The organism is Pseudomonas paeninsulae, from assembly GCF_035621475.1.
Taxonomy (GTDB): Bacteria; Pseudomonadota; Gammaproteobacteria; order Pseudomonadales; family Pseudomonadaceae; genus Aquipseudomonas; species Aquipseudomonas paeninsulae.
The window spans coordinates 5,066,654-5,177,708 of the sequence record NZ_CP141799.1 but is presented as its reverse complement, the minus strand read 5'-3'; the positions used below and the strand labels follow the sequence as shown (position 1 = coordinate 5,177,708).

Genomic DNA, 111,055 nt, shown 5'->3' with positions numbered 1-111,055 from the left:
GGTGCGGCCCTCGCCCAGGAGGCCGCCAGCGGGCTGACCGGACGCCGCCGTTGCGCTCGGCTGGCGTGCGTTCGCCATGGCAATCGTAAATAGCGATTAATATCGCAAAAATAAACAATCACGATGATTGATAGGCTCTTCACAGCCAACTGCCGGCAATCCGCCGCCAGGCAGACGAAGAAGAGGCCCCCCTTCATGAAGAGCCTATCGATCGACCCGATCCAGCTACCCGCGCTGCCGTTCTGGCCAGCCAGCGAGCTGGAAGTGCGCTGCATCCAGATCACCCAGGAAACCCACGACGTCGCGTCGTTCTGTTTCGCCGCGACCCAGCCGATGCTGTTCACCTTTAAACCGGGCCAATACGTCAGCCTCAAGGTGGAGATCGACGGACGTCAGGAAGTGCGCTGCTACTCCATTTCCACTCCGCCATCGCGGCCCTACAACTTCTCCATCACGGTGAAGAAGGTACCCGGCGGCCGGGTGTCCAATTGGCTGCACGAGCACTTCCATGAAGGCGATTGCCTCACGGTGCAGGGCCCGCAAGGCGACTTCAATATCATCGACCAAGCCTGCGACAAGGCCCTGATGCTCTCGGGTGGCAGCGGCATCACTCCGCTGATGTCGATGACCCGCTGGCTCTATGACACCGCCGCCGATGTCGACCTGCACTTCGTGCACAGCGCCCGCACCCCGGACGACATCATCTACCACCAGGAGCTCCAGGCGATCGATGCGCGTGCGCCGAAGTTCCGCCTGTCGCTGGTTTGCGAGGGCAGCCTGAGCGGGGCGACCTGGTCGGGCTACCGCGGTTTCCTCAACGCCGCCATGTTGCAGCAGATGGTCCCCGATCTGTTCGAGCGCACCGTCTATGTGTGTGGTCCGGAAGTCTATATGCGTGCGGTGCGCGGCATTCTGCAGAGCCTGGACTTTCCGATGCAGCGCTACTTCGAGGAGAGCTTCGGCGGCGCCGTAGCGGCGGCCCCGGCTCCGACCGGCGAGGGCGAACCCGCCACGCACCGGGTGAGCTTCAGCCGCGCCGGCAAGAGCGTCAGTGGGGTCGCCGAAGAAACCATTCTCGACATCGCCGGCAAGCACGGTCTGTGGATTCCTTCGGCCTGCCGCATGGGTTTTTGCGGGTCCTGCAAGCTGCGCCGGGTCAGTGGCGAGGTGCGCATGAACCACAGTGGTGGCATCAGCGACACCGAGATCAACGAGGGTTACGTCCTGGCTTGCTGCAGCTATGCAGAGGGCGACGTGGAGTTCGATTACTGAGACCCGTCGGGCGTCGCGAGTGCCCGACCATGCGAGAGAGGTATCCGATATGCATCAGGCCCTGCGGGTTGAAAATCTAAGCGTCTCCTACGCCGGTCACTACGCCGTCGAGGATGCCAGTGTGAGTATCGAAGCGGGGTTACTGGTCGGCATCATCGGCCCCAACGGTGCCGGCAAGTCGACCCTGCTCAAGGCCATACTCGAGCTGATTCCCAGTGACCACGGCCGCGTCGAGATCTGCGGCCGGCCGTTGCAGCAGTCCCGCCGCACGGTCGCCTATGTGCCGCAACGCAGCGAGATCGACTGGCAGTTTCCGATCAATGTGCTGGATACCGTGGTGCTCGGCACCTACCCCAGCCTCGGTTGGTTCAACAAGCCCGGACAACATGAACGGCAGGCGGCGCTGGAATGCTTGCGCCGCGTTGGCATGCAGGACTTCGCCCGGCGCCAGATCGGCGAGCTGTCCGGCGGCCAGCAGCAGCGGGTGTTCCTCGCCAGGGCGCTGGTGCAGAACGCCGACCTGTACCTGCTCGACGAGCCCTTCGTCGGCATCGACGCGCTCAGTGAAGGCACCATCATCGGTATCCTCAAGTCCCTGCGCGACGCCGGCAAGACGGTACTGGTAGTGCATCACGACCTGAGCAAGGCCTGCGAGTATTTCGACCGATTGATCCTGATCAACAAGCGCATCCTCAACTACGGAGTTGCCGCCGAGGTATGCACCCCGGATGCGTTGGCCAAGGCTTATCTGGGCGACTTGCCCTTTACCAATCAACTGGGAGTGGCCTGCTGATGACCTTCCTTCAAGCCGTTGTGGAATATGACTTCCTGCAGAAGGCCCTGCTGACCTCGGCCATGGTTGGCATTATCAGCGGGGTGATCGGCTGCTTCATCATCCTGCGTGGCATGGCACTGATGGGCGATGCGATCTCCCACGCGGTGCTACCCGGGGTCGCTCTGTCGTTCATGTTGGGCATCAACCTGCTGATCGGTGCAGTACTTTCCGGCCTGCTCACCGCTATTGCCATCGGCTACGTCAGCCAGAACAGCCGGATCAAGCACGACGTGGCAATCGGTGTGATGTTCACCGCCGCGTTCGCGTTGGGCATCATCCTGATTACCCTGCAGAAGAGCAGCACCGACCTCTACCACATCCTCTTCGGCAACGTCCTGGCGGTGCGCCCAGAGGAAATGTGGATCACCCTGATCATCGGCACCCTGGTGCTGGCCTCGACCTACCTGTTCTACAAGGAACTGTTGGTCAGCACCTTCGATGCCACCATGGCCGCCGCCTACGGCCTGCCGGTCAAGCTGATCCACTACTTCCTCATGACCCTGCTGACCCTGGTTACCGTGGCCTCGCTGCAGACGGTCGGCATCATCCTGGTGGTTGCCATGTTGATCACCCCGGCGGCTACCGCCTACCTGCTGACCAACCGTCTATCACTGATGATCTGCTGGGCCGCCGGCCTGGGCCTGGTCTCGGCCTTCAGCGGTATCTACCTGAGCTTCACCTACAACCTGGCTTCGGGCGCGACCATCGTCATGACCTCGACCCTGTTGTTCCTCACCGCACTGCTTCTGTCCCCCAGTCAGGGCCTGATCTGGCGCGGCCTGCAAGCCCGGCGTCGGCGCCATCAGGCGCCATGCGCCGCCGGCTCCGTCAATGACTCTGACAACGCCATGATCGAACGCGAGGTGAGCCCATGATCAGAACCCTGGTACTCATCGCCCTCGGTCTGATCGGGCCTTGGCTTGCGCCGGCCTGGGCCGATAGCGGCGCCAAGCTCAAGGTGGTCACCACCTATTCGATTCTCTACGACATCGTCCGCAACGTCGGTGGCGAGCGGGTGGAGATCCACAGCCTGGCGCCGGTGGGCTCCAACCCGCACGAGTACGATCCGCTGCCACTGGACGTGCAGAAGACCAGCGATGCCGAGCTGGTGTTCTACAACGGCCTCAACCTGGAAGCCGGCAATGCCTGGTTCGACAAACTGCTGCTTACCGCTGGCAAGTCGGGCGCGGACGCCCCGGTGTTCCGCCTGAGTGCCGGGGTCGCCCCGCAGTACCTGACCTCCACCGGTCAGGCCGGTGCCGAAGACCCCCATGCCTGGCTGGATGCGCGCAACGGCATGCAGTACGCGCGCAACGCCCAGGTAGCCCTGAGTCAGATCGACCCGGCTAACGCCGCGACCTACCAGGCCAACGCTGCGGCCTATATCGAGCAGCTGCAACAGTTGCACAGCAAGGCCATGGCGGACTTCGCCCAGATCCCGGTCGAGCGCCGCTACCTGGTCACCAGCGAGGGTGCGTTCAAGTACTTCTGCGCCGCCTACGGCTTCGAGGCCGGCTATATCTGGGAGATCAACGCGGAAAACCAGGGCACACCGCAGCAGGTCATCGCCCTACTCGAGCAGCTCAAGCGGCGCCGGGTGCCGGCCCTGTTCGTGGAAACCAGCGTCGATCCGCGTAGCATGCAGATGGTCGCGCGCGAAAGCGGCATCGCCATCGCGGGCACTCTGTTCACCGACTCCCTGGGCCTGCCCGGCACGCCCGGTGACAGCTATGCCGGCATGCTGGCGTCGAACGTCGAGACCATCTTGGCCAGCCTGCGTTAGGGCCTTGGGGCGGCGTATCCGGGCAGTGGTTAAGACGTGAATTACCCAACAGATAAGCATCAAGTGCAGCTGGCTGGGGCGTGGTAAGCCATTGCTTAGCTGGCAGCGGTTACCTGGTGTATCTGTAGGTTTATGGCGTCTATTGATATCTGGGAGTCGTGCTCCGTGATGGATATGAGGTGATTTGCGCGACTCTAGTTGCGCCTCAGGACTAATGATTAAAAAGCGATTAAATCGCTCTGTTTCGGGAGAGATTCACGTATGTATGTCGCAGTAAAAGCCACTTGGGCGCTCTTGATGAGTATGGGGCTGCTCATGCTCGGCAATGGCTTGCAGGGCTCGCTCATCGGTCTGCGCGCCACTCTGGAGGGGTTCTCCACCCAGTTCGCCGGGCTGCTCATGTCTGCCTACTTCGTTGGCTTTCTGCTGGGCTCGACCCTGACCCCCAAGATCGTTTCCAAGGTCGGCCACGTGCGCGTGTTCGCGGCCCTGGCTTCACTGGCTTCGACCATGGTGTTGCTCCACTCGGTTTTCGTCGACCCGGCGCTCTGGTTCATCATGCGGGTGATCACCGGCTTCTGTATGGCCGGCCTGTACATAGTCGCCGAAAGCTGGCTCAACGCCCTCGCCACCAACCAGACGCGGGGCCAGCTGCTTTCGCTGTACATGGTCATCATGATCGGCGGCATGGCCTGCGGCCAGTTGCTGCTCAACGTCGCCGATCCGGGCGGCTTCAAGCTGTTCATTCTGATTTCGGTGCTGTTGTCCTTCGCGCTGTTGCCGGTCCTGCTCAGCGTTGCGCCGGCACCGAGTTTCGCCTCACCGGCGCCTATGGGGCTGCGCCAGCTGTATCACAGCTCGCCCCTCGGCGTGATCGGTTGCATGGCCGTCGGCTTGTCCAACGGTGCGGTCGTGGGGGTGGGGGTGATCTACGCGGGGCTGATCGGTTTTCCGCTCTCCGACATCTCCATCTTCATGGGCCTGATTCTGCTGGGCAGCGTGGTGCTGCAATGGCCGATTGGCCATCTGTCCGACAAGCATGATCGGCGCTGGGTCATCCTCGTGGTCACTCTGCTGGCCGCGCTAGTGGCGCTGGTTGCGATACCGGCATCGCAGATATCCGCGAATAGTTTGCTGGCTGCGGCATTTCTATTCGGCGGTCTGTCTTTTCCCATGTATTCGCTGTGCGTGTCGCATACCAACGACAACCTCGAGCCGAAACAAATGGTTGCGGCCAGCGGCAGCCTGGTGCTGGCGCTGGGCATAGGCGCGACCATGGGGCCTTCAATTGCCGCCGCTGCCATGGGCCTGGTGGGGCCAAACGGGTTGTTCTGGTTTCTTGCCGTGGTGCATGCCGGCGTCGGCGTGTTCGCCCTGTATCGCATGACCCAGCGTCGCTCGGTGCCACTCGATGAGCAAGGCCATTGCGTTGCCATTCCAGCTACGGCGTCCCAGGTGGCGATGGCCATGGTCCAGGAAACGGCGGTAGGTGATGCCGATGCGGTTGCTGATCGAGCAGTCGAGTAGCCATCGGCTGGCGCCGCCTCGCTCGCAAGCACAATCGAGGCAATCATCAGCTGAGCATGCGGGCGCTGTCTGCGCGGCGAGTGGCTGCAGTCTGTTGCTCGCCATCGCCCGGGTCTGGCAGCTGCCGATCTGACGCGTGTTTCAGGCCAGTGCTCTTCACTCGTTTGCTTGCGTCCAGCTCGGGCTTAGGCCCGCCCAATGTACCGAGGGCGTTGCCCAGAGTGAGGCTGCTGATTACCACCGCCACCTCGGTCAAAGGCAGCACTTGCAAGGTGGCAACCCGACCAAACAGGATCAGGCCGAAGGCGAAACCGATCAGGCTCTGGGCCACGGTGGCCAGGGCCACGTACAGCAGAAAGAACCCATGCACCTGCGACTCATACCGCCGCCATTGCCGGGCGAGCGGCAGTCTGCTGATCAGGCGGCCAGTGCAAGTGACCTCGGGCGATTGCTTTAGCCCAGCCACTTCACCGCGAACAGAATCAGCGTGGCGAGAAAAACGGTTTCACTGACCAGCAGGGTCGCCGGACGCCAGCCGACTTCCAGCAGTGACTTCAGCGAAGTCTTCATTCCCAAGGCGGCGATAGCCGTAATCAGGCACCAGCGCGACACATTGCCAGCAAACTCCTGCACCTGCGTCGAGGCTACACCACTGCTGTTAATGGCGACGAACAGCACAAAGAAGATGATGAACAAGGGCAACGGCAATGCCGGGCGCGGCCCCCCTGCAGCGCCGCGTTTACGCAGCAGTAACGATAGGCTGAAGACGATCGGCACCAGCATCGCCACCCGCAGCAACTTGACCACGGTCGCGGTATCGCCGGTTTCATCCGACATGCTGTAGCCGGCCCCGACCACCTGGGCTACATCGTGAATGGTCGCGCCGAGAAATACCCCGGCTTGCTGGGCATCCAGGCCAAACCATTGGGCGATCGGCGGGTAGGCGATCATTGCGATGGTGCTCAGCGCGGTCACGCTGATCACGGTGAAGATGGTGTTGCGCTCGCTGTCCTTGTTCTGCGGCAGTACCGCGGAAATTGCCAGCGCCGCAGAAGCGCCGCAGATGCCCACGCTGCCGCCGCTGAGAATGCCGAAGTCGCGTGACTGGCCGAGCAGCCGAGACAAGAGAATGCCGAAACTGATGGTCAGGAACACCGCCCCAATCACCACCGCCATCAGCGTACCGCCCAGCGAGAGGATCTGCTCCACGGTGATGCGCATGCCCAGCAGGGCCACGCCGATACGCAGGATGGTGCTGGAGGTGAAACGAATACCGGCGACCGCACGCCCTTCCTCGGAAAGAAAGCCCAGCGCCATGCCCAGCAACAGGGCCATCAGCATCACCGGTGCACCGTAATGCTCGGAAAGGAAGGAAGCACTGGCAGCGACGATCAGCGAGGCGATGATCCCCGGCAGCAACAGGTTGAGTTTCTGTTTGCGGCGCATCAGCCAGGACGCTGGCGGCTGCGCCTCGTCCAGCGACGGGTTGGGTAGGGGAGGAATTGTGTGGTGCTGTTTTATGGTCATGTGCTCACCTACACCCGGCGGTAATGACATGACTGCTTTTCGATGCTAGCAGGCCGTTGTGCCGGAACCCGGCTGTATTGCTCAGGTTCACCGCCAGGGCGGCGCTGAGCACACGGTCTGGCAGCACGCTTTCCACGTGCCGAGCCAACGCCTGCAATGGGCGAAGGTAGGGTGTGGCCTGGCGAATGGTTTTCAACAAAGGCATGGCATGGGTTTCCTTGGCAGTCGCAAGCAAACCTAAGCGCCTTGTGTTTAACTTAAAAACTGATTATATGCATATAACCTACCTGCATAAGTGGTTGATGCCAGTGCGGATAAGCCTGAGGCAATTACAAATCTTCTGCGCCGTTGCCAAGACGGGCAGTACTACGGCTGCGGCCGACTCGATAGCGTTATCGCAGTCCGCCACCAGTGCCTCGCTGAATGAGCTTGAGGTGCTGTTAGCGACCAAACTGTTCGACCGCGTCGGTCGGCGCTTGTTGCTCAACGACAGCGGCAAGCTGCTATTGCCCAAGGCGCAGCAACTGCTCGATGGCGCCTGCCAGATCGAGGAGCATTTTCGCGGTGAGATAGGCGCGCTGAAGAGCACGCTGCGGGTAGGGGCCAGCAGCACCATCGGCAATTATGTGCTGCCGCATTACCTGGCGGAGTTTCGACGTATATGCCCGGAAATCCAGGTGAACGTGGCCATTTCCAATAGCGCCGCGGTGGCGGTAATGGTGGCCAACTTCGAGGTCGACATCGGCCTTATCGAAGGACCTTGCCATGAGGCCGGGTTGACCGTGAGTCCCTGGTTGAGCGATCAGTTGCTGGTGTTCTCCGCACCCGAACACCCGTTGGCCAAGCGCAAGGGCGTGACCGTGGAAGAGTTGCAGCAAGCGGAATGGTTGCTGCGTGAGCAGGGCTCCGGGACCCGCGAGGAAGTCGAGCATGCCTTGCTGCCGCACCTGCATGCCCTGAATCTGCAGACAGAGCTGGGCAGCTCGGAGGCCATCAAGCGCTCGGTGGCCGCCGGTCTCGGCATCAGCTGCCTGTCGCGCTGGGTGCTGGCGGACTGGCTCGACAACGGTCAGTTACAGGCGCTCGATAGCCTGTTGCCGCCACTGTCGCGACGCTTCTACATGCTGCGCCATCGCGATAAATTCGTCTCCACCGCCCTGGAGCGCTTCTGGCAGCACTGCGCCGCCAAGGGGACTGGGATTCTCGTTAGCGGGGAGTAGTTTATTGCTCGGCCAAGGCCGCTCTCACAGGACCGAGAAACCCGTGGCAGCGGCCTTGGCCGCGAAGCGTTGTGTTTAGGGGCGATCAAGGGGCGACTCACCAGTCGTCCCGCCCCGCACCGCTACTCAGGTCCCCGACTTGATCCGGGTCCAGGCCCGGGTGCGGATGCGTTCGACCTTCAGCGGCAGCGGCTTGAGCACATACAGGGTCTTCCGCGCTTCGGCGGTTGGGGTCAGGTCGGGGTTGTCGCGGATCTCCGCGCTGACCAGTGGCATGGCGTCCTGGTTCGGGCTCGGGTAGCCGAGGAAGGTGCTGATGGGCGCGACCACGTTCGGGTCGAGCAGGTTGTTGAGAAACTCATGAGCCTCCTCGACATTCTTGGCGCTGGCCGGGATGGCGAAGGAATCGAACCACAGCGGTGCGCCTTCCTTGGGCAGGCGCCAGTCGACCACCACGCCGTTGCCGGCTTCCTTGGCGCGGTTGGCGAACTGGTAGAAGCTGCCCGAGTAGCCGATGGCCACGCAGATATTACCGTTGGCGATGTCGGTCATGTACTTGGCCGAGTGGAAGTAGCGCACGTGCGGGCGGATCTTCAGCAGCAGCTCGGTGGCCTTGTCGTAGTCCTCGCGCTGGGTGCTGTTCGGGTCCAGGCCCAGGTAGTGCAGGGCGATCGGCATGATCTCGCCCGGCGAGTCGAGCAGGGTCACGCCGCACTGCGCCAGCTTGGCGACGTACTCTTCCTTGAAGATCAGGTCCCAGCTGTTTACCGGGGCGTCCTCGCCGAGCGCGGCCTTGACCTTCTCCGGGTTGAAGCCGATCAGCACGGTGCCGTACATATAGGGCACCGCATGCTCATTGCCGGGGTCGTTGGCGGTCATCAGCTTGAGCAGTGCCGGGTCGAGGTGCTTCCAGTTGGGCAGCTGGCTCTTGTCCAGCTTCTGGAACACCCCGGCCCTGATTTCGGTGTCGAGGAAGGTGTTGGTCGGCACCACCAGGTCGTAGCCCGAGTTGCCGGTGAGCAGCTTGGCCTCCAGTGCCTCGTTGGTGTCGAACACGTCCCAGATCAGCTGGATGCCGGACTTCGCCTGAAACTCCTTGGGCACCGAGGGCAGCATGTAGTCGGCCCAGTTGTACACGCGCAGCTCGCGCTGCTCCTCTTCAGCTTGCGCCTGGGCCGCGCTGCACAGCGCGGTGGCGACCAGGGTCGCGCCGAATAGCTGGGTGATTCTGTTCATCGAGGCCACTCCGTTCTTGTTGTAATTCTGTCGCCGCGCTCGGGCGCGCGGGATTGGCGTAGGGTGGATGACGCTTTATCCATCCACCCGGGTGGTCCCGGTGGATGAAAGGGCGCCGACCATCCCAGGATTAGCTCGCTTCGAAACCTTCCAGCACGTTCACCGCATTGATGCCGATTTCCGCCACCGCGTAGCCGCCCTCCATGACGAACAGGGTCGGCAGGCCGAGGGCGGCGATGCGTTGGCCCATGCGCAGGTAGTCCGGGCTGTCGAGCTTGAACTGGGAGATCGGGTCGTCCTTGAAGGTGTCCACGCCGAGCGATACCACCAGCACCTCTGCGCCGTACTCGGCGATGCGCTGGCAGGCTTGCTCCAGCGCCGCGCCCCATTCCTGCCAGCCACTGCCGGCCGGCAACGGGTAGTTAAGGTTGAATCCTTCGCCGGCGCCTTCGCCAGTTTCATCGGCATAGCCGAGGAAGAACGGAAACTCCGCCAGCGGATCGCCATGGATCGAGGCGAACAGCACATCGCTGCGGTCGTAGAAGATCGATTGAGTGCCGTTGCCGTGGTGGTAATCGACGTCGAGGATCGCCACCTTGGTACGGCCCTGGTCGAGGAAGGCCTGGGCGGCGATGGCCGCGTTGTTCAGGTAGCAGTAGCCGCCCATCACCTCGCTGGCGGCGTGATGGCCCGGCGGGCGACACAGGGCGAAGACGCTGTGGGCGCCGGCGGCGATTTCGGCCTGGGCGCTGAGTGCTACTTGCGCGGCGCTGTAGGCCGCCTGCCAGGTGCCGGCAGTGATCGGTGCACCGGCGTCGAAGCTGTAGTAACCGAGTTGGCCGTGCAGGCTGCTCGGCATGATCGAACGCAGGGTGCGCGCCGGCCAGGTGTAGGGCAGCAGGTCACCCTGGCCATTCTGATCCTGCCAGCGCGCCCAGGCACCCTCGAAGAAGTCCAGATAGGCCGCACTGTGGATGCGTTGCAGCGGCGCGCGGCCGAAATCCTTGGGCGCGCGCACCTCGCCGAGTTGACGATCCTTGACCCGCGCCAGGATATGGTCGGCGCGTTGCGGCTTCTCGAAACAGGGCACCAGTTGCCCGTTCATCAGCTCGCAGCTGCCGTGGTGCTGGTGATGGTCGTCGCTGTAGTAGGTCAGCATGTGTGGGCGGCTCCCAGGTTTTTTGTTGTGGCAAGCACAGCAATGGCTGCCAATCTTGTGGGAGTCATTGTTCGCCGGGCCGGCCGACTGGGGAACGCTGGCAACGGCCAATAGGGGATCGAAGTGGCCAGATTTACTGGCCACGGCGCAGCGTCAGCTGCGGAAACGACTCGGCGCGACCCCGCTCCAGCGCTGGAAGGCATGCCGAAAGCTGGCGCTCTCGCTGAAGCCCAACTCCTCGGCGATCCGGCAGATCGGCCAGTCCTCCTGGGCGAGCAGGGTCTTCGCCCGCTCGAAGCGCAGCTCGTCGAGCAGTTCCTGGTAGTGGGTGCCGAGCGCCTGCAGGTGCCGGCGCAGGGTGCGCGGCGAGCAGTGCATCTGCTGCGCCAGCGCCTCCAGCCCCGGTGGTTCGGCCAGGTGGCTGGTCAGCGCCTCGCGCACGCGCTGCAGCCAGGCCTGGCGAGTGGTGAACTCGACATTCAGCTTGCGGCAGCGGGCGAGCATATCCTGGTGGGTGACCGGATCGGCCAGCGGCAGGCGCCGTTGCAGCCACTCGGCGGGGAAGGCGAAGGCATTGCGTGCGGCGTCGAACTGCAACGGGCAGGTGAAGCTGGCCGCGTAACGCTCGACATAGGCAGGCTGGGCGTGGCGGAACTGCGCCGCGACCAGTGGCACGGGCTGACCGAGCAGCTCGTCGCAGACCAGCTTCAACGAGGCCAGGCACATCTCCACATTGAACTGCTCCAGCGCCGGCGCGTGCCGGTACTCGGCGGCGCCGACCCAGGCCAGCTCGCCCTCGACGCTCAGCTCCAGCTTGAAGTAGGTGCCGAGCAGGGCCGGGTACTGCAACAGCAGCCGCCAGGCGTCACCAAAGGTGGCACTCGACAGCGCGGCGTAACCGAGCAGGCCGTAGGACGACACATGCAGACGCCGGCCCAGGGTCAGACCGAGATCGCTGTGCCGGGCCAGGGCATTGGCGCACACCTGCAATTCCTGAGTACGGGTGATGCGCTGTTCACCGCTGGCCAGGTCACTGGCCTGGATGCCGCTACCGGCGAGCAAGGCCTCGGTGGCTGCGGGCCGCTCGGCGAACAGCTCGAGAATCAGCGACACCACATGCAGGGTGGTCAGGTGGGCATGCAACATCGACGGCGTCCGCTACTGTGGGTGGCTGAATAGCAGCAAGAAGCATACCGCGAGCTTGGGCGGGTCGGTTTCGGACGGATTCATCTGCTGCTTATGAAGAAGCCGATGGATGCTGAACCGGTTTGCACCTGCCGTTCGGCGGCAGGCTTTGGCCCAACAGATGCGGTGCCGACTCGATCATGAACCATGCGCAGGCGGCGATGCCGGGGCTCGGGGTTCCTCAGGAGCGAGGGAGTCCTGGCGCAGCCAGGGCAGGATGCGGGGTGTGCTTTCTTCTTGGTTACTTCTTCTTTGCACAAGCAAAGCCCCTGATTAGAAAGATGATTCAGCTGAAACAAAATAGTTCGTCATGCCCGCCGGGAAGCGGGTATCCAGCGCCATGGATGGCAAGCTTAATACGTCCTTGTAGTCTGGATTCCGGCAATCCCTGCCGGAATGACGGCTACGAAATAGTTTTTTGCGCGTCAGCTGAAGCATCTTGCTAATCAGGAGCAAAGAAGTAACTCGCCCGAGGGGGCGAAACCCGAGCGTGTGGCCAGCGTAGAGAAAGTGGCTGAGCGAAGGGCGGGGCTATTAAATGGAAAATAAATCTGTCCCCTTTTCCACACACTGCTGCAGTAAAACGCGGGCGGGGTGGTTCCCGATCCTGCGCCTTACGATCAAGAAGCGGGTGCGGGTAAGTCTTGCGGCGATCCGGGCAACCCTCAAGCGACGCCGACATGAATCGGTGGTCGATGTTGGCCGCTGGTTGCAGAGGGTGGTGCAGGGATACTTCAATTACCACGCCGTGCCAGGAAACCTGCGAAGGCTGAATGGTTTCCGGCTGGAACTAACACGTGCTTGGCGGCAGTCGTTGTTACGTCACAGCCACTACACACCGCTTACCGTGGCGCCGCTTCAAACGATTGGTGAGCGCATTCATACCTAATGTCAGGTGTGGCACACCCCTACCCGGCAGAATGTTTTCGCGTCAAAATCTGAGCCAGGAGCCGTATGCGGTAATGCTGCACGTACGGATCTGTGCGGGGGGCGGCGGGTAACCATCGTCTCTACCGCGGCCCCCTTTTTCTGTCCCCTTTTCCGGTTACGCCGCACGGATCCGGCTGGAGAGATCAGCTAGTTCCGAGTAGTGGATTAGATGCACGCCCGACATGCTGGCGAGCTGAATGGCAGAGCGGGTGTATCCGCAGTTGGATACTACGATCGCAACATCAGCCTGCTCAAACTGCTTGCCGGCGATCACCTCTTGGACTGCGGCATTGCCCACCGGCTTTGAATATTTTTTGCATTGCAGTACGGCCTTGATGCCGCCGAGCGTGGCGATAATGTCTATGCCCTGGTCACCGGATGCTTTTGTGACTCGTGCATTCCATCCGTTATCCCGAAGAATTTTGGCGCAGAAACTCTCGAACTCCTGCGGCTCAAGGTCCTCGACGTGCGATTCGTCTGGGGAGGCGTTGGCCAGTTGCTCAGTCTGGTAGCGGTGTACCGCGCTGACGATCTCCAGTCTGGCGACCAGAAGGCGATCCTCGATGATGTTCAGCATCGCGGGCTCGGTAGAGGTCGTACTGAGATATGCGGCAATAATCTCGTCCGTCATCAGAACGGTGTTGATGAAGTAGTCGATCTCCTTGTGCCAGTCATTGAGAATGCAGTTGCTATAGGCGTCCGTACGAACGGTCTGATCCTGCTTCAAGGCCAGTACCTTGACGTACTTTTCGATGAGCGCAGTGATAGAGGGTTTGATGACGTGATTGATCTTGCCCTCCTCTTTTTTGGCGCTTGCGACAAGCCCCCAAAGGGCTAGTACTAAAAATCCGATGATGAGCGCCATGACGCCATAGCTATTGGTGTCGTAGCAGATGTACAAGGCCACTGCGAACAGCGCAAACAGGAATGTCACTCTCTTTCCCTTCTTTTCGAATAGCCCAGATAATAATTAATCATGTGGTATGCACGATAATGATTTGCATGCCTAGCAACCTATCGGACTTTCCGTGCTAGCAACAAGAATGATCAGATTTTGATCAAAAAATCGCTTCCTACGTAAATTTAACCGGGTTCACACTTGCGTTGAAAGGCTCAGAATTCACGTAGCGTCATGCAAATTTCTTAAGTCCAACAGGCTGTTATAGCCTCTTATAACTTTATTCAAGCACTTGCTATCCATGTCTGGCCATCACTTCCCTCCCATCCACCATCGTCAAACCCAAGGCGCCACAATTCACGCCCATATTCCGGGCATAAGGTCGTCGGTGGAGTGGGGTAGTAAAGTGCATCGGGACATCCATATCCTGCCTGAGCGGCGTGGTCGTGCTGGCAGTCTGCCCCAGCACAGACGTCTAGTTCAAGGGGCGCAGGCGTTCGCTACCTATATAGAGAGAAAGCCCGCAAACCCCAGCCCTAGACCCCTGCGGACGGGCGGTCGTGCAGGGGGGGCGTTATTGGTGTCGTTACGCTATACTTCGCCGCCTTCAAACCCGCCTGCTCGCGGGTTTGCCCCGATCATGACAAGCCACGCACATTGCGTGGCTTGTTGGTTTTTGACGCGCCGTGAGGCGCTTGATGAAGAGGCACGACGATGAGCGCACTGGTTGGCGTGATCATGGGCTCCAAGTCCGATTGGTCCACCCTTAGCCACACCGCCGAGATGCTGGACAAGCTGGGCATTCCCTATGAAGTCAAAGTGGTGTCTGCCCACCGCACTCCGGACTTGCTGTTCCAGTACGCCGAAGAGGCCGACAGCCGTGGCATCCAGGTGATCATCGCCGGTGCCGGCGGCGCCGCCCACTTGCCGGGCATGTGCGCGGCCAAGACCCACCTGCCGGTGCTCGGCGTGCCGGTGCAGTCGGCGATGCTCTCGGGCGTCGACTCGCTGTTGTCGATCGTGCAGATGCCGGCCGGCATTCCGGTCGCCACCCTGGCCATCGGCAAGGCCGGCGCGATCAACGCGGCGTTGCTGGCGGCGAGCATCCTCGGCCACCAGCACCCGCAGTTCCACGCGGCGCTCAAGCAGTTCCGTCAGGAGCAGACCGACACCGTGCTGGATAATCCGGACCCGCGTCAGGCCTGATGGCCGGCTAGGCATTCCTGGCCAGGTCAAGGCATCGCGGGCACGCCCGCTGCCATGGGTTGTGTACCGCGCAAGCGCGTGCGGCATTTGAAGAGGTAGAAGCATGAAAATCGGTGTAATCGGTGGCGGCCAACTGGGTCGTATGCTGGCCCTGGCGGGCACTCCGCTGGGGATGAACTTCGCCTTCCTCGATCCGGCCCCGGATGCCTGCGCCCAGGCGCTCGGCGAGCATATCCGCGCCGACTATGGCGACCAGGATCACCTGCGCCAACTGGCCGATGAAGTCGATCTGGTGACCTTCGAGTTCGAGAGCGTGCCGGCCGAGACCGTGGCCTTCCTCTCCCAATTCGTGCCGGTTTACCCGTGCGCCGAGTCCTTGCGCATCGCCCGCGACCGTTGGTTCGAGAAGTCGATGTTCAAGGACCTCGGCATCCCGACGCCGGCGTTCGCCGACATCCACTCGCAGGTCGACCTGGATGTCGCCGCCGCCGATATCGGCCTGCCGGCCGTGTTGAAGACCCGTACCCTGGGCTACGACGGCAAGGGCCAGAAGGTGCTGCGCAAGCCCGAAGATGTCGTCGATGCCTTCGCCGAGCTGGGCAGCGTGCCCTGCATCCTCGAAGGCTTCGTGCCGTTCAGCGGGGAAGTCTCGCTGATCGCCGTGCGCGGTCGCGATGGCGAGACGCGCTTCTACCCGCTGGTGCACAATCGCCACGACAGCGGCGTGCTCGCCCTGTCCATCGCCAGCAGCGACCATCCGCTGCAGGCCCTGGCCGAGGACTATGTCGGCCGCGTGCTGACCAAGCTGGACTACGTCGGCGTGCTGGCCTTCGAGTTCTTCGAAGTGGATGGCGGCCTCAAGGCCAACGAGATCGCCCCGCGCGTGCACAACTCCGGGCACTGGACCATCGAAGGCGCCGAGTGCAGCCAGTTCGAGAACCACCTGCGCGCCGTGGCCGGCCTGCCGCTGGGCCCGACCACCAAGATCGGTGAGAGCGCCATGCTCAACTTCATCGGTGAAGTGCCGCCGGTGGCCGAGGTCATCACCATCGCCGACTGTCACCTGCACCACTACGGCAAGGCCTTCAAGGTCGGCCGCAAGGTCGGTCACGCCACCCTGCGCTGCGCGGATCGCGCCACCCTGGACCAGCAGATCGCTGCCGTCGAAGCGCTGATCGGCAAGGCCTGAGGTTGCCTCTGGCGTCGGCTGCAGCCGGCGCCAGAGATTTTTCACGGAACCTCCGCGGCTCCCGTCTATCCGATAGCCTAATGCCACGGCGTTTCTCAGCCTTGGCGCACTTACCTATTCGGAGAATTTGCCATGGGCATTATCGGCACCATCTTTATCGGCCTGATCGTTGGCCTGATTGCACGCTTCCTCAAGCCGGGCGACGACAGCATGGGCTGGATCATGACCATCCTGATCGGCATTGGCGGCGCCATCGCCGCGACTTACGGCGGCCAGGCGCTGGGCATCTACCAGGCGGGCCAGGGGGCGGGTTTCATCGGCGCAGTGATTGGCGCCATCGTTCTGCTGATAATCTACGGCGTAGTCAAAAAGGACTGAGCGCAGCCCTTGGTTACTGCTGGCCTGATCGGTTAATCCGTTTATCCATGGACTCAAGCCTATCCTGAACCTTGTAGGAGGCCGCGCCCGTTCCCGACGGGCTTGCGGCATTTCCCACATCCATGTGGGTCGCGCGCCCCGCGGCGAATACAGCCCGCAGGGCTGTCAGGTTGTGGTGCAGAACAAAGGCTTCGCCCCGAGGTCAGGCCGCCCACAGATAAGACTCAAGCCTGCGAGTTTGAGTTAACCCACTAACCGTACAGGCCCTAGCCACCTGTGAGTCTGCCCATGCGTTACCTGTTGTTGTCCCTGCTGCTGAGCAGCCTGGCCTGCGCCGAGCTGCCGGAAACCGACTGGCTCGAACTGATGCCGGAAGAAGACCGCCAGGCCCTCGAAGCCATGCCGGAAATCAGCCACGACAGTCCCGAACAGGACGGCGCCTTCTACGATCCCAGTGGCCTCAGGCAGCAGGACAAGAGCCTGCCCGCGGTGATGTACTCGGCCAAGACCGTAGCCGCCCTCGACGGCAAAGCCATCCGCCTGGGCGGCTACCCCGTGCCCCTGGAAACCGATGCCCAGGGCCGCAGCACCCTGTTCTTCCTCGTCCCCTATCCCGGCGCCTGCATCCACGTGCCACCACCACCGCCGAACCAACTGGTACTGGTGCGCTATCCGGCGGGCATAGAACTCGAAGACATCTACGCCCCGCTCTGGGTCAGCGGGACGTTACAGGTAGAGCCGGTCAGCAACGAGCTGGCGGATGCGGCCTATGCGCTGGAGGCGGGAGTGGTGCGGATGGTGGAGGAAGCGGATCTTTGATTCAGAGGCCCTCGGCACAGGGGTGAAAAAATCGCTTTTGAGTGCTCCGCACCCGATAGGCAATGCCTGTTCGTTTTCCGTTATTCACCAACGGCCGTTGGGTCGTTTCCGGTCATCAGCAGGCGTCCGTTACCGTCCCAGTAGCGGGGTTTTGTTGTATGAAAGACCCGCAACTTTTGCTCCTTTATTTATGCCACGCGAGGCGCCGCTGGCGGCAATAAAACCGTCAGCGGCTTGTCGTCTCAGGCCGGCAACGCTTCGCTCCACAGGCTGACGCTGAGCTGGTGTTGGGCACCGGGGGCGAGCAGGACGACATCTTCCAGGAGATTGGCGTGCTCGATACAGAGCATGCCTTGCCAGGCGTCGTCGGCGAATTGCGAGAGGCGCCGGGCCTTGTCGATCCAGGGGTTCCACAGCACGGCCGAGGCTGAGCCGCTGCTGCATAAGCGGATGCGTCGCTGCCAGGCGGGGTCGACGATGCTCAGTTGCGCCGGGGTATCCAGGTAGATGCGGTCGGTTTCGCCGTGGAAGCTCGGGGTGTCGCTCTGTTGCCGTTCCAGCCAGTTGTCCAGGGTGTCGATGTAGCGGCAGCCCCTGAGTCCCTCGACGCGCACCTGACGAATATCGCTGACGGCGAAGTAGCTGTGCAGGGCTTGGCTGAAGGCCAGGGGCGTGTCGCCGAGGTTGCGCGTCTCGAGTTCGAGGTGCAACTGGCCGTCGAGGCGGATGCGCAGCTTCAGCTCGGCGGCATGTGGCCATTCCGGCTGCGGCTGCTCGACACTGTTGAAGACGAATTCGAGGACGACGCAGTGATCCTGGTTGTCGATGCCGAGTAGCTGCCAGTCCAGCGCCCGTACCAGGCCGTGGGCCGGCACCAGGCTGCCGCCCTGATACATCGCTTGCACCGCCGGCGGGTTGCGTCGCAGGTCGCCGAACCAGGGCCAACACACCGGCACCCCGCCGCGCACGCCCTGACCTTGCTTGTATTCGGCCTGTTCGCTGAGCCAGATCAGCGGCTGCTCGCCATCGCGTTGGTAGCTGAGGATCTGCGCGCCCTGTTGGGCGACCAGCAGTTCGGCGTTGGCGGTGCGCACGCGCCAGCAGGCCAGTTGGTTGAATTCTACCCGCTCCACCTGTGGGCGTTGTTCGGTTCCGCTCATGACTGCGCTCCTCAATTGCTCTTATAGAAAGTGTGAACCGCTGTGCCGGCAAAGGCCAGGCCGCGTCATGCCCTGACCTGGCGCATTGTTGCTCGGTTCCCGCTGACCTAGGCTGAGCACGAGCGATGGGCGCCTGCGATGTGCAAGATTCTGATGGCTGTGCCGCTGCGGTTGTCGGGGCTTATCGGCCTGTGCGCCGGCATCGTCCCGGCCCGTCGTGCGGCGCGCTTGCATCCGCTGGATGCGTTGCGCCGCGAGTAACAGGTCCACGAATCGGCAGTGTCCCGGTTATCTGTGGCGGGCAAACGAAGGCTGGGCTTCAGCCAGCCAAGAGTGTCGATTTGGCGATGGCGGTGTGCAGCGGGCCGCCGCTCGGCCCGCCCTGCAAACGCGAGTTGCACCGTTAACGGGTACATAGTCATAAAAAAGGCCAGCGCTTGCGGCTGGCCTTGATCGTAGAGCGGGGCGGCTTACTTGCCGTACACCTGCTCCGGCAGCCAGGTAATCAGGCCGGGGAAGATGTAGGCAATCACCAACAAGAACAGCTGGATCAGGATGAACGGCAGCACGCCCTTGTAGATGGTGCTGGTCGGTACCGATGGCGGTGTGACCCCACGCAGGTAGAACAGGGCGAAGCCGAATGGCGGCGTAAGGAAAGACGTCTGCAGGTTCAGCGCGATCATCACGCCGAGCCAGACCGGATCAAGACCCATGGCCATCAATACCGGGCCGACAATTGGCACCACCACAAAGGTGATCTCGATGAAGTCGAGGATAAAGCCGAGCAGGAAGATCACCGCCATCACCAGGAAGAAGGCACCAAGCACACCGCCTGGTAATTGGGCGAAGATGTCTTCGATCATGACTTCGCCGCCGAAGCCGCGGAACACCAGGGAGAACAGTGAGGCGCCAATCAGGATCAGGAACACCATGGCACTGATTTCGGTGGTGCCGTACGCCACTTCACGCAACTGGCCGAAGTTCAGCTGGCGTTTATACAAGGCCAGCAACATGGCGCCGAGCGCCCCGAGGGCCGCCGCTTCGGTTGGGGTGGCATAACCGGCGAGGATCGAGCCGAGCACCGCACCAATCAGCAACAATGGCGGCACCAGAGCATTGAACAGCTTGCCCCATTCGATCGGGCCGAGTTCTTCCTGCGGCAGCGCCGGCAGCTTCTTCGGTTGGAAGATGGCAACGCCGATGATGTAGAGGATGTACAGGCTGACCAACAGCAGGCCGGGCAGCAGTGCGCCGACGAACAGGTCGCCGACCGATACGGTCTTGGGCGAGAAGATGCCCAGCTTCAGCTGCGCCTGCTGATAAGCGCTGGACATGACGTCACCCAGCAGCACCAGCACGATCGAGGGGGGAATGATCTGCCCCAGGGTGCCGGTGGCAGCCAGGGTGCCGGTGGCCACGGCCGGGTCGTAACCGCGCCGCAGCATGGTTGGCAGGGCCATCAGGCCCATGGTTACCACGGTGGCGCCGACGATGCCGGTGCTGGCGGCGAGCAGTGCGCCGACCACGCACACGGAAATCGCCAGACCGCCGCGCAGGGTGCCGAACAGCCGCGACATGGACTCAAGCAGGTCTTCGGCGACCCGTGACTTCTCCAGCATTACCCCCATGAAGACGAACAGCGGCACCGCCAGCATGGTCTGGTTGTTCATGATGCCGAACAGGCGGTTGGGCAGTGCGTTCAGGTAACTGCCATCGAAGGTGCCGGTGAGCATGCCGATGCCGGCAAACAGCAGGGACACGCCGCCGAGGGTAAAGGCCACCGGGTAGCCAGCCATCAAGGCCGCGCAGATGCTGATGAACAGCAGGATCGCCATTAACTCAACCATGCTTCACCTCCGGCGTAGGCAGGCGACCGCTGAGGATGTAGGCGGATTTGATCAAGTCGGAGATTCCTTGCAACACCAGGCTGATGACCAGCACCAGGATGATGCTCTTCTGTAGATAAACGAACGCCAGGCCGCCCGACTCGCTCGAGCCCTCCAGGGTTTTCCAGGAGTTGCCCACATAATCCCAGCTGCTCCAGCCGAGGAACAGGCACACGGGGAGAAGAAACAGCAGGTTGCCGAAGATTTCCACCAAGGCTTGCCGGCGGGGGCTGAACTTCTGGTAGAAAATATCCACGCGGACATGGCCGTTGCGCTGCAACACCCAGGCCGCGGCACCCATGAATACCAACGCGTGGGCATAGAGCACGGCTTCCTGCAGCGCCGTGGCGCCAATGCCGAAGCCATAGCGCAACACCACCACGGTTGCGGTGCCGATAACCAGAAACAGGGTGAGCCAGGCGCAAGCCTTGCCTAGGCCGGCATTAACTGCGTCGAGCAGGCGCGCTAAGCCGAGCAAGGGAGGGGGATGATTCGACATGGCAGATCCTTATTATTATGGCCAGGAAACCCGACAATTCTAGGCGGGTGGGTGATTGCGTCGCAACCGGCAGTACTACGTACGTAGTCGCTAAGCTTGAGAGGTGCCGATTCCTGTGATACTCAACATATAGCTGAATACTGGCGATCCCAGCGCTCAGACCATTAATACAACAACAAGGAGTTATTCCATGAAGCGTCGTCAAATTCTCGCAGCCGCAGGCGTAGGTCTTGCCGCCACTGCATTGGCGGGTTGCAACAAAGAGACTGAAACTGCCGCCAAGCCCCAAGAAGGTGCGAGCAGTGAGACTTTCAGCTGGAAGATGGTTACTTCCTGGCCGAAGAATTTTCCTGGCGTTGGTGTCGGCGCGGAACGTTTTACCACGCTGGTCGATGAGATGAGCAATGGCCGCCTGAAAATCAAACTGTATGCGGCGGGCGAACTGGTCCCGGCACTGGAAGTGTTCGATGCGGTCTCCCGCGGCACCGCCGAGATGGGCCATGGTGCGCCTTACTACTGGAAAGGCAAGGTGCCTGCTGCGCAGTTCTTCTGCGCCCTGCCATTTGGCCCCAACGCCCAGGAAATGAATGCCTGGCTGCACAAGGGTGGCGGCCTGGAGTTGTGGGAAGAGGTCTACAAGCCCTTCGGCGTACTGCCGATGGCCTGCGGCGCCACTGGGGTGCAGACCGCCGGTTGGTTCAACAAGGAAATCAACGGCGTCGAAGACTTCCAGGGCCTGAAAATGCGCACCCCGGGTCTGGGCGGTGAAGTGCTGACCAAGATGGGCGGCACCGTGGTTAACATGCCGGCCGGAGAGATCTTCACCGCGCTGCAAACCGGCGCCATCGACGCCACCGAGTGGATCGGTCCGTACAACGACCAGGCGCTGGGTCTGCACAAGGCCGCAAAGTACTACTACACCCCGGGCTGGCAAGAGCCGAACGTCACCTTCGAACTGGACGTCAACATCAAGGCCTGGGAAACCCTGCCGGCCGATCTGCAAGCCATCGTTCGTGCGGCCGCGCGCGATGTGAATGCGGACATGCTCGACGACTATGACGCGCGCAACATGGAAGCCATGGAGCAGCTCAAGGGCGAGGGCGTTGAAGTGCGCCGCCTGCCGGACGAGGTGCTGGCCAAGCTGAAGGTAATGGCCGCTGAAGTGGTCGACGCCTCGGCCGCTGCCGATCCGGCGGCGAGCAAGGTGTGGGCGCAGCAGAAAGCTTATCTGCAGCGTCTGTACGACTACGCCGAAAGCGCCGAAAAAGACATCTACAACATCCGCGGCTGATTTTTCGCGCCAGTAAAACGCCGGCTCTCGAGCCGGCGTTTTCGTATCCTGGATTCAGGTTTTTTACAGTGCGGATGGGACGCCGGCGATGGCTCTCTGGCTAGCAATCCGCAGGGTGGATCGGCTCGTTGCCTCAGCGGCGTGCTGGCACCGGGCGGGTGCGGCCGCTGCCGTCGATGGCGACGAAGACGAACACCGCTTCGGTGACCTTGCGCCATTCGCTGGACAGCGGGTCGTCGCTCCACACTTCGACCAGCATCTGGATCGAACTGCGGCCTATCTCGAGTGCCTGGGTGTAAAAGGACAGCTGCGCGCCAACAGCGACCGGCACCAGGAAAGCCATGCGATCGATTGCCACCGTTGCCACGCGGCCACCGGCGACCTTGCTGGCCATAGCCGTACCGGCCAAATCCATTTGCGATACCAGCCAGCCACCATAGATGTCGCCGAAACCATTGGTTTCGCGTGGTAGCGCGGTGATCTGTAATGCCAGATCGCCTTGGGGAATCGGGTCATCCTGTTCGAAGTCGTCGTTCATCTCGAGTACGGCTCGCGGCGCGGTTGTTGTTATAGGGGCGAAACCGCTACTTGCAGCGGCCCGCGGGCCCGCAAGGGTGCGGGGTCGATGAGTATACCGACTGTACGGTCGCTGAGCGAACATGGCACTTTGCCGCTAGCTCGGCAAACTTCGGCATGACCGGTGGCGGCAAAGTGCCAGGCATTCATCTAACTGTCACATTGATTTCATAGATTGGTCACAGGAGCTGCAGATACTTGGGCTCGTTCAATCCAACACTAAATTCTGCTAGGAGCAAGGCATGAAACTTAAGCGTTTGATGGCGGCCATGACTTTCGTCGCCGCTGGCGTCGCCGCCGCCACTGCGGTTGCTGGTGTCGACCCGGCTCTGCCGACCTATGAAAAAACTTCCGGCGTGTCGGGTAACCTGTCCAGCGTTGGTTCCGACTCGCTGGCCAACCTGATGACCCTGTGGGCGGAAGAGTTCAAGAAGAACTACCCGAACGTCAATATCCAGATTCAGGCCGCCGGTTCCTCCACCGCGCCACCCGCGATGACTGAAGGCACTGCCAACATGGGGCCGATGAGCCGCACCATGAAGGACAGCGAGATCCAGGCCTTCGAACAGAAGTATGGCTACAAGCCGACTGCCATTCCGGTGGCCATTGATGCCCTGGCGGTATTCGTGCACAAGGACAACCCGATCAAGAGCCTGTCGATCGAGCAGGTTGACGCGATCTTCTCCAACACCCGCCTGTGCGGTGGCGCCAGCGACATCAAGACTTGGGGTGACGTGGGCCTGACCGGCGAGTGGGCGACCAAGCCGCTGCAACTGTTCGGGCGTAACTCGGTATCCGGCACCTACGGCTACTTCAAGGAAGAAGCCCTGTGCAAAGGCGATTTCAAGGCTAACGTCAACGAGCAGCCGGGTTCGGCCTCCGTGGTGCAGTCGATCTCCAGCACCCTGAATGCCATCGGTTATTCGGGTATTGGCTACAAGACTTCCAGCGTCCGGGCTGTGCCGCTGTCCAAGAAGGATGGCGAAGCCTTCGAAGCCAACGAAGAAAACGCCCTGGCTGGCAAGTTCCCGCTGGCGCGTTTCTTCTACGTGTATGTCAACAAGGCGCCGAACAAGGCCCTGAGCCCGCTGGACACCGAGTTCGTCAAGCTGGTGCTGTCCAAGCAAGGTCAGGAAGTCGTGGTCAAGGATGGCTACATCCCGCTGCCGAGCAAAGTGGTTGAGAAAACCATGAAGGATCTGGGTCTGTAAGCGCCTGGCTTTACTGGCAGGGACGCCAGTTTTGTAACTACGCCCGCCTCTCGAATAGTGAGGCGGGCGTAGCTTTGTCTGCGCGCTGTAACTTTTCTGTCACACAAGCTGGCTACATTATTCAGCCTGTGCCACGAATGAAATTACGGCGCGCTCATGGCCGCGCAGAGATGCTCTTACTATGAATGACCTGGCTCGTGAAACCGTGACCGCCTCTCCCAAATCCCTAAAACTGGACTTCAATACGCCGGCCTTGCTGCGCAAGCGCCGTATCCGTGCGCTGAAGGATCACCTGGCCCGTTGGTGTGTGACCATCGGCGGCATGGCGGTGCTTGGCACCATTACCCTGATCTTCTTCTACCTGGCCTACATCGTCTTGCCGATATTCCAGGGCGCTGATCTCGCTACTCGCGAGCCGGTGCAACCGGCCTGGTTGGCCCAAGCTGGCCAGCCATTGTTGATGGCGGTGGAGGAGCAGAACCGGGTGGCCATGCGCCTCAATGAGCGCGGTCAGGTGCAGTTCTTCGATGCCAAGAGCATGGCCGCGCTGAGTGCCGTCGACCTGCCGTTGCCGGCCGATAGCCAGGTTGTCTCGGTTGCCCAGGATCAGCCGGGGAGCAATCGCGTGGCCTTGGGGCTGTCCAATGGCCAGGTGCTGGTGTTCGAGCATGCCTACCCGGTCAGTTACCCGAACGATGTGAAAACCATTACGCCGCGGATCAGCTATCCGTTTGGCGAAGCCGCGATCACTCTCGACGAGCAGGGCCGCGCGCTGGATCACGTGGGCGTCAGTCTGAATGACGGCACGCTGTTGCTGGCCGGTTCCACCGGTACCGAACTGCAGGTGCTGAGCCTCGGTCGCGAAGAAAACATGATGACCGGCGAGGTGAGCCACAGTGAGGCTCGCATCGAGCTGGCGCAGATCGCCGAGCCGATCAAGGCCCTGATCGTCGATCCGCGTCATCAGTGGCTGTATGTGATCAACGGCCGCGCCACGGCGGACGTCTTCAGCCTGCGTACCAAGGCGCTGAATGGCCGCTACAAGCTGCTCAGCAATGGCGCCACTACCGTTACCAATGCAACCGCGCTGCTCGGTGGTATCTCGCTGATGATCGGCGACAGCAAGGGCACCATCCAGCAGTGGTTCATGGTCCGCGACGAGGACGGCAAGCAGTACCTGAAGTCCATTCGCCGCTTCCAGATGGGTGACAGCGCCATTACCCAGATTCTCCCGGAAGAGCGCCGCAAGGGCTTCATGGCCCTGGATGCCAAGGGCAACCTGGGTATCTTCCACAGCACCGCGCACCGCACCCTGCTGGTCGAACCGGTGGCCGACGGTGCGGCCCTGGCCGGTTTGTCGCCGCGCGCCAACCGCATGTTGGTCGAGTCGCAAGGGCAATTGCAGCGCCTGGTGGTCGACAACCCGCACCCGGAAGTCTCCTGGAATTCGCTGTGGGGCAAGGTCTGGTATGAAAACTACGACCAAGCCGATTACGTCTGGCAGTCGACCTCTGCCAGCACCGATAACGAACCCAAACTGAGCCTCGCGCCACTGGCGTTCGGCACCCTGAAAGCCGCGTTCTACGCGATGTTGCTGGCGGCGCCGCTGGCGATTGCCGCCGCCATCTATACCGCCTACTTCATGGCGCCGTCCATGCGCGGCAAGATCAAGCCGGTGATCGAGCTGATGGAAGCGCTGCCGACGGTGATTCTCGGCTTCTTCGCGGGCCTGTTCCTTGCGCCTTATGTCGAGGGGCATCTGCCCGGTATCTTCAGCCTGCTGATCTTTACCCCGATCGGCATCCTCCTGGCCGGGTTTGCCTGGAGTCGCCTGCCCGAGTCGGTCCGCCTGGCGGTGCCGGACGGCTGGGAAGCGGCGTTGCTGATCCCGGTAATCCTGCTGATCGGCTTCGTCTCGCTGAGCATGAGTGGCCTAATGGAAGTCTGGCTGTTCGATGGCAACATGCGCGCCTGGTTGAGCAATGATCTGGGCATCCCGTTCGACCAGCGCAACGCCCTGGTGGTCGGCCTGGCCATGGGTTTTGCGGTGATTCCGACCATCTACTCGATTGCCGAGGATGCCGTGTTCAGCGTGCCCAAGAGCCTGACCTTCGGCTCCCTGGCACTGGGGGCGACGCCCTGGCAGACCCTGACTCGGGTGGTCATCCTCACCGCCAGCCCCGGTATTTTCTCTGCCGTGATGATCGGCATGGGCCGCGCGGTCGGTGAAACCATGATCGTCCTGATGGCCACCGGTAACACTGCAATCATGGACATGAACATCTTCGAGGGTCTGCGCACCCTGGCCGCCAACGTGGCGGTGGAAATGCCCGAATCGGCGGTGGGCGGTACGCATTACCGGGTGCTGTTCCTCTCGGCGCTGGTGCTGCTGAGCTTCACCTTCGTCATGAACACGCTCGCGGAGTTGGTGCGCCAGCGTCTGCGCGTCAAGTACGCGTCGCTCTAAGGCCCTGGAAGGTATATGTCCGTGAAAAACAACTCCGTAAAAGCCTGGGTTAAAAGCGGTTCGCCGTGGATCTGGATGAACGCCGGCGCGGTGTCCATCGCGGTGATCATGACCCTGGGTCTGCTTGCCGTGATCGCCACCCGTGGCCTCGCCCACTTCTGGCCGGCCGACCTCATCGAAGCCGATTATCAGGTGCCTGGCCAGGAAACCAAGGTGATGGCCGGCGAGATCACTCAGCTCGAAGAGATCCCGCGTGCACGCCTGGCTGCGTCCGGTCTGCCGGTGGCGGCCGAGGGTGGCGAGTTCATGACCCGCGAGCTGTTCAAGGTGGGTAACCGCGACATCTACGGCGCCGACTTCACCTGGGTCGTGGGCGAATGGTTGAGCAACCAGCGCACCCCGCAAACCCTCACGGCATTCGAGCGCCGTGAGTGGGGCAACCTCTACGGTTACCTGGTCAACGTCAAGGAAAGTGGTCAGTTGGTCGCCGAGGGCGATGGTGCCTGGGACGATCTGCAGGTGCGTCTGGCTCGAGTCGAAGACTTACACGCGCAAGTGGTGCGCCTGGAAAAGAAAGACATCGGTCGGATCAATGCCGGGCTCGAGCGCATACGCCTGCAAACCCGCAAACTGGAACTGCAGGGCGAGCTGGATGCGCAGGCCCAGGCTGATCTGGATGTGGATCGGGCGCAGTGGGATGCCGAGTACAAGGTGCTGGAAACCCAGTTGATTGCGCTCTACGAGGCCTTTAATCGCGACAGCATCACGGTGCGCACTGCCGAGGGCCGCGAGGTCGAACTGAGCCTGGGCAAGGTGGTACGGGCCTATCAGCCAAACGCCATGTCCAGCCTCGGCAAGCTGCAGTTCTACGGTGTCAAACTGTGGGAGTTCGTCAGCGATGATCCGCGCGAGGCCAACACCGAAGGCGGCGTCTTCCCGGCGATCTTCGGTACCGTGATAATGACCCTGATCATGGCGGTAATCGTCACCCCGTTCGGCGTGATCGCGGCCATCTATCTGCGCGAGTACGCCAAGCAGGGGCCGCTGACCCGAACTATCCGCATCGCGGTGAACAACCTGGCCGGCGTCCCGGCAATCGTTTACGGGGTGTTCGGTCTGGGCTTCTTCGTTTATGTGCTGGGTGGCTCGCTCGACCGGCTGTTTTTCCCCGAATCCGCGCCGGCGCCGACCTTCGGTACGCCGGGGCTGTTGTGGGCTTCGCTGACCCTGGCGATTCTTGCCCTGCCGGTGGTGATCGTCGCCACCGAGGAGGGCCTGGCGCGGATTCCGCGAGCGCTGCGCGAAGGTTCCCTGGCCCTGGGGGCGACCAAGATCGAGACGCTCTGGCGCGTGGTGCTGCCAATGGCCAGCCCGGCGATGATGACCGGCCTGATCCTCGCCGTGGCGCGTGCCGCCGGTGAAGTGGCGCCGCTGATGCTGGTCGGCGTGGTCAAGCTGGCGCCGAGTCTGCCGCTGGACACTAACTACCCGTACCTGCACATGGATCAGAAGATCATGCACCTGGGTTTCCACATCTACGATGTCGGCTTCCAGAGCCCCAACGTCGAGGCTGCACGGCCGCTGGTCTACGCCACGGCGCTGCTGCTGGTGCTGGTGATCGCGATTCTGAATCTCACGGCGGTGTTCATGCGTAACCGCCTGCGTGAGAAGTACAAGGCGCTGGATCACTAAATCCTTTTCGTTGGCTGCCATAGTGGCAGCCAACGTGATAACGAATTGTTCGCGTAGGGAGCATCCCATGCAGCACCAAGCACACACACACGGCATCGATATCACGGCCCTGGGCCGGGAAAAGCAGAGCCTTGACCTGGCCGCGGAAACCGTGGCGATTCAGGTGCCGGGTCTGAACCTGTACTACGGCGACAAGCAGGCGCTGTTCGACGTCAAGCTGAAGATTCCCAAGCAGCGCGTCACGGCGTTTATCGGCCCGTCCGGTTGCGGCAAGTCGACCCTGCTGCGCACCTTCAACCGGATGAACGATCTGGTCGACGGTTGCCGCGTGGAAGGTGAAATCAACCTCGATGGGCGTAACATCTACCGTAAGGGCGAAGACGTCGCCGAGCTGCGCCGTCGCGTCGGCATGGTGTTCCAGAAGCCCAACCCTTTCCCCAAGAGCATCTACGAGAACGTGGTATATGGCCTGCGCATCCAGGGCATCAACCAGAAGCGTGTACTCGATGAGGCGGTGGAGTCGGGCCTGAAAAGCGCGGCATTGTGGGACGAGGTTAAAGACCGCCTGCACGAGTCGGCACTCGGCTTGTCCGGCGGCCAGCAGCAGCGCCTGGTGATCGCGCGAACCGTGGCGGTGCAGCCGGAAGTGCTGCTGCTCGACGAACCCTGCTCGGCACTCGACCCGATCTCCACCCTCAAGGTCGAAGAGCTGATCTACGAATTGAAATCCAAGTACACCATCATCATCGTCACCCACAACATGCAGCAGGCGGCGCGGGTGTCGGATTACACCGCCTTCATGTATATGGGCAAACTGATCGAGTTCGGTGACACCGATAGGCTGTTCACCAACCCAGAGATGAAGCAGACCGAAGACTACATCACCGGCCGCTACGGCTAAGGCCATGCCAGCACCCTCTGGCAAAGCCCATCCACCTGATAATTCGTAGGGTGCGCCGTGCGCACCACGGCACCCAAGCCGGTAGCTTTCGCGGAGCGAAATATGATCAACAAAGACAACCTCACCCAGCACATCTCCCAGCAGTTCAACGCCGAGCTGGAGGAGGTGCGCAGCCACCTCCTGGCCATGGGCGGCCTGGTCGAGAAGCAGGTCAATGACGCGGTCACCGCGCTGATCGACGCCGATTCTGGCCTGGCTCAGCAAGTGCGCGAGATCGATGACCAGATCAACCAGATGGAGCGCAACATCGACGAGGAGTGCGTGCGCATCCTCGCCCGTCGCCAGCCGGCTGCGGGCGACCTGCGCTTGATCATCAGCATCTCCAAGTCGGTGATCGACCTCGAGCGCATCGGCGACGAAGCGACCAAGATCGCCAAGCGTGCGATTCTGCTGTGCGAAGAGGGCGAAGCGCCGCGTGGCTATGTGGAGGTGCGACATATCGGCGATCAGGTGCGCAGGATGGTGCAAGAGTCGCTGGACGCCTTCGCCCGTTTCGACGCCGACCTGGCTTTGTCGGTGGCGCAGTATGACAAGACCATCGATCGCGAATACAAGACGGCCCTGCGCGAGTTGGTCACCTACATGATGGAAGATCCGCGTTCGATCTCCCGCGTACTGAATATCATCTGGGCCCTGCGTTCGCTGGAGCGTATCGGCGACCACGCGCGCAATATCTCCGAGCTGGTGATCTACCTGGTCCGTGGCACCGATGTGAAGCACATGGGCCTGACCCGTATGAAGGAAGAAGTGCAAGGCATCGGCAAAGACCGCTGAATTCGGCGGCCGAGAGTCAGCGCCGCAATTTCTCCAAGGCCCGCTAAAGTGGCGAGCAGCCACTTTAGGGTTAGCCTTTGGTCATTCGCCGCGTTTATGCTTGCAGCCATTCGAACAGGAGTGGCCGATGAGCAAAGTCAGCGTACTGGTGGTGGACGACGCAACCTTTATCCGTGACCTGGTAAAAAAAGGCTATGTACTCGTTAACTGTTGCAAGGCCTAGACTGAAGACGTGTGCTCATCAAGGAGTGCCGTTATGGATGCCCAACCCTTTCAACACCTACTGGCTCGGCTTGATCGCCTCACGATCAAACAGAAGTCCATCGTTCAGCATTTTCTCCAGATCAACGTGCAGCGAGATGGCTTTGAAGAGCTCATCCCTGATCTGAAAGCCTGCCCGCACTGTGCCGCCGACGCCGCGCAACTGGCCTCATGGGGCCGCAGTGGTGGCTTGCAGCGCTATCGCTGCAAGGTCTGTCGGCGCACGTGCAATGCATTGACTGGAACACCCTTGGCGCGCCTACGCAAAAAGGACTGCTGGCTGGATTATGCCCAAGCCCTCATTGCTGGATTGACCGTGAGAGCGGCGGCCCGACACTGCAGCGTCAGCAAGAACACTTCATTTCGCTGGCGACATCGGTTTTTGCATGATGTGGCGGCGCATCACGATGCGCGTGAAAGCGGCATTGTCGAGGCCGACGAAACGTTCTTTCTCGAGTCATTCAAAGGTCAGCGCGAGATGCCGCGCCCACCCCGTAAACGCGGGGGTGTGGGCAAGACACGCGGAACGGGGCCGGATCAGATACCCGTTTTGGTTGTTCGCGACCGTGAAGGACATACCGCTGACTTTCAGTTGGAGAAGCTCGACGCCGCCCATGTAAGTGCCGCGCTAAGGCCTTTGGTGGATAAAGCGTCGGTGCTCTGTACTGATGGCGCAGCAATCTATGCGGCATTTGCACGCCGCAACGGGATCACCCACAAGGTGGTGTATGCGAGGCCGGGGTTACGCGTCCAGGAAGCGGCTTTTCATATCCAGAACGTCAACGCTTATCACAGTCGGCTGAAGGGCTGGATGGCGCGCTTTCATGGGGTTGCGACCAAGTACCTCGTTAACTACCTGGGTTGGCGCCGCATGTTGGAGCGGTACACAAAGCGCATTCAGCCAGAGTTTTGTCTGCAGGAGGCGGTGGGCCGGCCCATGCAACAGTTAAAGGGTACATAGCCTAAAAAAAGGCCTGCGCGACCACTTTCCCGGCGTGCAGATCGTCGAAGCCATCAATGGGCGCAAAGCCCAGCAATTGCTCGGCCGGCAAAGCATCGACCTGATTCTCTGCGATTGGGAAATGCCCGAGCTGTCCGGACTCGAGTTGCTCAGCTGGTGCCGTGAGCAGGACAACCTGAAAACCGTACCCTTCATCATGGTCACCAGCCGCGGTGACAAGGACAACGTGATCCAGGCGATCCAGGCCGGTGTTTCCGACTTCATCGGCAAGCCCTTCTCCAACGAACAGTTGGTGACCAAGGTCAAGAAGGCCCTGAGTCGTGCCGGCAAGCTGCAAGCCTTGATGGCCGGCGCACCGCCGAAAATGCTCAGCGGTGGTGGCTTCGCCAATGACTCCCTGGCGGCACTGACCGGCGGTCAGGCCCAGGTGGTCAAGCCTGTCGCAGCGGCGCCGATAGAGGCCATAGCGGCGCGCCCGGATGCGCCTGCGGCTTCGGCCAAAGCGGCGGGGCAGGCCCCGGGCGGACGTGGTCAGGGCCAGTTGCGTCTGCCTGGCGGCACCATGAACTGCGTGATCAAGGCGCTCAGCCTCAAGGACGCTCAACTGGTGGTCAAACGCGCTGAACTGTTGCCGCAAGTGCTGGAGAGCGCGGTGCTCGACCTCGAGCAGGGTGAAGGTGGCGAGGTGGCGCGACTTAACGGCTACCTGCACGCGGTGGCAGCGATGGAAGCCAAGCCGGACAGTGAATGGCTGTTGCTGACGTTCAAGTTCGTCGACCGCGACCCGCAGAAGCTCGACTACCTGTCGCGCCTGATCGCCCGCGGGACGACGCAGAAGCACTTCGTCCCCGGTGCCTGATCCGTCTGCCTGCTCAGCCCAGGCGTTGCAGCAGCAGGAAAGACACCAGCAGCAGCGTGTTGATCGCCCAGGCGGCCGTCAGGACGCGGGCGATGTCACCGTGGGTTGGATTGTCCACGTTGCCACTGCAGTGCCAGATCTCGCAGATAATCCAGGCGGTATAGGCCAGGAGCACGGCGAACATGAGCACCGTCGTGGCCAGTGCGGCGCCGCTGAAATACCCCGCGAGCGTTACGGCCCAGAGAATATTGCTGGGGATCACCCCGTAGAACCAGAAAATCTCCCGCAGTGGCTTGTCGATCAGCAAGGTGTTGAACGTCGAGGTTTTCATGCTCATTAATCCTCATGGCAGTAAAGGCAGGCTCGTGTTGCCTGGCGGGCCGTTGCCTGTCGCCCCGTCGGCAATCGCTCACCTGAGGTTAGCTTGCTCAGGCGTCGCGTCAAAAAGTCGCACAGGCTCAGGTGCGGCGGCGGATGCGCCAGATCACATTCCACTGCCCTGGTCCTCGCATGCGGGCAGCGGCACTGCTAGTCTTCAGCGTCCTGGAGAGCCAAAAACCGCCCGTGAGCCCATGCCCTTTCGACTGACCATTTTTTGCGCCCTGGTGCTGGTTGCCAGTCAGGCTGCAGCCCTGACCATCTACAAGTACACCGACGCCAGCGGTGTGGTGACCTATACCGATAAAGCGACGGCGGGCGCGCAGGTGTTCGTCTTCCGCGACCGCATGGTCGAGCGCCTGGACAACCAGGTGAAGCTGGAAACCCAGAAGCACGCGGCCGGCGACACCCTGCTGGTGCGCAACGACCTGTATGCCCCGGTGCAAATCGAACTGAAGCTGGAACAGGTCGACAACGCCATTGGCGCCCCGACTAAACCCATCACCTGGGTGTTGCCGCCGCGCAGCAAGATCCGCCTGGCCACCCTGACTGCGCGTGACCCCAGCAAACCCCTGAGTTACATACCCAAGCTGCGTTATGCCCTAGGCGACCCGCGCCTGCTGCCGACGCAGCAGAACTACCCGCTACCCTGGCGCGGTGGACCGTTTCGCCTGAGTCAGGGCGCCAACGGTAAGTACAGCCACTTCACCGCGAAAGGTCGTTACGCCCTGGACATCGCCATGCCCGAGGGCACGCCGATAGTCGCGGCGCGCAGCGGCGTGGTGGTCAAAACCGAGAACCAGCAGAGCGGGCGCGGCAACAACCCCTCCGGCAACTATGTGCGCATCCTGCATGACGACGGCACCATGGGCGTCTACCTGCACCTGATGAAGGGTTCGGTACAGGTCCAGGAAGGGCGTCGGGTGCAGGTCGGCGGCATGCTCGCCCGCTCAGGCAACACCGGCAACAGCACCGGTCCGCACCTGCACTTCGTGGTGCAGCGCAACGTCGGCCTGGCCCTGGAGTCCATCCCCTTCGACTTCATCCAGCCGGTCAACAGCCTGCCGAATTTCGCCGTCGGCGGAGATTGAGAGCCGTTTCAAGTGGTAGCCCATAACTGCGCGTAAGCGCCAGGTGGTTCCGCCGCGGCCATCGTTCTGACGCGGTCGTAGGAGGGTGTTGAGCGCCAGCGATAGCCATCAACACGCCGCGCAAGCGTGACCGGCATGGATCGCCCGGCCGGGTTTTCATACACGTACCCCGGATGAAATCCGGGCTACGAAAACATGCTGCTCACTCGGCTTGAATGAACAGTATGGTCGCAACAGGCGCGGTTTTTTCATCGCCGTTCAATCCAGCCTGAGTACCTTGGCCAGGACGATCTTCGGTCCCTTCATCTTCTTGACGATGATGCGCAGGCCGTCGACTTCCAGCACTTCCTCTTCCTCGGGCATGCGCTTGAGGGTTTCGTAGATCAGCCCGGCCAGGGTTTCCGCCTCGATATGGTCGAGGTTGACCCCCAGTAGGCGCTCGACCTTGAACAGCGGGGTGTCGCCGCGCACCAGCAGCTTGCCCGGTTGGTAGGCGAGGATGCCGCGCTCGGTCTTGTGGTGCTCGTCCTGAATATCGCCGACCAGGGCTTCCAACACGTCTTCCATGGTCAGGTAGCCGATCACTTTGCCGTCGGCCTCTTCGACCAGGGCGAAGTGCGAGCCGCCCTGGCGGAACTGCTCGAGTAGGTTGGACAGCGGCATATGCCGGCCAACCCGTTCGATCGTATGCATCAGCTCGGCCAGTTTCAATGCCGAGGGCAGCATTTCCAGCAGGGAAAGGTGCAGCAGCAGGTCCTTGATGTGCAGCACGCCGACGAACTCGCCGGCGGCTTCGTCGAAGATCGGGTAGCGGCTGTACTTGTGCCGGCGAAATACGCTGAACACCTCGTCCAGCGGTGCGTTCAGCTCCAGGTAGACCAGGTCTTCGCGCGAGTTGGCCCAGTCCACCACTTCCAGTTCGCCGAGTTCCACCGCCGAGGCCAGCACGCGCATGTCCTGGTCGCTGGGATTGCGGGCGCGGCTGGAATGCAGGATCAGCTTGAGTTCGTCGCGGCTGTAATGGTGCTCGTGGTGCGGCCCCGGCTCGCCCTGGCCGGCAATGCGCAGGATGGCGTTGGCGCTGGCATTGAGCAGGAAGATCGCCGGGTACATGGACCAGTAGAACAGGTACAGCGGCGCGGCCGTCCACAGTGACAGTCGTTCGGGCTGGCGAATTGCCCAGGACTTGGGTGCCAGCTCGCCCACCACGATATGCAGGTAGGAAATGATCGCGAAGGCGCTGAAGAAAGCGATGCCGTGCACCAGCTTGGCTGACTCGATGCCGATGGCGCCGAGTAGCGGGGTGAGCAGTTCGGCGAAGGCCGGCTCGCCGACCCAGCCCAGGCCCAGCGAGGCCAGGGTGATGCCCAGTTGGCAGGCCGACAGGTAGGCATCCATCTGGTTGTGTACGGTGCGCAGGATATGTCCGCGCCAGCCGTTTTCGCTGGCCAGGGCCTCGACCCTGGTGGCGCGCAGCCTGACGATGGCGAACTCGGCGGCGACGAAAAAGCCGTTGAGCAACACCAGTAACAAGGCAAACAGAACGAGGCCGAAATCGGCGAAAAAGGTAGCGACGGAGATACTCGTGGAGGGGTCCATAAAGGTTTCGGTAGGCCAATGAGCACTAGAGGGTGGGGCTAAGCAATCGGCTTTGCAAGCCTGCGCGTGCGCCGCGGGCTGTTAGCTGCCGCGGCGTACCACCTGAGTGCTGGGGAAGTGACAGGTGAAGGTGCTGCCCTTGCCCAGGTTGCTGTCGATCTGCAGGCGGGCGCGGTGGCGCAGCAGCACATGTTTGACGATGGCCAGGCCCAGGCCGGTACCGCCGGTGTTGCTGGCGCGGCTGGAATCGACCCGGTAGAAGCGTTCGGTCAGGCGCGGCAGGTGCTTGGCCTCGATGCCCGGGCCGTTGTCCTGCACCACCAAGTGCGCGCCTTGCTCGTCACCCCACCAGCGGATGTCGATGCGACCCTCGTCGGGGCTGTACTTGACCGCGTTGAACACCAGGTTGGAGAAGGCACTGCGCAGTTCCGCCTCGCTGCCCTTGAGACGCAAGTGCGGGTCGGCCTCCAGGCTGATGCGGTGCATGCGTTCGCCGGATAGCGCCTGGGCGTCGCTCTTGATGCTCAGCAGCAGCAGATCGACCGCCACTGGCTGATTGTCCGAGGGGTAGTCGGTGGCTTCCAGCTTGGCCAGCAACAGCAGGTCATTGAGCAGGTTTTGCATGCGCCCGCCTTGCTGCTGCATCTGTTGCAGCGCGCGCAGCCAGCGCGGATTGACGTCCTCGACGTTGTCCAGCAGGGTTTCCAGGTAACCGGCGATCACCGTCAGCGGCGTGCGCAACTCGTGGGAGACGTTGGCGACGAAGTCCTTACGCATCTGCTCCAGTTGATACAGACGGGTGATATCGCGCACCAGCATCAGGTGTTCGCGATTGCCGTACTGGGTGATATGGAACTGCAGGCGTAGACGGCCGCTGACCGGCGAGGGCAGCTCCAGCGGCTCGTTGTAGTTGTGGTTCTCGAAGTACTCGATAAAGCGTGGGTCGCGCAGCAAGTTGGTGATTGCCTGACCACTGTCCTGCGGGGTTTTCAGGCCCAGCAGGGTCTCCGCGGCGCGGTTCCACCACTCCAGGTTGCCGTTGCTGTCGAGCATGACCACCGCATCTTTCAGCGCGGCGGTGGACTCCTGGACCCGATCGATCACCGCCTGCAGACGGCCGCGGGCGCGCTGGTTGCGCCGTTGCAGGTGGTAGATGCTGTCGAACACCTCGCCCCAAAGACCATAGCCATCCGGTGGCGGCTCGTCCGGCCGATGCTCTTGCAACCATTTGTGCAGGCGCAGCAACTGGTTCAGGGTCCAGCCCAGATAGACGGCCAGGCCGGTCGCCAGCGCCCAGGCGTACTCGCCGGTGAACAGGCCGAGCAGCAGGCAGGCACCGATTAACAGCAGCAGGCGGCGCACCATGGCGCCACGCCAGTTTTGCTTCACTTGGGAGTCATCCGCCAATCGATCCATTGAGCCGCTGAGGCAAGCCGGCAATCCTAACCCGTGCCGTCATCGACCGGGGATACCGCTAGCTTTTGGTGGAAAAACGATAGCCCGTGCCGCGCACGGTCTGTACCAGGTTTTCGTAGATTTCGCCGAGCGCCTTACGCAGGCGACGGATGTGCACATCGACTGTGCGCTCCTCTACGTAGACGTTGCCACCCCAGACCTGGTCGAGCAGTTGGCCGCGGGTATAGGCGCGCTCCTGGTGGGTCATGAAAAATTGCAGCAGGCGGTATTCGGTGGGGCCCATCTCGGCCGGCTTGCCGTCGATGGTCACCCGGTGGCTGACTGGGTCGAGCAGCAGGCCGCCGACTTCGATCGGCCCCTCGCTATCGCTGGGACCGGCACGGCGCAGCACGGCCTTGAGGCGGGCGACCAGTTCGCGCGGCGAGAACGGCTTGGTGATGTAATCGTCGGCGCCGACTTCCAGGCCCTGGATCTTGTTGTCCTCTTCGCCCTTGGCGGTGAGCATGATGATCGGGATGTCGCTGGTCAATTCGTCACGCTTGAGCCGGCGCGCCAGCTCGATGCCGCTGGTGCCGGGGAGCATCCAGTCGAGCAGGATCAGGTCGGGTTTGCGGTCGACGATGATGGTGTGGGCCTGCTGGCTGTTCTCCGCTTCCAGGCACTCGTAGCCGGCCATTTCCAGGGCCACCGCGATCATTTCGCGGATCGGTGCTTCGTCATCGACGATCAGAATGCTCTTGCCAACCATGGGTCCCGCCTCAAGTCGTTCTACTGTCATGCGTGGCATTAGATAGCGGAATTATTGCAGCGATATGACAGGCCAGCGTTAACGCCTGACTGGTCTATGCTGAACGATGCGCCCGCTCAATCGATCGGGCGCTTGGAGCCTGGCGCAAAAAGGCCTGCTAACTGCAGGCATTTCAGGGTTCTGCCTGCTCGTCCTTCGAGGTTGTCCGGCACCGATCTTAGCCTGTCGCCAGACTAACGTGGTTAACAGAAGGAGATATCACCGATGATCAGATCCAACCCGATCCGACTGGCCCTGCTTGGCGGCGTGCTGCTGGGGTTATCCGCTGTAGTGCAGGCGGCCGAACCGGCGATGGTCGAGAACGGCATGCTGGTCGACAGCAAAGGAATGACGCTTTACACCTACGACCAGGACGCCATGGGCAAATCCAACTGCTACGACCAATGCGCGGAGAACTGGCCACCCCTGGCCGCCGAGGCCGGCGCCATGGCCGACGATGATTGGACGGTGGTCAAACGCGACGATGGCACCTTGCAGTGGGCCTATTACGGCAAGCCCTTGTACACCTTCGTCAAAGATATGAAAGCAGGTGATATGACCGGTGACGGTAAAGGGGGCGTCTGGCACATGGCCAAGCCTGAGTGACCCCGGCTGTCCACGCAGCGCTTGCGCGCTGCGTGGACTTCAGCGCAGCGCGTAATCCAGCACGATGCCGATGAAGATCGCCAGCCCGGCCCAGTGGTTATGCAGGAAGGCATTGAAACAAGCCATTGGCTTGCGATTGCGGGTGGCCCGGTATTCCCAGAGGAAACATCCCGCGGCGGCCAGCAGGCCGAGGTGGAACGGCAGGCCCAGCTCGAAGCGGCTGCCCGCCAGCAGCAGGCACAGCAGGGTCAGGCCCTGCAGGATGGCGATGATCAGGCGGTCGGCATCGCCGAACAGGATGGCGGTGGACTTCACGCCGATCTTCAGGTCGTCGTCGCGGTCGGCCATGGCGTAGTAGGTGTCATAAGCCACCGTCCACAGCAGGTTGGCGATGAACAGCAGCCAGGCCTCCGGCGGCAGGCTGCCGGTCTCGGCGGTGAAGGCCATCGGCATGCCCCAGGAAAACGCCGCGCCGAGCACCACCTGGGGGTAGAAGGTGTAGCGCTTCATGAAGGGGTAGCAGGCGGCCAGGGCCAGGCCGCCGAAGGACAGCCAGATGGTCGTGGCGTTGGTCAGCAGCACCAGCAAGAAGGCCAGCAGCACCAGCACGGCGAACAGGATCAGCGCCTCGCGCGGCGTCACCTTGCCGCTGGCCAGGGGCCGCGCCTGGGTGCGTTTGACGTGGCCGTCGAAGTTGCGGTCGGCGTAGTCGTTGATCACGCAGCCGGCGGCGCGCATCAGGATCACGCCGACGACGAAGATAAACAGGTTTTTCGCGCTCGGCACGCCTTCGGCTGCGACCCACAGGGCCCACAGCGTCGGCCATAGCAGCAGGAAGATGCCGATGGGTTTGTCCAGGCGCATCAGCTGGATGAAGTCCCAGGTGCGGGGGTGCAGGCGATTCAGTGATTTGAGCAGGCGGGTGTACATCGAGCGCGTCTCCGTGCGAGGTGCGGCGGATTATACGGGTGCTGGGCGCGGAGGGTGGATGACGCTGTTTGCATCCACCGTCTTCTCGGCAGATACGGCGTGACCCACCCTGGCCGGTTCGAGGTGGGTAGAAGGCGAGAGGCAGGATGAGCGGTTAGCCCGTGGCAAGCCGCGCGGCATGGCGGGTGGCAAACGCTGCGAGGTTGTCCAGCCTACGCCTCGATCCCGGCGTCCGGCCAGAATTCGGGCAGAAACACTTCGACCACCAGAACCCCGAGGGCGCCGCGGCTGAAGCAGGAGCGGCGTGCCCACAGGCGTTCTGCGCGCACCTCGGCGGGTAGCCAGGCTGCCGGGAAACGGCAGACTTGCAGGGCGTTGCGCTCGAACGCGCGGTCACTGAACAGCAGTTCGCCGAGCGAGCGGCTGCCCAGCTGATCGAGGGCCAGGCCGGAGCCCTCCAGAGCGCTGCGCGCCGCCACGCTGCGGGCGAACACCCAGGGTTGGCCGTGGCCGCGCAAATACACTTCACGCACCCAGCCCTGACTGCCGGCGGCGACGTTGAGGGCCGTGCATTCGTCGCTGCGCAGGCGCTGCCAACCCTCGACCAGCGGGGTGACGCTAAAACCGTCATTGGACAATGCCGTCAGTCTGCGGGTCAGCGAGTCTTGATTGAACAGCCAGTCGCGTACCCCGGCAGCCGGGGCCGGGTGCAGTTGGCTGGCGGTCAGCCAGTGCGGCGGGTGGGCGAGGGCGGCGTTGGGCACGACAGAATTCACCACAAATCGGAAGCGCGCGAGTCTAGCACGGACGTTCGCGGGCGTAGGCTGGGTTAGGCGCCAAGCCGGTGCCCGGCATAGGTAGCCCCTGGTGGGATACGCAACGCGGTGGTCGGTGCAAGGATCGGCGTTACGCGCCGCTAACCCTCCCTACGGCCCACCCCGACCGATCACGACCAGCCTTCCAGGCGCATGGTCGCGCGCACCAGGCGTTGTTCCTCCTGCTCGATTTCCTTGAGGTTGTCGCGAATGCTGTGGATGTGCTCGCGGGCGGCGCGCTGCGCCAGTTCCGGCAGGCGCTCGATCACCGCGTGGTACAGGCGCGAGTGCTGGCGGTCGATCTGGCGTTTCTGCAGGGGCCGGTGATAGAGGTTGTTGACCGAGGCGAACACCGTGCTGAGCATCAGGTCGGTCAGCGACTGCAGGGTGTGCAGCAGCACCGGGTTGTGCGACGCCTCGCAGATCGCCAGGTGGAAGGCATGGTCGAGGCGCGCATGCTCGCGCGGATCGACGTCGCTTGGCGGCTCATTGTGGGCGGCGAGCATTTCCTCGTAGCGTCGGGTCAGCAGGACGAAATCCGCATCGGTACCGCGCAGGGCGGCCAGGCGCGCCGACTCAGCCTCGAGCAGGGCGCGCACTTCGAGCAAATCGAAGAGGGTGCGCGGCTGCGAGTTGAACAGGTGCATCAACGGGCTGGCATCGCGCGGCCCGTTCAGGGTCGCGACCCGCGAATCGCGGCCTTGCGCGGTTTCGATGATGCCGCGCCCGCGCAGTACCTTGAGCCCTTCGCGCAGTGCCGAACGGGAAATCCCCAGCTTCTCGCACAGGCGTCGTTCCGAGGGCAGGGCCTGACCCACCTTGAGCACGCCGTCGACGATCAGCCGTTCAATTTTTTCGGCCACTACATCGCTGACCTGGCGGCGTACTGCAGGCAGTTCTTGATCCATTGTGGCGCACTCGATGACTGGTAGGACCAGTTATGGTTTGGCGAACTTAGGCGGACAAATATAAGCGCGTTAGCCAGGATGGATAAAGCCTGGGTCGATAAGTGGTGACGCGCGAGTCTAAAAAAACTGGTCATACCAGTGTGTCTGGCGATGGACGCCAAGGTTGCCAGGGCCTAACCATGCGGCACAACCAGCGCACCACTGTCCGGATGCGCCATAACGCTGACACCCGCTACGCCACCTGAGTGAGCCTGCCATGAGCATTCTGTACGACGAGCGCGTCGATGGCCCGTTGCCCTCGGTCGATAAGCCAGCCCTGCTGGCCGCATTGCGCGAGCAGCTGCCGGACCTGGACGTGCTGCACGATCAGGAAGACCTCAAACCCTACGAGTGCGATGGCCTCTCGGCCTACACCGTCACGCCGATGCTGGTGGTGCTGCCCGAGCGCATCGAGCAGGTCGAGCGCCTGCTCAAACTCTGCTACCAGCGTGGCGTGCCGGTGGTGGCGCGCGGCGCCGGCACCGGTTTGTCCGGCGGCGCCTTGCCGCTGGAGCAGGGCATCCTGCTGGTGATGGCGCGCTTCAACAAGATTCTCGAGGTCAACCCGGCCGGGCGCTTTGCCCGGGTCCAGCCCGGCGTGCGCAACCTGGCGATTTCCCAGGCCGCCGCGCCGCATGAGCTGTATTACGCGCCGGATCCGTCCTCGCAGATCGCCTGTTCGATCGGCGGCAACGTCGCCGAGAACGCCGGCGGCGTGCATTGCCTGAAATACGGCCTGACCGTGCACAACCTGCTCAAGGTCGAAGTCCTCACGGTCGAGGGCGAGCGCATGACCCTGGGCAGCGATGCCCTGGATGCGCCGGGCTTCGATCTGCTGGCGCTGTTCACTGGTTCGGAAGGCATGCTCGGCATCATCACCGAGGTCACGGTCAAGCTGCTGCCCAAGCCGCAGGTGGCCAAGGTGCTGCTGGCCAGTTTCGATTCGGTGGAGAAGGCCGGGCGTGCGGTCGGCGCCATCATCGCCGCCGGCATCATCCCCGGTGGCCTGGAGATGATGGACAACCTGGCCATCAGGGCGGTGGAAGACTTTATCCATGCCGGTTACCCGGTCGAGGCCGAAGCCATCCTGCTCTGTGAACTGGACGGCGTCGAAGCCGACGTGCGCGACGACTGCGAACGGGTGCGGGCGGTGCTGGAGGCGGCCGGTGCCAGTGAAGTGCGCCTGGCCCGCGACGAGGCCGAGCGGGTCAAGTTCTGGGCTGGACGCAAGAACGCCTTCCCGGCGGTCGGACGCATCTCGCCGGACTACTACTGCATGGACGGCACCATTCCACGCCGCGAGTTGCCCGGTGTGCTGCGCGGCATCGCCGAACTGTCCGCCGAGTACGGCCTGCGCGTGGCCAACGTGTTCCATGCCGGTGACGGCAACATGCATCCGCTGATCCTGTTCGATGCCAACCAGCCCGGCGAACTGCAGCGCGCCGAAGCCATCGGCGGCAAGATCCTCGAACTCTGCGTCAAAGTCGGCGGCAGTATCACCGGCGAGCACGGCGTCGGCCGCGAGAAGATCAACCAGATGTGCAGCCAGTTCAACAGCGACGAGCTGACCCTGTTCCACGCGGTGAAAGCGGCCTTCGACCCCAAGGGCCTGCTCAATCCCGGCAAGAACATTCCGACCCTGCACCGCTGCGCCGAATTCGGCGCCATGCACGTGCACCTCGGCCAGCTGCCTTTCCCCGAACTGGAGCGTTTCTGATGGTCATGCCGGATGCTTTCGATGCCAGCTCGGCGCTGCTGGAACAGGTCAATCACGCCCTCAATAATTCGCTTGCGCTGCGTATTCAGGGCGGTAACAGCAAGGCCTTTCTCGGTCGTCCGGTCAGCGGCGAGCTGATCGACAGCCGGGCCCATCGCGGTATCGTCAGCTACGACCCGACCGAGCTGGTGATCACCGCCCGCGCCGGCACCCCGCTGGCCGAATTGCAGGCAGCGCTGGATGAGGCCGGGCAGATGCTCACCTGCGAGGCGCCGAGTTTCGCTGGTGGCGCCACGGTCGGCGGTATGGTCGCCACGGGGCTGTCCGGGCCGCGTCGGCCCTGGGTCGGTTCGGTGCGTGACATGGTCCTGGGCACCCGCCTGATCACCGGCCATGGCAAGCATCTGCGCTTCGGCGGCGAGGTGATGAAGAACGTCGCCGGCTATGACCTGTCGCGTTTGCTGGCGGGCAGTTTCGGCTGCCTGGGGCTGATCACCGAAGTGTCGCTCAAGGTCCTGCCCAAGCCCCGTCAGTGCCTCAGCCTGCGCCTGCCGATGGACGTCGAGAGCGCCCTGCGCAAGCTCGCCGAATGGGGCCAGCAGCCAATCCCGCTGAGCGCCGCCAGTCATGACGGTCGCGCCCTGCACCTGCGCCTGGAAGGCGGCGAAGGTTCGGTGGCCGCCGCCCGCAAGAGCCTGGGTGGCGAGCTGCTCGACCCGACCTACTGGCAGCAGCTGAACGAGCAGCGCCTGGCGTTCTTCGCCGATCCGCGGCCGTTGTGGCGCCTGTCACTGCCCAATAACAGCGCGGTGTTGAGCCTGCCCGGCGATCAGTTGATCGACTGGGGCGGTGCCCAGCGCTGGCTGAAATCGACTGCCGAGGCGGCGCAGATTCGCAGCAGCGCCAGTGCCGCCGGCGGCCATGCCACCTGCTTCACTGCCGGCGTCTGCGACAGCCCGTTCCAGCCCCTGGCCGCGCCCTTATTGCGCTATCACCGCCAGCTGAAAACTCAGCTCGACCCGCAAGGGATCTTCAACGCTGGCCGCATGTATGCCGAGGTGTAAGCCGTGCAGACGAATTTAACCGAACAGGCCAAGCGTCTGCCGCGCGGCGAAGAAGCCGAAAGCATCCTGCGCAGCTGCGTGCATTGCGGCTTCTGCAACGCCACCTGCCCGACCTACCAGCTGCTCGGCGACGAGCTGGACGGCCCGCGTGGGCGCATCTACCTGATCAAGCAGGTGCTCGAAGGCAATCAAGTTACCGCCAAGACCCAGTTGCACCTGGACCGCTGCCTGACCTGCCGCAACTGCGAAACCACCTGCCCGTCCGGGGTCGACTACCACAACCTGCTGGATATCGGCCGCGCCGTGGTCGACGCGGCGGTACCGCGTCCGCTGGGCCAGCGCGTGCTGCGCGAAAGCCTGCGCGCCCTGGTGCCGCGTCCGGCGCTGTTCAAGGCCTTGGTCCAGGCTGGAGAGGCCTTCCGGCCACTGTTACCGGGCGTACTCAAGGCCAAGTTGCCTCGACAGATCCACCCGGCCAAGCCGCGGCCGCAGGTGCGCCATGACCGTCGCGTGTTGATCCTCGAAGGCTGCGTGCAGGCGGGCCTGTCGCCCAACACCAACGCGGCCAGCGCGCGGGTGCTCGATCGACTCGGCATCAGCGTCACGCCGATCCGCGAGGCCGGCTGCTGCGGCGCCGTGGATTATCACCTCAACGCCCAGGAACAGGGCCTGCAGCGCGCCCGGCAGAACATCGATGCCTGGTGGCCGGCAATCCAGGGTGGCGCCGAAGCCATCGTGCAGACCGCCAGCGGCTGCGGCGCCTTCGTCAAGGAGTACGGCCACCTGCTCGAGCACGACCCGGCCTACGCGGCGAAAGCCAAGCGGGTCAGCGAGTTGGCCAAGGACCTGGTCGAAGTGCTGCGCGGCGAGGCGCTGGAACAGCTCGGCGTGCGCAGCGACCAGCGCCTGGCCTTCCATTGCCCCTGCACCCTGCAGCATGCGCAGAAGCTTGGCGGCGCCGTCGAGGACGTGCTCAGCCGCCTGGGCTTCCAGCTCACCGCGGTAAGCGATGGGCACCTGTGCTGTGGCTCGGCGGGAACTTATTCGCTCACTCAACCGCAGCTGTCCAGGCAGTTGCGCGACAACAAGATGGACGCCCTGGAAAGCGGCAAGCCGGAGGTGATAGTCACCGCCAATATCGGCTGCCAGACCCACCTCGATGGCGCCGGGCGTACCCCGGTACGCCACTGGATCGAGTTGGTTGAGCAAGCCATGGGCTGAGGACCACGGCCCTTATCCGGGCGACGAATTTCGCGCACTGCGCGCCAATCAATCACGAGGAACCACACATGCAAAGCAAAGCCGTACTGGGTCAAGCCGAAGTCGTCCGCATCCTGGCCGCTGCGCGCGCCGAAGCGCAGCAGCACAACTGGGCCGTAGCCATTGCCGTAGTCGATGACGGCGGTCATCCGTTGGCCCTCGAACGCCTCGACGGCTGCGCCCCGATCGCTGCCTACATCGCCACTGAGAAGGCGCGCAGCGCGGCCATCGGTCGGCGCGAGACCAAGGGTTACGAGGACATGGTCAACGGCGGCCGCAGTGCCTTCCTGTCCGCGCCGCTGCTGACGTCCCTCGAAGGCGGCGTCCCGCTGATCGTCGACGGCCAGGTGATTGGTGCGGTTGGCGTATCCGGGGTCAAAGCCGATCAGGACGCCCAGGTCGCCAAGGCCGGTATCGCCGCCCTGGCCTGAACGCATTACAGCGCTGAGCGCAGGCGCACAGCACCGAACAACCCTGATCCCCGTCGCTGTTGCCGCGGGGCAGGGGATCACTGAATTGGAGAGCCGAAGATGACCGAACGCGTGAACTGCCAGCGCCTGCAAGTGGCCGCCAAGCTGCAACGTTTCGTCGATGAAGAAGTGCTGCCGGGCAGCGGTCTCGAGAGCGCCGCTTTCTGGGCTGGCTTCGATGCCCTGGTGCATGACCTGGCGCCACACAATCGCGCGCTGCTGGTCGAGCGCGATCGTCTGCAGGGCGAACTGGACCACTGGCACCGCAGCAACCCGGGTCCGGTGACGGATATGCCGACCTATCGCGCCTTCCTCGAGTCCATCGGTTACCTGCTGCCTCCACCGGCCGGCGTGCACGCCAGCACCGCCAATGTCGACAGTGAGATCAGCAGCCAGGCCGGGCCGCAGTTGGTGGTGCCGGTGATGAACGCGCGCTATGCGCTGAACGCCGCCAATGCGCGCTGGGGTTCGCTGTACGACGCGCTGTACGGCACCGATGCGATCAGCGAAGCGGGCGGGGCGCAGAAAGGCCCCGGCTACAACCCGGTGCGCGGGGCCAAGGTGATTGCCTTCGCCCGTGCCTTCCTCGATCAGGCTGCGCCGCTGGCCAGCGGCAGCCATGCCGATTCCGTCAGCTATCGGGTGGTCGACGGCCAGCTCCAGGTGACCCTGGCGAACGGCAGCCAGAGCGCGCTCAAGCAGCCGGAGAAGTTTCTCGGTCATCAGGGCGAAGCCGCCGCGCCAAGCGCCGTGCTGCTGAAAAACCACGGCCTGCATGTGGAAATCCAGATCGACCTGCATAGCCCTACCGGCGCCACCGATGCCGCCGGGGTCAAGGACCTGCTGCTGGAAGCGGCGCTGTCGACCATTCTCGATTGCGAAGACTCGGTCGCCGCCGTCGATGCCGACGACAAGGTGCTGATCTACCGCAACTGGTTGGGCCTGATGAAGGGCGACCTCAGCGAGGAACTGGACAAGGGCGGCAAGCGCATCACTCGCCGTCTCAACCCGAATCGTCAGTACATCGGCACCGACGGTGCCAGCCTGAGCCTGCAGGGTCGTTCGCTCATGTTCGTGCGTAACGTTGGCCATCTGATGACTAACCCGGCGATCCTCGATGGTGAGGGCCGCGAGATTGCCGAAGGCATTCTCGATGGTGTGATGACCAGCCTGATCGCCCTGCACGATCTCAAACGTCGGGGCAATTCGCGCAGCGGCAGCGTGTATATCGTCAAGCCGAAGATGCACGGCCCGCTTGAAGTGGCCTTCGCCGACCAGCTGTTCGCGCGTATCGAAGACCTCCTGGCGCTGCCACGCAATACCCTGAAGATGGGCATCATGGACGAGGAACGGCGCACCAGCGTCAACCTCCAAGCCTGCATCGCCGCCGCCAGCACGCGGGTGGTCTTCATCAACACCGGCTTCCTCGACCGCACCGGCGACGAGATGCACACGGCCATGGAAGCCGGGCCGATGCTGCGCAAGGGCGAGATGAAAACCACCCAGTGGATTCAGGCCTACGAGCGCAACAACGTGCTGGTCGGGCTGAGCGGCGGCCTGCGTGGCCGCGCGCAGATCGGCAAGGGCATGTGGGCCATGCCGGATCTGATGGCGGCCATGCTCGAACAGAAGATCGCCCACCCGCTGGCCGGCGCCAACACCGCCTGGGTGCCATCGCCAACCGCCGCCGTATTGCATGCCTTGCACTACCACCAGGTGGACGTGCAGGCGGTGCAGCGCGAGCTGGAAAGCATCGACTTCAACGCCGAGCGCGACAGCCTGCTCAACGATCTGTTGACGGTACCGGTAGCGGCCGAGCGCACGTGGAGCGAAGCGGATATCCAGCAGGAACTGGACAACAACTGCCAGGGCATCCTCGGTTATGTGGTGCGCTGGGTCGAGCAGGGCGTCGGCTGCTCCAAGGTGCCGGACATTCATAACGTCGGCCTGATGGAAGACCGCGCCACCTTGCGCATCTCCAGCCAGCACATTGCCAACTGGTTGCACCACGGCGTGGTCGAGCGGGCGCAGGTCGAGGAGACCCTGCAGCGCATGGCCAAGGTGGTCGATGGGCAGAATGCCGGCGACCCGCTGTACCGCCCGATGGCGACCAACTATGTCGCTTCGGCCGCGTTTCAGGCCGCCAGCGACCTGGTGTTCAAGGGCCGCGAACAGCCCAGCGGTTATACCGAGCCACTGCTGCACGCCTGGCGTCTGCGCTTCAAGCAGGAGGCGTAACCCCTCACTGGCAACTGATATTCGGCCCCGTGCGCGCATGCGCCCGGGGCTTTCGAGCATGGATGCCGGCATGGGCGCAGCCCAGAGGCGGTGTTCGCGGGCCTGACAAGCTCCGCTGCGTGATACCGGATCTTCCGGGCAACTGTGGTTCACAACAAATAAAAAGGACCCACCCATGAATCAAACGCTACTGTCCATCCTCGCCTTCGTACCTCTGGTGCTGGCAGGTGTGCTGCTGATCGGCTTTCGCTGGCCGGCCAAGTACGCCATGCCGGTGGTCTTCCTGCTCACCGCTCTGATCGGCCTGACCGCCTGGGATATGTCCTTCAATCGGGTCGTGGCTTCCAGTCTGCAAGGGTTGCTGCTCACCGCCGCGATCCTGTGGATCATCTTCGGTGCGATTCTGCTGCTCAACACCCTCAAACACTCCGGTGGCATCACTGCCATCCGCCACGGCTTTGCCGGCATCACCCCGGATCGGCGGGTGCAGGCCCTGATCGTCGCCTGGCTGTTCGGCTGCTTCATCGAAGGCGCCTCCGGCTTCGGTACGCCTGCCGCGGTGGCGGCGCCACTGCTGGTGGCCCTGGGCTTCCCGGCCTTGGCCGCGGTGGTACTGGGGATGATGGTGCAGTCCACGCCGGTGTCGTTCGGTGCGGTCGGTACGCCGATTCTGGTGGGCGTGGCCGGCGGCCTGGACAAGGTCGGCATGAGTGAGCAGTTGCTGGCCTTGAACAGCAACTGGGAGGTGTTCTTCCACCTGATCTACTCGCGGGTGGCGATTACCCATGGCCTGATCGGCCTGCTGATGCCGCTGATCATGGTGATGATCATGACCCGTTTCTTCGGCAAGAATAAATCGTGGAAAGAAGGCCTGGCGGTGGCGCCATTCGCGATCTTCACCGCGCTCTGCTTCTCCGTTCCGTACATGGCTGCCGGGGTGTTCCTCGGTCCTGAGTTCCCGTCGATGATCGGCGCCATGGTCGGTCTGGCCATCGTCGTACCGGCTGCCAAGGCGGGCTTCCTGCTGCCGAAACAGACCTGGGACTTCGCCGAGGCCAAAGACTGGCCAGCCGAGTGGATGGGCAAGATCGAGATGAAGATCGAGGATGTCGCGGGCAAGACTCCGGTGTCGGTGCCCATGGCGTGGGCCCCTTACCTGTTGCTGGCGGTCTTCCTGGTGGCCTCGCGGATCTTCCCCGAGCTCAAGGCCGCGCTGATCGCGGTCAGCTTCGGCTGGACCGACATCCTCGGCGAGACAGGCGTTTCCGGTAGCCTGCAACCGCTGTACCTGCCGGGTGGCATCCTGTGCATGGTGGTTATCGTGACCTGTTTCTTGCACCGCATGCGCTTCAGCGAGTTGCAGGCCGCGGTCAGCGAGTCGAGCCGTACCCTGCTGGGAGCCGGCTTCGTGTTGATCTTCACCATTCCCATGGTGCGTATCCTGATCAACTCCGGGGTCAACGGTTCCGACCTGGTGTCGATGCCAGTGGCCATGGCGCAGCTGGTGGCCAACAGCGTGGGCGATGTGTATCCGTTCTTCTCTCCGGCCGTGGGTGCGCTGGGCGCCTTTATCGCCGGCTCCAACACGGTGTCCAACCTGATGCTCTCGCAGTTCCAGTTCAACACCGCCGGCCTGCTCGGCGTGTCTGGCGCGATGATGGTGGCGGCGCAGTCGGTGGGTGCGGCTGCGGGCAACATGATCGCGATCCACAACGTGGTGGCGGCCTCGGCCACCGTGGGCCTGCTCGGGCGTGAAGGCATCACCCTGCGCAAGACCATGCTGCCGACCCTGTACTACCTCCTGGCCGCCGGCAGCCTGACCATGATCGCCATGTATGGCATGGCGATCAGCGATCCGCTGCTGGTCGGTTAACGGGTTTGGCACAACCTGCCGAGCCTGGCTGCGTTAGGCTTTGCCCAGACCGGTGCGGGTCTCTTGGTTGGCTTGCCCGCCATCTGGCGGGCAAGCCAACTCCTCGGACAGCCTGCCGCCGGGCGCAATTGCCCGGCCGCCGGGTTGGCGCATCCGCGCATTTGCGGTAGCGTGCCGGCATGCACTACCCGAGATACACCCGAGGACGTTATGAAGAAGTGGCAATGTGTGGTCTGTGGACTGATTTACGACGAAAGCCAGGGCTGGCCCGACGAAGGCATCGCCGCGGGCACGTCGTGGCAAGATGTGCCGCAAGACTGGCTGTGCCCGGACTGCGGTGTGGGCAAGCTGGATTTCGAGATGATTGAAATCGGCTGAGCGCAGCCATACACATACGGCGACCCCAGGGTCGCCGTTTTTTTTTGCGCGATCAGCGTCGGTCGAGCCGGCATGGGCGCGTATCAGGCTTGGCGGCTGGCGGGCAATTGCGCTAGGGTCAGGAAAATTCTCGCAACGCGCAGGTGCTCTATGTGCAAGTGGCAATGCATCGTTTGCGGCTTTATCTATGACGAAGCTGCAGGCCTGCCGGAAGAAGGCATTGCTCCGGGAACTCGCTGGGCAGACATCCCCGCCGACTGGCTGTGTCCGGATTGCGGCACCGGCAAGCAGGATTTCGAGATGATCGAAATCAGCTGAGCCAGCAGGCCCTAGGGCCTTCCCCGTAAATACCTGCAGTGGCGACAGCCTGAGGCCGTGGCCCGGTTTTGCCGATTAAGGAAGTGAAGATGAGTGCAGCTGTGACGACGCCCGTGGTTACGCCCGTAGTTACACCCGTGGTGATAGTCGGTACCGGCTTGGCCGGCTACAACCTGGCTCGGGAATTTCGCAAACTGGACAGCGAAACCCCGCTGCTGCTGATCAGCGCCGATGACGGTCGCTCCTACTCCAAGCCGATGCTGTCCACCGGCTTCGGCAAGCACAAGGATGCCGATGGTTTGAGCATGGCCGAACCCGGCGCCATGGCCGAACAGCTCAAGGCCGAGATCTACACCCATACGCGCATCACCGCGATCGATGCGGGCCAGCGGCGGCTGTGGATCGGCGAACAGGCCGTGGCTTATCGTGATCTGGTGCTGGCCTGGGGCGCCGAGCCGATTCGGGTGCCGGTCGAGGGCGATGCCGAGGACGCGATTCTGTCGATCAACGACCTGGAAGACTACGCACGCTTTCGCGCCGCCGCAGCCGGGAAAACGCGCGTGCTGCTGCTCGGCGCCGGCCTGATCGGCTGCGAGTTTGCCAACGACCTCAGCCTCGGTGGTTATCAGATCGAGCTGGTAGCGCCCTGCGAGCAGGTGATGCCCGGCTTGCTGCATCCGGCGGCGGCAGCGGCAGTCCAGGCGGGGCTGGAAAGCCTCGGTGCGCGCTTCCACCTCGGGCCGGTGCTGGTCAGCCTCAACCACGCCGATGATGGCCTGCAAGGGCGCCTGTCCGATGGCACGCTGATCGCCTGCGATCTGGTGCTCTCGGCGGTCGGCCTGCGCCCGCGGATCGACCTGGCTGCGGCCGCCGGCCTGGCGGTCAATCGTGGGGTGATGGTCGACCGTGAGCTGCGCAGTTCCCACGCCCACATCTATGCCCTGGGCGATTGCGCCGAGGTCGATGGCCTCAACCTGCAGTACGTCATGCCGCTGATGCACTGCGCTCGCGCCCTGGCCCAGACCCTGGCGGGCAAACCGACCGCGGTCAGTTACGGGCCGATGCCGGTGACGGTGAAAACGCCGGTGTGCCCGCTGGTGGTTTCGCCGCCGCCGCGCGGCCTGCAGGGCGAGTGGACGGTTGAGGGCAGTGGGGGCGATATCAAGGCGCTGTGCCGCGATGCGGCCGGCAGCCTGCTCGGGTATGCCTTGACCGGAACGGCCGTGCAGGAAAAGCTGGCGCTGAATAAGCAGCTGCCGGCGTTGCTGGCGTGAATGCCGGCTGTTCTGGCGTTAACGCCTTTAAATCGTCCAGTTAAACTGTCGGACAAGACTGGCGCAGGTCCGCATCACATGCCATTCTCCCTGGGGTCTGCCGCAGTGTAGAGCTGTTGCGACGCCTTGGGCGCTGCTCTGGATGAGCAGCACGGACACAACAACAAAAAACCGTCAAAGGGGCATTTATGCGTAAACCGGAACTCGCCGCTGCCATCGCCGAAAAGGCGGATCTGACCAAAGATCAGGCAAATCGCGTACTCAACACCGTACTGGAAGAAATCACCGGTGCACTGAACCGCAAGGACAGTGTCACTCTGGTGGGCTTTGGCACGTTCGTGCAGCGTCACCGCGGTGCTCGCACCGGCAAAAACCCGCAAACCGGGCAGCCGGTCACGATCAAGGCCAGCAACACCGTCGCCTTCAAGCCGGGGAAGTCCCTGAAAGACGCGGTCAACTGAGCCTCATCAGCCCGGAGCCGGCTGGCTCCGGGTTCCTTCCCCGACTTTGTTATGCCCGCCAGGGCAACCTGATGATCGACCTGCGGTTATGTGGCTCACCGGCCTCAGGGCTGGGCTGTAGTCCCGTGCAAAAAACACTACAATGCGCCGCCAATACCCTTCCCCCGACGAGGCCGTGCGCATGAAATTCCGTTTTCTCCTGTGGATGCTGGGGCGCCTGATGGCCAAGGCCAGCCGTGATAACCCGGCTTTCCAGCAGCAATTGATCGACCGCGACATGGTGTTCCAGCTGCACACGCTGGACGGCAAGGTTGCTCGTCACTTCATCGTCAAAGACCAGCGCATCAGCAGCAAGCGTGGCCCGGCCAGCCAGCCGGCCTTTGCCCTGGGCTTCAAGGATGCCGTCTACGGCTTCGCCACGATGAACGCGAAGAACAAGCAGCTGGCGTTTATGCAGGGTATTCAGAACAAGGACATCCAGATTCAGGGCAACCCGGCACTGGTGATCTGGTTCCAGGGGCTGACCAAGTACCTGGTGCCGAAAAAGAAGGCCAGCGAGAAAAAAGCCGCCTGATACGCAGTGCCGATCAGTGTCGCTGGCCGGCGCTAGTGGCAAACGTTAGGCTGGACGCCGTCACTGTGGATGCCCGCTTATGCGTTTGTCGATTATTGCCCTGCTGTTCATCAGTAACCTGGCGCACGCCGCCCCGGCCAACGTCGATGCCTTTGCCCCGGTGTTCGAGCTGGCCGGCATTCGCCTGCTCTGCGAGCAGAGCGCGCCATTACTGCAGCGTGGCCTGAGCGAGCAGCAGCAGGCGCAACTGGGCGAGGCCTTCGCCGCCGATGCGCTGTGTCTGGATCTGGCCAAGCAGCTCGCTGGCAGGTTCGACCAGGCCCAGTTGCGGCAAATCCACAGTGTGCTCGGCAGTCCGATCGCCAAGCGCTTCAGTGCGCAGGAGCGAGCGGTCGGTGCAGACGGCGGCGAGGCACTGGCCAGTTACCGCGTACAGCTTGCCCAGCGCCCGCCGCGCAAAGATCGCCTGGTGTTGGTGCGGCGTCTCGATGCGGCGGCGCACACCACCACCTTGGCAGGACTGTTGCGTTATGAAGTGGGCAAGACCCAGGCGCTGTTAACCCTCATGGCACGTGGCGAGACGCTCGACGAACAGGCCATGAGCAGCCAGACCGCGGGCCAGGCCAAGGCGCTACTGGCCTCAAGCGCCGAAGCGGTGGAATCGTTCATGCTCTATGCCTACCGGCAGATGCCCAGCGCCCAGCTGGCAGAATACACCGCGCTGTATGAGCAGCCGGCGGTCGCGCGCTTGCTGGAAAGCTGCACACAGGTGTTGCCGGGGTTGTTCGCCGAGCGCCGGGCGGCTCTCAGAAAGGCTGCGGCCAAGCGCTAGGGCCACAGTGGGTCGCTGTCTTCGCCTGGATAAGCGTCGGTGCAATGTGGGGCTTACCGCCAGCATTGCACCGAGTCGGGATAGCCCGGGCTACAACTGGTGGGCTGAAACCCACCTTTCTACGCGGCGCGACGTGAGGCGGTTGTCGATCGGTGATGGGTATCGCTGCGCTCAACCACATCCTACACAGGCCGCCGTAACCGGGGTTGCCAGCTATCTCAAGTCGGTGAATGGAACTGGTTCGCCAGTTCGCGTAGCGCCACTTCGGCGGCGAGCACCTTGTTCACCGCTTCCTCGGCCTTCTCACGGCTCAGGCCCAGGGCATCCAACAGACTCTGCGGAATGTCGGACTGCGGGCCGGCGCCGATCCCGCGGTTGCGTAGCAGGTTGACCGCCAAGCACACCAGATTCGGGTAGGCCGCATGGAGGCCGGCATACTCGGGGTCGTGTTGGAAGCGCAGCGCGCTGGCCAGTTCGTCGGGCATGTCCCAGTAGCGCATCAGCCAAGTGCCGATCTGCTCGCGGCTGATGCCCAGCAGATGCTGTTCGATATAGCTGTGCGCCAGGTGCGGATTGACTTCCATGTGGCGACAGATCAGCGAGAAGTGCGGCGGGAAGACATGCGCCAGCACCAGATAGCCGAAGTTGTGCAGCAAGCCGGCGAGGTAGGTCAGCCCCGCTTCCGGGCGCTGGGCGCGGGGCATGGCGCGGGTCAGCCCCTCGATCACCGCGGCGGTGTAGATCGCCTGTTGCCAATAGGGCGTGGCCTGCTGCGGATGATCCTTGGGCAGGCTGAGGGTCTTGCCCAGGGCCAGGCCGAGGGCCAGGTTGATCACCAGATCGAAGCCCAGCACGCGCACGATGGCGTCTTCTACCGAGCGGATCTTGCCGGGTGCGGCGTAGTAGGGCGATGCCGCCCAGCTGACCACTTGGGCGGCCAGCGCCGGGTCGGTTTCGACCACGCCGGTGATGTCGTCTACCGTGGCATTTGGGTCGACCCGCAGTTTGATAATCTTCTGTGCGGTTTCCGCCAGTGGCGGGATTTCGATGGTTTCTTCCAGGCGTTGCTGAATGCGTCGCGCGGTGAAGGCCTGCACCGCCTGGGTGATTTCGGCGCGGTCATCGTCCGGGCGGTCGAGGTTGAGCCGGATATTGCTCAACGGCTCGCCGATACGCGCGGCGCTGGCCTTGCTCAGCAGACTCTTGAAGACCTCGCTGGCTATTTCCAGGAGTACGCAGGGTTGGCCCGACTCGATGAACAGGCTCGGCACTTGTAGCAGGCGCTCATCGTACAGGCAGGGCGAACTGGTCAACTGCGGCAGGCCGGGTAGTACGCGCAGAGCATGCTTGGCAAGCATGCGTTCCAGGCGCTCGGGTTTCACCGCGACGAGTTTGCGCCCGGTTAGTTCGGCCAGGCGATCCAGCGCGAGCAGTTGACTCTGAGGATAGAGCACCAGCAAGGCGCCAACCGCATCATCGACCAGCACCGCTTGCACGCGCTGTGCGGCGGGCAAGCCGGGGTGCTCGTGGTGCACCCGAAAGGCCAGGCCGAGTTTCTCCAGCAATTGCACAATCACCGGCGGCGGGGTTGCGGCGGTGTCTGGGGCGAGGGCTACATCACTCATAACGAAATCCGGTTTGAGGGGGCGCAAATGCCCGAAGTATAAATAGCAGACCAGTGGGTCGAGGGTTCAGGCGACGGATACCCGGCAAACTGGATCACACTTGTCCGTATTGCTGGCCATGCCGCAGCCAGCGCTCGAGTAGCGGGCTGACATGCTGTGGCCAATGTTCCAGCAGGGCTTGCGCGGCATCGCGCACGGCCGGCAGCAGGTCAGCGTCACGCATCAGGTCGGCGACCTTGAACTGTAGTAAACCGGTTTGCCGGGTGCCGAGCATTTCCCCCGGACCGCGCAGCTCCAGATCCTTTTCGGCGATGACGAAACCATCGCAGGTCTCGCGCATGATGCCAAGTCGTTCCCGGCCTAATTGCGACAGCGGCGGGTGATAGAGCAGCACGCAATGGCTAGCGGCACTGCCGCGGCCGACTCGCCCGCGCAACTGGTGCAGTTGAGCCAGACCCAGGCGCTCGGGGTTCTCGATGATCATCAGGCTGGCGTTGGCGACGTCGACGCCGACTTCGATCACTGTGGTGGCGACCAGCAGTTGCAGGCGGCCCTGCTTGAATTGATCCATCACTGCCGCTTTTTCCGCGGGCTTCATGCGCCCGTGAATCAACCCGACATGCAGCCCGCCGAGGGCGACGGAGAGGTCGCTGAAGGTGGTCTCGGCGGCCTGGCAGGTCAGCTCCTCGGATTCCTCGATCAGGGTGCAGACCCAGTAGGCCTGGCGACCTTCGCTGCAGGCCGAACGTACCCGTTCAATCACTTCCGGGCGGCGGCTGTCGGCGATCACCAGGGTGTTCACCGGCGTGCGTCCTGGCGGTAGCTCATCGAGGATCGAGGTGTCGAGGTCGGCATAGGCGCTCATCGCCAGGGTGCGCGGGATGGGCGTGGCGGTCATGATCAGCTGATGCGGGCACAGGCGCCCGCCGATGCCTTTCTGGCGCAGGGCCAGGCGTTGTTGCACGCCGAAGCGGTGCTGCTCATCGATGATCACCAGGGCCAGGCGGGCGAATTTAACTTCGTCCTGAAACAGCGCATGGGTGCCGACCACCATGGACGCGCTACCGGCGGTCTGCTCCAGCGCCGCGGCACGGGCCTTGCCCTTGAGCTTGCCGGCCAGCCAGGCTACTTCGACGCCGAGCGGCGCCAGCCATTTGCTGAAATTGAGGAAGTGCTGCTCGGCGAGAATTTCGGTGGGCGCCATCAGGGCGACCTGATAGCCGGCCTCCAGCGCCTGCAAGGCGGCAAAGGCAGCGACCACGGTCTTGCCGGCACCCACGTCACCCTGGAGCAGGCGCAGCATGGGTTCGTCCTGACTCAAGTCATAGGCGATCTCGGCGCCGACCCGTTGTTGTGCGCCGGTGGGGGCAAAGCCCAGGTTGTCGAGGAACTGCTGCGGCAAGCGCTTGGCGATCGGCAGTGCCGGTGCTTGCTGGGCGCGCACGCTTTCGCGCAGGCGCTGCAGGGACAACTGATGGGTCAGCAGTTCCTCGAAGGCCAGGCGGTGCTGCGCCCAGTGGCGGCCCTCGGCGAGTTCATCCTGGTCGGCGTCCGGTGGTGGTCGGTGCAGGTAGCGAATCGCCTGATCCAGCGGGCTGAGCTGGTAGTCGCGGGCCAGTTCGCGGGGCAGCCAGTCCGGCAGGCTCTGCGGACCGAGGCGGGCCAGGGCCTGTTCGCTCAAGCTGCGCAGGCGCTGCTGGGTCAGGCCTTCGGTGCTCGGGTAGATCGGCGTCAGGGTCTGCTCCACGGCAATCGGCTCGCTGGCCGAGAGCGCGCGGTATTCCGGGTGGTAGATCTCCAGGCCTGAGGAGCCGGGACGCACTTCGCCATAGCAGCGCACCTGGGTGCCGCGCTTCAGCCCTTCCTTCTGCGCCTGGCTGAAGTGGTAGAAGCGCAGGGAGAGGGTGCCGCTGCCGTCCTGCAGGCGCACCAGCAGGCTACGGCGGCGGCCCATGAGCACATCAGCGCCGGCGACCGTACCCTCGACCACGGCGTCCTGGCCGGGCCGCAACTCGCCGATCGGCACGATGCGAGTACGATCCTGGTAACGTAGCGGCAGATGGAACAGCACATCCTGCAGGGTTTCCAGGCCGACCTTGGCGAGCTTCTCGGCCAGGGCGGCGCCGACGCCTTTCAGTGCCGTAACGGAAACCGCAGCGAGCTCGGTCATGGCGCGCGCCTTAGGCGGTTTGTGCTTGCGGGCGGGCCACCGAGCACAGGCGGATCGAGTCGGCCAGGATTTCGATGGCTTTCGGCCGCGGGAAGCTGGCGCGCCAGGCGATGGCCACGGTGCGGAACGGCGCCGGGGCGCTGAGCGGGCGCACTTCGATGATCCCGGGCGCATAGTGGTGACTGTCCACCGCCGAAAGCGGCAGGATCGACACGCCCAGGCCGGAGGCGACCATGTGGCGGATGGTTTCCAGCGAGCTGGATTGCACGGTGGTGTGCTGGGCGTGTTCTTCGCCGCCCTTGCGCAAGCTCGGGCAGGCTTCCAGCACCTGGTCGCGGAAGCAGTGGCCTTCGCCGAGCAGCAGCAGGCTCTTGTCGTTGAGCAGTTTGCTGTCGATGGTCTTCATCGCCGCCCAAGGGTGGCCGGCTGGCAGCAGGGCGTAGAACGGCTCGTCGTAGAGCGGCAGAGTCAGTACGTCGGCTTCCTGAAACGGCAGGGCGATGATGATCGCGTCCAGCTCGCCGGTGCGCAGCTTGTCGCGCAGCACGTGGGTGAAGTTCTCTTCGATATACAGCGGCATCTGCGCCGCGACCCGGTGCAACTGCGGAATCAGATGGGGGAACAGGTAGGGGCCGACGGTATAGATGGCGCCGATTTTCAGTGGCGCGGTCAGCTGATTCTTGCCGGCCTGGGCCAGTTCGCGAATGCCCTGGGCCTGCTCCAGTACCTTCTGCGCCTGGGTGACGATGCCTTCGCCGACCGGGGTCAGGCGTACCGCACTCTTGCTGCGCTCGAAGATCAACACGCCGAGTTCGTCCTCGAGCTTCTTCACCCCCACCGACAGGGTTGGCTGACTGACATGGCAGCGCTCGGCGGCCCGACCGAAGTGTTGTTCCTGGGCCAGGGTGACGATGTAGCGCAGTTCGGTGAGGGTCATAGGGTTTATCCATTAAGTTGCTGCCAAGCATAGCCTTTGCATTGCAATCAACCAACCGGGCTAAACTGCCTGCCAGTGAATTTGAATCATTGATGGAGCCTTTCATGTCGACGTGCGCGAGTCTGTTGATTGCCGGTTGCGGCGATGTCGGTACCCGTCTCGGGCTGCGTCTGGCCGCGGCGGGCTGGCGGGTGCATGGCCTGCGGCGTGCAGTCGAGCAGTTTCCCACGCAGATATTGCCGGTTGCCGGGGATCTGCGGGCCGATGTCTGTCCGCCGGCCTGGCCGGCGGGTGGGCTGGATTACCTGGTGTACTGCGCGGCGGCGACCGAGCGTGACGAGGCCGGTTATCGAGCGGCCTATGTCGACGGCTTGCGCCGGGTGCTCGACTGGTCGGCGCAGCATGGGCAAAGGCCTAAGCGCTTGCTGTTCGTCTCCAGCAGCAGTGTCTATGGCCAGCAGGGTGGCGAGTGGCTCGACGAGAGCTCGCCGGCCGAGGCTACGGGCTTTTCCGGGCGGGTGATGCGTGAGGCGGAGCAGTTGGCATTGGCCAGCGGCATTGCCGCCAGCGTGGTGCGCCTGAGCGGGATCTACGGACCGGGCCGGGAGTGGCTGCTCAGCCAGGTGCGCCAGGGCTACAAGGTGACGAGCGAGCCGCCGCTGTATGGCAACCGCATTCAGGTCGACGATGCCGCCGGCTTGTTGGCATTCCTGCTGCAAGCCGATGCTCGTGGCGTGGCGCTGGATGACTGCTATCTCGGCGTCGACGATGAGCCGGCACCGCTACACGAGGTGGTAGCCTGGCTGCGCGGCCAGTTGGGCGTCAGTCACTGGTCCGAGCAATCCAGCGTGCGCCGCGCCGGCAGCAAGCGCTGCAGCAACGCACGCGCCCGAGCCCTGGGTTGGGCGCCAGAGTACCCGAGCTACCGTGAGGGCTACGCGGCGGTACTGGCGGGGCATTGAGGCTGGCGTATTTTCTCAGATAGCTGTAAATGCAGTCTGGAGAACGCAGGCGGCGCATTTTTCCAGGTTGCCTCAGGGTTACGACATCTGGGTAAAGCGCCATCCCCATCTACGCTGTCACAGCCTTTGCACAGGGGCATGGACGCTACCGGGTCATGTGCTCAAGCTGCCAGCGCAGTTCGCCCTTATGGTAATCGGGCATTTCATCGCTCTGCGCGCGGTTGAGTGCCTCGAAGATGCTCAGGTACTGGTCGTCGCGCTCGAACAGCCAGGTCCGGCCCTGTTCGCCGAGTTGCAGCCAGATGCTGTCGAATTCGCCGCTCATCGCGGCGCAGTCGCCGGCCAGGCACAGGGCATAGCGCTCGGCACCGGGCAGGCCTTCGACGCGGCCGTCAGGCTGGAACAGCACCAAACCACCGTTACCCAGACCTTGCCTGATCGTCCAGTGGCCGCCCAGGTAGGCGCTGTAGAGGGCTTGTTCGAAGCTTCTGCCCAGCGGCGCATCCACGGCTGCGGGGGTTGTCGGACGGGTAAAGCGTTGCTCCGGCCAGGTGTCGCTGGTGGCCTGCAGCAGTTCGCCGCCGCTGAGGCTGAGCGATTCGTGATAGTCGGCGTAGAAATCGACCCGCCAGCGGTTGTCGTCTTCGTCGCGTAATTGGCCTTCGCCCTGCTCGAAACCGTTGCTGTAGGTGGCGAGCCGGCGCTGCGGCTGGATCCGCCATTCCAGGTTGGGGCCATAGGCGAGCAGTGCTTCGCGCAGCTTGCCGTGTTCGATAGCGGCATCGATCGCCGCCTGGTTGATCCAGGTGCCGCTGGGGTCGACTGGCTTGCCAGCGCAGCCGCCGAGCAGCGAGGCGCCGAGTAATACCGCGAGCAGGGGGTGCATGAGCCATTCCTTGGGCGAGAAGGGTGGCGGGGCGCGGCGCCCCGCCGGAGGACTTACTCGAGTACCAGGATTGCGTCCATTTCCACTTGGGCGCCCTTCGGTAGCGCGGCTACGCCGATAGCGGCCCGGGCCGGGTATGGCTGCTGAAAGTAACGGCCCATGACTTCGTTGACGGTAGCGAAGTGCGATAGGTCGGTGAGGAAGATGTTCAGCTTGACCACGTCCTTGAACGAGCCGCCAGCGGCTTCCATGACGGACTTGAGGTTTTCGAAGACCTGCACGGTCTGTGCTTCGAAGCCTTCGACTAGTTCCATGGTCTGCGGATCCAGCGGGATCTGCCCGGACATGTAGACGGTGTTGCCGGCCTTGATCGCCTGGGAATAGGTGCCGATGGCTGCCGGGGCTTTGTCGCTGGTAATAACGCTCTTGCTCATGAGGGTCTCCTGATTGGTCGGGGTTAGTAGGGTGGGCCGGGCGGCGATCCGCGTTAGCCCACCAGGGATGTGAATGCATGCGCCGGATCGGGGCCCAGCCTACATGAGTGGATTGGTGGGCATGCGGTCAGCCGCGCGCACGGGTGATGCGCATCACGCCATTGAGCGCGCGCAGCTTGCGGATCACCCGGGCCAGGTGCACGCGGTCATGCACGCTGACCACCAGTTGCACGACGCTGATGCGGCCGTCGCGCTCGTCCATGCTGATCTTCTCGATATTGCCATCGGCGGCGTTGACGCTGCCGGCCAGCAGGGCGATCAGGCCGCGCTGGTGTTCCAGTTCGATGCGCAGTTCGACATTGAATTCGCCGACCACATCCTTGGCCCAGGAGAGCTGGATGCACTTCTCCGGGTTGTGGCGGATCTCGCTGATGTTCCTGCAGCTGTCCAGGTGCACCACCATGCCCTTGCCGGCGGAAAGGTGGCCGACGATCGGGTCGCCGGGAATCGGTGTGCAGCATTTTGCATAGCTCAGTACCAGGCCTTCGGTGCCGCGAATCGCCAGCGGGCCTTCGGTGCTCGACAGTTGCTCGCTGTCACTGGCCAGCAGACGGCGCGCCACCACATAGGCCATGCGGTTGCCCAGGCCGATGTCTTCCAGCAGGTCCTCGATCACCTCCTGGTGGTATTCGCCCAGCACCGCTTGCACGCGCTCGGGGGCCAGCTTGTCCATATGGCTGTGGAAGCCGGCCAGGACCTTGTTGAGTAGACGTTCGCCGAGGCTGATCGACTCGGAGCGGCGCTGCAGCTTGAGGGCGTGGCGAATATGCGTGCGCGCCTTGCCGGTGACCACGAAATTGAGCCAGGCCGGGTTCGGTCGTGCCCCCGGGGCGCTGACGATTTCCACGGTCGAGCCGCTTTCCAGGGCTTGGGACAGGGGGGCCAGACGACGATTGATGCGGCAGGCGATGCAGGTATTGCCGACGTCGGTGTGTACCGCATAGGCAAAGTCGACCGCGGTCGAGCCCTTGGGCAGCTCCATGATCCGGCCTTTTGGCGTGAACACGTAGACCTCGTCCGGGAACAGGTCGATCTTCACGCTCTCGATGAATTCCAGCGAGTTGCCGGCGCGCTGCTGCATTTCCAGCACGCCCTTGACCCACTGGCGGGCTCGTGCGTGGGTGCCCTTGGGCTGGTCTACTTCGTTGGACTTGTACAACCAGTGCGCGGCGATGCCGTTGTTGGCCATCTCTTCCATCTCGCGGGTGCGGATCTGGATCTCGATGGGCACGCCGTGCATGCCGAACAGCGTGGTGTGCAGCGACTGGTAGCCGTTGGCCTTGGGTATGGCGATGTAGTCTTTGAAACGCCCGGGCAGTGGCTTATACAGATTGTGCACGGCGCCGAGCACCCGGTAGCAGGTGTCGACCTTGTCGACCACGATGCGGAAGGCATAGACGTCCATGATCTCGTTGAACGCCTTACGCTTGCCGCGCATCTTCTGGTAGATGCCGTAAATGTGCTTTTCGCGACCGAGCACTTCGCCTTCCAGACCTTCGCGGGTCAGGCAATGGGTCAGCGACTCTTCGATCTTGTTGACGATTTCCTTGCGATTGCCACGAGCGCGGCGCACTGCAGCGCGGATACGCTCGGAGCGCATCGGGTGCATGGCTTTGAAGCCCAGGTCTTCAAACTCTATGCGCATGCTGTGCATGCCCAGCCGGTTGGCAATCGGAGCGTAGATTTCCAGGGTTTCCTTGGCGATGCGGCGGCGCTTCTCGCCGGACAGCACTTCCAGGGTGCGCATGTTGTGCAGGCGGTCGGCCAGCTTGACCAGGATCACGCGAATATCGCGGGCCATGGCCATGGCCATCTTCTGGAAGTTCTCGGCCTGCGCCTCGGCCTTGGTCTCGAAGTTCATCTGGGTCAGTTTGCTGACCCCGTCGACCAGTTCGGCCACGGTCTCGCCGAACTGGGTGTTCAGCGCTTCCTTGGCGATTCCGGTGTCTTCGATCACGTCATGTAGCATCGCCGCCATCAGGCTCTGATGGTCCATGTGCATGTCGGCAAGGATATTCGCCACCGCCAGCGGATGGGTGACGTAGGCTTCACCGCTGCGACGGCGTTGGCCGTCGTGGGCTTGTTCGGCGTAGAAATAGGCGCGCCGAACCAGATTGACCTGGTCGTTATCCAGGTAGCTCGAAAGTCGATCGGCGAAGGCGTCTATGCTCGGCATGGATGATCTCCTTGCCGATTCTTATGACTCCGCGCCCCACGACTTCGTCCAGGCATAGGCTTACAGAGGCTCGTTAGCCTCATCCTCGAAGGCAGCGAACAGTGGCTCTTCTTCGATGATTTCGTCTTGGGCGATGACGTCGTAGCTCATCAGGCCGGCGGCGATTTCACGCAGAGCGACCACGGTTGGCTTGTCATTTTCCCACGCGAGTTTCGGCTCTTTGCCGCCGGTGGCGAGTTGGCGCGAACGCTTGGTGGCGAGCATGACCAGTTCAAAACGGTTCTCAACGTGATCCAGGCAATCTTCGACAGTAACGCGAGCCATGGTCTTCCTCGTAGCATATGCAAAATAAGGCTGAGCCCAGATGGGCGAGCGGACTGAGTAGTTTAAAAAACAACCAGTATTAATGGAAGCTTTGTTTTCACCAACTATAAGCTTAAGTCATAAGCAGTATGTGCGGAGCCTCTGCTCGAGGCCGCTCTGTTTGTGGCGCGAAGCTTACAGGGTGCTGCTGCCGCTAAGCCAGTAGCTCGCTGAGTAGGCCGCGATGACGTTGCTGCTGCGGGCTTTGCAGCAGCTGGTTGGCGCGGAAGATGGCCTTCAGGTCGCTGAGGGCGTGGGCGAAATCGTCGTTGATCAGCAGGTAGTCGTATTCGACGTAATGACTCATTTCGCTGACGGCTTCGCGCATGCGCTGCTCGATGATCTCGCCGCTGTCCTGGCCGCGATTGGTCAGGCGGTGGCGCAGCGCCTCCTGGGTTGGCGGCAGGATGAAGATGGACTTGGATTGGGGCATCAGGTGGCGCACTTGCTGGGCGCCCTGCCAGTCGATTTCCAGAATCAGATCGTAGCCGTCGATGAGCGTCTGCTCGACCCAGGCTTGTGACGTGCCGTAGAGGTTGCCGAATACTTCGGCGTGCTCGAGCAGTTCACTGTTGTCGATCATCGCCTGAAACTGGTCGCGGCTAGTGAAGTGGTAATTCACCCCCTCCGCCTCGCCTGGGCGCATGGCGCGTGTGGTGTGCGAGACCGATACGCGGATCTGTGGTTCGCTGTCGATCAGCGCCTTGACCAAGCTGGTCTTGCCGGCGCCGGATGGGGCGGAAATGATGTAGAGGGTGCCGGTGGTGATGGCCATAAGAGCTTCCTGGGGCTGTCTGTTCTGTTCTTTCAGGTCTTAAGCACGTAGCGGGCGCCGGCTGGGGCCGGACCCATTTCCTGCGAGTAGCGGCATTTCCCACATCCTTGCGGGCCAGCCTTTGGCTGTTACTCCGCGTTGCTTCATTTCAACGCGGCATAGCCTGGCGCAGCAGTATTTATTCGATGTTCTGCACTTGTTCGCGCATCTGCTCGATCAGCACCTTGAGGTTGACCGCCGCCTGGGTGCTGCGGGTGTCGAAGGCCTTGGAACCGAGGGTGTTGGCTTCTCGGTTGAGTTCCTGCATCAGGAAGTCCAGGCGCCGGCCGGCTGCGCCGCCGGTCTTGAGTACGCGGCGCACTTCGCTGACGTGGGTGCTCAGGCGATCCAGCTCTTCGGCGACATCGCTTTTCTGCGCGAGGATCACCAGCTCCTGCTCCAGGCGCTGCGGGTCAAGTTCGGCCTGTAGCTCGGCGCTGCGGTCGAGGATTTTCTGGCGTTGCAGGGCAAGCATCTGCGGCACCAGCTCGCGCAGGGCGGCAACTTCGCCGTCTATGCTGTCCAGGCGCTCGTTAAGCAGCTTGGCCAGTTCGCTACCTTCGCGCGAGCGGCTTTGCTTTAGCTCGTCCAATGCTTGCTTGAACAGGCTCAGGGCGGCTTTGTTGAGTGCTTGTGGGTCAGCGGCATCGGCGACCAACACCCCGGGCCAGCTCAAGATTTCCAGTGGGTTGAGTGGCGCCGGATGCTTGATCAGGCTGGCGACGCTTTCTGCGGCGGCGACCAGTTGGGCGGCGCGCTCGCGGTCCACTTGCAGTGGCTTGCCGGCGCTGTCTTCGGCGACGCGCAGGGTGCATTCGACTTTGCCGCGCGACAGGCCGTTGCGCAGCGCTTCGCGCACTGCGCCTTCGAGGTCGCGGAAGGCGTCCGGCAGGCGCAGGTGCGGCTCCAGGTAGCGGTGGTTGACCGAGCGCAGCTCCCAGGTCAGGGTGCCATTGGTCCCGGCCTGCTCGGCGCGGGCGAAGGCGGTCATGCTGTGGATCATGGGCGAACCTCGCGGAAAGTCGGTACTGACGGGCCTGCCATGCAGGGCCCGTGGAATCATGAAAGCCGGCAGGGTACGCTCGCCGCCCTGATCCGGCGCTGCGCGCGGCGCAAGTTTCATGGTTAAAGGCGCGAGATTGTAGCGCAGTGCGTCGGCCGCTCCCAATTCGGCATGTCGTTGCTGGCGCACGCGCCCTATAATGGCTCGCAGATTTCTATTCAGAGCAGGTATTCCTTGATGAAACGTCCCAGTGGCCGCAGCGCCGATCAGTTGCGCTCGATCCGTATCACCCGCAACTACACCAAGCATGCCGAGGGCTCGGTGCTGGTGGAGTTTGGCGACACCAAGGTGATTTGCACGGTCAGCGTCGAGTCGGGCGTGCCGCGCTTCCTCAAGGGCCAGGGTCAGGGCTGGTTGACTGCCGAGTACGGCATGCTGCCGCGTGCCACTGGTGAGCGTAACCAGCGCGAGGCCAGTCGTGGCAAGCAGGGTGGGCGCACCCTGGAAATCCAGCGATTGATCGGGCGCTCACTGCGCGCCGCGCTGGATATGAGCAAACTGGGCGAAATTACCCTGTACGTCGATTGCGACGTGATCCAGGCCGATGGCGGTACACGGACTGCCTCGATCACCGGCGCCATGGTGGCACTGATCGATGCGTTGAAAGTGATCAAGAAGCGTGGCGGCCTGAAAGGCGGCGATCCGCTCAAGCAGATGATCGCTGCGGTGTCGGTTGGCATGTACCAGGGCGAGCCGGTGCTCGATCTGGACTATCTGGAAGACTCCGCCGCGGAAACCGACCTGAACGTGGTGATGACCAACAGCGGTGGCTTTATCGAGGTGCAGGGCACCGCTGAAGGCGCGCCGTTCCAGTCGGCAGAGCTGAACGCCATGTTGGCGCTGGCGCATAAAGGCGTGACCGAACTGTTCGAGTTGCAACAGGCGGCATTGGCCGACTGACACGTTTGACGTTCAGCTAAGGAGGGTGACCATGGAATCGCAGGATCTTGTGCCGGCCCCTACTCCAGAGGCTCGGCAGTGGGCGATGTTCTGCCACTATGCGGCGTTCTTCTGGTTTTTGGTGCCGATGATTGGCAATGTAGTCGGGCCCTTGATCGTCTGGCAGTTGAAGAAGGACCTCGACCCCTTCGTCAACGAACAGGGCAAGGAGGCGCTGAACTTTCAGATCACCTTCAGCCTGGCCATGATCGTTTGCGGCATATTGGCCTGGGTGGTGATCGGTTTCCCGTTGATGCTGCTGGTCAGCATCAGCGCGCTGGTGCTGACGATTATTGCCGGGATCAAGGCCAATGCCGGGGAAGCCTATCGCTACCCGATTTGCTGGCGCGTGGTCAAGTAGGCGGGCGGTAAAGGATGGGTGGCAGCCATTGCTTCGATGGGTTGCCACCTGCGGGGCCCGACCTACACGGCCCCCGCCCCATTCAGTGGTTCTGATCCTCATCACCGGGATCAAGGCCAAGGATGCAAAAAAGCCGGCGCGATGCCGGCTTTTTTGTCTCTGCGGATTAGCCTAGACGCTGAGAATCCAGTCGTAATCGACGGTCAGCGGCGCATGCTGGGAGAAGCGTGGCTGGCGCGGCAGGCGCGCCGTACGCACGCTGCGGCGCATACCGGGGGTGAGCAGTTGATAGTCGAAGCGATAACCCAGGTTGAGCATCTCGGCCTGCTCGCTGTCCGGCCACCAGCTGAACTGGTCGCCTTCGCGACTGACTTCGCGCAGGGCATCGACATAGCCCATGGTGCCTATCACTTCGTCCAGCCAAGCCCGCTCGGGGGCGAGGAAGCCCGGTGATTGCTGGCAGTCGCGCCAGTTCTTCACGTCGAGCTTCTGGTGCGCCACATGGAGCGAGCCGCAATAGATGTACTCACGGCGCTTGCGCCGCTGCTTGTCCAGGTAATGGGTGAAGTCGTCCATGAACTTGAATTTCTGATTCAAGCTCTCATCGCCGTCCTGCCCGGATGGCAGCAGCAAGGTGGCGATACTTACCTTGTCGAAATCGGCCTGCAGGTAGCGCCCGTAGCGATCGGCCATTTCAAAGCCGAGGCCGCTGATTACCGCTTTGGGTTGCAACCGCGAATACAGTGCCACGCCACCTTGGCTTGGTACTTCAGCATCGCAGGCATAGAGGAAATAGCCATCCAGTTGGAGGGCTTGGTCGTCCAGCTCAAAGGCGGAGGCGCGGGTGTCCTGCAGGCAGATGACGTCGGCATTCTGTGCTTGCAGCCAACTGAGCAAACCGCGCTCGACTGCAGCGTGAATACCATTCACGTTCACACTGATGATCCGCATAAATGGCCCCTAAAAACACGTGCGTGTATGATACCCGAGCTCGTCTCCAATAAGCTAAATTCCTAGCTAAATCCGTGCCGTCCGGGACTTTTCATGCAAGCGTACCAGCGCGATTTCATTCGTTTTGCCATTGAGCGTGGGGTTCTGCGCTTTGGTCAGTTCACCCTCAAGTCGGGGCGTACCAGCCCATATTTCTTCAATGCCGGACTGTTCGACAGCGGTCTGGCCCTGGCCCGGCTGGGGCGGTTTTACGCCGCCGCAGTGGTCGACAGCGGGATTGCCTTCGATGTGTTGTTCGGCCCGGCCTACAAGGGTATCCCGCTGGCGGCGACCACTGCGGTGGCCCTGGCCGAGCATCATCAGCGCGATGCGCCCTGGTGTTTCAATCGCAAAGAGGCCAAGGATCACGGCGAAGGTGGCAGCCTGGTCGGCGCGCCACTGGCCGGTAAGGTGCTGATCGTCGACGACGTGATCACCGCCGGTACTGCGATTCGCGAGGTGATGCAGATCATCCAGGCCCAGGGCGCGCAAGCCGCGGGCGTGCTGATTGCCTTGAATCGTCAGGAACGTGGCCAGGGCGAGCTGTCGGCGATCCAGGAGGTCGAGCGCGATTTCGGCATGCCGGTGGTAAGCATCGTGTCGCTGGAGCTGGTGCTGGAATACCTGGCAGACGATGCCGAACTCAAGCAGTATCTACCGGCGGTGCAAGCCTATCGCGCCGAATATGGAATCTAACTCCTCGACTTAGGGTGCTGCCTCGATGCGCAAACCGGCTCTGCTCCGCTGTTCGCTGTTGTTCGGTTTGTTGCTGCCGATTGTTGCGGGTGCCACCGAGTTGTATCGCTATACCGATAATCAGGGCGTTACCGTGCTCGGTCGTCAGGGTGTGCCGCCGGAGTTCATCGGCAAGGGCTATGAGGTGCTCAATGATCAGGGGCGGGTGACCAAGGTCATCCCGCCGGCCCCGAGCGCTGAGGAAATGCAGCGTTTGCTGGCCGACAAGGCCCGGGCCAAATCCGATGCCCAGCTGCTGCGCCTGTACAGCACGCCCGAGGACATCGACCGTGCCCGCGATCGCAAGCTGGCCGAGCTGGACGGCTTGATCGGCGTGGCGCGCAGCAATTTGCAATCGGCGCGCCTCCAGCAGGGCAACGTGCAGAGCCAGGCGGCAGATCATGAGCGGGCCGGGCGTGAAGTACCGGAGCACCTGCTGGCGCAGATCGACAACCAGAAAGATGAACAGCTGCGTCAGTACAAGGATATTGCCCGCTATCAGGAAGCGCGCAAACAGACGCAGGCCAGCTTCGCTGCCGATCGCCAGCGTCTCGGCGAGCTGCTGGGCAAGCTGCGCTAGCTGCGCTCACGCCCTCGATCAGCCTGTAGGTGCTATTGCTGAGGCGCGCAGTGCTCATAGCCGCACACTTTGTCGCGCAACCACTGCGGTAGAGGCCGGCTGCTACGGCTGGCGCTGTCGGCATGCACGTAGATCACTTCACCTGCAGTCAACGCTGCGTCCCCGCGCCAGATGCCCAGGTTGAAGCTCAGGCTGGAGCGCCCCAGGCGGCCAACGCGCACGCCAATCTCCAGCAGGTCGTCGAAGCGCGCTGGCGCCAGATACTCGAGTACCGTCTTGATCGCGAAGAAATCGCTGCCGTCGCGGCTCAGGTCGGCAGGGTAGGCGATGCCCAGGGTGCGAAAGTATTCGGTGATGGCGACATCGGCATAGGTCAGATAGTGGCCGTTGAACACGATGTTCTGGGGGTCGACTTCGGCCCAGCGCACCCGCAGCGGGTGGAAGAAGCGGAAGGTCTCACGGGACGGTGCGGCAGTCATGGCGAGGCTCTGCTCTGTTGCTGAGGTCGGTAGAGCGTCGACGCGCAGTCGCAGAACGGCAAGTGACTGGCGGGATTTATCAAGGCGATGTCCTCGTTAACGGGTGCCTCTCGCTTTGGTGAGGTGGGCCGGGGGGCGATCCGCCTTAACCCAGCCTACGTTTCTCCTCAATGCGTAAATGGGGCATGGCCTATTCAGAGGGGCAAATCAGCCCGAGCCAGTCGGGCTGATTTGCGAGTTGCCGGTTTCACAGACGCTTGCGGTTGCAGATCTGCGTACCGACACCGCTGTCGGTGAAGATTTCCAGCAGCACCGCATTAGGTACCCGACCGTCGATGATGTGCGCGCTGGTCACGCCACCCTGCACCGCTTCGAGGGCGCAGCGGATCTTCGGCAGCATACCGCCGTAGATGGTGCCATCGGCGATCAGTCTATCGACCTGTTCGGTGGTCAGGCCGGTGAGCACCTCGCCCTGCTTGTCCAGCAGGCCGGCGATGTTGGTTAGCAGGATCAGTTTCTCGGCCTTCAAGGCTTCGGCCACCTTGCCGGCGACCAGGTCGGCGTTGATGTTGTAGGACTCGCCTTCCGAGCCGACGCCGATTGGCGCGATGACCGGAATGAAGTCACCCTTGACCAGCATGTTGAGCAGGTCGGTATTGACCCCGATGACTTCGCCGACGTGGCCGATGTCGATGATTTCCGGGGTGGTCATCTCCGGGGTCTGGCGGGTAACGGTGAGCTTCTTGGCGCGGATCAGCTCGGCGTCTTTACCGGTCAGGCCGATGGCGCTGCCGCCGTGGCGGTTGATCAGGTTGACGATGTCCTTGTTGACCTGGCCGCCGAGGACCATTTCCACCACATCCATGGTCTGCGAATCAGTCACGCGCATGCCGTCGATGAAGTGGCTCTCGATCGACAGACGCTTGAGCAAGTCGCCGATCTGCGGACCGCCACCATGCACCACCACCGGGTTGATGCCGACCGCCTTCATCAACACGATGTCGCGGGCGAAGTTGGTTTTCAGCTCGTCGCTTTCCATGGCGTTGCCGCCGTATTTGACCACCAGGGTCTTGCCGACGAAGCGGCGGATGTACGGCAGTGCTTCAGACAGAACTTTGGCGACGTTACTGGCGGCATCACGTTCGAGGGTCATGCGGGTCTCCATGGCTAATCTCAATCAAAACGGCAAAGTGATATCGGGTGCAGCGTTGTACAGTTGCGCACGGAAGACTGCCTTGATGCGCTCGAGCTCTTCCTCGGTGTCGGCCTCGAAGCGCAGCACCAGCATCGGCGTGGTGTTGGAGGCGCGTACCAGGCCCCAGCCCTTGGGGTAGTCGACGCGCACACCGTCCAGGGTGGTGAGGTTGGCCTCGCCCCAGTGACCGTCGCGCTGCAGCGTCTCGACGATGCTGAATTTGCTCTGCTCGGTGACCGGAATATTGATTTCCGGGGTGGAAATGTCGCAGGGGAAGGCGGCGAACACCTGTTCGGCATCGCGCTTGTCCTGGCTGAGGATCTCCAGCAAGCGGGCGGCGCTGTAGACGCCGTCATCGAAGCCGAACCAGCGTTCCTTGAAGAAGATATGGCCGCTCATTTCGCCGGCCAGCAGTGCGCCGGTTTCCTTCATTTTTTTCTTGATCAGCGAGTGGCCGGTTTTCCACATCACCGGGCGGCCGCCGTAGCCGCTGATCAGCGGGGTCAGGCGGCGGGTGCATTTGACGTCGAAGATGATGTCGGCGCCGGGATTGCGCGACACCACGTCCTTGGCGAACAGCATCAGCAGGCGGTCCGGGTAGATGATGGTGCCTTTGTTGGTCACCACGCCGACTCGGTCGCCGTCGCCGTCGAACGCCAGGCCGAGGTCGGCCTGCTCTTCTTTGACCTTGGCGATCAGGTCGACCAGGTTTTCCGGCTTGCCCGGATCCGGGTGGTGGTTGGGGAAGGTGCCGTCGACATCGCAGAACAGCGGGATCACCGTGCAGCCTAGGGCTTCGATCAGCTGCGGGGCGATTACCCCGGCGGCGCCGTTGCCGCAGTCGACCACGACCTTCAGCGGTTTGGCCGTGGCGATGTCGTCACGAATGTGGTTGAAGTAGCGCTCCAGCACATCGACCTGCTCGACCGTGCCGACGCCGCTGACCAGATCGTTGTTGTCGATGCGGGCCTTGAGAGCTTGAATCTGTTCATTGGCCAGGGTGTCGCCGGCGATGACGATCTTGAAACCATTGTAATCCGGTGGATTGTGGCTGCCGGTGAGCATCACGGCGGATTTGCCCGCAAGGATATGCCCGGCGTAGTAGACCACCGGGGTTGGCACCATGCCGACATCGCTGACGTTGCAGCCGCAGTCGAGCAGGCCCTGAATCAGTTGCTGGACCAGCTCCGGGCCGGACAGGCGGCCATCGCGGCCCACGGCAACATTCGGCTCGCCCTGCGCCAGGCTCTGCGAGCCGATCGCGCGGCCAATCCAGTAGGCGGTTTGCGCGGTCAGACTGCTGCCGACCACGCCGCGAATGTCGTAGGCGCGGAAGATGTCGGCGGGCACTTGTGGTGCTGAATTTTGCGTATTCATCAAGGGGGGTTGCTCCAGTCCCAGGAGATCCTGGTCTTCGTCGAGAATGTCGATATCGAGGATATCGGTGTCTTGAAACAGCGGATCGATCAGCCCAGCCGTCTGGCTGGGTACCGCTGCGGGCGAAGCGTTGCCGGCGCTGTTGTGGTTTTCCATGGACTTGCTGGTATGGCGCGATAGGCGGGTCAGGGTTTGTACCAGATTGTCGAGCGCCGGCAGGCTCAGGCTGAAAGCTTTGACGGCTTTACCGGCTGAGAGTTCTTTAACCAGCTGTTCAAGTCGCAATGCATCCTTGTGCAGACGTCGTTGCTGGCTGCTGTACACCAGGTAGAGGCCAAGCAGGGCTCCGGCCAGTGCCAGCAGAGTCGCCAGGCCAGGCAATGTCGGCGAGAAGGCCGGCGCGGTCAGGCTCGGGCCTGGAGTGAAGCTAAGCTGCCAGTTCGGGTTGCCGCTATCGAGGCGTTGTGCGTCGCCCTGCGCTCGGCCGCGTTGCGCCAGCAGCTGGCCGGCAGTGTTGCCGAATTGCTGAAGCAGTTGCAGTTGGCCGACGCCTGCCGGTAGCGGCGGCAAACTGGCCAGCAGGCGGTCCAGCTCGACGGCCAGCAGCAGCGTGCCCTGCGCTGGTTGATCATCACTCTGGCGCAGTGGCGCTGCGCTGTAGACCAGCCAGCGTTGGCCGATCTTGTAGGCCTCGGCCGCAGGCTTCTGGTCATTTTCCACGCGACGCAGCATGTCCAGCGCGGCAAAGTTCATCGGTGCTTCCCGGCCCATGCCCTGCACGGCTTCGCCGCGGGCATTGAGGTGCGCATCGATCACGCCATCCCAGTAGCGCAGATTGCGTTCGGCCGCCCGCACCTGCTGGCTGTCCCGGCTTTGCAGCGCGTGTAACAGTTCGGGGTTGCGCGCCGCGGCGCTGGTGTCGGCGGCCAGCTGGCGCAATGCCTGTTGCAATGTCGCGGCCTGCGCGCCTCCCCAGGCCTGGGCGAGTTGCTGCTGTTGCTGTTGCTGCACGTTGTTGAACAGGCCGAACCAAAGCAGTCCGCCGGCTAGAATCAGTCCGCTGATAACGGCCAGCAAACCCGGAAGCAGGGCGCTGGCGGTCTGTTTGCCGGTACCTGGCGGCTGCCTGCCCGAGCTGGTGGTGGCGTCCTTGGCGGTGCGCTTGAAGCGTTTCATCGAACGTTTCCTTGGCGGTTCATCCTGAAAGGGGGCGTCACTCAGTGACTGCCGGAATGGCCAAAGCCGCCGCTGCCGCGCTGGCTTTCGTCGAACTGCTCGACCAGCTCGAAGTGCGCCTGCACCACCGGTACCAGGATCAGCTGGGCGATGCGCTCGCCGATGGCCATGCTGAACGCGCTTTGGCCGCGGTTCCAGCAGGACACCATCAGTTCGCCCTGGTAGTCCGAGTCGATCAGGCCGACCAGGTTGCCGAGGACGATGCCGTGCTTATGGCCAAGGCCCGAGCGCGGCAGGATCAGCGCCGCCAGACCGGGGTCGCCGATATAGATCGACAGGCCGGTGGGGATCAGCACGGTTTGCCCGGGTTCGAGGATCAGCTCCTGCTGGAGCATGGCGCGCAGATCGAGGCCGGCGGAGCCGGGCGTGGCGTATTGCGGCAGGGGAAATTCGCTGCCCAGGCGCGGGTCGAGGATTTTGGCTTGTAAGGCGTGCATGTCAGGCTCTGTGGTCGGTGAATGAGTGCATCAGGCGCGGTGCAAGCGGTCAGCGATAAAGGCCACCAGCTGGCGGGCGATTTTGCCTTTGCTGGTTTGCACGAAGCTGCTTTGCTGGAGGTCGCGATCGATGATGGTGATGGCGTTTTCTTCGCTATTGAAGCCAATGCTGGGATTGGCCACGTCGTTGGCAACGATCAGGTCGAGGTTCTTATCCTGCAGCTTGCGCGAGGCATAGCCCAGCAGGTTCTCGGTCTCGGCCGCGAAGCCGACACTGAACGGTCGGTCGCTGCGCCCAGCCAGTGTGGCAAGGATATCCGGGTTGCGCACCATTTGCAGGAGCAGGCCGTCGCCGCTGGCAGGATCTTTCTTCAGTTTGTGCTGGGCGACCACTTCCGGGCGGTAATCGGCAACGGCGGCAGCGGCGATCAGCAGGTCGCAGGGCATGGCGGCTTCGCAGGCGGCGAGCATGTCGCGGGCGCTGACCACATCGATGCGGCTGACCCGGTCCGGGGTCGGCAAGTGCACCGGACCGCTGATCAGGGTGACCCTGGCACCCGCTTCGGCGGCGGCTTCGGCGAGGGCGAAACCCATCTTGCCGGAGCTGTGGTTGGTGATGTAACGCACCGGGTCGATGTTTTCCTGGGTCGGCCCTGCGGTGATCAGCACATGTCTGCCGGTCAACGCCTGGCCCTGGAAGCAATCGGCGGCACATTGCGCCAAGTCATCGGCTTCGAGCATGCGGCCGAGGCCGACGTCGCCACAGGCCTGGCTGCCTGCCGCGGGACCAAACAGGCGTATGCCGCGCTCGCTGAGCAGTTGGGCGTTGGCCTGGGTGGCCGGGTCGCGCCACATCGCCTGGTTCATCGCCGGTGCCAGGGCTACCGGAGCATCGGTTGCCAGCACTAGGGTGGTCAGCAGGTCATCGGCAACACCCTGAGCCAGGCGCGCCATCAGGTCGGCGGTGGCGGGGGCGATCAGCACCAGGTCGGCCCAGCGGGCCAGTTCGATATGGCCCATGGCGGCTTCGGCAGCGGGATCGAGCAGATCCAGGTGCACCGGGTGGCCGGACAGTGCTTGCAGGGTCAATGGGGTGATGAATTCGCGGCCGCCGCGGGTCATGACCACATGCACGTCTGCACCCTGGTCGCGCAGGCGGCGAACCAGCTCTGCGCTCTTGTAGGCGGCAATGCCGCCACCCACGCCGAGAACGATGCGTTTTCGATAAAGCCGCTGCATAGGCCTGCCTTGTATTTAGGTGGATGTGCGCCGCGGCGGTGACGCCTCCCCAGGCCAGTCGCCGCGCAAAAAGATGGGCTAAGATAGCACAGCAGCCGCAGCGGAAAAGCGGCGCTGGGAGCTTGCCAGACCCGGCCCGTAAGGGCAGTTTCAGGTTCGGCAGGTTCAGGGCTCGACATGGAGGTGTTATGAGCATTCGCGATTGGCCCGCGGCGGAACGCCCGCGGGAGAAACTGCTGGCCCAAGGGGCCGCTACCCTGACCGACGCCGAATTGCTGGCGATCTTCCTGCGTACCGGCGTGGCCGGGCAGAGCGCGGTGGATCTGGCGCGTCATCTGCTTGGTGATTTTGGCGGGCTGCGCGCTTTGCTGCAGGCGGATTTGCCGTCCTTCACCCGGCGTCTGGGCCTGGGACCGGCCAAGTTCGCCCAATTGCAGGCGGTGCTGGAGATGGCCCGCCGGCACCTGGCCGAGCAGCTGCGGCGTGACTCGGCGCTGGAGAGTCCGCAGGCGGTGCGCGACTACCTCAAGGCCCTGCTGCGGCATGAGCCGCATGAGGTGTTCGGTTGCCTGTTTCTCGATGCCAAGCATCGGGTGCTGGCCTTCGAGGCGCTATTCCACGGCTCCATCGACAGCGCCAGTGTCTATCCCCGTCAGGTGGTCAAGCGTGCACTGGCGCATAACGCCGCGGCGCTGATCCTGACCCATAACCATCCCTCGGGCGTGGCCGAGCCGAGTCAGGCGGACCGGGTGCTGACCAAGCGCCTGAAGGAAGCGCTGGAGTTGGTCGATGTACGGGTGCTCGATCACTTCATCGTCGGCGACGGCGAGCCGCTGTCGATGGCCGAGTACGGCTGGTTGTAGCTGGGCCACAGGATCTCCACCGCGGGGCTGAGCGCCGCGAAGCCCCGCATGGCTGCTTCGCGGCTCGGCACCTTGGCGGCCGTCAGGGAGCCAGGCGCACCTTGGCGAAATCCTGGCGGCCGAAGGGACTGACCTGATAGCCCTCGACTTCCTTGCGGATCAGGGCATAGGCGGTCGGGTGGGCCAGGGGCAGCCACAGCGCCTGCTGCTGGATGATCCGCTGCGCGTCCTTATAGATCTGGCTGCGCTGCGCCTGGTCGCTGGTGGTTTTGCCAGCAGCGATCAACTTGTCCAGTTGCGGGTCGCAGTAGCGGGCGAAGTTCAGTCCCGATTCGAGCGAGGCGCAGGCGAATTGCGGGGTGAGGAAATTGTCCGGATCGCCATTGTCGCCGGCCCAGCCCATGAACAGTAGGTCGTGTTCGCCGGCCTTGGCACGGCGGATCAATTCGCCCCATTCGATCACGCGGATCTCGGCCTGAATGCCGACTTTGCCCAGGTCGGCCTGCAACAACTGGGCGCCGAGGCTCGGGTTGGGGTTGAGCAGGCTGCCACTGGGGCGGGTCCAGATGGTGGTCTTGAAACCGTCGGGCAGGCCTGCCTCGGCCAGCAGGGCGCGGGCTTTGTCCGGGTCATGGGCATACCCGGGCAGCTCTGCGGCATAGCTCCAGGTGTTGGGCGGATAGGGGCCGTTGGCCGCCTCGGCGCTGTTTTCGAACACCGCTTGCAAATAGCTGGTCTTGTCGAAGGCCAGGTTGATCGCTTGGCGCACGGCGGTTTTATCCAGTGGAGCATGCTGGCTGTTGATGCCGACGAAGGCGGTCATGAAGGCTGCGGTGTGCACGCTCTTCAGATCTGCATCGGCGGCGCTGGCTACCACGTCCTGCGGCTTGGGTGAGAGGGCGATATGGCATTCGCCACGGCGTAGCTTCTGCAGGCGCACATTGGCGTCCGGGGTGATGGCGAACACCAGGCTGTCTACCGCAGGCTTGCCGGCAAAGTACTCGGGGTTGGCCTCATAGCGCACCGTGGCGTCTTTCTGGAAGCGCTTGAAGACGAAGGGTCCGCTGCCAATCGGCTGGCTGTTGAGCCGCTCTGGAGTGCCCGCTGCAAGCAGTTGGTTGGCGTACTCGGCGGAATAGATCGAGGCGAAGCCCATACTCAGGGTGGCGAGGAAGGTGGCGTCGGGGCGACTCAGGGTAAAGCGCAGACTGTGCTCGCCGAGCTTGTCGATGCTTTTGATCAGGCTGGGCAGTTGCATTGATTGGGCGTGTGGATAGCCACTAGGCGCAACCTTGTGCCAGGGGTGGGCCGGGTCGAGCATGCGCTGGAAGCTGAACAATACGTCGTCGGCGGTTAATGGGCGGCTGGGGCTGAAGTAGTCGGTTTCGTGGAAGGCGACATCCTCGCGCAAGACAAAGCTGTAGCTCAGGCCGTCCTCGCTGACTTCCCAGCTTTGCGCCAGGCTCGGTAGCAACTGGCCGCTGCCGGCATCGAATTCCACCAGGCGGTTCATCAATACATCGGCCGAGGCGTTGGTGGTGGTCAGCGAGTTGTATTGCACCACGTCGAAGCCGTCCGGGCTGGCTTCGGTGCACACACTGAGAGTGGCGGCCTGGACCAATAGCGGACTCAACAGGCTGGTCAAGAGCAGCGTTTGGGTGGCGAGGCGCATGACAAACTCCTTGATAATGCGGTGCGCGCCCATCGGCACGCCGACAAAGGTTTCACCCTAGAGCATAATGCGCTGGCAGAACAGTAGACTTGTCGACGAGCGGTAGGGTGCCGGTGCTGGCGGCCTGGAGGCCGATGTTTCGCGGCATGCGCGCTGGCTGAAAAGTGTGTTTAGCCTTGTTGCACTCTGGGCTTTCTGGTATAAAGCAGCGCTCTTTTGTAGGGGCCCGGTACTTGCGCTTTGCTGTGCAGCTGGTAAGACCCTCGAGATACGCGGCGCCGAGCGCCAGTGACATTCAAGTTAAGCGGCCAACCCATGCCGGGTTGGGCATGTGGTTTTAGAGGGCTGAGGCATGTCGAAAGTCTGTCAAGTTACCGGTAAGGGTCCGGTAACTGGGAACAACGTTTCCCACGCACACAACAAAACCCGTCGTCGTTTCCTGCCGAACCTGCAGCATCACCGCTTCTGGGTCGAGTCTGAGAACCGTTTCGTGCGTCTGCGCGTCTCTGCCAAGGGCATGCGTTGCATCGACAAGCGTGGTATTGACGTCGTTCTGTCCGAGCTGCGTGCTCGCGGCGAAAAGGTTTAAGGAGTAACTCATGCGCGAATTGATCCGTTTGGTGTCCAGTGCCGGTACCGGCCACTTCTACACCACCGACAAGAACAAACGCACCACCCCGGACAAACTCGAAATTAAAAAATTCGATCCGGTTGTACGTAAGCACGTGAACTACAAGGAAGCCAAGATCAAGTAATTGATCCCGGCTCTTGTCGAAAAAGCCCGCCTTATGGCGGGCTTTTTCATGCGTGCTATTTCTCCCGGTGGCTTGGAATGTCTGTGGTCAATCTGTCGAGCAGGTTAGTCGCTGTGGCTTGCAGCGGATCGCCGCCCTGCCCGTTCTCCAGGTTCGGCTAATACGGCGTGCAAAAAAAGCCCGCACGCGGCGGGCTAAAGGGTGACGCATGAATAGAGCCGGTCAGTGCGCTGCTGGTTCGAAGATCACGTAGACCTTGCGGCAGGTTTCCAGCACTTCCCAGGTGCCGACGAACCCGGCGGGGATGACGAAGCGGTCGCCGGCGCGCAGGGTCTTGGCGTTGCCGTCCTGATCGCGCAGCACGGACACGCCCTGGAGGATTTCGCAGTATTCGTGCTCGCTGTAGTTGACCGTCCACTGGCCGACCGCGCCTTCCCAGATGCCTGCGTTGAACTGGCCGCACGGGCTGCCATAGTGGTTGCACACGCTTTGCTCGGGGTCGCCCTTGAGGATTTTTTCCGGAGCCGGGCGGTAGTGCTCGGTAGCGGTGCTGGCTTGGGCGAAGTCGAGGATCTGTTGGATATTCATCTGAGGCTCCGTACTGGGTCGGTTAGCGGGCGGTGCGGATCGAGTCGGCGAGTTTCTCCACCAGGGAATCAATCTGCGCCTTTTCCACGATCAGCGGGGGCGACATGGCCAGGGTATCGCCGGTTACCCGCACCATCAGGTCGTTATAGAAGCACTGCTCGAATACCTGGTAGCCGCGTTTGCCGGCGCCTTGGCCGCTCGGCGCCAGTTGTACGCCGCCGACCAGGCCGATGGCGCGGATGTCGATCACGTTGGGCAGGTCGCGCAGGCTGTGCAGGGCGTCCTGCCAGTAGCCTTCCAGCTCGATCGCGCGGTCGAACAACCTGTCGCGCTGGTAGATGTCCAGCGTCGCCAGGGCCGCGGCGCAGGCGACCGGGTGGCCGGAATAGGTATAGCCGTGGAACAGCTCGATGCCGTCCGGGCTTTGCATAAAGGCGTCATGGACCTTCTCGTCAACCAATACCGCGCCCATCGGGATGGCGCCGTTGGTCAGGCCCTTGGCCGTTGTGATGAGGTCCGGGGTGACGCCCCAGCGCTGGGCGGCGAAGGCCTGGCCAACGCGGCCGAAGCCGCTGATCACTTCGTCGAAGATCAGCAAGATGCCGTGCTTGCGGGTGATCTCGCGCAGGCGCTGCAGGTAACCCACCGGCGGCAGCACCACCCCGGCCGAGCCGGACATCGGCTCGATGATCACGGCGGCGATGTTCTCGGCGCCGTGCAGGGTTACCAGGCGTTCCAATTCGTCGGCCTTGTCGATACCAAATTCCGGCAGGCCGCGACTGAACGCGTTGCGCTGGATGTCCAAGGTGTGCGGCAGGTGGTCGACGCCGGGCAGTTGCAGCGCGAAGGCGCGGCGGTTATTGACCATGCCGCCGACCGAGATGCCACCGAAACCGACGCCGTGATAACCCAGTTCGCGGCCGATCAGGCGGGTACGGCTGCTTTGCCCGATGGCACGTTGGTAGGCCAGGGCGATCTTCAGCGCGGTGTCGACCGACTCCGAGCCGGAGTTGGTGAAGAACACCTTGTTCAGGCCGGGCGGGGCGATCTCGGCGAGACGGCTGGCTAGCTCGAAGGGCAGCGGGTGGCCCATCTGGAAGGTCGGGGCAAAATCCAGTTTGGCAATCTGCTTGCTCACCGCCTCGGTGATTTCCCGACGGCCGTGGCCGGCATTGCAGCACCAAAGTCCGGCGGTGCCGTCTAATACTTTGCGGCCGTCGTCGGTGGTGAAGTACATGCCTTCGGCGCTTTCCAGTAGGCGCGGCTTGGCCTTGAATTGACGATTAGCGGTGAACGGCATCCAGAAATCGTCGAGGCTGTTGGTTTTTCTGTTCGGTTGAGAGCTGTTTTCGGTTGTCATACTGGTCATCCGGACGCGCGAGGAAAGGGGGCAGGGGGCGATTTCGCGCAGTCTATGTTTAATAAAACGAACATGACAAGGGGGTTTACCGCTCTTTGTAAAAAATATTGAAAAGGTGCAGCCCTCTGGTTTAGTGTTGTCCGCAGGATTTGGCCCTTAGAGGCCTTGCAGAATTATTGACAGTGCGCGCGCCGACTCCGCGGCACTTTTTACCGATAGAGGATGCTCGAATGACTAGCCTGACTCGCGACGACTGGGAACAGCGCGCCAATACCCTGAAAATCGAAGGCCGTGCCTTTATTCACGGTGAATACCGCGCGGCAGCGTCCGGCGCGACCTTCGAGTGCATCAGTCCGGTGGACGGGCGCATGCTGGTAGAGGTCGCCAGTTGTGACCTGGCCGATGCCGAACTGGCGGTGCAGGACGCCCGCAGTACATTTAATTCCGGCGTCTGGTCACGCCTGGCGCCGGTCGCGCGCAAAGCCGTGATGATTCGTTTCGCCGAGCTGATCGACCAGCACGGCGAAGAGCTGGCGCTGCTGGAAACCCTCGACATGGGCAAGCCGATCAGCGACGCCCTGGGCATCGACGTCTCCAGTGCGGCCAACGCGATCCGCTGGAGCGGCGAGGCGATCGACAAGATTTACGACGAAGTAGCTGCCACGCCTCATGACCAGCTGGGCTTGGTGACTCGCGAGCCGATCGGCGTGGTCGCGGCCATCGTGCCGTGGAACTTCCCCCTGTTGATGAGCTGTTGGAAGCTCGGTCCGGCGCTGTCCACCGGCAATTCGGTGATCCTCAAACCCTCCGAGAAGTCGCCGCTGACCGGTATCCGCCTGGCCCAACTGGCCATCGAGGCCGGCATACCGGCCGGCGTGTTCAACGTGCTGCCGGGTTACGGCCACACCGTGGGCAAGGCCCTGGCCCTGCACATGGACGTCGATACCCTGGTGTTCACCGGGTCGACCAAGATCGCCAAGCAACTGATGATTTACGCCGGTGAATCGAACATGAAGCGCGTCTGGCTGGAAGCTGGCGGCAAGAGCCCGAACATCGTCTTCGCCGATGCCCCGGATTTGCAGGCCGCCGCCGAAGCCGCCGCCGGCGCCATCGCTTTCAATCAGGGTGAAGTCTGCACCGCCGGTTCGCGCCTGCTGGTGGAGAACTCGATCAAGGACAAGTTCGTGCCGATGGTGGTCGCGGCGATCAAAACCTGGAAACCGGGTAACCCGTTGGATCCGGCGACCAATGTCGGCGCGCTGGTCGACAGCACTCAGATGAATAACGTGCTGAGCTATATCCAGTCCGGTCACGACGAGGGCGCCAAGCTGGTGGCTGGCGGCAAGCGGGTGATGGAAGAAACCGGCGGCACCTATGTCGAGCCGACCATTTTCGATGGCGTGAGCAATGCCATGCGCATCGCCCGCGAGGAAATCTTCGGTCCGGTGCTCTCGGTGATCGGCTTCGATTCGGCGGAAGAAGCCGTGGCCATCGCCAACGACACACCTTATGGTCTGGCGGCGGCGGTGTGGACCAGCAACCTGTCGAAGGCCCATCTGACCGCCAAGGCGCTGCGCGCCGGCAGCGTGTGGGTCAACCAGTACGACGGCGGCGACATGACTGCGCCATTCGGCGGCTTCAAGCAGTCCGGCAACGGCCGCGACAAATCGCTGCACGCCTTCGACAAGTACACCGAATTGAAAGCCACCTGGATCAAGCTGTAACCGCTACCTAGGCTGGGCTTTAGCCCACCGCGAGCAAGAGGTACCGACGAGCGTGTGGTGGGCTGAAGCGGATTATCGCCCGGTCCACCCTGCAGGTCGCGGTGCTGGATAGGTCCGCCCTTCGGGGCCGGCTCTTCATGAGCCAAACCTGCGGCCGGGTTTCCTTGGGAAACCCGGCCGTTTTGTTTTGAATGGCCACGACATAAAGGAGTCTGGCAATGCGTTGGGGTACCTATTTCGCGGTCTGTTCGGCGGTCATCAGCATCGGGCTGGCCCTCGGGGTGACCATGCCGTTGGTGTCGCTACGCCTGGAGAGTTGGGGCTACGACTCCTTCGCCATCGGCGTGATGGCGGCGACTCCGGCGGTGGGCATCTTGCTCGGCGCGTCCCTGGCTGGCCGGTTGGCGGCGTACTTCGGTACCACTCGGCTGATGCAGCTGTGCCTGCTGGTCGGCGCCCTGTCCGTGGGGCTGCTGGCGCTGATGCAGAGCTATGCGGTGTGGCTGCTGTTGCGCCTGCTGATCGGCATGGCGCTGACCGTGGTGTTCATCCTCGGCGAAAGCTGGATCAACCAACTGGCCGTGGAGAAGTGGCGCGGCCGGTTGGTTGCCCTGTACGGCACTGGCTATGCGTTGAGTCAACTGTGTGGACCGCTGCTGCTGACCGCGTTGGGCACCAGCACCGACCTGGGCTTCTGGGCGGGCGTTGGCCTGCTGATCGGTGGTTCGTTGATCCTGCTGGGGCGCACGGGTGCACCTCGGGTGGACGGCCATAGTGCCTCGGGGCGTGGCCTGGCGGCATTCTGCCGCAAGCTGCCGGCCATCGCCTGGGCGGTGATGCTGTTCGCCGCGTTCGAGGCGATGATGCTGACGCTGTTGCCAATCTACGGCCTGCGTCAGGGTTTCACCCAGGAGGTGGCGCTGTTCATGGTCAGCGTGGTGGTGGTCGGCGACGCCGCCCTGCAACTGCCGATCGGTCTGCTGGCGGACTGCATGTCGCGGCGCACCCTGTTCCGCGGTTGCGGGGGGATTCTGCTGTGCGCCAGCCTGGCGATTCCATTGTTGCTGCACACGTCGTTAATCTGGCCGCTGCTAGTGCTGTTCGGCGCCAGCGCCGGCGGGCTGTTCACCCTGTCGCTGATCCTGATCGGCGAACGTTACCGTGACGATGAGCTGGTACGCGCCAATGCCCACGTGGCGCAACTCTGGGGCATCGGTTGCCTGATCGGTCCGCTGGCTACCGGTGCGCTGGGTCAGTGGGTCAGCGGTCACGCGCTGCCGCTGTTGATGGCGCTGGGCGCCGCCGTGTTCGTGGTGCTGGCTTGGCGCGGTCAGGGCGCCAATGACCAGTTCGGTGTGGCCGCGCCGGCGCGCGGCGACTAGCCCAGCTCCGCCAGTAGCTCGGCGACGCTCTGGCCGACCCGACGCACCGCTTGTTCGATTTCCGTGCTGGGCTTGGCCGCGTAGTTGAGGCGCAGGCAGTTGCGGTATTTGCCGGCGGCGGAAAAGATGCTGCCCGGGGCGATTTGTACCTTGTGCGGTTGCAGTTCGCGGTTCAGCCGTTGGCTGTCGAAGCCCGGGTCCAGCTCGACCCAGAGCATGAAGCTCCCCTGCGGCCGGCTGACCCGCGTGCCAGGCGGAAAATAACGACTGACCCAGTCGACCATCTGCTCCAGACCGCGGGCGTACTGGCTGCGCATGCGCCGCAAGTGCGGCTCGTAGTGGCCGGCCTCGATGTATTCCGCCAGGGCCAGTTGCGGCAGCTGCGCGGTGCTGCCGGTGCCCATGTATTTCATGTGCAGTACGCGATCCAGGTAGCGCCCGGGGGCGATCCAGCCAATGCGCAGGCCGGGCGCCAGGGTCTTGGAAAAGGAGCTGCAGAGCAGCACGCGGCCGTCTTCATCATAGGACTTGATGGTGCGCGGGCGCGGGTAGCTGTAGGTCAGCTCACCGTAGACGTCGTCCTCGATGATTGCCACGTCGTAGCGTTGCGCCAGGGCGAGCAGGGCACGTTTGTTGGCGTCCGGCATGATGTAGCCGAGCGGGTTGTTGCAGGTCGGCGTCAACTGTATGGCTTTGATCGGCCATTGTTCGAGAGCCAGCTCCAGGGCTTCCAGGCTGATTCCGGTGAGCGGGTCGGTGGGCAACTCCAGGGCCTTCATGCCGAACCCTTTCAACGCCTGCATGACCCCGTGGAAGCTCGGCGAGTCCACCGCGACTATGTCGCCGGGTTGGCAGGTCGCGCGGATCGCTGCGGATAACGCTTCGTGGCAACCCGTGGTGATCACGATGTCCTGATAGGGAATCTGGCAGCCCGAATCGAGCATCAGTCGCGAGACCTGCTCGCGCAGGCCCTGGTCACCATAAATGCAGCCGTAGGTGAGGCTGTTCAGGTCCTGTCTGCGGCCCAGGCGGGAAAGCGAACGCAGCAGGGGTTTGAGCGTCGGGCTGCTGACATCCGGGCGGCCACGGCCCAGCTGGAGCATGTCGCTGCGGCTGGGCGACAGGCTGATCAGCTCGAGTACCTGATCCCATTGCGATACGTCTACCGGCCGTTGCGCCGTGCGGCTGACCATCGGCAGCGCCGGTTTTTCGCGCGCAAGTGGGACGAAATAGCCGGACTTCGGCCTCGGTGTGGCCAGGCCTCGGTCTTCCAGGTGGCGATAGGCCTGTTGCACCGTGCTCAGGCTGACGCCGTGCTCAAGGCTGAGGGCGCGCACCGAGGGCAGGCGGTCGCCTGGGCGGTACAAGCCTTGCTCGATGCGTGCGCCGAGCTGCTCGGCCAGGTTGACGTAGAGGGTCATGACAGTTGCCCTAGTGTTTTATCGTTAACTAAATAAACAGTACAGATTCCGCATGAATCGACGATTCAGAGGCTTTGAACCGTAATCTGTATGTATTTAATAAGATATTTTTGCATCTGTCCTGCTTTTTGTCCGACGTTCATCATGAGCTCCAATGCGCTTTCGGGCAGGAGAACGAGATGAATGGGCTCAGTGATGTACGGCTGGCGTTGCGTCAGCAGGAATTGTCGAGTGACGGCCGGCCGCAGCTGGCGGACAGCCGCCAGTGGGGCAGCGCGCAAGGCGGGACGCGCTGGCAGGCATTCTGGCGGCGGTTGACCACCCGCCGAGCGTTGCTCGAGCTGAATGCCGCGCAACTCAAGGACATCGGCATTACTCGCGAGCAGGCGCTTAACGAGGCGTTGCGACCGTTCTGGACGCTCTGAACGGCCGGCCGCCGGCTCAGCTCAGATCAGTTCCTTGAGGCGGTGCCAGAGCATGCCCAGAGCCAGCAACGGCGAACGCAGGTGCTGGCCGCCGGGGAAGGTCATGTGCGGCACCTGGGCGAACAGGTCGAAGCCGTGGCTGGCTTGGCCGGCGATGGCCTCGGCCAGCAGTTTGCCGGCCAGGTGGGTGGCGTTGAGCCCATGGCCGGAGTAAGCCTGGGCATAGTAGACGTTGGGCTGATTGTTGAGCCGGCCGATCTGCGGCAGGCGGTTGGCGCCGATGCCGATCATCCCGCCCCACTGATAGTCGATCTGCACGTCCTGCAGGTGGGGAAAGACGGCCAGCATTTTCGGCCGCATGTAGCCGGCGATGTCCGCCGGGTCGCGTCCGGAGTAATGGCAGGCGCCCCCGAACAGCAGGCGTCGATCGGCGGACAGGCGATAGTAGTCGAGGGCCACACGCTGGTCACACAGCGCCATGTTCTGCGGAATGATCGCGTGGGCTTCGGCCTCGGAAAGCGGCTCGGTGGCGATCACGTAGCTACCGGCCGGGAGCACCTTGCCCCCCAGGGTCGGGTTCAGCTCGCCCAGGTAGGCGTTGCAGCCGAGCACCAGGTGAGCCGCACGCACCACGCCTTGGGCGGTGTGCACCTTAACCTGTGTGCCGTAGTCGATGCGCGTGACCGCCGAATCTTCGAAAAGCTGCACGCCCAGCGATTGCGCGGCGGCGGCTTCGCCCTGCGCCAGGTTGAGCGGGTGCAGATGGCCGGAACCCATGTCGATCATGCCGCCGACGTAGCGGTTTGATCCGACCACCTCATGCATCTGATCCGACTGTAACAGGCGCAGTTCATGGCGATAGCCGAGGCTTTTCAGCTCCGCCATCTCGGCGGCGAAGCCGTCGAGATGAGCGGGCTTGTTCGCCAGGTCGCAATAACCCCAGGTCAGGTCGCAGTCGATATTGAACTGCGCGACCCGGCGGCGGACGATCTCCACCGCCTCCAGGCCCATCAGCTTGAGTTCGCGCACACCCTCTGCGCCGATTACCGATTCGAACTGCCCGACGTCATGGCCAACCCCGCGAATCAGCTGGCCGCCGTTGCGCCCGCTGGCGCCCCAGCCGATCTTGTGCGCCTCCAGCAGCACCACCGAGAAGCCTTTCTGCGCCAGTTCGATGGCGGTGTTCAGCCCGGAAAAACCGCCGCCGACGATGCACACGTCGGCGCTGAGCTCCCCGTGCAGCGGCGGGTAGGCCAGTTGCCGGTTGACGCTGGCGGCGTAGTAGGAGGCGGCGTGCTGGGTGTTGTGGACCGGTTGGTGAACGCGGGCGTTCATGTGTGAAATCCTGATTGTGGTGTTTGTAAATTTTTACGCAGGATAAGCGCGGACTTTGCTTGGCGCCAAGTGGGGCGGTGCAAAAAAGCAGTTTTCGTCGGTTAATCCGGGTGATCTGCCGCGATTAGCCGCAGGCGGGGTTAAGATGCGCGGGATTTCTCCAGGACACTACCGATGAGTTGTACCAGCCGCAAGATTGACCAGTTGCGTTTGCAGATTCCCAGTTTCGCCTGCGTGCCCGGCTGTCACGACTGCTGTGGGCCGGTCACCGCCTCGTCCGAGGAAATGGCCCGTCTGCCGGTAAAAAGCGACGCCGCGCATGACGCCGCGCTGGCGGAGCTGGATTGCGTGCACCTCGGCCCGCAGGGCTGCGAGGTCTACGACCAGCGCCCGTTGATCTGTCGCCTGTTCGGCACGAGCAAAAGCCTGCCCTGTCCGCATGGGCGAGGACCGGATACGCCGATCGAGGCGCAGGTCGAACAGCAGGTGCACCAGCTGATCGCCAGCACCCGCCAGGTGCTGGTGTAGGGTGCGCCGTACACCTTGCGAGCTATTCCGCAATCGGTAACGCCAGCGATTCCTTGACCTCTTCCATGACGATATAGCTCTTCGACTCGCGCACATGCGGCAGCTTGAGCAGGATGTCGCCGAGCAGCTTGCGGTAGCTGGCCATCTCGTTGATCCGCGCTTTCACCAGGTAGTCGAAGTCGCCGGAGACCAGGTGGCACTCCAGCACATGCGGCAGCTTGAGCACGGCGCGGCGGAACTCCTCGAAGGTATCGCCGGACTTGTAGTCCAGGCTGATCTCGACGAACACCAGCAGGCTGGCCTTGAGGTACTGTGGATTGAGGCGGGCGTGGTAGCCCATGATGATGCCTTCGCGCTCCAGGCGGCGGACTCGCTCGGTGCAGGGCGTGGTCGATAAGCCAACTCGTTCACCCAGCTCGGTGAAAGAGATACGCCCGTCCTCCTGCAGGAAACGCAGGATATTGCGGTCGATCTTGTCCAGTTCGCGACGGCTCTGATGCTGGGTGCGCATGGGGGATGCCCCTCCGTTTAAGTGGATTTTGCCAAGAATTCTCGCCAAATATAGTTATATATATAGTGAAAGGCACTGGCTAGTGCTCAATATACTGCGCCCATCAATGCTCAAAACAAAAAACGCCAGCGCATAGTCGCGGCGAGGAGATGACGATGCGGGTTCTGGTGCTGGGTAGCGGTGTGGTGGGTGTGGCTAGTGCGTACTACTTGGCTCGCCAAGGCTTCGAAGTGGTGGTGGTCGACCGTCAGGACGGCCCTGCCCTGGAAACCAGCTTCGCCAACGCCGGCCAGGTCTCCCCCGGTTACGCCTCGCCCTGGGCCGCGCCGGGCGTGCCGCTGAAAGCCATCAAGTGGCTGCTGCAGAAGCACGCACCGCTGGCGATCAAGGCCACTGCCGATATCGACCAATACCTGTGGATGGCGCAGATGCTGCGCAACTGCACCGCCAGCCGCTACGCGGTGAACAAGGAGCGCATGGTGCGCTTGTCCGAGTACAGTCGCGACTGCCTCGACGAACTGCGCGCCGAGACCGGCATCGGTTACGAAGGCCGCCGCCTGGGCACCACCCAGCTGTTCCGCACCCAGGCGCAGGTGGACAACGCGGCCAAGGACATCGCCGTGCTCAAGCAGTCCGGCGTGCCCTTCGAGCTGCTCGACCGTGAAGGCATCGCCCGGGTCGAACCGGCCCTGGCCGGGGTCAAGCACAAGCTGGCCGGCGCCCTGCGCCTGCCCAACGATCAGACCGGCGATTGTGAGATGTTCACCACCAAGCTAGCCGAAATGGCCAAGCAACTGGGCGTCGAATTCCGCTTTGGCCAGACCATCGAGCGCCTGGATTTTGCCGGCGACCGGATCAATGGCGTATGGATCGATGGCAAGCTGGAAACCGCCGATCGCTACGTGCTGGCCCTCGGCAGCTACAGCCCGCAACTGCTCAAGCCGCTGGGCATTCGCGCGCCGATCTACCCGCTCAAGGGCTATTCGCTGACCGTGCCGATCATCAATGGCGACATGGCGCCGACCTCGACCATCCTCGATGAGACCTACAAGGTCGCCATCACCCGCTTCGACAATCGTATCCGCGTCGGCGGCATGGCCGAGATCGCCGGCTTCGACCTGAGCCTGAATCCGCGCCGTCGCGCGACCCTGGAAATGATCACCTCCGACCTCTACCCGCAAGGTGGCGATCTCAAGCAGGCGGAGTTCTGGACCGGCCTGCGCCCGGCGACTCCGGATGGCACACCGATCGTCGGCGCCACCGGTTTCAGCAATCTGTTTCTGAATACCGGTCACGGCACACTGGGCTGGACCATGGCCTGCGGCTCCGGTCGTTTCCTCGCCGACCTGATGGCCAGCAAGCGCCCGCAGATCAGCACCGAAGGCCTGGATATCTTCCGTTACAGCCGTTCCCCGGAGAGCTCGAAACATGCCAATCCAGCGCCTGCGCACTGAAACCCGTTACAGCGAAATCAACATCCACAACGGTACGGTCTACCTGGCCGGGCAGTTGGCGGATGATTACCGCGGCGACATTGTGCAACAGACCCGCGAGACCCTGGCCAACATCGATGCGATGCTGGCCGAGGCCGGCAGCGACAAGACGCGCCTGCTCTCGGTAACCATCTACCTCAAGGACATGGCGCGCGACTACGCCGGTCTCAACCAGGTCTATGACGCCTGGGTCGCGCCAGGCGCCGCGCCGGGCCGCATCTGCGTCGAGGCGGCGATGTACACCCCCGAGGTGCTGGTGGAAATGATGGTGGTGGCGGCCGTCTGAGCCTCTGCAGGCCAGTTTTGTTGGTTTTGCCCGGCTGTCCCGCCGGGCTTTTTTAATTCGTTCGTTAGCGTGCGCTCACGCAGCAACGTATGACGAAGTCGTTCATGGGCTGGGTTACCCAGTCAATCCCGCCAACCGTTTGAAGTGTGGAAACCATGCGTCCAGCCCGTGCCCTGATCGATCTGCAAGCCCTGCGTCACAACTATCAACTGGCCCGTGACGTGTCGGGCGCCAAGGCGCTCGCGGTGATCAAGGCCGATGCCTATGGGCATGGCGCGGTGCGTTGCGCGCAGGCTCTGCAGGAGCAGGCCGATGGCTTTGCTGTGGCCTGCATCGAAGAAGCCCTGCAACTGCGCGAAGCCGGCATTCGCGAGCCGATCCTGCTGCTGGAGGGTTTCTTCGAAGCGGACGAGTTGGCGCTGATCGAGCAACATGGCTTCTGGTGCGTGGTGCATTCGCTGTGGCAACTGGAGGCCATCGAGCGTTCGTCCGTGCGCAAGCCGCTGACGGTGTGGCTGAAGATGGACTCGGGCATGCACCGCGTCGGCCTGCATCCGGCCGACTACCAGGCGGCCTATCGCCGCCTGCTGGCCAGCGGCAAGGTGGCGAAGATCGTCCTGATGAGCCACTTCGCCCGTGCCGACGAGCTGGATTGCCCGCGCAGCACCGAGCAACTGGCGGTGTTCGAGCAGGCGCGCCAGGGCATAGTCGCCGAGATCAGTCTGCGCAACTCGCCGGCCGTGCTCGGTTGGCCGCAGATACCGAGCGACTGGGTGCGTCCCGGCATCATGCTCTACGGCGCCACGCCGTTCGAGCAGGCGCAGGCCGTGGCCGCGCAGTTGCAGCCGGTTATGACCCTGGAATCGAAGATCATCAGCGTGCGCGAACTGCCGGCCGACGAACCGGTCGGCTACGGTGCACGTTTCGTCACCGAGCGGCCGACCCGCGTTGGCGTGGTCGCCATGGGCTATGCCGACGGCTACCCGCGGCATGCGCCGACCGGTACGCCGGTGCTGGTCGATGGCCTGCCGAGCCGGCTGATCGGCCGGGTCTCGATGGACATGCTCTGCGTCGATCTCAGCGACTCGCCCGGCGCAGGCCTCGGTAGTCGGGTCGAGTTGTGGGGCAAGCATGTCCTCGCCAGCGACGTGGCGGCTTGTGCCGGCACCATTCCCTACCAGCTTTTCTGCAACCTGCGCCGGGTTCCACTGCTCTACTCCGAGGGCTGAGGCGCTACTGGGCAGAATTTGCAATCAGGGTGTTGTAAATACTGAACGCTGTTGCCATGATACGGACACTTTTCCGTATCTTCCCGAGGGGGCTCCAGCATTGGACGTCGGTATTCGACTGCAATCCATTCGCAAACTCAAAGGCCTTTCCCAGCGTGAACTCGCTAAGCGGGCAGGCGTCACCAACAGCACCATTTCGATGATCGAGAAGAACAGCGTGAGCCCCTCGATCAGTTCGCTGAAAAAGGTGTTGGCGGGTATCCCCATGTCGCTGGTGGAGTTCTTCTCCCAGGACGGGGAGCAGGACAACCAGGCCCAGGTGGTGTACCGGGCAGCCGAGCTCACGGATATCCACAGTGGTGCGATCAGCATGAAGCTGGTGGGCAAGACCCACCCGAACCGGGCGATTACCCTGCTCGACGAAACCTATCCGGTTGGTTCCGATACCGGCGACGATATGTACACCCATGAAGGCGAGGAAACCGGCCTGCTGGTGGAAGGGCGCCTCGAACTGACCGTCGGTGAGCAGGTGTTCATTCTCGAGCCTGGCGACAGTTACTACTTCGAGAGCACCAAGCCGCACCGTTTCCGCAATCCGTTCGAGCAGCCGGCACGGCTGATCAGTGCCACTACGCCGGCGAATTTCTAAGCGGTAGGGTGCCGCCAATAACCCTGCGACAATCTGGGTTGTTTCAGCCTGACAGGCTTCCCGTTATACTGTCGCCCGCTCGCGAAACCGTGGCCGCGGGCGTGACTAGCCACGATGAGGGTGTACCGTGAATCTGATTAAGAAAATGCTGGTAGCGCCGGCTGCCGTCTTGGCAATGTGGGCCGTGACTGCTCAGGCCACGACCGATGAGGCCATCGCCGAACGTCTGAAGCCGGTCGGTGAAGTCTGCATCATGGGCGAAGAATGCAAGGGCATCGAGACCGTGGCCGCCGCCGCTGGTGGCGCTGCGCGCACTGGCGACGAGGTGATTGCCAAGCACTGTGGTGCTTGCCATACCTCTGGCGTACTCGATGCACCGAAGACCGGTGACACCGCAGCCTGGCAGGCTCGCGCGAGCAATGGTGTCGATGGTTTGCTGGCGAACGCGATCGCGGGCCTCAACGCGATGCCGCCGAAAGGCACCTGCAGCGACTGCTCGGATGACGAACTGCGCGCCGCCATCGAGACGATGTCCGGCCTGTAAGCATCCAGTGCAGCGATAAAAGCCGCCTTCGGGCGGCTTTTTGCGTTGTGGCGCCGCACTGTTGCCATGCAAAGCCTGTGGCAGGGTCCAAACTGAATCTCTCACGGATGCAGTCGGGAGTCGCCAGATGCCGCAGTTATGTTCCATCGAGCAAGCCGTAGAGCGTGTCGTGCAGGACATCCAGGGACCGATTCGTCTGGGCCTGCCCTTGGGGTTGGGCAAGCCGAACCGCTGGGTCAATGCCTTGTACGCGCGGATCAAGCAGTTGCCGCAGCGCCAACTGACGATCTACACCGCCTTGTGCCTGGGTCGGCCGAGCGCGTCGCACGATCTGCAGCGGCGTTTTCTCGAGCCTTTCGTCGAGCGCCTCTACGGCGACTATCCCGAGCTGGACTTTCTCACGGACCTGCGCGCCGACCGCCTGCCCGCCAATGTGCATATCGAGCAGTTCTACCTGCAAGCGGGCAGCCTGCTGAACAGCCCGCCGGCGCAGCAGGACTACATCAGCTGCAATTACAGCCATGTGGCCCGCGACCTCAACGATAAGGGGGTGAATCTGCTTGCCCAGTTGGTCGCCTGCGATCCGCAGAGGCCCGACTACTTCAGTCTCAGCTGCAACCCGGATATCACCCTGGATCTGCTACCGCTGCTGGCCAAGCGGCGCCTGGCCGGGGAAACCATTCTCTGTCTGGCCCAGGTGCATGAGGCGTTGCCCTATATGGCGGGCGCCGCACAGGTGACGCGCGACAGCTTCGACCTGCAGCTGCAGGAGGTGGAGCGCAGCACCCTGTTTTCCACGCCGAACATGCCGATCAGCGTGCAGGATCACTGCATCGGTCTGCATGCCAGCAGCCTGGTGCGGGACGGCGGCACCTTGCAAATCGGCATCGGTGCGATGGGCGACGCGGTGAGTGCGGCGCTGCTGGCCCGACAACGTGACAACAGTGGCTACCGTGCGCTGCTGGCGGAGTTTCAGGTAGCGGCAGCGAGCAAGAGCAACGAGCTGCAACCTTTTGTCGACGGCCTGTATGGCTGCAGCGAAATGTTCGTCAATGGTTTGCTGGCGCTGGCCGAGGCCGGAATAGTGCGCCGGCGGGTGTACCCCGACTTGCGCGTGCAGCAGTTGGCCGTTGCCGGCGCGCTGGACGGCGAGGGACGGCCGCGCAGCGTGCAGCTCCTGCTCGACGCCGGCGTGCCGAACCGGCTGGATGGGCAAACCCTGGCCTGGTTGCAGGCTGTCGGTCTGTTGGACCCGGCGCTGCAGTTGCACGACGATTATCTGCAACTGCCCGATGGCCGGCAGCTGCCGAGCGAGTTGAGCGATCGGCAGACCCAGGCTGCGCTGCGCGATTACCTGCGCCCGGCAGCCGGCGGGGCGGTGCTGCATGGCGGATTCTTTCTCGGCCCAGCAGACTTCTATCGACGCCTGCGCGCAATGGCGCCGGAGCAACTCGCGCCTTTCGCCATGTGCGGGATCCACTTTATCAATGAGCTCTATGGCGACGAGCCACTCAAACGCCTGCAGCGCCGCGATGCGCGCTTCGTCAACTCGGTGTTCTGCATGACCCTGCTGGGCGCCGGGGTGGCCGATCAGCTGGAGGACGGGCGCGTGCTCAGCGGCGTTGGCGGGCAATACAACTTCGTCGCCCAGGCCCACGCGCTGGAGGGCGCTCGCTCGATTCTGATGCTGCGCAGTTGGCGCGAGGCCGCTGGGCGAATCAGCTCGAACATCGTCTGGCACTACGGCCATGTCACCATTCCCCGCCACCTGCGCGACATAGTAGTGACCGAGTACGGCGTCGCCGACCTGCGCGGCAAGACCGACGCCGAGGTGATTGCGGCGCTGCTGGCGATCAGTGATTCGCGCTTCCAGCCCGGGCTGATCGCCCAGGCGCAGCAAGCGGGCAAGCTGCCTCAGGATTTTCGCCTCGAGCCGCGCTTCGCCGACAACCGCCCGCAGCGCCTGCAGGCGGTACAGGCGCGGCATTCGGCGCTATTCGGCGAGTATCCGTTGGGCTGCGACTTCACTGGCGAGGAGCGTGACCTGCTGCGCGCGCTGAACTGGCTCAAGCCCCAAGCCAGGCTGGCTGCGGTGGTGGCGCTGGGCAAGGCCGTGCTGACGGCGCCGCCGGCCGCCGCCTTCATGGCGCAGCTGACGCGAATGGGCTTGGCCCGACCGCAGGGGCTGCGCGAGGCCCTGTATCGGCGCCTGCTGCTGGCGGGCCTGCAGGCGACTAGTCGAGAAAGCTGACCTGGCCGCCTTCCAGCGAGCTGATGCGTGCCAGTGACTCGACCCGGAAACCCTGCGCATCGAGTTCGGCGCGGCCGGCCTGGAAGGACTTCTCGATCACTACGCCGACCCCGGCGATGCTGGCGCCAGCCTGCTGGATCAGGTCGATCAGGGCCTTGGCCGCATGGCCGTTGGCCAGGAAATCGTCGATCAGCAGCACATGGTCGGCGCTGGTCAGGTGCTTGGCGGAGATGGCGATGGTGCTCTCGGTCTGCTTGGTGAAAGAGAACACCTTGGCGGTATAGAGATCGTCCTTGAGCGTCAGCGACTGGTACTTGCGGGCGAAGATCACCGGTACGCCCAGTTCCAGGCCGGCCATGATCGCCGGGGCGATACCCGAGGCCTCGATGGTGACGATCTTGCTGATGCCCAGGCCGGCGAAGCGCCGGGCGAATTCGTGGCCGATCTGCTGCATCAGGGCGGGATCGATCTGATGGTTGAGAAAGGCGTCGACCTTGAGTACCTGGTCGGAGAGCACCAGGCCTTCGTCGATAATCTTCTGCTTCAGTGCTTGCATGGGTGGGCTCTCGTGGTCTACGGCGGGTTATTTTTTCAGCATGGCGCGCATGTTGGCCAGCGCCGAGTTGCCGGTGGCGGCCTTGACCTCTGGGGGCGCGTCTTCCAGGCCCTCCCAGGCCAGATCCTCGGGTGGCAGTTCATCGAGAAAACGGCTTGGCGAGCAGTCGATGATTTCGCCGTATTGCTTGCGCTTGGCGGCGAAGGTCATGGTCAGGTTGCGTTTGGCGCGGGTGATGCCGACGTAGGCCAGGCGGCGCTCTTCCTCGACGGTGTCGGCCTCGATACTGGAGCGGTGCGGAAGGATTTCCTCCTCCACGCCGAGGATGTACACCGAGGGGTACTCCAGGCCCTTGGAGGCGTGCAGGGTCATCATCTGCACGCCCTCGGCGCCTTCCTCGTCCTCCTGCTGGCGTTCCAGCATGTCGCGCAACACCAGCTTGCCGATGGCGTCCTCGATGGTCATGTCGCCGTCTTCGTCGCGTTCCAGGGTGTTCTTCAGCGCCTCGACGAGGAACCAGACGTTGCCCATGCGCGCGTCGGCGACCTTGTCGCTGGACGCGTTCTGGCGCAGCCAGTTCTCGTAGTCGATGTCCATCACCATGCTGCGGATCGCCGCGATCGGGTCGTTCTGCGCGCACTCCTGACGCACCCGGTCCATCCACTTGGTGAAGCGTGCCAGGCGTTCGCTAAAGCGTGCGTCCAGGGTTTCGCCCAGGCCCATTTCGCTGGCGGCGGCGTACATGCTGATCTTGCGCCCGGTGGCGTAGTTGCCGAGCTTTTCCAGGGTGGTGGAGCCGATCTCGCGGCGCGGCACGTTGATCACCCGCAGGAAGGCGTTGTCGTCGTCCGGGTTGACCAGCAGGCGGAAGTAGCTCATCAGGTCCTTGACCTCCTGACGGGCGAAGAAGCTGGTGCCACCGCTCAGGCGGTAGGGGATCTGATGGTGCTGCAGCTTCAGCTCCATCAGCTTGGCCTGGTAGTTGCCGCGATAGAGGATGGCGTAGTCGCTGTAGGGCCGCTCGGTGCGCAGGTGCTCGGTGAGGATTTCCAGGGCCACCCGCTCGCATTCGGCGTCCTCGTTCTTGCAGCGGATCACCCTGATCTCGTCGCCCATGCCCATCTCGCTCCACAACTGTTTCTCGAAGGCGTGGGGGTTGTTGGCGATCAGCACGTTGGCGCACTTGAGGATGCGGCTGGTGGAGCGGTAGTTCTGCTCCAGCATCACCACCTTCAGCGACGGGTAGTCCTCTTTCAGCAGCATCAGGTTTTCCGGCCGTGCGCCACGCCAGGCGTAGATCGACTGGTCGTCGTCGCCGACCACGGTGAGCTGATTGCGCATGCCCACCAGCAGCTTCACCAGCAGGTACTGGCTGGCGTTGGTGTCCTGGTATTCGTCGACCAGCAGGTAGCGGATGCGGTTCTGCCACTTTTCCAGGATGTCGGGGTGCTCCTGGAACAGCTTCACCGGCATCAGGATCAGGTCGTCGAAGTCCACCGCGTTATAGGCCTTGAGCGTACGCTGGTAATGCAGGTAGACGATGGCAGCGGTCTGCTCTTTGGGGTTGCGCGCCTCGGCCAAGGCCTGGTCGGGCATGATCAGTTCGTTCTTCCAGCTGCCGATGTAGTTCTTGATCTCGTCGGCGCCATCATCGCCGGAGTATTCCTTCTGCATGATGTCGCTGAGCAGCGCCTTGATATCGCCCTCGTCGAAGATCGAGAAGCCCGGCTTGTAACCCAGCGCCGCGTATTCCTTGCGGATGATGTTCATCCCCAGGTTGTGGAAGGTCGAGACCGTCAGGCCGCGCGCCGCGGGGCCTTTGAGCAGGCTGCCGACGCGTTCCTTCATCTCCCGCGCGGCCTTGTTGGTGAAGGTCATGGCGACGATATGCCGCGCCTGGATGCCGCAGTTCTGCACCAGGTGGGCGATCTTGCGCGTGATCACGCTGGTCTTGCCGGAACCAGCACCGGCGAGCACCAAAAGAGGGCCGCCGACGTAGTTCACGGCTTCCTGCTGCCGGGGGTTCAGTCGGGACATTGCATCTATCGTCGCGGGGAATGGGCGCGCATTTTAGCAGGCCCTGAGATTTGTGCCTGAATCCTCTGGCGTTGTGCGATGGAGCACGTCCTGGCAGTAAGCCGGGCTTGGTTATTTCGTGTAATCCAGTACTCTGGCGCCGCTTGTCGGTTTTTTGTCCTTAATCCAGGATGTACCACAGTAGTACTCGGATGTACTTGATTAGACGCCGATTACGCTGCAACAGGGCGGTATGCCGCCGACTATATTTGAGGCCTGGGGAGGTTGCTTGTCCGCGCTCGACGAACCTTTGCGGTTGGTTCTGCTGGCTGAAACGCCAGAATGGCCCGAGCTATTGCGTGAGCGGCTAGGCGCTTTAGGCAGTATCTGCCCGCTGATTACCGCGCCCTCGTGGGCGGCGGCCAGCAGTCTGTTCGATACCCCGATCAATGGCCTGTTGCTGACCACCGAGGCGCGCCGGCCAGCCGCCGGGCTCTGCCCTCTACCGGTCATCTTGCTGCTTGACGCGGAACCCGCCGAGGCGCCAACGGGGGTCTGCGACTGGTTGGTGCGTGACCAGCTGACGGTCGATGTACTGCGTCGCTGCTTGCGCTATGTGCGCGAGCAGGGTCGTCTGCAAGAAACCCTGCAGCGCCTGGCCGAGCAGGATGCGTTGACCGGTATCGCCAATCGACAGGGCTTCCAGACGCTGCTTGCTGCCCGTCTGGCCGAATGTCAGGGCCGCGGCCTGGCACTCGCACACCTCGATCTGGACAATTTCCGGCATGCCAACGATGCCCTCGGCCACCAGGCCGGCGATCACTTGATCCGGCAAGTGGTGACGCGACTCAAGGCGCAGTTGCAGGCAGGAGATCAGGTCGCCCGGCTGGGTAGTGACGAGTTTGCCCTGCTGCTCGATGTGCGCAGCGATCCGCAGCGTGCGCCGCGCCTGGTCGAGCGCATTACCGAAGCCCTGGCCGAGCCTTACTGGGTCGACGGTGAGAGTCTGTTGATTGGTTGCAGCATTGGCTTGGCCTACGTGCGTGCCGGTGGTGGCGCCGACTCGCTGATGTGGCATGCGCATATCGCCATGCGGCAAGCCAAGAGCCAGCAAGGCTGTACCTTCCACATCTTCGACGAACAGACCGGTCGCGGCACGCGTAGCCAGGCCGAGTTGGAAAGTGAGCTACGCCGTGCGCTGCGTCGCGACGAACTCGAACTGCATTATCAGCCGCGCCTGTGTTTGCAGACGGGCCGCATTGTTGGTCTGGAAGCGCTAGTGCGCTGGCGCCACCGTGAGCGCGGCCTGCTGGCGCCAAACGAATTCGTGCCGTTGGCCGAAGAAAGCGGACTGATCGTGCCGCTCGGCTACTGGGTGATTTCCCGTGCCCTGCGCGACATGCAATGGCTGCGCGGACGCGGCCTGCCTGCTCTGCATATGGCGGTCAATCTGTCGTTCCGCCAGTTTCAGGACAGTCAGCTGTTGCCGACCCTCAGTCGCTTGATCGCCGAGCGCGGAGTCGATGCGCGCTGGCTGGAGTTCGAGTTGACCGAGACCGCGGTGATGCGCCGCAGCGATCATGTGCAGCAGACCATGCTGGCGCTCGGTCGCCTGGGTGTGCGTTTTTCCCTGGACGACTTCGGTACTGGTTTTTCCTCCTTCGTCCACCTCAGCAGCCTGCCGATAGCCCTGTTGAAAATCGACAAGAGCTTCGTCGGCGACATGCACGAACGCGCGGAGAGTCGTCAGCTGGTGCGGGCGATGATCAATCTGGCGCATAACCTCAATCTGCAGGTGGTCGGCGAAGGCGTGGAAAACGCCGAACAACTGGCCCTGTTGCGCGAGTATGGTTGCGACCAGGTGCAGGGCTACCTGATCAGCAAGGCGATCCCGTTGAACGAGTTGGCGCGCTTCCTGGTGTTCGGTATGCGGCAACCGTTGTTAGGGCCGCTCAATCCCTAGCAGCCTGTCGGACTTGAGTTCATGAACGGGGATATCAATAGTGAGGCGAAGCGATTCGTCCCACTATTGAGGTATTTCCAGGCTTTTTTGCCCCGAATTTCCTGAGAACGAGCGGGTTTAGTTCATTTCTACCCACACTGGACGGATTTGTGGCGCAAAACGGCCATGCGTTTCAAATTCCAGGCCAGACATACCAGGCGCCATTCGCCGCTCACCTTGTCCTTGCCTCGCAGCAGAAACTGGCGAAAACCCATGACCGACTTGATGATGCCGAACACCGGTTCCACCGTCTGTTTGCGCAGCGCATAGAGGCGGCGCCCCGGCTGGCTCTTGAGTTTGTGCGCCATGCGTTGTTGCACTGTGGCATCAGCGTCGAGCGCTGCCAGCTCCTCGAAGCGCGCCTTCCAGTGCGGGTGATGATCTTCGCGTGCCACCGCCAGGTAGGGCTCGATTCCCGCCGCCTCGCAGGCGGCGATGTTGCTTTCGCTGTTGTAGCCACAGTCCCCGAGCACCACGTTCACCTGACCCAATGACGCCGGTAGCGCCTTGAGCTCGGCCAGCATGGGGACGACTTGTTGCTTGTCGTTGCCCGCCTGAGTGAGGCCTGGCGCCACCACCAACAGGGTGTCGGTATCCACTGCGGCCTGGGCGTTGTAGCACTGTTCGAAGCCGCCGCCAGCCACCCGCATGATGCGAGAGTCTTCGTCGGTGAGGTTGATTTGGTCGTGTTCGGTAGGCCCTTCCACTGGGGCTTTGGGCGGCTTGCCGCCGGGCTTCTTGCCCGTTTCTGCCATGCGCGCCGCACGCTTGGCAAGCTTCTCTTGGTAGGCGGCCTGATCCTGCTCGAAACGCGCACGGGCGCGCACCTCGATCTTGGCCTTCGCCGCGTCCATGGCGAGCAAGCGATCTTGCCGGCGTTTGATCTCGTCCGGCAGATCGATGCCGACGGGGAGCTCTGCCTGGTCGGCCCGTTCAGCCAGCGCCAGGAGCTCCTGCACTTCGGCCTTGAGCTGGCGTTCGAGTGTCTGGATATGGCCATAGGACAGTGCACTGTGGCGTGAGGCGTTGGCATGCAGCTTGGTGCCGTCGAGGCTGATGGTGCCGAGCTTGAGCAGCTTCATCTCGCCCGCCAGCTCCAGCACCTGAAGGAAGATGCCGGCCAACTCGTCGAGGAAGCGGCGGCGGAAGCTGGCCAGGGTGTCGTGATCGGGGTGACTGCCTGAGGCCAGGTAGCGAAAGGCGAGCGAGTCGTAAGTGGCGCGTTCGATCATACGGCTGGAAAAGGTGCCGGTGGCATAGCCATAGACCAGCAGACTAAGCAGCACCTCGGGGTGATAGGCGGCGCTGCCGCGTCCGCCATAACGCCGGGTGAGCGCACTCAAGTCGAGCCGTTCGATGGCTTCGAGAATGAAACGGGCCAGATGGGCTTCTGGCAGCCAGTCATCCATCGATGGCGGGAGCAGGTAGTCAGTCTTGCGGTCGATCGGACGAAAGCGGCTCATGCGGAGGCATCGGCTGGGCGGTGTCGGGATTATCCTGGAATCCAGTGATTAAGTCCGACAGGCTGCTAGGCCAGGGATTGAACCGACTGTTGGCGCGGGTGAGTAGGCTGGCCTCACCGACCCTACGAGAGGCAGGCCTTTCCTTCCATCTGGGTTGGACGCAGCAGGCGTGCGGTCTTCCACTCGAAGCCCAGGCTCAGGCCGATGGCCGCGCACGCCAGGCCACTGGCCAGGCCCCACCACACGCCTTGCGCACCCCAGCCGAGCGGGAAAGCCAGGGTCCAGGCCAGTGGTGCGCCGATCAGCCAGTAGCAGCCGAGGCCGACGAAGAAGGTGGTCTTGGCGTCCTTGAGGCCGCGAATCGCGCCCATGGCGATGGTCTGGATGCCGTCGAAGAACTCGAACCAGGCGGCAATCGCCAGTAGACCTACAGCCAGGGCCGTCACCTCGGCATAGGCCGGGTCGCGGCGGTCGAGAAACAAGCCCACCACCCACTGCGGCGCCAGCCAGAACAGCGCGGCGAAGCCGAGCATGCACACGGCGCCGATGCCGATGCCCAGACGTCCGGCGCGGCGTGCTTCGAGCAGGCGGCCGGCGCCGAAGTGCTGGCCGATGCGGAAGGTCACTGCGTAGGACAGCCCCACCGGCACCATGAAGGCCACGTACACCGACATGATCGCAATCTGATGCGCGGCGAGTTGCAGGCTGCCGAGGGCGCCCATGCACAGTGCGGCGAAGGCGAACAACCCTGCCTCCACTGCATAGGTGCCGCCAATCGGCAGACCCAGGCGCAGCAACTCTTGCAGCTCGCGCCAGGTCGGGCGCAGCAGGCCGCGCCACAGCGGGTAGGCGGCATAAGCGCGGTGGCGCAGGACATGCCAGGCCAGCAACAGGGCCATGGCATTCATCACCAGTGCGGTAACCAGGCCGATACCGGCCAGGCCCAGAGGCGGCAGGCCGAACCAGCCCTTGATCAGTGCGTAGTTGAGGACGAAGTTGGCCAGTGCACCGCCAATGCTGATGGCCATCACCGGGCCGGGGCGGCCGATCGCGCTGGTAAACCCGCGCAGCGCCATAAAGGTCATATAACCAGGCAGGGCGAACATCAGGGTGGTGAGAAATTGCATGGCCCCCGTGACGTTTTCCGGCAACTGGCCGAGCTCTAGCAGCGCCGGTGGCAGATGCCACAGGGCTACCCCGGCCAGCAAGGCCAGGCCCCAGCCCAGCCACAGGCCGTTCTGGGTCAGGCGAGTGACACCCTCGGCATCGCCGGCGCCGTGACGGATAGCCACCAGGTTGCCGACCGCGGCGATCACCCCGACGCAGAAGATCGACACGCAGGCATAGCTGGCCGCGCCCAGGCCGCCACCGGCCAGGGCCGCCGGGCCGAGCCAGCCCATCATCACGGTGTCGGTAAAGACCATGAGCACGTGCGCCAGCTGGGCGGCGATCAGTGGGCCGGCCAGGCGCAGGATGGCGCTGAGTTCGTTGCGAAGGGCGTGCGGCATGATGAGTCAAGCTCAGTAAGAGGGCTTGCCCGGGTTGTCCGGGCGAGCGGAGAATGGCGCTATTCTCGGGAGTCTTCAGCGCTCGCACAAAAGGAAAATAACCATGTCAGGCATGATTAATACTCATGGATAAAAGCCGGCGTCTAGCGCCGCTGTACGCCTTGCGCGCCTTCGAGGCGGCGGCCCGGCATAGCTCCTTCACCCGCGCCGCCGAGGAATTGGCGATCACCCAGAGCGCGGTGAGCCGTCATGTGCGTACCCTGGAAGAGCATTTCGCCTGCCGCCTGTTCGAGCGCCGCGGGCGCAGCCTGCAGTTGACCGAGCCGGCGCGCATGCTGCTGCCCGGCCTGCGTGAAGGTTTCGATGCCCTGGAACGTGCCTGCACCACCCTGCGCGCCGACGATGCGATCCTGCGCCTGAAGGCGCCCTCGACCCTGACCATGCGCTGGCTGCTGGCACGCTTGTCGCGCTTTCGTTTGCAAAACAGCGATATCGAGGTGCAGCTGACCAGTGCCTGGATGGACGTGGACAAGGTCGACTTCCTGCATGAGCCGTTCGACTGTGCGGTGTTGCTGAGCAACGGCGTTTTTACCGAGGAGTGGGGCAGCGTGTTGCTGTTCGACGAATGGCTGATCCCGGTCTGCGCGCCCGAGGCGGCCGAGGGCGGCCCCTGGGATCTGGCGCGGCTACAGGGCGCCGAGCTGCTGCATCCCACCCCGGACCGCCGCGATTGGCGGCAGTGGCTGCAGGCCATGGGCCTGGCCGAGCAGGTGCCGCTCAAGGGCGGTCAGGTATTCGACACCCTGGAGCTGGGCATGGTCGCCGCCGCGCGCGGCTACGGCGTGTCGATCGGCGATCTGGTGATGGTCGCCGAGGATGTCGCCCAGGGCCGCCTCGGCCTGCCCTGGCCCTGCGCGGTGCCCAGCGGCTGCAGCTATTACCTGGTCTGGCCCAAGGCGCGGCGTGGTCAGGAGCGCTACCAGCGCTTGCGCGATTACCTGGTCGGCGAAGTGGCGGCGATGCAGTTACCGCCGGTGCAGCGGCGAGCTTGACCGCGTCAGCTCTGCGGATGACCGCGGTATTGCAGCGCCTCAGCCAGATGGTGGCGGGCAATCTGTTCGACCTGTTCGAGGTCGGCCAGGGTACGTGCCACCTTGAGCACCCGGTGCGCGGCGCGTAACGATAGGCCAAGGCGTTCGCAGGCGCTTTCCAGCCAACCCTGATCGGCGGCGTGCAGGCTGCAGTGCTGGCGCAGGCCGGGCAGGTCGAGGAAGGCATTGGCCACGCCCTGGCGCAGGATTTGCCGTTGCCGGGCGCGCGCCACCAGGGCGGCACCGGTAGCCGTGTCGGCGCCGTCGCTGGGGGGTACATGCAGGGCGGTGGTTTCCCGCGCTACCGTGACATGCAGGTCGATGCGGTCGAGTAAGGGCCCAGACAGTTTGCCGCGGTAGCGCTGGATCTGTTCGGTGCTGCACCGACAGCGGCCGCTGGGATCGCCGAGAAAGCCGCAGGGGCAGGGATTCATTGCCGCGACCAGCTGGAAGCGCGCCGGGAAACGCACCTTGTCACGGGCCCGGGCGATGACGATCTGTCCGCTTTCCAGGGGTTCGCGCAGCACCTCCAACACCTTGCGGTCGAACTCGGGCAGTTCATCCAGGAACAACACGCCCTGGTGGGCCAGGGTGATTTCGCCGGGTTGCGGACGGCTGCCGCCGCCGACCAGGGCCGGGCCGGAGGCGCTGTGATGGGGGTTGCGGAAGGGCCGCTGGGGCCAGGCGTCCAGTGGGGTGTGGCTGGCCACCGAATGGATGGCGGCGACTTCCAGGGCCTCCTGCTCGTTCAGTGGTGGCAACAGGCCGGGCAGGCGGCTGGCCAGCAGGGTCTTGCCGGTGCCGGGAGGGCCGGTCAGTAACAGGTTGTGCGAGCCGGCTGCGGCGACCAGCAGGGCGCGCTTGGCGGCGACTTGTCCCTGCACTTCGGCCAGGTCGGGATAGGGCAGGCTGCGGTGCAGCAAGCCGAGAGACTGATAGGGCGCGATTGGCGCTTGGCCATTGAGGTGCGCGGCCAGTTCGAGCAAGTGGTCCACGGCGATCACCACCAGCCCGGAGGCCAGGCTGGCTTCCTCGGCGTTGGCTTTCGGCACCACCAGGGAGCGTCCGGCGGCGCGGGCCGCCAGGGCGGCGGGTAGTACGCCCCGCACTGGACGTACGGCGCCGGATAAGGCCAATTCACCCAGGCACTCGATTTGCTCCAGGGCGGTGCTTGGCACCTGGCCGCTGGCGGCGAGAATCCCCAAGGCAATCGCCAGGTCGAAGCGGCCGCCGTCCTTGGGCAAGTCGGCTGGAGCCAGGTTCAGGGTGATGCGTCGCGGCGGGAAGTCGAAGGCGGAGTTGAGGATGGCGCTGCGCACCCGGTCCTTGCTTTCCTTGACCGCGGTCTCGGGCAGGCCGACTAGCGCCAGCGACGGCAAGCCATTGGCCAGGTGCGCCTCGACGGTTACGGCGGGCGCTTCGACGCCGACTTGGGCGCGGCTGTGGACTATGGCCAGGGACATCGATCACTCCTTGATCGTCAGCCGTTCGAGCGGATTACTCGGTCGGCGGCGTAGCGGCTTGCTCGGTGCGTGCCTCGAGTTCGACAACCTTGGCTTCCAGTGCTTCAAGGCGGGCACGGGTGCGGGCGAGGACCGCCATCTGGCTGTCGAACTCTTCCCGGCTGACCAGATCGAGCTTGCTGAAACCGCTCTGCAGCAAGGCTTTGAACTGGGTTTCGAATTCACTGCGGGGTAGCGGCGTTTCGCCGTTGAACAGGCGCGAGGCGTGGGAGCTGAGTGCATCGAGCAGGGCTTTGGGCGGCAACATGGCAGGGTTCCAAGAACAGACGGAGCAGTGTAGCACGCAGCCTGGCTTTGGCCCGGCGCGGTCAGTGCTGCACACTTTTTGCGCATAGGTGGTTGCGTGCGCGCACCATTATCGAGCATTGCTCGCCTGTCGGGGCCACGTCTGGTGCCGGGTGTTCATACTAACTATATGAAATAAATAGTTTTTATATGAGATGGCAAGCTTTCTGCTTAATCGACTGTGACGAGTGCACCGATGCAGTTCCGGTGCGTTAGGCGAAGCGGGAAGTGTTTCGTCGGGAGCGGTTGGTGGGTATCGCTGTTGTCCCCTGGGGCTAGCGATACATTACAAAAGCCAGACACAGCGCTTAGACTTGAACCGGGTTCGTAATTCCTGGGGCAAGTCCACCTTACACGGGAGAAATTTTCATGAAGCTAGTCACTGCCATCATCAAGCCGTTCAAGCTGGACGACGTCCGTGAGTCACTGTCGGAAATCGGCGTGCAGGGCATCACCGTTACCGAGGTCAAAGGCTTCGGTCGGCAAAAAGGTCACACCGAGTTGTACCGCGGCGCTGAGTACGTGGTCGATTTTCTACCCAAGGTAAAGATTGACGTGGCCATCGCTGATGATCAGTTGGATCGCGTCATCGAAGCCATTACCAAGGCAGCCAACACTGGCAAGATCGGTGACGGCAAGATTTTCGTTGTAAACCTGGAACAGGCGATTCGCATCCGTACCGGCGAAACCGATACCGACGCAATCTAACTAAGCCCGCGAACCCCCAACGCCCCAGGAGTACCCCCAATGACTCTGCGAAAAATCGCAGGGCTAGGAGCCCTTTTGTCTCTGGTTCCTGGCTTGGCCATGGCCGACGAGGCAGTTCTAAATGGCGGCGATACGGCCTGGATGCTGGTCGCGACCGTCCTAGTGCTGTTCATGACAATTCCGGGGCTGGCCCTGTTCTATGCCGGCATGGTGCGTTCGAAGAACGTCCTGTCGGTGTTGATGCAGTGCTTCGCCATCACTGGTCTGATCAGCGTGCTCTGGGTCGTCTACGGGTACAGCCTGGCCTTTGACACCACCGGCATGGAGCAGGGTGTGGTCAATTTCAATTCCTTCGTCGGCGGCCTGTCGAATGCCTTCCTCGCTGGCCTGACCAGTGACAGCCTGGTGGCAGGCATTCCGGAAAGTGTGTTCATCACCTTCCAGATGACCTTCGCCATCATCACCCCGGCCCTGATCGTCGGCGCCTTCGCTGAGCGCATGAAGTTCTCGGCCATGCTGGTGTTCATGACGGTCTGGTTCACCATCGTCTATGCCCCCATCGCGCACATGGTGTGGAGCGGCGACGGTGCGTTGCTGTGGGATTGGGGCGTGCTGGATTTCGCCGGGGGCACTGTGGTGCATATCAACGCGGGTATCGCCGGTCTGGTGGCCTGCCTGGTGTTGGGTAAGCGTAAAGGCTTTCCGACGACCGCGATGCCGCCGCATAACCTCGGATACACCCTGATCGGCGCGAGCATGCTCTGGATCGGCTGGTTCGGCTTCAACGCCGGCTCGGCCCTGGCTGCCAACGGCACCGCCGGCATGGCCATGCTGGTGACCCAGATCGCCACGGCGACGGCGGCCCTGAGCTGGATGTTTGCCGAGTGGATCACCCACCGCAAACCCAGCGTGCTGGGCATCGCCTCCGGTGCGGTGGCGGGCCTGGTGGCCATTACGCCGGCGTCCGGCACTGCCGGGCCGATGGGGGCGCTGGTCATCGGCCTGGCGTCAGGGGTGATCTGTTTCTTCTGCGCCACCAGCCTGAAACGCAAGTTTGGCTATGACGACTCCCTGGATGTCTTCGGCGTGCATGCCATGGGCGGCATTGTTGGCGCCATTCTCACCGGGGCGTTTGCTGCGCCGGCGCTGGGTGGTTTTGGCACGGTGGAGAACATCCCCGCACAGTTGTGGGTGCAGTGCGAGGGCGTGGCCTTCACGGTGGTCTACACCGCGGTGCTGACCTTCGTGATTCTGAAAGTGATCGACCTAGTAATGGGCTTGCGTGTCAGTGACGAGGAAGAGACGGTCGGTCTCGACCTCGCCCTGCACAACGAGCGTGGCTACAACCTGTAAGCACACGGAGTGCGCCCGGAGCCAACCCCGGGCGCCTTAACCGAACAGCGCTATAAAAGCGCGCCGGCAAGAGGTGAACCATGGATAACACAGCATTGACTGCGCTGCAGTACGGCTTCGATACCTTCTACTTTTTGATTTGCGGTGCTCTGGTGATGTGGATGGCAGCGGGTTTTGCCATGCTCGAAGCCGGCCTGGTACGGGCGAAGAACACCACCGAAATCCTCACCAAGAACATCGCCCTGTACGCGGTAGCCAGCGTCATGTACCTGGTGATCGGCTACCACATCATGTACTCCAGCCCGGCCGGCGGCATCCTGCCAAGCCTGGGCTTCCTGATCGGCGACGAACACAGTGTCGAGTCGGTTCTCGCTGGTGGTGACGGCGCGCCCTATTACTCGGCCCGCTCGGACTTCTTCTTCCAGGTGGTGTTTGCCGCGACCTGCATGTCGATCGTCTCCGGTGCCGTGGCCGAGCGCATGAAGTTGTGGGCCTTCCTGGCCTTCGCCGTGGTCATGACCGGTTTCATCTACCCGGTCCAGGGCTTCTGGAAGTGGGGTTCGGGCTTCCTTAACGAAGCCGGCTTCCTCGACTTCGCGGGTTCCGGCGTGGTGCACATGGCGGGTGCTACCGCTGCCCTGGCTGGCGTGCTGCTGCTCGGTGCACGTAAAGGCAAGTACGGCGCTAATGGCCAGGTCAACGCCATTCCAGGCTCCAACCTGCCAATGGCGACCCTCGGAGCCTTTATCCTGTGGATGGGCTGGTTCGGCTTCAACGGTGGTTCGCAGCTGAAGATGAGCACCATCGAAGATGCCAACGCCGTGGCCAACGTGTTCGTCAACACCAACATGGCAGCCGCCGGTGGTCTGATCGTCGCACTGATCGTGGCGCGCATCCTGTTCGGCAAGGCTGATCTGACCATGGCGTTGAACGGTGCCCTGGCTGGTCTGGTGGCGATCACCGCCGAGCCGCTGACGCCGACTGCCCTGCAAGCGACCCTGATCGGTGGCGTTGGTGGCGTGCTGGTGGTGTTCTCTATCCTCGGCCTGGACAAGCTCAAACTCGACGATCCGGTCGGTGCCATTTCCGTGCACGGCGTGGCTGGTATCTGGGGGCTGTTGGCTGTGGTGCTGACCAACCCGGATGCCACCCTTGGTGCCCAGCTGCTGGGTATCGGCTGCATCTTCGCCTGGGTGTTCAGCGCCAGTTTGATCGTCTGGTCGATCCTCAAGCTGGTGATCGGTCTGCGCGTCAGCGAAGAAGAAGAGTACGAGGGCGTGGATATCGCCGAATGCGGTATGGAGGCTTATCCGGAATTCACCAAAAGCTGATTGTCGATGATTTAAAACAAAGGCGCCTAAAGGCGCCCTTTGTTTTTTCTGGCAGCGCGCTAGAATGCGCGCCGATAAGTACTGTTATGCGAGGCGAGGTACTTGTCCGAACCAGCGTGAGAAGCGGCTGGTGACTTTGCCCTGCAAGGTCATTTGAATTTCCCCCGGCGATGTACGAAAGATTACGTAGCTGGGCTATAACTAACCTGCTTTTCGCAAGTCATGAGGTTGAACATGAGCGACGAAGATCTGGAACAAGACGAGCTCGAAGGAGCTGACGAGAACAGTGGCGCGGAAATGGCTGCCGCCGATGACGTCGACAGCGGTGATGACGATGGCGACGAAGTCGTCAGCACGGGCAAGAGCAAGGCCAAGGCCAAGGCGGCGGTCAGTGTTGAGGAGCTGCCGAGCGTCGAAGCCAAGCAGAAGGACCGCGATGCCTTGGCGCGCGCCATGGAAGACTATCTGGCCCGCGGCGGCAAGGTGCAGGAGGTCGAGCCCAACGTGGTTTCCGACCCACCGAAGAAGCCTGACAGCAAATACGGCAGCCGCCCTATCTAAGCGGTTTGCAGGCTTGGCCTATACCCAGCTATGCAGCAGCGCGGGTAATTCGGCCAGGCTGCGGATTTCGCCATCGGCGCGCTTATCGCCTTCCCAGACTTTGCCTTGCGGGTTGAACCAGATCGCCCGCAGGCCGGCAGCCTGGGCGCCGGCGATATCGTCGCTGGGGTGGTCGCCGATATGCACGGCGTGCTGCGCGGCAACGCCTGCACGCTTGAGTGCTTCCTGGAAAGGCTTGGGATCGGGTTTGCCGACCCCGAGTTCTTCCGCGCACAGGGCGAACTGGAAATAGTCGGCCAGGCCCAGGCGGCGTACATCGGCATTGCCATTGGTAATCACCCCGAGCTGGAAGCGATTGGCCAGGGTCTCCAGGGTCGGGTGTACTTCGGCGAACAGCTCGACCTGATGGCGTGCGGCGAGAAACACCTGGAAGCCATATTCGGCTAGCGCCACGGCCTCGTTGGGGGGGTAGCCGGCGCCTGCCAGGGCGTCGTGCAGGATACGCCGGCGCAGTTCGCTGAGGCGATACTTGAGCGATGGTTCGGCGTGCAGCAACCGCGCGCGAATTGTCCACAGGTGTTCGACCGGCACCGCGCCAAGGCGTGGCGCGTGCAGCGCCAGCCAGTTACGCAGCGTCGCTTCGGCGTCCAGCATCACCGGGGTTACGTCCCAGAGGGTGTCGTCGAGGTCGAAGGTGATCAACTTGATGGTCATTCGCTGCTGCCTTTGCGTTTGGCCCGTGGGTGGGCCTTGTCATACACCGTGGCCAGGTGCTGGAAATCCAGGTGGGTATAGACCTGGGTGGTGGCGATATCGGCATGCCCGAGCAGCTCCTGCACCGCGCGCAAGTCCTGCGAGGACTCCAGCATATGGCTGGCGAAGGAATGGCGCAGCATGTGCGGGTGCAGATTCTGCCCGAGTTCGCGCACCCCGGCCTGACGCACGCGCAGTTGCACCGCGCGCGCGCCGAGCCGGCGACCTTGCTGGCTGGTGAATACCGCACCATCCCCCGGGTTGGCCAGGGCGCGCAAGGGCAGCCACTGTTCCAGGGCCTGGCGCGCCATGCGCCCGACCGGTAACTCGCGGGTCTTGTTACCCTTGCCCAGTACTCGCACCAGACCGTCGCCCAGGTCTAGGTTGTCGAGGTTCAGGCCGACCAGTTCGGACAGGCGCAGGCCGGAGGAATAGAACAGCTCGAGCATGGCCTGATCGCGCCGGGCGATGAAGTCGTCCTCGACCGCGCCATCGAGCAGCTGAGCGGTGCGATCGGCATCCAGGGTTTTCGGCAGGCGCTGCGCGCCTTTTGGCGGCGACAGGCCGCTGGCCGGATCATTCTGGCAATGACCTTCGCGGATCAGGTAGCGGTAAAGGCCGCGCGTGGCCGAAAGCAGGCGCGCCAGGCTGCGGCTGGACTGGCCCTCGAGATTCAGGTGGGCGATCAGCCGGCGCAGGCGTGCGGTGTCCAGCGCGGGCCATGCGGCGATCTGCTCGCGCTCGCAGAAGGCGAGGAGCTTGGCCAGGTCGCGGCTGTAGCCGTCGAGGGTGTGCCTGGAGACTTGGCGCTCGCTGCGCAGGTGCTCGAGGTAGGCGTCCAGTTGCTCTTGCATGGAAGCTCCCGGCGTAGGATGGGTTGGGCCGCGCAGGTTAGCGGCGCAGAGCACAGATTTCAGGCGCTAAGCGATGGTGGCTCGGCGTGTAATCCATCGGGCTATCTGTCGAGCAATGATGGGTATCGCTTCGCTCAACCCATCCTACGGGCTTGTCGCTGTGTTTATCTCACCGAACGCAGCGGCGTGGCGAAGCGCGGCAGGACCCGGGCCAGGACTTCGGCGATATAGCCGAGGAACAGGGTGCCCAGGGAGCTCTTGTAATGCTGCGGGTCGACACTACCGATTGCCAGCACACCATGCAGGCCCTGATAGGACAGCGCGACCACGGCTGCCGAGCCGACTTGCTTGGCTTCACTTTCGCCAAACAGGAAGTTAAGTTCATGTTCGCGCAGCACGCCGCAGATGGTCTTGCCGCCGGCCAGCAGTCCGCCGATGGCCTGATGTGCTTCGGCGCTGCTGACCGAACGGCCGACCGCTAGCGGCGTATCACTGAACAGGATCAGGCTGACGAAGGGCACCTGGAACTGGTGGCGCAGGCTGTCTTCCACAGTGCTGACCACCTCTTCGAGGCTGGCTGCATCGAGCAGGTCGAGCACCAGGTGGCGGGTCTTGTCGAACAGGCGGTCGTTGTCGCGGGCCACATCCATCAACTGCGAGAGGCGGTGGCGCATCTCGATATTGCGCTCGCGCAGCAGCGTCACCTGGCGCTCGACCAGCGAGATGGTGTCACCGCGCTGGTGCGGAATACGCAACTCGGGAATCAATTCATCGTGGTCGACGAAGAACTCCGGGTGCAGGCGCAAATAGTCGACGACCGCAGCCGAGTCGAGGTCGTGTGGTTTAGGCGAATCCTGCTGGTCGGTCATAGGCGAACCTGTCCTTCGTACACGCGCATCGCGGGTCCGGTCATCATAACGGGCTGGTCCGCGCCTGCCCACTCGATCAACAACTTGCCGCCGGGCAGTTCGAGCTGAACTGGCGAGTCCATCCAGCCTTGGCCAATCGCCGCCACTGCCGCCGCGCAGGCGCCAGTACCGCAGGCCTGAGTCTCGCCCGCGCCGCGTTCCCATACACGCAGCTTGGCATGCTGGCGATCGATGATTTGCAGGAAGCCGACGTTGACCCGCTGCGGAAAGCGCGGGTGGTGTTCCAGCTTCGGCCCCAGCTCATGTACCGGTGCGCTGTCGACGTTGTCGACGCGCAGCACGGCATGCGGGTTGCCCATGGACACGGCGGCCAGCTCGAACGCTTGGCCCTCGACCTCGACGCAGTAACTCAAGGCTTGCTGATCGGCCTGGAAGGGAATTTGCGCCGGCTCCAGGCGCGGCGCGCCCATGTTCACGCTGATCTGGCCGTCGGGGCGCACGTCGAGTTCGATGATGCCGCCCTTGGTTTCCACGCGGATCTGCTTCTTCATCGTCAGCCGCTTGTCCAGCACGAAGCGGGCGAAGCAGCGTGCGCCATTGCCGCACTGCTCCACTTCCGCGCCATCGGCGTTGAAAATGCGGTAGCGAAAGTCGACGTCCGGATTGCTCGGCGGTTCCACCAGCAGCAGTTGATCGAAGCCGACGCCGGTGTGGCGATCGCCCCACTGCTTGGCGTTCTTGGACTGGATATGCGCGTGCTGGCTGACCAGGTCGAGAACCATGAAGTCGTTGCCGAGGCCGTGCATTTTGGTAAAGCGCAATAACATCAGGGTGCCCTTATGGTGCTGGCGGCAGACGGCTTTCGCCCGCAAAGAGTTCGCTGAGGGGCTCGCGACGACGCACTTCGAAGGCCTGGTCGCCATCCACCATCACCTCGGCGGCGCGGCCGCGGGTGTTGTAGTTGGAGCTCATGACGAAGCCATAGGCGCCCGCCGAACACACGGCCAACAGGTCGCCTTCGGCCAGCGCCAGGTCGCGATCCTTGGCCAGGAAGTCACCGGTCTCGCAGATCGGTCCGACGATATCGTAGTTGCGCGTCGCGCCATCGCGCGGCTGCACGGGCACCACGTCCATCCAGGCCTGGTACAGCGCCGGGCGGATCAGGTCGTTCATCGCCGCGTCGACGATGGCGAAATCCTTGTGCTCGGTGTGCTTGAGGTACTCGACCTGGGTCAGCAGTACGCCGGCATTGGCGACGATCGAGCGACCCGGCTCGAACACCAGGGCCAGGTCGCGGCCATGGATCCGTTCACGCACG

Annotated in this window: 108 protein-coding genes (1 of these 108 only partly in view); 58 read left to right on the top strand and 50 right to left on the bottom strand. The window is 63.1% G+C overall.

Translation table 11 applies throughout. The features are described from left to right. Nucleotides 1-195 precede the first annotated feature (195 nt). The 5 genes from VCJ09_RS23880 to VCJ09_RS23860 all read left to right on the top strand — a co-directional run bounded on the left by VCJ09_RS23880 (nt 196) and on the right by VCJ09_RS23860 (nt 5,417). Complete coding sequence (locus tag VCJ09_RS23880; protein WP_324732463.1) at nt 196-1,272, top strand: hybrid-cluster NAD(P)-dependent oxidoreductase; 1,077 nt, start codon at nt 196-198, stop codon at nt 1,270-1,272. 49 nt (nt 1,273-1,321) lie between these two features. Further along, nucleotides 1,322-2,065 carry a metal ABC transporter ATP-binding protein gene (locus tag VCJ09_RS23875; RefSeq protein WP_324732462.1) on the top strand — a complete coding sequence of 248 codons (744 nt, stop codon included), beginning with the start codon at nt 1,322-1,324 and terminating at the stop codon, nt 2,063-2,065. Further along, a complete protein-coding gene (locus VCJ09_RS23870; protein ID WP_324732461.1) occupies nt 2,065-2,982 on the top strand; it encodes a metal ABC transporter permease in 918 nt (305 codons plus the stop codon). Before VCJ09_RS23875 ends, VCJ09_RS23870 begins: the two co-directional genes overlap by 1 nt. Continuing rightward, nucleotides 2,979-3,890, top strand: coding sequence for a metal ABC transporter solute-binding protein, Zn/Mn family (locus VCJ09_RS23865; protein WP_324732460.1), 912 nt, complete (start codon nt 2,979-2,981; stop codon nt 3,888-3,890). Before VCJ09_RS23870 ends, VCJ09_RS23865 begins: the two co-directional genes overlap by 4 nt. Nucleotides 3,891-4,187: 297 nt before the next feature. Next, entirely contained in the window at nt 4,188-5,417 is a 1,230-nt protein-coding gene (locus VCJ09_RS23860; protein ID WP_324732459.1) for an MFS transporter, read from the top strand. A gap of 46 nt (nt 5,418-5,463) precedes the next feature. Here VCJ09_RS23860 and VCJ09_RS23855 read toward each other — a convergent pair whose 3' ends face one another. The 3 genes from VCJ09_RS23855 to VCJ09_RS23845 form a co-directional block, all read right to left on the bottom strand. Then, on the bottom strand, nt 5,464-5,787 hold the full coding sequence (locus VCJ09_RS23855; RefSeq protein ID WP_324732458.1) for a hypothetical protein: 324 nt from the start codon (nt 5,785-5,787) through the stop codon (nt 5,464-5,466). 83 nt (nt 5,788-5,870) lie between these two features. Continuing rightward, on the bottom strand, nt 5,871-6,863 hold the full coding sequence (locus VCJ09_RS23850) for a YeiH family protein (protein ID WP_079203954.1): 993 nt from the start codon (nt 6,861-6,863) through the stop codon (nt 5,871-5,873). Between the two features lie 85 nt (nt 6,864-6,948). Beyond that, entirely contained in the window at nt 6,949-7,149 is a 201-nt protein-coding gene (locus VCJ09_RS23845) for a hypothetical protein (protein ID WP_324732457.1), read from the bottom strand. 103 nt (nt 7,150-7,252) lie between these two features. Here VCJ09_RS23845 and VCJ09_RS23840 point away from each other — a divergent pair, with 103 nt between their 5' ends. Then, entirely contained in the window at nt 7,253-8,164 is a 912-nt protein-coding gene (locus VCJ09_RS23840; protein ID WP_324734724.1) for a LysR family transcriptional regulator, read from the top strand. A gap of 126 nt (nt 8,165-8,290) precedes the next feature. Here VCJ09_RS23840 and VCJ09_RS23835 read toward each other — a convergent pair whose 3' ends face one another. The 3 genes from VCJ09_RS23835 to VCJ09_RS23825 form a co-directional block, all read right to left on the bottom strand. Further along, on the bottom strand, nt 8,291-9,400 hold the full coding sequence (locus tag VCJ09_RS23835; protein WP_324732456.1) for a polyamine ABC transporter substrate-binding protein: 1,110 nt from the start codon (nt 9,398-9,400) through the stop codon (nt 8,291-8,293). 130 nt (nt 9,401-9,530) lie between these two features. Beyond that, nucleotides 9,531-10,559 carry a histone deacetylase family protein gene (locus VCJ09_RS23830; protein WP_324732455.1) on the bottom strand — a complete coding sequence of 343 codons (1,029 nt, stop codon included), beginning with the start codon at nt 10,557-10,559 and terminating at the stop codon, nt 9,531-9,533. A 153-nt stretch (nt 10,560-10,712) separates the two neighbouring features. Beyond that, nucleotides 10,713-11,705: an AraC family transcriptional regulator gene (locus tag VCJ09_RS23825; protein WP_324732454.1), complete on the bottom strand. Its 993-nt coding sequence runs from the start codon at nt 11,703-11,705 to the stop codon at nt 10,713-10,715. A gap of 577 nt (nt 11,706-12,282) precedes the next feature. On the opposite strand from VCJ09_RS23825, the gene VCJ09_RS23820 reads away from it, so the two are divergent. After that, a complete protein-coding gene (locus tag VCJ09_RS23820; RefSeq protein ID WP_324732453.1) occupies nt 12,283-12,633 on the top strand; it encodes a hypothetical protein in 351 nt (116 codons plus the stop codon). Between the two features lie 156 nt (nt 12,634-12,789). On the opposite strand, the gene VCJ09_RS23815 is transcribed toward VCJ09_RS23820, so the two are convergent. Next, complete coding sequence (locus VCJ09_RS23815) at nt 12,790-13,608, bottom strand: restriction endonuclease (RefSeq protein WP_324732452.1); 819 nt, start codon at nt 13,606-13,608, stop codon at nt 12,790-12,792. Nucleotides 13,609-14,286: 678 nt separating this feature from the next. Between VCJ09_RS23815 and purE the strand changes: the two genes are divergently transcribed. The 4 genes from purE (at nt 14,287) to VCJ09_RS23795 (ending at nt 17,164) form a co-directional block, all read left to right on the top strand. Further along, entirely contained in the window at nt 14,287-14,778 is a 492-nt protein-coding gene (gene purE, locus VCJ09_RS23810; protein ID WP_324732451.1) for a 5-(carboxyamino)imidazole ribonucleotide mutase, read from the top strand. A gap of 103 nt (nt 14,779-14,881) precedes the next feature. Further along, nucleotides 14,882-15,967: a 5-(carboxyamino)imidazole ribonucleotide synthase gene (locus VCJ09_RS23805; protein WP_324732450.1), complete on the top strand. Its 1,086-nt coding sequence runs from the start codon at nt 14,882-14,884 to the stop codon at nt 15,965-15,967. Nucleotides 15,968-16,099: 132 nt separating this feature from the next. After that, the gene (locus VCJ09_RS23800; RefSeq protein ID WP_324732449.1) at nt 16,100-16,345 is read left to right on the top strand and encodes a GlsB/YeaQ/YmgE family stress response membrane protein; all 246 of its coding nucleotides are present in this window, start codon (nt 16,100-16,102) and stop codon (nt 16,343-16,345) included. A gap of 288 nt (nt 16,346-16,633) precedes the next feature. Then, on the top strand, nt 16,634-17,164 hold the full coding sequence (locus VCJ09_RS23795; protein ID WP_324732448.1) for a DUF3299 domain-containing protein: 531 nt from the start codon (nt 16,634-16,636) through the stop codon (nt 17,162-17,164). A 242-nt stretch (nt 17,165-17,406) separates the two neighbouring features. On the opposite strand, the gene VCJ09_RS23790 is transcribed toward VCJ09_RS23795, so the two are convergent. Then, nucleotides 17,407-18,324, bottom strand: coding sequence for a D-hexose-6-phosphate mutarotase (locus VCJ09_RS23790; protein WP_324732447.1), 918 nt, complete (start codon nt 18,322-18,324; stop codon nt 17,407-17,409). A gap of 138 nt (nt 18,325-18,462) precedes the next feature. Here VCJ09_RS23790 and VCJ09_RS23785 point away from each other — a divergent pair, with 138 nt between their 5' ends. Beyond that, entirely contained in the window at nt 18,463-18,585 is a 123-nt protein-coding gene (locus tag VCJ09_RS23785) for an ABC transporter permease (protein WP_324732446.1), read from the top strand. Between the two features lie 209 nt (nt 18,586-18,794). Here VCJ09_RS23785 and VCJ09_RS23780 read toward each other — a convergent pair whose 3' ends face one another. Together VCJ09_RS23780 and VCJ09_RS23775 are read right to left on the bottom strand one after the other, a co-directional pair. After that, complete coding sequence (locus tag VCJ09_RS23780; RefSeq protein WP_324732445.1) at nt 18,795-20,171, bottom strand: TRAP transporter large permease; 1,377 nt, start codon at nt 20,169-20,171, stop codon at nt 18,795-18,797. Then, the gene (locus VCJ09_RS23775) at nt 20,164-20,709 is read right to left on the bottom strand and encodes a TRAP transporter small permease subunit (RefSeq protein ID WP_324732444.1); all 546 of its coding nucleotides are present in this window, start codon (nt 20,707-20,709) and stop codon (nt 20,164-20,166) included. Before VCJ09_RS23775 ends, VCJ09_RS23780 begins: the two co-directional genes overlap by 8 nt. Nucleotides 20,710-20,899: 190 nt before the next feature. Between VCJ09_RS23775 and VCJ09_RS23770 the strand changes: the two genes are divergently transcribed. Continuing rightward, nucleotides 20,900-22,000, top strand: coding sequence for a TRAP transporter substrate-binding protein (locus VCJ09_RS23770; protein WP_324732443.1), 1,101 nt, complete (start codon nt 20,900-20,902; stop codon nt 21,998-22,000). Between the two features lie 133 nt (nt 22,001-22,133). Here the strand turns inward: VCJ09_RS23770 and VCJ09_RS23765 are convergent, their stop codons facing one another. Continuing rightward, nucleotides 22,134-22,538 (bottom strand): acyl-CoA thioesterase, encoded by a 405-nt coding sequence (locus VCJ09_RS23765; protein ID WP_079203916.1) that lies wholly within the window; start codon nt 22,536-22,538, stop codon nt 22,134-22,136. A gap of 280 nt (nt 22,539-22,818) precedes the next feature. On the opposite strand from VCJ09_RS23765, the gene VCJ09_RS23760 reads away from it, so the two are divergent. The 7 genes from VCJ09_RS23760 to VCJ09_RS23730 all read left to right on the top strand — a co-directional run bounded on the left by VCJ09_RS23760 (nt 22,819) and on the right by VCJ09_RS23730 (nt 31,762). Then, entirely contained in the window at nt 22,819-23,787 is a 969-nt protein-coding gene (locus tag VCJ09_RS23760; RefSeq protein WP_079203915.1) for a PstS family phosphate ABC transporter substrate-binding protein, read from the top strand. A 181-nt stretch (nt 23,788-23,968) separates the two neighbouring features. Then, the gene (locus VCJ09_RS23755; protein WP_324732442.1) at nt 23,969-26,254 is read left to right on the top strand and encodes a phosphate ABC transporter permease; all 2,286 of its coding nucleotides are present in this window, start codon (nt 23,969-23,971) and stop codon (nt 26,252-26,254) included. 15 nt (nt 26,255-26,269) lie between these two features. Then, nucleotides 26,270-27,946 carry a phosphate ABC transporter permease PstA gene (gene pstA, locus VCJ09_RS23750; protein WP_407692995.1) on the top strand — a complete coding sequence of 559 codons (1,677 nt, stop codon included), beginning with the start codon at nt 26,270-26,272 and terminating at the stop codon, nt 27,944-27,946. Nucleotides 27,947-28,013: 67 nt separating this feature from the next. Further along, nucleotides 28,014-28,847: a phosphate ABC transporter ATP-binding protein PstB gene (gene pstB, locus VCJ09_RS23745; RefSeq protein WP_324732440.1), complete on the top strand. Its 834-nt coding sequence runs from the start codon at nt 28,014-28,016 to the stop codon at nt 28,845-28,847. A 102-nt stretch (nt 28,848-28,949) separates the two neighbouring features. Beyond that, a complete protein-coding gene (phoU, locus tag VCJ09_RS23740) occupies nt 28,950-29,681 on the top strand; it encodes a phosphate signaling complex protein PhoU (protein ID WP_079203912.1) in 732 nt (243 codons plus the stop codon). A gap of 256 nt (nt 29,682-29,937) precedes the next feature. Next, a complete protein-coding gene (locus VCJ09_RS23735) occupies nt 29,938-30,903 on the top strand; it encodes an IS1595 family transposase (protein ID WP_324731573.1) in 966 nt (321 codons plus the stop codon). Nucleotides 30,904-30,937: 34 nt separating this feature from the next. Next, on the top strand, nt 30,938-31,762 hold the full coding sequence (locus tag VCJ09_RS23730; protein ID WP_324732439.1) for a response regulator: 825 nt from the start codon (nt 30,938-30,940) through the stop codon (nt 31,760-31,762). Between the two features lie 13 nt (nt 31,763-31,775). Here VCJ09_RS23730 and VCJ09_RS23725 read toward each other — a convergent pair whose 3' ends face one another. Further along, on the bottom strand, nt 31,776-32,093 hold the full coding sequence (locus VCJ09_RS23725) for a hypothetical protein (RefSeq protein WP_324732438.1): 318 nt from the start codon (nt 32,091-32,093) through the stop codon (nt 31,776-31,778). A 241-nt stretch (nt 32,094-32,334) separates the two neighbouring features. Here VCJ09_RS23725 and VCJ09_RS23720 point away from each other — a divergent pair, with 241 nt between their 5' ends. After that, entirely contained in the window at nt 32,335-33,231 is an 897-nt protein-coding gene (locus VCJ09_RS23720; RefSeq protein WP_324732437.1) for a peptidoglycan DD-metalloendopeptidase family protein, read from the top strand. A 258-nt stretch (nt 33,232-33,489) separates the two neighbouring features. Here the strand turns inward: VCJ09_RS23720 and VCJ09_RS23715 are convergent, their stop codons facing one another. The 3 genes from VCJ09_RS23715 to phoB all read right to left on the bottom strand — a co-directional run bounded on the left by VCJ09_RS23715 (nt 33,490) and on the right by phoB (nt 36,994). Continuing rightward, nucleotides 33,490-34,830, bottom strand: coding sequence for a hemolysin family protein (locus VCJ09_RS23715; RefSeq protein WP_324732436.1), 1,341 nt, complete (start codon nt 34,828-34,830; stop codon nt 33,490-33,492). Nucleotides 34,831-34,911: 81 nt separating this feature from the next. Next, complete coding sequence (gene phoR, locus VCJ09_RS23710) at nt 34,912-36,246, bottom strand: phosphate regulon sensor histidine kinase PhoR (RefSeq protein ID WP_324732435.1); 1,335 nt, start codon at nt 36,244-36,246, stop codon at nt 34,912-34,914. A gap of 58 nt (nt 36,247-36,304) precedes the next feature. Then, the gene (gene phoB / locus VCJ09_RS23705; protein WP_324732434.1) at nt 36,305-36,994 is read right to left on the bottom strand and encodes a phosphate regulon transcriptional regulator PhoB; all 690 of its coding nucleotides are present in this window, start codon (nt 36,992-36,994) and stop codon (nt 36,305-36,307) included. A 264-nt stretch (nt 36,995-37,258) separates the two neighbouring features. On the opposite strand from phoB, the gene VCJ09_RS23700 reads away from it, so the two are divergent. Beyond that, a complete protein-coding gene (locus tag VCJ09_RS23700; RefSeq protein WP_324732433.1) occupies nt 37,259-37,639 on the top strand; it encodes a COG4315 family predicted lipoprotein in 381 nt (126 codons plus the stop codon). Between the two features lie 39 nt (nt 37,640-37,678). Here the strand turns inward: VCJ09_RS23700 and ubiA are convergent, their stop codons facing one another. From ubiA to glcC, 3 genes are all read right to left on the bottom strand, one after another. Further along, nucleotides 37,679-38,569: a 4-hydroxybenzoate octaprenyltransferase gene (gene ubiA / locus VCJ09_RS23695; protein ID WP_324732432.1), complete on the bottom strand. Its 891-nt coding sequence runs from the start codon at nt 38,567-38,569 to the stop codon at nt 37,679-37,681. 212 nt (nt 38,570-38,781) lie between these two features. Continuing rightward, nucleotides 38,782-39,333, bottom strand: coding sequence for a chorismate--pyruvate lyase family protein (locus VCJ09_RS23690; RefSeq protein WP_324732431.1), 552 nt, complete (start codon nt 39,331-39,333; stop codon nt 38,782-38,784). A 182-nt stretch (nt 39,334-39,515) separates the two neighbouring features. Next, on the bottom strand, nt 39,516-40,292 hold the full coding sequence (glcC, locus tag VCJ09_RS23685; RefSeq protein ID WP_324732430.1) for a transcriptional regulator GlcC: 777 nt from the start codon (nt 40,290-40,292) through the stop codon (nt 39,516-39,518). 256 nt (nt 40,293-40,548) lie between these two features. Here glcC and glcD point away from each other — a divergent pair, with 256 nt between their 5' ends. The 12 genes from glcD to VCJ09_RS23625 all read left to right on the top strand — a co-directional run bounded on the left by glcD (nt 40,549) and on the right by VCJ09_RS23625 (nt 52,790). Continuing rightward, complete coding sequence (gene glcD / locus VCJ09_RS23680; protein WP_324732429.1) at nt 40,549-42,048, top strand: glycolate oxidase subunit GlcD; 1,500 nt, start codon at nt 40,549-40,551, stop codon at nt 42,046-42,048. A gap of 5 nt (nt 42,049-42,053) precedes the next feature. Beyond that, a complete protein-coding gene (gene glcE, locus VCJ09_RS23675) occupies nt 42,054-43,112 on the top strand; it encodes a glycolate oxidase subunit GlcE (RefSeq protein ID WP_324734723.1) in 1,059 nt (352 codons plus the stop codon). A gap of 3 nt (nt 43,113-43,115) precedes the next feature. After that, nucleotides 43,116-44,333, top strand: a complete 1,218-nt coding sequence (gene glcF / locus VCJ09_RS23670; protein ID WP_324732428.1) for a glycolate oxidase subunit GlcF — start codon at nt 43,116-43,118, stop codon at nt 44,331-44,333. Between the two features lie 68 nt (nt 44,334-44,401). Then, entirely contained in the window at nt 44,402-44,803 is a 402-nt protein-coding gene (locus tag VCJ09_RS23665; RefSeq protein WP_324732427.1) for a heme-binding protein, read from the top strand. Between the two features lie 99 nt (nt 44,804-44,902). Next, nucleotides 44,903-47,080, top strand: coding sequence for a malate synthase G (locus tag VCJ09_RS23660; protein ID WP_324732426.1), 2,178 nt, complete (start codon nt 44,903-44,905; stop codon nt 47,078-47,080). Nucleotides 47,081-47,255: 175 nt separating this feature from the next. Next, entirely contained in the window at nt 47,256-48,953 is a 1,698-nt protein-coding gene (locus VCJ09_RS23655) for an L-lactate permease (protein WP_324732425.1), read from the top strand. A gap of 210 nt (nt 48,954-49,163) precedes the next feature. Beyond that, a complete protein-coding gene (locus tag VCJ09_RS23650; RefSeq protein WP_324732424.1) occupies nt 49,164-49,331 on the top strand; it encodes a rubredoxin in 168 nt (55 codons plus the stop codon). A 150-nt stretch (nt 49,332-49,481) separates the two neighbouring features. Next, complete coding sequence (locus tag VCJ09_RS23645) at nt 49,482-49,649, top strand: rubredoxin (RefSeq protein WP_079203890.1); 168 nt, start codon at nt 49,482-49,484, stop codon at nt 49,647-49,649. Between the two features lie 89 nt (nt 49,650-49,738). Beyond that, nucleotides 49,739-50,923 (top strand): NAD(P)/FAD-dependent oxidoreductase, encoded by a 1,185-nt coding sequence (locus VCJ09_RS23640; protein ID WP_324732423.1) that lies wholly within the window; start codon nt 49,739-49,741, stop codon nt 50,921-50,923. A 188-nt stretch (nt 50,924-51,111) separates the two neighbouring features. After that, on the top strand, nt 51,112-51,384 hold the full coding sequence (locus VCJ09_RS23635) for an HU family DNA-binding protein (protein ID WP_172148432.1): 273 nt from the start codon (nt 51,112-51,114) through the stop codon (nt 51,382-51,384). Between the two features lie 181 nt (nt 51,385-51,565). Next, nucleotides 51,566-51,958 carry a helicase gene (locus VCJ09_RS23630; protein WP_324732422.1) on the top strand — a complete coding sequence of 131 codons (393 nt, stop codon included), beginning with the start codon at nt 51,566-51,568 and terminating at the stop codon, nt 51,956-51,958. 79 nt (nt 51,959-52,037) lie between these two features. After that, complete coding sequence (locus VCJ09_RS23625; RefSeq protein ID WP_324732421.1) at nt 52,038-52,790, top strand: hypothetical protein; 753 nt, start codon at nt 52,038-52,040, stop codon at nt 52,788-52,790. A gap of 218 nt (nt 52,791-53,008) precedes the next feature. Here VCJ09_RS23625 and VCJ09_RS23620 read toward each other — a convergent pair whose 3' ends face one another. From VCJ09_RS23620 to VCJ09_RS23610, 3 genes are all read right to left on the bottom strand, one after another. After that, on the bottom strand, nt 53,009-54,415 hold the full coding sequence (locus VCJ09_RS23620) for an aminoacyl-tRNA deacylase and HDOD domain-containing protein (RefSeq protein ID WP_324732420.1): 1,407 nt from the start codon (nt 54,413-54,415) through the stop codon (nt 53,009-53,011). A 94-nt stretch (nt 54,416-54,509) separates the two neighbouring features. Then, nucleotides 54,510-56,585 (bottom strand): ATP-dependent DNA helicase RecG, encoded by a 2,076-nt coding sequence (gene recG, locus VCJ09_RS23615; RefSeq protein WP_324732419.1) that lies wholly within the window; start codon nt 56,583-56,585, stop codon nt 54,510-54,512. A gap of 10 nt (nt 56,586-56,595) precedes the next feature. Next, complete coding sequence (locus VCJ09_RS23610) at nt 56,596-57,522, bottom strand: hydrogen peroxide-inducible genes activator (RefSeq protein WP_324732418.1); 927 nt, start codon at nt 57,520-57,522, stop codon at nt 56,596-56,598. 104 nt (nt 57,523-57,626) lie between these two features. Here VCJ09_RS23610 and VCJ09_RS23605 point away from each other — a divergent pair, with 104 nt between their 5' ends. Next, on the top strand, nt 57,627-58,484 hold the full coding sequence (locus VCJ09_RS23605; RefSeq protein WP_324732417.1) for an SDR family oxidoreductase: 858 nt from the start codon (nt 57,627-57,629) through the stop codon (nt 58,482-58,484). 145 nt (nt 58,485-58,629) lie between these two features. On the opposite strand, the gene VCJ09_RS23600 is transcribed toward VCJ09_RS23605, so the two are convergent. From VCJ09_RS23600 to VCJ09_RS23575, 6 genes are all read right to left on the bottom strand, one after another. Further along, a complete protein-coding gene (locus VCJ09_RS23600) occupies nt 58,630-59,370 on the bottom strand; it encodes a hypothetical protein (RefSeq protein ID WP_324732416.1) in 741 nt (246 codons plus the stop codon). Between the two features lie 53 nt (nt 59,371-59,423). Then, nucleotides 59,424-59,804 (bottom strand): RidA family protein, encoded by a 381-nt coding sequence (locus VCJ09_RS23595; protein WP_079203879.1) that lies wholly within the window; start codon nt 59,802-59,804, stop codon nt 59,424-59,426. Nucleotides 59,805-59,931: 127 nt separating this feature from the next. Continuing rightward, nucleotides 59,932-62,040: a bifunctional GTP diphosphokinase/guanosine-3',5'-bis pyrophosphate 3'-pyrophosphohydrolase gene (gene spoT / locus VCJ09_RS23590; RefSeq protein WP_324732415.1), complete on the bottom strand. Its 2,109-nt coding sequence runs from the start codon at nt 62,038-62,040 to the stop codon at nt 59,932-59,934. 60 nt (nt 62,041-62,100) lie between these two features. Then, complete coding sequence (rpoZ, locus tag VCJ09_RS23585; RefSeq protein ID WP_079203875.1) at nt 62,101-62,364, bottom strand: DNA-directed RNA polymerase subunit omega; 264 nt, start codon at nt 62,362-62,364, stop codon at nt 62,101-62,103. Nucleotides 62,365-62,557: 193 nt separating this feature from the next. Further along, the gene (gene gmk / locus VCJ09_RS23580; protein ID WP_324732414.1) at nt 62,558-63,178 is read right to left on the bottom strand and encodes a guanylate kinase; all 621 of its coding nucleotides are present in this window, start codon (nt 63,176-63,178) and stop codon (nt 62,558-62,560) included. Between the two features lie 178 nt (nt 63,179-63,356). Then, entirely contained in the window at nt 63,357-64,220 is an 864-nt protein-coding gene (locus VCJ09_RS23575; protein ID WP_324734722.1) for a YicC/YloC family endoribonuclease, read from the bottom strand. A gap of 237 nt (nt 64,221-64,457) precedes the next feature. On the opposite strand from VCJ09_RS23575, the gene rph reads away from it, so the two are divergent. Both rph and VCJ09_RS23565 read left to right on the top strand, forming a co-directional pair. Next, nucleotides 64,458-65,180, top strand: a complete 723-nt coding sequence (rph, locus tag VCJ09_RS23570; RefSeq protein ID WP_324732413.1) for a ribonuclease PH — start codon at nt 64,458-64,460, stop codon at nt 65,178-65,180. A gap of 31 nt (nt 65,181-65,211) precedes the next feature. Further along, entirely contained in the window at nt 65,212-65,580 is a 369-nt protein-coding gene (locus VCJ09_RS23565) for a DUF4870 domain-containing protein (protein WP_079203868.1), read from the top strand. 171 nt (nt 65,581-65,751) lie between these two features. Here VCJ09_RS23565 and VCJ09_RS23560 read toward each other — a convergent pair whose 3' ends face one another. Continuing rightward, nucleotides 65,752-66,531 (bottom strand): exodeoxyribonuclease III, encoded by a 780-nt coding sequence (locus VCJ09_RS23560; RefSeq protein WP_079203866.1) that lies wholly within the window; start codon nt 66,529-66,531, stop codon nt 65,752-65,754. A gap of 93 nt (nt 66,532-66,624) precedes the next feature. On the opposite strand from VCJ09_RS23560, the gene pyrE reads away from it, so the two are divergent. Together pyrE and VCJ09_RS23550 are read left to right on the top strand one after the other, a co-directional pair. Beyond that, the gene (pyrE, locus tag VCJ09_RS23555) at nt 66,625-67,266 is read left to right on the top strand and encodes an orotate phosphoribosyltransferase (protein ID WP_079203865.1); all 642 of its coding nucleotides are present in this window, start codon (nt 66,625-66,627) and stop codon (nt 67,264-67,266) included. Between the two features lie 25 nt (nt 67,267-67,291). Continuing rightward, nucleotides 67,292-67,885 (top strand): DUF4124 domain-containing protein, encoded by a 594-nt coding sequence (locus tag VCJ09_RS23550; RefSeq protein WP_324732412.1) that lies wholly within the window; start codon nt 67,292-67,294, stop codon nt 67,883-67,885. Between the two features lie 32 nt (nt 67,886-67,917). Here VCJ09_RS23550 and VCJ09_RS23545 read toward each other — a convergent pair whose 3' ends face one another. The 5 genes from VCJ09_RS23545 to coaBC form a co-directional block, all read right to left on the bottom strand. Then, the gene (locus tag VCJ09_RS23545; RefSeq protein WP_324732411.1) at nt 67,918-68,364 is read right to left on the bottom strand and encodes an acyl-CoA thioesterase; all 447 of its coding nucleotides are present in this window, start codon (nt 68,362-68,364) and stop codon (nt 67,918-67,920) included. 247 nt (nt 68,365-68,611) lie between these two features. After that, the gene (gene argB / locus VCJ09_RS23540) at nt 68,612-69,517 is read right to left on the bottom strand and encodes an acetylglutamate kinase (protein WP_324732410.1); all 906 of its coding nucleotides are present in this window, start codon (nt 69,515-69,517) and stop codon (nt 68,612-68,614) included. A gap of 24 nt (nt 69,518-69,541) precedes the next feature. Continuing rightward, nucleotides 69,542-70,936, bottom strand: a complete 1,395-nt coding sequence (gene algC, locus VCJ09_RS23535) for a phosphomannomutase/phosphoglucomutase (RefSeq protein WP_324734721.1) — start codon at nt 70,934-70,936, stop codon at nt 69,542-69,544. A 1,217-nt stretch (nt 70,937-72,153) separates the two neighbouring features. Further along, entirely contained in the window at nt 72,154-72,609 is a 456-nt protein-coding gene (gene dut / locus VCJ09_RS23530) for a dUTP diphosphatase (protein ID WP_324732409.1), read from the bottom strand. A 30-nt stretch (nt 72,610-72,639) separates the two neighbouring features. Continuing rightward, entirely contained in the window at nt 72,640-73,848 is a 1,209-nt protein-coding gene (gene coaBC / locus VCJ09_RS23525) for a bifunctional phosphopantothenoylcysteine decarboxylase/phosphopantothenate--cysteine ligase CoaBC (protein WP_324732408.1), read from the bottom strand. Nucleotides 73,849-74,036: 188 nt separating this feature from the next. Between coaBC and radC the strand changes: the two genes are divergently transcribed. Beyond that, complete coding sequence (gene radC / locus VCJ09_RS23520) at nt 74,037-74,711, top strand: RadC family protein (RefSeq protein ID WP_079203860.1); 675 nt, start codon at nt 74,037-74,039, stop codon at nt 74,709-74,711. Between the two features lie 82 nt (nt 74,712-74,793). Here radC and VCJ09_RS23515 read toward each other — a convergent pair whose 3' ends face one another. Then, entirely contained in the window at nt 74,794-76,383 is a 1,590-nt protein-coding gene (locus VCJ09_RS23515) for an ABC transporter substrate-binding protein (protein ID WP_324732407.1), read from the bottom strand. Nucleotides 76,384-76,735: 352 nt separating this feature from the next. Between VCJ09_RS23515 and rpmB the strand changes: the two genes are divergently transcribed. Continuing rightward, nucleotides 76,736-76,972: a 50S ribosomal protein L28 gene (gene rpmB, locus VCJ09_RS23510; protein ID WP_079203858.1), complete on the top strand. Its 237-nt coding sequence runs from the start codon at nt 76,736-76,738 to the stop codon at nt 76,970-76,972. A gap of 10 nt (nt 76,973-76,982) precedes the next feature. Beyond that, complete coding sequence (gene rpmG, locus VCJ09_RS23505; protein ID WP_079203857.1) at nt 76,983-77,138, top strand: 50S ribosomal protein L33; 156 nt, start codon at nt 76,983-76,985, stop codon at nt 77,136-77,138. 222 nt (nt 77,139-77,360) lie between these two features. On the opposite strand, the gene VCJ09_RS23500 is transcribed toward rpmG, so the two are convergent. Then, entirely contained in the window at nt 77,361-77,726 is a 366-nt protein-coding gene (locus VCJ09_RS23500; protein ID WP_324732406.1) for a cupin domain-containing protein, read from the bottom strand. 22 nt (nt 77,727-77,748) lie between these two features. After that, nucleotides 77,749-79,086 (bottom strand): aspartate aminotransferase family protein, encoded by a 1,338-nt coding sequence (locus VCJ09_RS23495; RefSeq protein ID WP_324732405.1) that lies wholly within the window; start codon nt 79,084-79,086, stop codon nt 77,749-77,751. Nucleotides 79,087-79,316: 230 nt separating this feature from the next. On the opposite strand from VCJ09_RS23495, the gene VCJ09_RS23490 reads away from it, so the two are divergent. Together VCJ09_RS23490 and VCJ09_RS23485 are read left to right on the top strand one after the other, a co-directional pair. Further along, the gene (locus VCJ09_RS23490; protein WP_324732404.1) at nt 79,317-80,810 is read left to right on the top strand and encodes an aldehyde dehydrogenase; all 1,494 of its coding nucleotides are present in this window, start codon (nt 79,317-79,319) and stop codon (nt 80,808-80,810) included. 218 nt (nt 80,811-81,028) lie between these two features. Then, nucleotides 81,029-82,192 (top strand): MFS transporter, encoded by a 1,164-nt coding sequence (locus VCJ09_RS23485; RefSeq protein WP_324732403.1) that lies wholly within the window; start codon nt 81,029-81,031, stop codon nt 82,190-82,192. Here the strand turns inward: VCJ09_RS23485 and VCJ09_RS23480 are convergent. Beyond that, nucleotides 82,189-83,613 (bottom strand): aminotransferase-like domain-containing protein, encoded by a 1,425-nt coding sequence (locus VCJ09_RS23480; protein WP_324732402.1) that lies wholly within the window; start codon nt 83,611-83,613, stop codon nt 82,189-82,191. The genes VCJ09_RS23485 and VCJ09_RS23480 overlap by 4 nt on opposite strands. A 179-nt stretch (nt 83,614-83,792) precedes the next feature. On the opposite strand from VCJ09_RS23480, the gene VCJ09_RS23475 reads away from it, so the two are divergent. After that, complete coding sequence (locus tag VCJ09_RS23475; protein WP_324732401.1) at nt 83,793-84,038, top strand: DUF1127 domain-containing protein; 246 nt, start codon at nt 83,793-83,795, stop codon at nt 84,036-84,038. Between the two features lie 21 nt (nt 84,039-84,059). Here the strand turns inward: VCJ09_RS23475 and VCJ09_RS23470 are convergent, their stop codons facing one another. After that, nucleotides 84,060-85,373, bottom strand: coding sequence for an NAD(P)/FAD-dependent oxidoreductase (locus VCJ09_RS23470; RefSeq protein ID WP_324732400.1), 1,314 nt, complete (start codon nt 85,371-85,373; stop codon nt 84,060-84,062). A 174-nt stretch (nt 85,374-85,547) separates the two neighbouring features. Between VCJ09_RS23470 and VCJ09_RS23465 the strand changes: the two genes are divergently transcribed. Then, entirely contained in the window at nt 85,548-85,901 is a 354-nt protein-coding gene (locus VCJ09_RS23465) for a YkgJ family cysteine cluster protein (RefSeq protein ID WP_324732399.1), read from the top strand. A gap of 22 nt (nt 85,902-85,923) precedes the next feature. Here VCJ09_RS23465 and VCJ09_RS23460 read toward each other — a convergent pair whose 3' ends face one another. Beyond that, complete coding sequence (locus tag VCJ09_RS23460) at nt 85,924-86,412, bottom strand: Lrp/AsnC ligand binding domain-containing protein (protein WP_079203848.1); 489 nt, start codon at nt 86,410-86,412, stop codon at nt 85,924-85,926. Nucleotides 86,413-86,567: 155 nt separating this feature from the next. Between VCJ09_RS23460 and dadA the strand changes: the two genes are divergently transcribed. From dadA to VCJ09_RS23430, 6 genes are all read left to right on the top strand, one after another. Continuing rightward, complete coding sequence (gene dadA, locus VCJ09_RS23455) at nt 86,568-87,866, top strand: D-amino acid dehydrogenase (RefSeq protein WP_324732398.1); 1,299 nt, start codon at nt 86,568-86,570, stop codon at nt 87,864-87,866. Then, entirely contained in the window at nt 87,841-88,191 is a 351-nt protein-coding gene (locus VCJ09_RS23450; protein WP_324732397.1) for a RidA family protein, read from the top strand. Before dadA ends, VCJ09_RS23450 begins: the two co-directional genes overlap by 26 nt. Before the next feature lie 155 nt (nt 88,192-88,346). Next, the gene (alr, locus tag VCJ09_RS23445) at nt 88,347-89,420 is read left to right on the top strand and encodes an alanine racemase (RefSeq protein ID WP_324732396.1); all 1,074 of its coding nucleotides are present in this window, start codon (nt 88,347-88,349) and stop codon (nt 89,418-89,420) included. Nucleotides 89,421-89,520: 100 nt separating this feature from the next. Next, nucleotides 89,521-90,069: a cupin domain-containing protein gene (locus tag VCJ09_RS23440; protein WP_324732395.1), complete on the top strand. Its 549-nt coding sequence runs from the start codon at nt 89,521-89,523 to the stop codon at nt 90,067-90,069. 127 nt (nt 90,070-90,196) lie between these two features. Continuing rightward, nucleotides 90,197-90,613, top strand: a complete 417-nt coding sequence (locus VCJ09_RS23435; RefSeq protein WP_324732394.1) for a c-type cytochrome — start codon at nt 90,197-90,199, stop codon at nt 90,611-90,613. A gap of 127 nt (nt 90,614-90,740) precedes the next feature. Beyond that, a complete protein-coding gene (locus tag VCJ09_RS23430) occupies nt 90,741-92,864 on the top strand; it encodes an acetyl-CoA hydrolase/transferase C-terminal domain-containing protein (RefSeq protein WP_324732393.1) in 2,124 nt (707 codons plus the stop codon). On the opposite strand, the gene VCJ09_RS23425 is transcribed toward VCJ09_RS23430, so the two are convergent. Then, entirely contained in the window at nt 92,848-93,420 is a 573-nt protein-coding gene (locus VCJ09_RS23425) for a xanthine phosphoribosyltransferase (RefSeq protein ID WP_324732392.1), read from the bottom strand. The two genes, VCJ09_RS23430 and VCJ09_RS23425, sit on opposite strands and share 17 nt — an antisense overlap. A 27-nt stretch (nt 93,421-93,447) precedes the next feature. Then, a complete protein-coding gene (gene rep / locus VCJ09_RS23420; RefSeq protein WP_324732391.1) occupies nt 93,448-95,457 on the bottom strand; it encodes a DNA helicase Rep in 2,010 nt (669 codons plus the stop codon). Nucleotides 95,458-95,725: 268 nt separating this feature from the next. Here rep and VCJ09_RS23415 point away from each other — a divergent pair, with 268 nt between their 5' ends. Continuing rightward, entirely contained in the window at nt 95,726-97,399 is a 1,674-nt protein-coding gene (locus tag VCJ09_RS23415) for a putative bifunctional diguanylate cyclase/phosphodiesterase (protein WP_324732390.1), read from the top strand. 128 nt (nt 97,400-97,527) lie between these two features. Here VCJ09_RS23415 and VCJ09_RS23410 read toward each other — a convergent pair whose 3' ends face one another. After that, entirely contained in the window at nt 97,528-98,901 is a 1,374-nt protein-coding gene (locus VCJ09_RS23410; protein ID WP_324732389.1) for an IS1182 family transposase, read from the bottom strand. Between the two features lie 122 nt (nt 98,902-99,023). Then, complete coding sequence (locus VCJ09_RS23405) at nt 99,024-100,409, bottom strand: NorM family multidrug efflux MATE transporter (RefSeq protein ID WP_324732388.1); 1,386 nt, start codon at nt 100,407-100,409, stop codon at nt 99,024-99,026. 125 nt (nt 100,410-100,534) lie between these two features. Between VCJ09_RS23405 and VCJ09_RS23400 the strand changes: the two genes are divergently transcribed. Next, nucleotides 100,535-101,461, top strand: a complete 927-nt coding sequence (locus VCJ09_RS23400; RefSeq protein ID WP_324732387.1) for a LysR substrate-binding domain-containing protein — start codon at nt 100,535-100,537, stop codon at nt 101,459-101,461. Between the two features lie 5 nt (nt 101,462-101,466). Here VCJ09_RS23400 and VCJ09_RS23395 read toward each other — a convergent pair whose 3' ends face one another. Together VCJ09_RS23395 and VCJ09_RS23390 are read right to left on the bottom strand one after the other, a co-directional pair. Next, nucleotides 101,467-102,963 carry a YifB family Mg chelatase-like AAA ATPase gene (locus VCJ09_RS23395; RefSeq protein WP_324732386.1) on the bottom strand — a complete coding sequence of 499 codons (1,497 nt, stop codon included), beginning with the start codon at nt 102,961-102,963 and terminating at the stop codon, nt 101,467-101,469. Between the two features lie 34 nt (nt 102,964-102,997). Next, nucleotides 102,998-103,270 (bottom strand): accessory factor UbiK family protein, encoded by a 273-nt coding sequence (locus VCJ09_RS23390; RefSeq protein ID WP_324732385.1) that lies wholly within the window; start codon nt 103,268-103,270, stop codon nt 102,998-103,000. A 407-nt stretch (nt 103,271-103,677) separates the two neighbouring features. Between VCJ09_RS23390 and glnK the strand changes: the two genes are divergently transcribed. From glnK to sutA, 4 genes are all read left to right on the top strand, one after another. After that, nucleotides 103,678-104,016: a P-II family nitrogen regulator gene (gene glnK / locus VCJ09_RS23385; RefSeq protein ID WP_003096476.1), complete on the top strand. Its 339-nt coding sequence runs from the start codon at nt 103,678-103,680 to the stop codon at nt 104,014-104,016. Between the two features lie 39 nt (nt 104,017-104,055). After that, nucleotides 104,056-105,369: an ammonium transporter gene (locus tag VCJ09_RS23380; RefSeq protein ID WP_324732384.1), complete on the top strand. Its 1,314-nt coding sequence runs from the start codon at nt 104,056-104,058 to the stop codon at nt 105,367-105,369. An 80-nt stretch (nt 105,370-105,449) separates the two neighbouring features. Beyond that, the gene (locus VCJ09_RS23375) at nt 105,450-106,700 is read left to right on the top strand and encodes an ammonium transporter (protein ID WP_079203835.1); all 1,251 of its coding nucleotides are present in this window, start codon (nt 105,450-105,452) and stop codon (nt 106,698-106,700) included. 234 nt (nt 106,701-106,934) lie between these two features. Further along, entirely contained in the window at nt 106,935-107,261 is a 327-nt protein-coding gene (gene sutA, locus VCJ09_RS23370) for a transcriptional regulator SutA (protein WP_324732383.1), read from the top strand. A gap of 18 nt (nt 107,262-107,279) precedes the next feature. Here sutA and VCJ09_RS23365 read toward each other — a convergent pair whose 3' ends face one another. From VCJ09_RS23365 to lysA, 5 genes are all read right to left on the bottom strand, one after another. Next, complete coding sequence (locus tag VCJ09_RS23365) at nt 107,280-107,975, bottom strand: HAD family hydrolase (protein ID WP_324732382.1); 696 nt, start codon at nt 107,973-107,975, stop codon at nt 107,280-107,282. Beyond that, on the bottom strand, nt 107,972-108,868 hold the full coding sequence (gene xerC, locus VCJ09_RS23360) for a tyrosine recombinase XerC (protein WP_324732381.1): 897 nt from the start codon (nt 108,866-108,868) through the stop codon (nt 107,972-107,974). The genes VCJ09_RS23365 and xerC overlap by 4 nt, the downstream gene beginning before the upstream one ends. Nucleotides 108,869-109,032: 164 nt before the next feature. After that, nucleotides 109,033-109,737 carry a DUF484 family protein gene (locus tag VCJ09_RS23355; RefSeq protein WP_324732380.1) on the bottom strand — a complete coding sequence of 235 codons (705 nt, stop codon included), beginning with the start codon at nt 109,735-109,737 and terminating at the stop codon, nt 109,033-109,035. Next, the gene (gene dapF, locus VCJ09_RS23350) at nt 109,734-110,564 is read right to left on the bottom strand and encodes a diaminopimelate epimerase (RefSeq protein ID WP_324732379.1); all 831 of its coding nucleotides are present in this window, start codon (nt 110,562-110,564) and stop codon (nt 109,734-109,736) included. The genes VCJ09_RS23355 and dapF overlap by 4 nt, the downstream gene beginning before the upstream one ends. Before the next feature lie 10 nt (nt 110,565-110,574). Beyond that, a protein-coding gene (gene lysA / locus VCJ09_RS23345; RefSeq protein WP_324732378.1) for a diaminopimelate decarboxylase crosses the window boundary here: on the bottom strand, nt 110,575-111,055 show its 3' portion. It continues 773 nt past the right edge of the window; the window shows 481 of its 1,254 coding nt (coding positions 774-1,254); its start codon lies beyond the right edge, outside the window; the stop codon is at nt 110,575-110,577.

Excerpts from the sequence above, each read along its gene's own strand:
- VCJ09_RS23785 (WP_324732446.1), top strand. The coding sequence starts at position 18,463 with ATGTGCAAGATTCTGATGGCTGTGCCGCTGCGGTTGTCGGGGCTTATC.
- purE (WP_324732451.1), top strand. The coding sequence starts at position 14,287 with ATGAGCGCACTGGTTGGCGTGATCATGGGCTCCAAGTCCGATTGGTCC.
- VCJ09_RS23470 (WP_324732400.1), bottom strand. The coding sequence starts at position 85,373 with ATGAACGCCCGCGTTCACCAACCGGTCCACAACACCCAGCACGCCGCC.
- VCJ09_RS23770 (WP_324732443.1), top strand. The coding sequence starts at position 20,900 with ATGAAGCGTCGTCAAATTCTCGCAGCCGCAGGCGTAGGTCTTGCCGCC.
- VCJ09_RS23630 (WP_324732422.1), top strand. The coding sequence starts at position 51,566 with ATGAAATTCCGTTTTCTCCTGTGGATGCTGGGGCGCCTGATGGCCAAG.
- VCJ09_RS23390 (WP_324732385.1), bottom strand. The coding sequence starts at position 103,270 with ATGTTGCCGCCCAAAGCCCTGCTCGATGCACTCAGCTCCCACGCCTCG.
- VCJ09_RS23375 (WP_079203835.1), top strand. The coding sequence starts at position 105,450 with ATGGATAACACAGCATTGACTGCGCTGCAGTACGGCTTCGATACCTTC.
- dut (WP_324732409.1), bottom strand. The coding sequence starts at position 72,609 with ATGCACGCCTTACAAGCCAAAATCCTCGACCCGCGCCTGGGCAGCGAA.
- VCJ09_RS23835 (WP_324732456.1), bottom strand. The coding sequence starts at position 9,400 with ATGAACAGAATCACCCAGCTATTCGGCGCGACCCTGGTCGCCACCGCG.
- VCJ09_RS23805 (WP_324732450.1), top strand. The coding sequence starts at position 14,882 with ATGAAAATCGGTGTAATCGGTGGCGGCCAACTGGGTCGTATGCTGGCC.
- VCJ09_RS23865 (WP_324732460.1), top strand. The coding sequence starts at position 2,979 with ATGATCAGAACCCTGGTACTCATCGCCCTCGGTCTGATCGGGCCTTGG.
- VCJ09_RS23830 (WP_324732455.1), bottom strand. The coding sequence starts at position 10,559 with ATGCTGACCTACTACAGCGACGACCATCACCAGCACCACGGCAGCTGC.
- pstB (WP_324732440.1), top strand. The coding sequence starts at position 28,014 with ATGCAGCACCAAGCACACACACACGGCATCGATATCACGGCCCTGGGC.
- VCJ09_RS23480 (WP_324732402.1), bottom strand. The coding sequence starts at position 83,613 with ATGACCCTCTACGTCAACCTGGCCGAGCAGCTCGGCGCACGCATCGAG.
- VCJ09_RS23660 (WP_324732426.1), top strand. The coding sequence starts at position 44,903 with ATGACCGAACGCGTGAACTGCCAGCGCCTGCAAGTGGCCGCCAAGCTG.
- phoR (WP_324732435.1), bottom strand. The coding sequence starts at position 36,246 with ATGGATCGATTGGCGGATGACTCCCAAGTGAAGCAAAACTGGCGTGGC.
- VCJ09_RS23640 (WP_324732423.1), top strand. The coding sequence starts at position 49,739 with ATGAGTGCAGCTGTGACGACGCCCGTGGTTACGCCCGTAGTTACACCC.
- pstA (WP_407692995.1), top strand. The coding sequence starts at position 26,270 with ATGTCCGTGAAAAACAACTCCGTAAAAGCCTGGGTTAAAAGCGGTTCG.
- VCJ09_RS23700 (WP_324732433.1), top strand. The coding sequence starts at position 37,259 with ATGATCAGATCCAACCCGATCCGACTGGCCCTGCTTGGCGGCGTGCTG.
- VCJ09_RS23515 (WP_324732407.1), bottom strand. The coding sequence starts at position 76,383 with ATGCGCCTCGCCACCCAAACGCTGCTCTTGACCAGCCTGTTGAGTCCG.
- VCJ09_RS23605 (WP_324732417.1), top strand. The coding sequence starts at position 57,627 with ATGTCGACGTGCGCGAGTCTGTTGATTGCCGGTTGCGGCGATGTCGGT.
- VCJ09_RS23550 (WP_324732412.1), top strand. The coding sequence starts at position 67,292 with ATGCGCAAACCGGCTCTGCTCCGCTGTTCGCTGTTGTTCGGTTTGTTG.
- VCJ09_RS23860 (WP_324732459.1), top strand. The coding sequence starts at position 4,188 with ATGAGTATGGGGCTGCTCATGCTCGGCAATGGCTTGCAGGGCTCGCTC.
- phoU (WP_079203912.1), top strand. The coding sequence starts at position 28,950 with ATGATCAACAAAGACAACCTCACCCAGCACATCTCCCAGCAGTTCAAC.
- VCJ09_RS23395 (WP_324732386.1), bottom strand. The coding sequence starts at position 102,963 with ATGTCCCTGGCCATAGTCCACAGCCGCGCCCAAGTCGGCGTCGAAGCG.
- pyrE (WP_079203865.1), top strand. The coding sequence starts at position 66,625 with ATGCAAGCGTACCAGCGCGATTTCATTCGTTTTGCCATTGAGCGTGGG.
- VCJ09_RS23600 (WP_324732416.1), bottom strand. The coding sequence starts at position 59,370 with ATGCACCCCCTGCTCGCGGTATTACTCGGCGCCTCGCTGCTCGGCGGC.
- VCJ09_RS23365 (WP_324732382.1), bottom strand. The coding sequence starts at position 107,975 with ATGACCATCAAGTTGATCACCTTCGACCTCGACGACACCCTCTGGGAC.
- rep (WP_324732391.1), bottom strand. The coding sequence starts at position 95,457 with ATGTCCCGACTGAACCCCCGGCAGCAGGAAGCCGTGAACTACGTCGGC.
- alr (WP_324732396.1), top strand. The coding sequence starts at position 88,347 with ATGCGTCCAGCCCGTGCCCTGATCGATCTGCAAGCCCTGCGTCACAAC.
- VCJ09_RS23760 (WP_079203915.1), top strand. The coding sequence starts at position 22,819 with ATGAAACTTAAGCGTTTGATGGCGGCCATGACTTTCGTCGCCGCTGGC.
- VCJ09_RS23475 (WP_324732401.1), top strand. The coding sequence starts at position 83,793 with ATGAATGGGCTCAGTGATGTACGGCTGGCGTTGCGTCAGCAGGAATTG.
- VCJ09_RS23460 (WP_079203848.1), bottom strand. The coding sequence starts at position 86,412 with ATGCGCACCCAGCATCAGAGCCGTCGCGAACTGGACAAGATCGACCGC.
- phoB (WP_324732434.1), bottom strand. The coding sequence starts at position 36,994 with ATGGTTGGCAAGAGCATTCTGATCGTCGATGACGAAGCACCGATCCGC.
- VCJ09_RS23755 (WP_324732442.1), top strand. The coding sequence starts at position 23,969 with ATGAATGACCTGGCTCGTGAAACCGTGACCGCCTCTCCCAAATCCCTA.
- VCJ09_RS23500 (WP_324732406.1), bottom strand. The coding sequence starts at position 77,726 with ATGAATATCCAACAGATCCTCGACTTCGCCCAAGCCAGCACCGCTACC.
- VCJ09_RS23380 (WP_324732384.1), top strand. The coding sequence starts at position 104,056 with ATGACTCTGCGAAAAATCGCAGGGCTAGGAGCCCTTTTGTCTCTGGTT.
- VCJ09_RS23655 (WP_324732425.1), top strand. The coding sequence starts at position 47,256 with ATGAATCAAACGCTACTGTCCATCCTCGCCTTCGTACCTCTGGTGCTG.
- VCJ09_RS23465 (WP_324732399.1), top strand. The coding sequence starts at position 85,548 with ATGAGTTGTACCAGCCGCAAGATTGACCAGTTGCGTTTGCAGATTCCC.
- VCJ09_RS23790 (WP_324732447.1), bottom strand. The coding sequence starts at position 18,324 with ATGAGCGGAACCGAACAACGCCCACAGGTGGAGCGGGTAGAATTCAAC.
- VCJ09_RS23765 (WP_079203916.1), bottom strand. The coding sequence starts at position 22,538 with ATGAACGACGACTTCGAACAGGATGACCCGATTCCCCAAGGCGATCTG.
- VCJ09_RS23545 (WP_324732411.1), bottom strand. The coding sequence starts at position 68,364 with ATGACTGCCGCACCGTCCCGTGAGACCTTCCGCTTCTTCCACCCGCTG.
- recG (WP_324732419.1), bottom strand. The coding sequence starts at position 56,585 with ATGACCGAGCTCGCTGCGGTTTCCGTTACGGCACTGAAAGGCGTCGGC.
- VCJ09_RS23625 (WP_324732421.1), top strand. The coding sequence starts at position 52,038 with ATGCGTTTGTCGATTATTGCCCTGCTGTTCATCAGTAACCTGGCGCAC.
- rpoZ (WP_079203875.1), bottom strand. The coding sequence starts at position 62,364 with ATGGCTCGCGTTACTGTCGAAGATTGCCTGGATCACGTTGAGAACCGT.
- algC (WP_324734721.1), bottom strand. The coding sequence starts at position 70,936 with ATGAATACGCAAAATTCAGCACCACAAGTGCCCGCCGACATCTTCCGC.
- VCJ09_RS23425 (WP_324732392.1), bottom strand. The coding sequence starts at position 93,420 with ATGCAAGCACTGAAGCAGAAGATTATCGACGAAGGCCTGGTGCTCTCC.
- VCJ09_RS23635 (WP_172148432.1), top strand. The coding sequence starts at position 51,112 with ATGCGTAAACCGGAACTCGCCGCTGCCATCGCCGAAAAGGCGGATCTG.
- VCJ09_RS23880 (WP_324732463.1), top strand. The coding sequence starts at position 196 with ATGAAGAGCCTATCGATCGACCCGATCCAGCTACCCGCGCTGCCGTTC.
- rpmG (WP_079203857.1), top strand. The coding sequence starts at position 76,983 with ATGCGCGAATTGATCCGTTTGGTGTCCAGTGCCGGTACCGGCCACTTC.
- argB (WP_324732410.1), bottom strand. The coding sequence starts at position 69,517 with ATGACCCTCGAACGTGATGCCGCCAGTAACGTCGCCAAAGTTCTGTCT.
- VCJ09_RS23495 (WP_324732405.1), bottom strand. The coding sequence starts at position 79,086 with ATGACAACCGAAAACAGCTCTCAACCGAACAGAAAAACCAACAGCCTC.
- VCJ09_RS23490 (WP_324732404.1), top strand. The coding sequence starts at position 79,317 with ATGACTAGCCTGACTCGCGACGACTGGGAACAGCGCGCCAATACCCTG.
- VCJ09_RS23665 (WP_324732427.1), top strand. The coding sequence starts at position 44,402 with ATGCAAAGCAAAGCCGTACTGGGTCAAGCCGAAGTCGTCCGCATCCTG.
- VCJ09_RS23565 (WP_079203868.1), top strand. The coding sequence starts at position 65,212 with ATGGAATCGCAGGATCTTGTGCCGGCCCCTACTCCAGAGGCTCGGCAG.
- VCJ09_RS23715 (WP_324732436.1), bottom strand. The coding sequence starts at position 34,830 with ATGGACCCCTCCACGAGTATCTCCGTCGCTACCTTTTTCGCCGATTTC.
- VCJ09_RS23845 (WP_324732457.1), bottom strand. The coding sequence starts at position 7,149 with ATGCCTTTGTTGAAAACCATTCGCCAGGCCACACCCTACCTTCGCCCA.
- glcC (WP_324732430.1), bottom strand. The coding sequence starts at position 40,292 with ATGGATCAAGAACTGCCTGCAGTACGCCGCCAGGTCAGCGATGTAGTG.
- radC (WP_079203860.1), top strand. The coding sequence starts at position 74,037 with ATGAGCATTCGCGATTGGCCCGCGGCGGAACGCCCGCGGGAGAAACTG.
- coaBC (WP_324732408.1), bottom strand. The coding sequence starts at position 73,848 with ATGCAGCGGCTTTATCGAAAACGCATCGTTCTCGGCGTGGGTGGCGGC.
- VCJ09_RS23800 (WP_324732449.1), top strand. The coding sequence starts at position 16,100 with ATGGGCATTATCGGCACCATCTTTATCGGCCTGATCGTTGGCCTGATT.
- VCJ09_RS23875 (WP_324732462.1), top strand. The coding sequence starts at position 1,322 with ATGCATCAGGCCCTGCGGGTTGAAAATCTAAGCGTCTCCTACGCCGGT.
- dapF (WP_324732379.1), bottom strand. The coding sequence starts at position 110,564 with ATGTTATTGCGCTTTACCAAAATGCACGGCCTCGGCAACGACTTCATG.
- spoT (WP_324732415.1), bottom strand. The coding sequence starts at position 62,040 with ATGCCGAGCATAGACGCCTTCGCCGATCGACTTTCGAGCTACCTGGAT.
- ubiA (WP_324732432.1), bottom strand. The coding sequence starts at position 38,569 with ATGTACACCCGCCTGCTCAAATCACTGAATCGCCTGCACCCCCGCACC.
- VCJ09_RS23575 (WP_324734722.1), bottom strand. The coding sequence starts at position 64,220 with ATGATCCACAGCATGACCGCCTTCGCCCGCGCCGAGCAGGCCGGGACC.
- VCJ09_RS23610 (WP_324732418.1), bottom strand. The coding sequence starts at position 57,522 with ATGACCCTCACCGAACTGCGCTACATCGTCACCCTGGCCCAGGAACAA.
- sutA (WP_324732383.1), top strand. The coding sequence starts at position 106,935 with ATGAGCGACGAAGATCTGGAACAAGACGAGCTCGAAGGAGCTGACGAG.
- VCJ09_RS23650 (WP_324732424.1), top strand. The coding sequence starts at position 49,164 with ATGAAGAAGTGGCAATGTGTGGTCTGTGGACTGATTTACGACGAAAGC.
- VCJ09_RS23400 (WP_324732387.1), top strand. The coding sequence starts at position 100,535 with ATGGATAAAAGCCGGCGTCTAGCGCCGCTGTACGCCTTGCGCGCCTTC.
- VCJ09_RS23405 (WP_324732388.1), bottom strand. The coding sequence starts at position 100,409 with ATGCCGCACGCCCTTCGCAACGAACTCAGCGCCATCCTGCGCCTGGCC.
- glnK (WP_003096476.1), top strand. The coding sequence starts at position 103,678 with ATGAAGCTAGTCACTGCCATCATCAAGCCGTTCAAGCTGGACGACGTC.
- VCJ09_RS23870 (WP_324732461.1), top strand. The coding sequence starts at position 2,065 with ATGACCTTCCTTCAAGCCGTTGTGGAATATGACTTCCTGCAGAAGGCC.
- VCJ09_RS23595 (WP_079203879.1), bottom strand. The coding sequence starts at position 59,804 with ATGAGCAAGAGCGTTATTACCAGCGACAAAGCCCCGGCAGCCATCGGC.
- VCJ09_RS23645 (WP_079203890.1), top strand. The coding sequence starts at position 49,482 with ATGTGCAAGTGGCAATGCATCGTTTGCGGCTTTATCTATGACGAAGCT.
- VCJ09_RS23725 (WP_324732438.1), bottom strand. The coding sequence starts at position 32,093 with ATGAAAACCTCGACGTTCAACACCTTGCTGATCGACAAGCCACTGCGG.
- VCJ09_RS23850 (WP_079203954.1), bottom strand. The coding sequence starts at position 6,863 with ATGCGCCGCAAACAGAAACTCAACCTGTTGCTGCCGGGGATCATCGCC.
- VCJ09_RS23720 (WP_324732437.1), top strand. The coding sequence starts at position 32,335 with ATGCCCTTTCGACTGACCATTTTTTGCGCCCTGGTGCTGGTTGCCAGT.
- VCJ09_RS23735 (WP_324731573.1), top strand. The coding sequence starts at position 29,938 with ATGGATGCCCAACCCTTTCAACACCTACTGGCTCGGCTTGATCGCCTC.
- VCJ09_RS23795 (WP_324732448.1), top strand. The coding sequence starts at position 16,634 with ATGCGTTACCTGTTGTTGTCCCTGCTGCTGAGCAGCCTGGCCTGCGCC.
- VCJ09_RS23430 (WP_324732393.1), top strand. The coding sequence starts at position 90,741 with ATGCCGCAGTTATGTTCCATCGAGCAAGCCGTAGAGCGTGTCGTGCAG.
- xerC (WP_324732381.1), bottom strand. The coding sequence starts at position 108,868 with ATGCAAGAGCAACTGGACGCCTACCTCGAGCACCTGCGCAGCGAGCGC.
- VCJ09_RS23355 (WP_324732380.1), bottom strand. The coding sequence starts at position 109,737 with ATGACCGACCAGCAGGATTCGCCTAAACCACACGACCTCGACTCGGCT.
- VCJ09_RS23780 (WP_324732445.1), bottom strand. The coding sequence starts at position 20,171 with ATGGTTGAGTTAATGGCGATCCTGCTGTTCATCAGCATCTGCGCGGCC.
- rpmB (WP_079203858.1), top strand. The coding sequence starts at position 76,736 with ATGTCGAAAGTCTGTCAAGTTACCGGTAAGGGTCCGGTAACTGGGAAC.
- VCJ09_RS23775 (WP_324732444.1), bottom strand. The coding sequence starts at position 20,709 with ATGTCGAATCATCCCCCTCCCTTGCTCGGCTTAGCGCGCCTGCTCGAC.
- rph (WP_324732413.1), top strand. The coding sequence starts at position 64,458 with ATGAAACGTCCCAGTGGCCGCAGCGCCGATCAGTTGCGCTCGATCCGT.
- glcE (WP_324734723.1), top strand. The coding sequence starts at position 42,054 with ATGCCGGATGCTTTCGATGCCAGCTCGGCGCTGCTGGAACAGGTCAAT.
- VCJ09_RS23820 (WP_324732453.1), top strand. The coding sequence starts at position 12,283 with ATGGAAAATAAATCTGTCCCCTTTTCCACACACTGCTGCAGTAAAACG.
- VCJ09_RS23620 (WP_324732420.1), bottom strand. The coding sequence starts at position 54,415 with ATGAGTGATGTAGCCCTCGCCCCAGACACCGCCGCAACCCCGCCGCCG.
- VCJ09_RS23560 (WP_079203866.1), bottom strand. The coding sequence starts at position 66,531 with ATGCGGATCATCAGTGTGAACGTGAATGGTATTCACGCTGCAGTCGAG.
- VCJ09_RS23485 (WP_324732403.1), top strand. The coding sequence starts at position 81,029 with ATGCGTTGGGGTACCTATTTCGCGGTCTGTTCGGCGGTCATCAGCATC.
- dadA (WP_324732398.1), top strand. The coding sequence starts at position 86,568 with ATGCGGGTTCTGGTGCTGGGTAGCGGTGTGGTGGGTGTGGCTAGTGCG.
- VCJ09_RS23825 (WP_324732454.1), bottom strand. The coding sequence starts at position 11,705 with ATGTTGCATGCCCACCTGACCACCCTGCATGTGGTGTCGCTGATTCTC.
- glcD (WP_324732429.1), top strand. The coding sequence starts at position 40,549 with ATGAGCATTCTGTACGACGAGCGCGTCGATGGCCCGTTGCCCTCGGTC.
- VCJ09_RS23450 (WP_324732397.1), top strand. The coding sequence starts at position 87,841 with ATGCCAATCCAGCGCCTGCGCACTGAAACCCGTTACAGCGAAATCAAC.
- VCJ09_RS23410 (WP_324732389.1), bottom strand. The coding sequence starts at position 98,901 with ATGAGCCGCTTTCGTCCGATCGACCGCAAGACTGACTACCTGCTCCCG.
- gmk (WP_324732414.1), bottom strand. The coding sequence starts at position 63,178 with ATGGCCATCACCACCGGCACCCTCTACATCATTTCCGCCCCATCCGGC.